The following is a 115343-nucleotide window of genomic DNA, read 5'->3' on the forward strand; positions in this document are numbered from 1 at the left end:
ATCACCGCTGTAAAACCTTCCACAATTTCTGAATATTTCTGACCTTTTAAATCAACATATTCTAATTGAATTACCTTACTTCTGTAAAACTGGTCTCTAAATTCAGGAATTGACAAATCACCTTCAGGGCCAAGATTTTGTAATTCTGATCTCCAGACAATTACGGGATTAAGGAAATATTCCAACGGTTCTTCTTCTTTATCAAAACGTTGCACCCAAATTACTTTTCGGTTGATTCCGACTTGTGGTGCAGCAATTCCTACTCCACCATCAGTTGAAAGTAGCGATTCTTTCATTCTTTTAACCAGAGTTGCGGTGTTCGGATCTTTAGGATCAATTTCTGATGAAAGGCTTAACAAAGTTTTATGTTGATTGTCATCAGTTGTTTGATAAATTGGCAACGCAGAATTTTTATCCCCTTGATTAATGATGGAAATTTCGTTTGAAGTTAATTTCTGGGCATTAATTAAACCGATGAAAAGTATGAATAGAAAGGATAATTTTTTCATTTTTTGATGGATGTTGTACAAAGATAAAGATTGTGATTTAAATATGAAGGCTGAGCGGAGTCAAAGCCTTTTATTATAGATTATAAACCTTAAAAAGTTTTCGTCATATCACTCGGAATAATCAGATTAAAATTCGTTGGAATATAATCTTTCTCAGGAACTTTCAATTCAGGATCTTCGGATTCAAAAACAGAGATTACCGCCATTTTTAGATTTGGATTTTTCTGTTTGATGTACCAATAAATTCCGCCAAATTCTTTACTGTGATAATTTCCGTTGTAATGAATAAATGTCTTTCCAGACTGAATATTTTTTAAGATAGATTCAGCCATCGTTGCGTCTTTTGTCGCCTGTGCAGAGATAAAATTCATCACTTTCATTTCTTCTGCATGATCGCCCATCATTTTTTTCATTTCAGGATAACCCGGAGTGTCCAACGTCACTTTGATCGGCAATTGAGCAATGTAAGTTTTCTCTTTTGCGGTCAGATTATTTAATGATTCCAAACCTTCTTTTGAAGTCTGAGAAGCATATCTTCTTGGAATATTTGTTGCGATAAAATTCAGTTTTTTATCTTTTGCAAAATCTACCAATGGTTTGTAATCTGTTGCATAATTATTCCATAAACGCGCTGAATCTTTCAATGTTTTAGCATCAAATTTTCCGCTTAAATATTGGTTTAATTGAGATTGATTATCTCTTTCAAACATTTCAGCCCCAAGAATAAGCTGACCGCTTTTCTGTTGATATAAAGCTTCTGTAATCTTTAATTGAAGCCAATGATTGATCGAACTGTTATGATTTTCACCAAAGAAAACAACATCATAATCAGCTAATTCTTTGACTAATTTCTCTGTCTTGATCTCTTTTCCTTTTTGATCATAAAATTGATAAGCCTTGAAGTTTTGAGCATTGATAACATTGAAAATTATCAATAATATGGCTATGAAAATATTTTTCATTTTTATTTAATTTTAATGAGTTTTTTTAACACTAATGTCACAAATTTCTTTCACAAATATCACAAATTATTATTAAACATAATTTTTAGAATTAGTGTCATTTGTGAAAATTATTTTTGCTAATTGTGTTTAATTTAAAATAAAAAAGCCGCCTTGAAAATTCCAAAACGGCCTTATAAAATCATCTAATTATTATTTTTCTAATTCTACTACAAGGTCTTTCCACTCTTGTAACTCAGGAATTCCGGGTTTTCTTTTTCCGAAGAACTGAACGATAAAATCGCCTTCTTTGTTGAAGACCTCAATTGCCGTTACTTCACCGTCTTCAGTTGGTTTTTTCACGATCCAAGCTTCTGTAATTTTCGTTACATCAAGGTGTAAATTGAAATCAGGATCCATTACATTGAACCATTGTTGGTGCCAAAGTGTTTTCTTCACTTCTCCCGTGTGGATCTGGATAATTCCTCTGTTTCCAACGAAAATCATGATCGGAAGACCTTTTTCAGAAGCATCTTCAAGAACGTTAACTACTTTAGCTGTGTCGATTTTTTTAGCAAAACCTTCCGGAGCCAATCTCAAAGCCTGCGTTCTGCTTACTCCGAATTTTCTTGTCATCATGAAGAAATCGTGAGTATCTTTTAATTCAGTCCAAGATTTTTGGAAACCTTCAACATCAATTTCAGAATCAGCTTTTTCTTCAGCTTTTGGAGCAACAACTTCAAATTCGAAAGCCTGATTTTGATCTTCAGCTTTAAATTTTTCAACAATAGCATCGAAAGCAGCTTCGTTGCTGTCTTTTGTCAAATAGATTTTGTGTAAAGCCAATCCGTCTTTTCCGAAGAATTGAAGACTTTTTTTATCACCTTCTACCACTCCGAAAGCAAATTTCCAGTGATTCAAGAAAATTCTTAAATCGATATCCTCACCAACAAAAAGTTGTGCATGAGGACTGCTGAAATCTCCATTAAGATAAGTCCCTTTTCTCTCGTGAACGCACTCGTCGTTACGTGTAAGAGCCATTACTTTTCCTAATTTTTCTGCTTCCGTTAAAATATCTTTAAATTCCGGCTTTAAAACGGTTACGCCTTCGCCTATGTTTGTTGCTAATAATTCAGCTTCGCTTACGCCCAGCTCTACAGCAGCATTTCTTATTCTTAAATGCGGGTTTTCAGCTTTTAGAGCGTCCCATTTTCCTTTTAGATCGTTTACTAATGTGCTCATTATTTTATTTTTTTATAGTTAAAACTGTATAATTTCTTGTTATTGTTTCGTTTCCTGTTTTGCTTTTCACTTCTTCTTCTTTTTCAGAGATTTTCATTCGTTTAAAATGACTTTTAGAGACCGTTTCTTCCATTTCATCCGTATTATACAATGTAAAATTGAATTGTGTGAAAGGCAGTTTTTCCATGAAATCCCTTTGTCCGAAAGTGAGAACAAAAGTTCCTTTATCTTTTAGAACTCTGCAAATTTCATTTAAAAATTCAACAGGTTCTTCCCAAAAATAGACGGTATTTACGGTAAATATTTTATCGAAAACCTCATCTTCAAAAGGAAGTTTTTTTCCTTCGTACAATATAAAATTGGCCTGATCTTTAAATTCTTTATTTAAATCTTTAGCTTCATTCTGCATCGTTTCAGAAATATCGATTCCTGTATATTTTAAATTATTGGCAACATTCAAAATACTTTTCAGGTGTCCGGCATTTCCGTGGCCTATTTCAAGAATGTGTTCATCGTCTTCTATTAAAAGCGTTTTGATACTTTCTAATGTCATGCTGATGTTTGTGGCATTCATCATTTCGCCGATCTCTTTACCTTTTTCTCCCTGCGGATTGGCAAGATTTTGAGCCAAAATTTTCAGTTCATCTTTCTCCATGGTTATCCAAAAATGATCATTGGGTTATTTGTAATCGGGTGTTCGCAAATAGTACACGGGAAATTGTAAGCTTCACTGATATTTTCAGCAGTGAAAACTTCTTCCGGTGTTCCGTATGCTGCTACCCTTCCAGATTTCATTAATAATATTTTGTCTGCAAACTGAGCCGCAAGATTTAAATCATGCAAAACAACAATTGCAGAATTGGTATTTTTAGTAAAGTTTTTAATGATTTCTAACGCTTTGTATTGATGTTTTACATCTAAATTATTCAAAGGTTCATCAAGAAAAACCAATTTATGAGTGATCTCATTCTCCAACTGCACCATTACTCTCGAAAGATGTACCCTCTGTTTTTCACCACCCGACAAAGTATTGTATTCTCTATCTTTTAAATGAAAAACTTCGGTTTCATGCATTCTGTCGTTGGTAGCGTCTATATCTTCCTGTCTTGGCTGAGCATCAAAATAAGGATATCTTCCCATCATAACGACATCTTTTACTTCAAGCGTAATATCGTTGCTGTTGTGTTGAGAAAATTTTGCCTTATGTTTTGAAAGTTCTCTTACCTCCCAGTCGTTCAGGTTTTTATCTTTAAATACAATTTTTTGTTTTGATTTTACCTCATTCGCCAGAACGCTCAATAAACTTGATTTTCCGGCTCCGTTCGGACCGACAATTGCTAAAAATTCGCCATAATCCAAAGAGACATCAACCCCATCCAAAATATGGAATTCTTTATGTTTATAACTGATTTGATGCGCCTTTATCATTACAATGATTTTTTGAATTTAATTAAAATAGCAATAAAAATAGGTCCACCGATCAATGAAGTTAAAATACCAATCGGCAATTCTGATGGCGCTACAATACTTCTGCTGAATGTATCAGCAATCAACAGTAAAATACTTCCCAGAACCGCTGACAGTGGTAAAATGAACACATAATTCGATTTAAATAAAAGCCTTAAAATATAAGGTACAATAAGACCTACAAACCCAATCGTCCCTGAAAATGCAACGCATGTTCCCACCATTAAAGAAGTGATAATCACGATCTGTTTTTTCAGTCTTTCCACATTTATTCCTAAATGCTGTGCATCTTTTTCACCCAACATCATTGCATTTAAAGCTTTTCCTTTTGGAAGCAAAATGGTGTAAGAAATAATTAAAACTACAGTTAAAACTATATTTTTAGTCCAAGTTGCTCCTGCGAGACTTCCCATATTCCAAAACGTAAGATCTCTTAGCTGTTCATCTTTTGAAATATAGATCAGAAATCCGGTAATTGAAAACCCGATCGATGTAATGGCAACACCGCTTAACAACATCATGACAACGTTTGTTTTTCCGGCACTTGTGGAAATCCTATACACCAACATCATCGCTAATAAAGCTCCCACAAAAGCTGAGATACCTACTAATGAAAATTGTACCATCTCAGGAAGATATTGTTTGAAATGTCCTCCTAAAACAATGGCAATTGCCGCAAGTAACGTCGCTCCGGAAGTTAAACCGATTGCCTCACCGGTCGCCAAAGGATTTTTAAACAATCCCTGCAAAGTAGTCCCCGAAACGGCAAGCATACTTCCTACCAGGATCGCCATAATAATTCTGGATGCTCTCACATCCCAGATCACATATTTATCGCTTAATGCTAAGTTAGGATCACCTTTAATGAACTGACTTAAAACCGTAAATGGCGAAACACCATTGAAGTCGTAAACGCCAATATAAAGTGCCACAATTGCCAGAATAACCAGCAATAGGGCACTTATAGTAAGATAAAAGTATAGTTTACTTTGTGCTTTCAATTAATAATTTGTTTAATCCAACAGCAGCCTCTCCTAATCTTGGTCCGAAACCTGAAACCAGGCCTCCATCCATAGCAATAATCTTTTTGTTTTTACCAGCGTTTGTTTGTGAAACACCTGGCATTTTCAATGCTCCTTCGTTTCCTCCTGCACCTTGTAATCCGCTTGAGAAGAAGAATAAAACGTCTGGATTTGCTTTAACAACCGCTTCCGGAGTCAATGGTTTGAAATCTTCGAAATCTTTCACCGCATTTTCACCTCCTGCAAGACCGATCAATGCGTCCATTGGAGTTTTCGTACCTGAAACCATCAACATGTTTCCTCTTGCGTAGATGAACAATACTTTTGGTTTTTTAGCGATTGGCTGAACTTGTTTTAAATCAGCATCAATTTTATCATTTAATTTTTGATACTCTGTGTTACCGATTGCTTTTGCAACCTCAGCGATTAATTTTTTAGTTCCGTCAACTGTAAATTCCTGTTTAAAGACCTCAGTTTTAATTCCAGAAGACTTGATTTTACCCATTAAATCCGGGTTGATATCTTTATCAGAAGCCAAAATTAATGTTGGAGACACCGCCATGATCGGCTCGATCGTCATTGATCTTACGTGACCTAAATCTTTAGCTGTAGCTTTCAAAGATTCAGGATATGTACTTGTAACGTCTGTTCCTACGATTTCTTTTTCGTGACCCAGAGCGCTTACAATTTCTGTAATTCCTCCATTTAGAGTAACGATTTTATTATTAGATTTTGGAGTTTCAGAACTTACTTCTGTAGAATCTTCTTTTTTAGCACCTTCTTCTTTTTTGCAAGAATACACTGCAACAAGCACAGAAGCTGCAAGAATGAATTTTTTCATGATATACTATTATTTGATTTATTTTATAAAGGCTTGTATTCAAACTGAGGGAAACCACGCTCACCAGTAGTGCTATTGGTTAATCTTGTAAATCTCAATTTAAAGTAATACCCGTCTGTATCTTTAATAACATAGAAACGATCTCCGTATACTTCTAATCCGTTTGTACCAACTGGATTTCTCCAATTTGATCCGATTATTCTCTGATCGTTATAGATAAATTTAGACTGATCGATATTTGAAGCTTTAAAATTATTATAAGCTTCCACGCCTGAACCCGAAGTAACGACTACTTCATATGCTCCAACTCCACCAACGTTATTGTGAGTTACAAAATCTGCATAAATATAACTTCCTGCGCCTGTAATAATGTTAGTAAATACCGTAAAACAAATATCCCATTTCTTTTTTTCAGGCTGAATAAATACTTCTTTATTATTCTTTAAACTCACAAAATTATAATTGTAAGCTGCATTTTTTGCAACTGTAAGCTCACTGTGAGTCGTAGAATTCAATGCTGCATATTTTACTTTATATCCATCGCCGGATCTTACGATTTGAACTTTCATCCAACCTCTGTTGTCACCTCCCGTTGCTACGGAGCCATTTGACACTGAACCTACAAAAATTTCTTTTCCCATATTCACCAAATAGATTGCATTTTCAGCATCAGTTGGTTTAATTTCGTCAATTGCAGTGTAACCTGTAGGGAAATTTCCGTTCACGTCATCTATAAAAGTGACGTTTGAAGGGTTAAAATTAGCCACCTGAACCTGGTCTTTCAATGTAGTAAGACTAGCTTCCGTAACCTGATCTATATTTGTAGCATTAGGAATTTTTCCTGCGGCCATCATAATTGATGAATTTAAAACTACCTTAAATGAACTTCCTGAATAAAAAGCAAGATCCCAATCTGTTCTTTTTGTTACGATTTCAGTATCCGTCCCCAAATCAAACCAAACCTGATTGGGCTGCGTTGCCCCACCAACATTAGGATCAACTCTTGCACCGTCCGAAGGAGCTATAGCAACCGGATCTTCATTATCATTAATACAAGATTGAGATATAAAAGAAGCTCCTATTAACAAGCAAAAAAGTATTTTTTTCATTTTAATTTATTTAAAAATTATAATTTAATCTGGCGAAATAACTTCTGCCATAGAAAAGATTCTGTTGATCTAAAGCCGTATTGTGACCATCACCCCCCTGAATTGTATTTCTTACAGATGATACATCAAAAATATTTTTGACACCTGCACTTATTTCAAAATGATTTTTATAAAACGGCTGGCTCAGGGTAAAATTCAACATACTGAAGTCTCCAAGTTCTCCTAAAACATATTGCCCCGGATTTTGTGGATCATTAGGATCAGCTATATGAGTATATCTTTTTTGAGTTCCTGTATATTTATAATAAAGCGCAAATAAAGTTTTGGTAGAAGCCAAAGTATAGTTTGCAGCTAAGTTTGCTTCAGTATAGAAATTAAAATCATCAGGCGAAGTAATATTTCCTGTATTTAATACCTGAGAAACTCCCATTACTGAAACACCAGTATTTAATGAAAAATCACCTTTTCTGATATTGATACCCCCGCCAAATAACATAGATTTATAATTATCAACGTTTAGATAAGTCAATTTTAAAGGGCTATTGCTGATAACTACATCTACAATTCTATCTTTTACATCAAGGTACATTCCTGAAGCACTGAAATTGAATTTCCAGTCACTTGCAGATTTTGTATTATAATCCCAAAATACGCCTGTTGAATATCCTGTTTCCGGCTTAAGATTTTCATTTCCTCTTATATCGTGGTTGAAATCAACTCTCATCGTATATAATTCGTCATAAGTCGGGAATCTGTTTGCAGAACCAAATATTAAACGAATATCAGAATTTTCAGTTGTTTTGAATCTTGTTGTAATTGAGTAGTTATATTGAGAATCAAACTTATTGCTTAAAGCCAACCTTACACCTGGTCGCACTGAAAGCCAACTGGTTGCATTCCATTCTGCGGATAAGAAATTAGCATAATTAAAAATAATCCTGTTGATATCAGTATTATCTCCTGTCGTCCCAAAATTACCGTCTTTATTACTTGCAAAACCTTTTGTTCTGTCTAGTTCGTAACCTAACTGGAAATTAACTTTATCGCTATTTAAGAAATTGCTAAACATTCCTCTGGAGTACATTACTTCAGACTTAAAAAATGTCTCATCTGCTCCCCTTGAAAGCTCTTGTCTGTTGGGAACATCATATGTATAATCCTGAAGTTTTCTTTCTTGAGTCTGATAAGAAAAATCTCCACTATAATTGATTCTTGAACCTAATTTTGTCTGAATATTAAACTGATGAATCCATCTTTTCGTTTTATAATCAGTATCGTTAGAAGTATATGTTCTGTTTCCTCCTCCTAAATATAATTCTTCAACAATAGGATTGTACGAATTAATTTTCTCTGTAAGAAAGTTTACTTTATAGAAAAAGCTTGTATTGTTTTTACTGTAACGGATTACACCATTAGTTGTAAGTTGATCTTTTGGCATCCATTCGTAACCACGATTTCCGTCATTATTTTCGGTGAAATATTTATAACCTCCATATTTACCTTTATATCCTTGAAAATCATTATGATTAATATCTGCTGAAACAGACCAGTTATCATTAATTTTATATCCTAAATTCAAAAACTGTATGTGTCTTCCGTTTCCTTTTTTAAGCCAATCGTAATCTTTATTTACCGTTTCTTCCTGTACAGAAGCTTGTCCGGTGAATTTTTTACTGTAATTTTTCTTTGTGATAATATTAATTACACCTGCAACTGCATTGTTACCATATTCCACACCCATTGAGCCTTTTACCACTTCAATACGCTCAATATTATTAACGTTAATTTTTGTAAGATCTACCAAATTCCCCATTCCCTGATCACTTACGACAGGAATATTGTCGATCAGAATTTTGGTATATTCTCCACTCAATCCCATGATATTAGCATTAGAATCTCCTGAGCCTCTGTTCGGTTCTATTAAGATGTTAAGATTTTGATTTAGAACTTCTGCTACATTCGTAACAGCCATATTTTTAATTTGCTGTGCATCAATAACCTCAACTTTATAGATAGATTTATTAATGGATTGCTGCATGTACTGTCCGGTAATGACAACTTCTTCTATTTTTTTCTGATTAAGAGAATCTTTTTCCTGTGCGCTCATCCAAAATACAGTGGATAAAGACAGTATAGAAAGCACTTTCTTCTTCATAGATGCAAAATTTTCGACAAATATAGGGCTTTATTTAGAACAATTAAAAATAATTTATTACTTTTGTGGAATAATTCTAAATAAAGATAACGTTATGAAATTAAGACTACTTTTTGGAACTTTAATGCTTACGGCTATGACAGCTAATGCACAAGTAGCTACTATTAATGAGAACTTTGACGGGTTTACTGCAGGAAGTACTACTTTTCCTCAAAACGGATGGACAGCTGTTATAGCGCCAAACCCATTACCATTTCCTCCTGCACCATTGATGATCGTTACGACCGGAACTGATAAAGCGGTTCAGGCATATTCTGGAAACAACACAAGTGTACCTTCATATTTGATCGCTCCACAGATTGTTGCTCCAACAGGAAACAAAACTTTAACTTTTGTTGCTGCAAAAGCTACAGGTTCAAATGGTAACGGAACTCTTGAAGTAGGTTTGGCATCAAGCCCAACAGATATGACAACATTCGTATCTCTAGGAGCGCCAATTTCATTAACAAGTGAAACGTATCAGAATGTATCTGTATCGGTTCCTGCATCTTCTTCTACTTATATTGTTTTTAAATTTACTCCGACGGTTGCGCATACAGCATTACAAATTGATAACGTAGTTTATAATACAACTACTACTCTAGCTGTTTCTGATGCTGCAAAATCTAAAGAAGAAATTAAATTCGCTATTAATGCTGAAAACACTGCATTACAGTTTGTAGCTAAAAAAGATCCTAAAAACGTTCAAATCTATTCTGCTGGAAGTCAAAAAGTTGCTGAAGGTAAATTGAAAGGACAGTCATTCGATATCAGCGCTCTTCAAACAGGCGTTTACTATATCATTATTGAAACTGCAGAAGGTTCAGTAGTGAAATCAAAATTTATTAAAAAGTAAGATTTATTAGACTAACTTACATTTAAAATGGCTGATTTATGAATTTCATAGATCAGCTTTTTTTATGAACAAAAATTAAAATACATTGTTAAAGCTCATTAATAAAGGATTTTTCATGTTTAATAATTAGCAAACACGATAAATATCATGTTTTTATTTAGAACAGTTAAAAATAATTTATATAGTTTTGTAGAATCATTCTAAATAAGGAAAAATAAACATTAAGATATTATGAAAACAAAACTACTTTTAGCTTCTCTATTTGCTCTTTCTGTTCAGCAAACCGTGTTGGCACAAACAGATGCTAACGGATATACACAGGTAGATCTTTCTATGGGTTCAGGATACCAGAATCGTGTATTCTTTAGTTTACCCGGAAATAATATTGTTTCTCAACCTGCCAATTCGTGGGATGTTGCTTTTTACAGAAATTCTGCAATGAATTTTGGAACAAGAATTAATGATGCTAAAGATATTTTAGTATATCAGGCTTCAAACAACCTTGCGGATTGGGATAATATTAATGTTGCTAATGTATCAACTTGGGGTGAGCCACTTTACAACCCGGATAATACAACTACTATTCAGGAAGGTGCTTTTGAACAAGGCTCTGCTCCATACGGATGGGGACAATACAACGGGGCAAATCACCACATTGAGGGAACAATTATATTTGTTTTAAAATATCCAAATGACACGTACATAAAATTTGCTATTCAGGATTATTTTGGAGGTTATACTTTCAAATATTCTAAATGGAACGGAACAACCTGGGACGCTACTCAAACAAAAACGTTGGCAAACGGAACGGATGATGCTTATTTTAACTATTTCTCATTCACAACAAATGATAAAGTAGCAAATCTTGAACCTGCAAAAACCGCATGGGATCTAATGTTTACAAAGTATTATACTTTCTATAACAACATTATGATGTATCCGCTTTCAGGAGTTATCCAGAATCCGAGCATCACCGTTGCAAAAGTACAGCCGGAAACTCAGGCTACATCTACTTTTACGGCTCCGGCTTCTACTGCTTTTTCAGCTAATATTACATCAATCGGTCACTCGTGGAAACCTGTTTCTGGAGTGTATAGCGATGTAGTTTACTATATTAAAAAAGGAAGCGATTATTACAGAATGTATTTTGTCTCAAACGGAGGTCAATCTACTGGTAATATGTATTTTAAATACAAAAATATCACTTCAACGTTGGGAGTTACGGATATGGCTAACAAAAAAGCTTCATTCGGAATTTATCCAAACCCGACAACTGCTGATAAACATGTTACTGTTTTATTCGATGTTAAAGAAAAAGCGAATAATAAAGGTAATGTAGAAGTATACGATCTTTCGGGTAAAAAAGTATACACGGCAGAATTAACGAATCAGACAGGTTTCTACAAGCAAGACTTGAATCTTTCTCACCTTACCGCAGGAAATTATCTTGTAAAAATAACTTTCGGAGGAAGCACAGAAACGAAGAAACTTATTGTGAAATAGTGTAAAAGTGAATTATCAATTGTCAATTGTGAAATTTAAGAATTGACAACAAAGTGAATTCACCATTTACTTTCAAAAATAAAATTTTAATACTTTCTATTTTTTCTAATAAAAGGCTGCCTACAAATTGTAAGCAGCCTTTTAAAATTTTATGACTAAAGTCAGGAGCCAGAAGATGGAGGTTAGAAGTTTTTTCAATCGTTATAAACTTCCCTCATCCTGCTTCAAACTTCCCGCTTATAAAATCTTGCGTCCTCTATATACCTGAGTTGAGCTTTCCAGCATTTTAGAAATATCTTTTCTGAAATCCAAAAGATGATCCTGTCCATTATGACGGTTCAAATGTTCTTCGCTTTCCCATAATTCGACCATTAAAAAAGTTCCTTTAGTGTCCTTGTCTTCAACAAGATCATACTGCAGACAACCCTCTTCTTTTCTGGTTTCTCTTACCAAAGTTTGAAATAATTCTACCGCATCCATTAAGTAATTTTCATTCAACTTAAAAAGTGCAACAACGTGTAAATTCATGTTCTGTTTTTTATGGTGTAAATGTAAAGTATTTTCAAAATTGAAATACATTTTTACCTATTTTATTTTTCCACAATCAACAGTTTTTTTTAACTGAAAACTGATTTATAAATGGTTATGCAACTCATCACAATCACTAAAATTCCAATCACAATAAACATTTTTTTCACCGGAAGTTTTGCAGTAAGCATCGCTGAAAATGGTGCTGTAATAATTCCGCCGATCAAAAGACCTAAAATAATATTCCAATGTTGAATTCCTAATGTAAAAAAGAAAGTGACTGCAGCGGTTATGGTTAAAATAAATTTAGCAACCGTAGAACTTCCCACAGCAAACCTCGGCGTAAAAGCATTTTTAATTAAAGTTCCGGTAACCAAAGGTCCCCAACCTCCACCGGCGAAAGAATCTATAAAACCGCCTATCAATCCTAATCTTGTTAAGTTGGTTTTTCTTTTTAAAGCTTTATTTTGTTTTGGTTTAAAAGCATTCGACAAAATCTGAATTCCAAGATATAAAGTATAAAAAGCGATAACCGTTTTAGTAATTTTTGAATAATATTCGCCAACATACGTCAGACTTAAAGCCCCGATCACAGCTCCGATGATTGCAGGAATGGCTAATTTTTTAACCAAACTTACACTTATATTTTTCAATTTAAAATGGCTTATACTTCCCGCGGCCGTCGTAAAACTTTCGGCAGAATGAATACTTGCACTCACAATATGTGGCGGAATATTCAGAAATAAAAGGGTTGTCGTACAAATCACGCCATAGCCCATTCCCATTGATCCGGCAACAATTTCAGCCAAAACACCAACCAAAAGCATCCAGTAAAAAATATGATCATCCTTTTCTAAAACGGTCAGAAGTTCATCAAGATAACCCATTTCATACATAGAAAAAACCGCAATAGCAACTATTACAGCGGTTATCAACAGGACATTTAACCTGATCTGAACTTTCCTAGAGATTACCATATTATAAGATCATTACTGCTCCAACCGTTGAATTACTCGTTTCGTCGATCAAAACAGCATTTCCGGTATTGCGACTGTCTTCAAAGTTATCAAAAACCAATGGTGAAGCCGTTTTCAAGCGAACTTTTACGACTTCATTAAGCTTAACACTTTCGTTAATTGGTGTTTTTTCAAGTGTATTGACATCAATTTTATATTCAATTTCTTTGATGATCGCTTTTAAAACTTTGCTTTTATGTTGAATGAAATACTTATTTCCTTCGTTCAGTTCTTTTTTATCGAGCCAACAGACAACGGCTTCAATTTCATTTTCAACTTTCGGAAGATCGTCAGTTTTCACTAAAAAATCTCCTCTGCTGATATCAATATCATCTTCAACATGCAAAACAGCAGGCTGATTGGTGAAAACAGATTCAACTTCTTTTCCGCCTGTTTCAATTTTTGAAATTTTGGTTTGAATATTTTGTGGAAGAACCGTAATATCGTCCCCTTTTTTGTACACTCCCGAAATCACTTCACCCGCATAACCTCTGTAATCATGAAACTCTTCAGTCTGCGGACGAATAACATATTGCACTTGAAATCTAGGCTTTTGAACTTCTTTGTCTTGATTAATTTCAACATTTTCAAGGAAATCAAGAAGTGTCGGACCATTATACCAACTCGTTTTATCAGATTTTTCAACAATATTATCTCCATTAAAAGCTGAGATTGGGAAATAATTCACATTCGGCAACCCTAATTTCTGAGCAACCAATTGATATTGAGCTTTAATATCATTAAAAATTTCCTCGGAATAATCAACCAAATCCATTTTATTGATGGCAACGACTATATTTTTCATTTTTAACAATGAAGCAATGATTGAATGTCTTCTCGTTTGCTCAATTACACCCTGTCTTGCATCAATCAAAATCACAATCAACTGTGAATTAGAAGCTCCCGTAATCATATTTCTCGTATACTGAATATGTCCCGGCGCATCTGCAATAATGAATTTCCTTTTCGGTGTCGAAAAATATCGGTAAGCAACGTCAATCGTAATTCCCTGCTCTCTTTCGGCTCTTAAACCGTCTGTAAGAATCGCGAGATCAATTCCGTCCTCATTTTTATTTTTTGATTGTTTTTCCAACGCTTCGAGTTGGTCGATCAATATATTTTTACTGTCGTACAAAAGTCTTCCGATCAACGTACTTTTTCCGTCGTCTACACTTCCCGCAGTGATGAATCTTAATATGTCCACGTTTATTTTAGTTATAAGTTATGAATGATGAGTGATGAGTTTTAGAAAGCCTATTGCTTACTGCCTTTAGCTTATTGCTTAAAAATATCCTCCTTTTTTCCTGTCCTCCATCGCGGCTTCCGTCACTTTATCATCAATTCTCGTTTCGCCACGTTCGGAAATTTTGGAAGCCGTAATTTCTTTAACAACCTCATCTAAAGTTTCGGCAGAACTTTCAACCGCTGCGGTACAGGTCATATCGCCAACGGTTCTGTAACGAACTCTTTTATTGACAATTGTATCATTTTCATCAATTTGAATAAAATCGGAAACTGCAATTAATTGTCCATCAAACTCAATCACATCTCTGTCATGTGCAAAATAGATTGGTGGAAGCTGAATATTTTCTTTTTTGATATAATTCCAAACATCAAGCTCCGTCCAATTGGATATCGGGAAAACTCTTACATTTTCACCTTTATTGATTCTTCCGTTGTAGATATTCCATAATTCGGGACGTTGTAATTTCGGATCCCATTGACCAAACTCATCACGAACAGAGAAAAAACGTTCTTTCGCTCTGGCTTTTTCCTCATCTCTTCTCGCACCTCCAATGCAGGCATCAAACTGAAACTCTTCGATCGTATCTAATAAAGTATGAGTTTGCAACCAATTTCTCGAAGCAAATTTTCCTTTAGGCTCAGTTAAATTCTTTGCTTTAATGGTATCTTCAACCTTTCTTACAATTAATTCTGCTCCGATATTTTCTGCTAAATAATCTCTGAATTGCAAGGCTTCCGGAAAATTATGTCCCGTATCAATATGAACCAACGGAAACGGAATCTTCATCGGAGCAAAAGCTTTTTTTGCCAAATGAACCAATGTAATAGAATCTTTTCCGCCACTGAAAAGTAAAGCCGGTTTTTCAAACTGGGCAGCAATTTCCCGCATAATATAAATACTTTCGGCTTCCAACTGTTCCAGATAATCTAATGTATGTTTACTCATTTTTACTACTTAAAATTTGAATTAATGCGTATGTAACCCGCATTCTTTATGTGAACTTTCCCACCACCATCGTCCGGCACGCGGATTTTCTCCTTCTTCAATCGCTCTTGTGCAAGGCTGGCAACCAACGCTGATAAAGCCTTTCTTATGCAAAGACAATTCCTGAACTTTATGTTGATCTAAATAATCTAAAACATCCTGATATGACCAGCTAATCAACGGATTATATTTGTATAATTTTCTATCTTCATCCCACTCGATTATAGGCATGTTTTCACGATTTTCAGATTGTTCTGAACGAAGACCTGTGATCCAGACTTTTGCACCTTCCAATGCTCGATTCAAAGGTTTTACTTTTCGGATAAAGCAACATTCTTTTCTGTTTTCAACGGAATGATAAAAAGCATTGATCCCTTTTTCATTCACATATTTCTCCACATCAGAAGCTTCAGGAAAGTAAACTTCCGTTTTCGTCTTGTATCTTGAATTATTTTTTGAAAGTAAGTCGTAATGTTCGTAGAAAAGTCTTCCGGTATCTAATGTGAAAACTTTGATCGGTAATTTTTGACTAAAAATTATATCCGTAATGACCTGATCTTCCTGACCAAGCGATGTTGAGAAAACAACTCCGTCTGAGAATTTTTCTGAAATAAATTTCAATCCATCCTCTACTGAAAGCTGTTTTAATGTATCTGCATCTTCTGTTGAAATCATATTTATCCATTTGAAGTCATGCAAATATCTAATAAAATAATTATCCTACCAAATAAGTAGACTAATTATTCAAAAAAAATGGATCAGATCAATCGATCAAATCCAGTAAAGTTTTTTCTTCTAAAATTTTAAGTGATGCATCCCGAACTTCAATCAAAACATCATGTAAACTACAGTGATCTTCGTTGCAGTCTTCACATTTTTCGTAAAAATTTAAACTTACACAAGGTAAAAGCGCAATGGGACCATTCACCAAACGAATGATCTTCGCAAGTTTTACTGTTTCAGGATGTTCCCGTAAAAAATATCCGCCTCCTTTTCCTTTTTTACTATCAAGGACATCGGCTTTTTTTAATTCAAGCAAAATGTTTTCCAGAAATTTTAATGGAATTTTTTTACGTTCCGCAATTTCGGAAATCAAAACAGGGCCATCATTTCTTTTTTCTACAAGATATGAAAGCGCCTTAAAAGCATATTGAGATTTTTTAGATAGCATTACAGCAAAAATAAGAAAATAGTTTGAGATGTGTAATAGTAAGTCCAGAAGTTGGAAGATTGTTGCTGGAAGCCTTTAAACGGCATTATTGACTTCCGTCATCAGACTTCCAACTTCCGTGTAAAATCCCTATTTTTGCTCCATGTTCAGTAAACAAGAAGCACAACAAATAAAAAAAGACTTTTGGACGGCTTTTGGGAAATCATTTCCGAGAAAATGGCTGTTGTATAATACGAAGGTTAAGGATTTTTCCTTCAAATTCAATGCAGAAACTAGAAAAGCAGAAGTTTCTTTAGATATAGAAATGAAAGATGAAGATTTCAGAAATGCCTATTATAACAAAATCTGGTCGTTGGAGGATATTCTGAAAGATTTTATCGGAGATTTTCAAAAGGAAGAATATTTTACATTAGACAATGGAAAAGTAATCGCTAAAATCTGGGTTGAAAAACATAATGTTTCTGTTTTCAATAAAAATACATGGCAGGAAATTTTTGAATTCTTTGTGGAAAAAATGGATGGCTTTGAAAGGTTTTATTATGAATATGAGGATTTTATAAAAGATGTTTAGAATCAAATTATGACTATTATAGTTGAATTATTACTAAGATTACTGGCTGGAATATTTTATATTCTTGTTGAAATAATTATTCAAGAAGGTTTTTTTAGCATAATACGTTTTATTTATAGAAAAGTATTGAGGTTCTTTTCATATATTTTTAATTAAAATTTAACTCTAAATCCAAACCTTCGTTTTAAAATTTTTCGTATTTTAGTTGAACAGTAAAAACATCAGTTTTATGAATATCCATAATGCTTTCAAGCTTAATTCATAATTCTTTTTACTGTTTTTTTCAAACTCAAATCACAAAAATTTTAAATATAATGGAAAACAATTCGTTTATTTTTACAGACGGAACCGACCCCAAAATGATCGAAGCTTATAAAAAAGCGCGGGAAACTTTTAAATATTTCTGGAGAGAGCAATCTTGGGAATACAGAAGAATTGTTCCGGGACTAAATTTGGCTTGTGTAAAAGCTACTTTCTCACAGGAAGATCCGGAAACTGGAAAAGATATTGTAGAACATATGTGGATCAACGATATTGATTTTGATGGAGATCATGTAAAAGGGTATTTGATGAATGAGCCCAATGATATCACCAACATACAGCCTGGAGATTATTTTGAAATCCCTGTAAATGAGATCAGCGACTGGCTTTTTGCTATTACTCCGGCAGTAAAGAAACCTAAAGGGCTTTCTAAACTTTTCTTCTCCACTGAGGAACCTATACCTAAAGCTTACGGTGGTTTCACCATACAGAAAATACGTGCCGACATGGAAGAAGCAGAAAGACAGGAACATGATGATGCATGGCAACTTCATTTCGGAGATTTTAATGATGTCGAAGTGGTTCACGAACAGAAAGAGAAACCCGAAAATCTTGTTGAACATCCCATGAGCAGAAATATGAAGGAAGATTTCGTGAAATTTTTACAACAATATCCTAATGAATTAACGAATGTTGATGATAACGGATTGACACTTCTTCATAAAGAGACCATTGCCGGAAATTTAAGTTCTGTAGAAGTTATGCTCGAAGCCGGAGCTGATAGAAACCAACAATCCAACAACGGAAAAACGGCTCTTGATTATGCCAAACAGCTGAAATGGGATCATTTGATTCCTGCTTTAGAAAACTAAATAGTTAAAGAGAGACTTTCGGGTTTCTCTTTTTTTATATATTTGATTAATAAATATCCAAATGCAAACCGTCATCATCAGTAATTTTTTTATCGAAAAAATCAACAAGAAGTATTCACCTGAATTTATAGATAAAATTGTTGAAGAAATTTCATTAAATCCTAAAACTGGAAAATTAATTAGTTCATCTAAAAACCTCTATTTATATAAATTAGGCATTTGTGATAAGAAAAAACATGAATACAATCTTGTTTACTTTTTTGAAAATAGAAATACCTCAATCTATTTTATTAATATTTTTAAAGACAAAGAAAATGACATTCTGAATAAAGCTATTTTCTATCTGGCTTCTGATGCTATGAAATAATAATCTTACGATTATTCTACATTCACGATTCGGTTACATCATTCATTGATTGAGCTACTTTTTCCACTGCCCAATGCCTTATCTTCGTCAGCAAAAATCAGGACATATTTTCAATATTTCTTCCATTGGAGGGTATTCCGGGAACTTTCCGGGTTGGGGAATTTACTGTGCCACAAAATTTGCCGTGGCCGGACTTACAGAAGCATTAGCAGAGGAAATTAAAGATTTCGGAGTGAAAGCAACCGTTGTTTATCCCGGATATTTCAGAACAGATTTCTTAGATAAAGATTCTATCAAAACGCCTGAAAATGCTATTTCAGAATATGAAGCAGCAAGAAATTCTCAACACGCTCATCTTGATGAAATCAATGGAAATCAGCCCAATGATCCTGATAAAGGTGCAGAAGCTTTGATTGCAATCAGTGAAGAACAAAATCCGCCAGTGCATTTCTTATTGGGAAGCGGGACGCATGAGTTTTTAGATAATAAAATTGCTATCATTAAAGGTGATGCGGAAAAGTGGAGTGATTTGACTTTATCGACTGTGATTTAATTTTTAAATTTTTGAACCATTAAGATTTTATTTAAGAAGTTAAGTTTAATTAAGAAAAATCAAATAGATTTTTAAATTTGAATTGCTTAAAGCGAAGCTCACCTTAATATTCTAAACTCCTTAAATAAAATCTTAATGGTTCAAAAGAAACAAAATCAATTTCAAAATAATTAAATACCTTAGCATTATGAAACAGACATTTCGTTTTAATTCAATCTCGGAATTTCATGCTTTCTGTAATCTTCCGAATCCTGAACATCCTTTGATCAGCCTGATAGATTACAGTAAGGTCAATTATCCTATGGACGATAACGAACTGAAATGGATCCAGAATTTTTATTCAATCGGCTTGAAACGGAATGTCAATGCTAAGTTCAATTATGGCCAGCAGAAATATGATTTCGATTCCGGAGTGTTGTGTTTTGTTTCTCCGCTCCAGTTTTTAAGCCTTGAAATGAAACCTGATGTTGAAGTGGAACCTACCGGATATTTATTGCTCATTCATCCCGATTTTCTTTGGGGAACTTCTTTGATCAAAAAAATAAAATCTTACGAATTTTTCAGTTATCAAATCAATGAAGCCCTTTTTCTTTCAGATAAAGAAGAGAAAATTATTGTTGATTTGTTTAAAAATATTGAAAAGGAATATCAAACCAATATTGATAAATTCACCCAAGAATTGATTGTTGCTCAATTGGAACTGTTCCTGATTTATGCCGAACGATTTTATGAGCGTCAGTTTTTTACAAGAAAAAATCAAGTCATGAATTGTTAGAAAGATTTGAACAAGTGTTAGCTCAATATTTTGATAATGGAAATTTAATTGAAAACGGTATTCCTTCCGTCAAAACTATTGCCGAACAAATGAATATTTCCCCCAATTATCTGGGAACATTATTACGTATTCACACCCAGCAAAATACACAGCAACATATTCAAAGTAAATTAATTGATACTGCAAAAGAACGCTTGAGTACAACAACTCTATCTGTGAGTGAAATTGCTTATGAATTGGGATTTGAGCATCCGCAGTCTTTCAGTAAATTATTTAAACAAAAAACGAATCAGTCTCCATTGGAATTTCGGAAATTGTTTAATTAAAACATAAAAATCATCACTTTTTGTCAAATGACAAATGCCGGAAAACGAAGTTTACCTAACTTGCATTCATGAAACAATTATTTGATTTTATTTTAAGGTTTGGAAATCTTAATCAGCAACAGATTGATTTTATTTCAAGCAAAACCGTTGAAATCAATTTTTCGAAAGATGAATATTTTTCGGAAGCAGGAAAAATAGCAAAACAAGTCGGATTCATTGTAGACGGAATTTTGCGCGTTTGCTATTACAACAACAAAGGCGAAGAAATTACCAAATATTTTATTGAAGAAAATAATCTGGTTGTAGATCTTGAAAGTTTTGATAATGAAATTTCTTCCAGCGCGTATGTTCAGGCGGTCACCGACTGTAAAATGATTGTTTTTTCAAGAAAAGACTGGTTAGAATTACTACAAACCATTGTCGGTTGGGAAGCGATTGTTCATAAAATTATTTCAAGAGCATTGATGCAGAAAGTGGAAAGAAGAAGTCCGTTGGTTTCGGAAGATGCCACTACTCGCTATCTTAAATTTTTGGAGATCTACCCTACTGTTGTCAACCGTATTCCGCTTTCTTATATTGCTTCTTACTTGGGAGTGACGCAGTCTTCTTTGAGTAGGATTAGGAAAAATATTGGTAAGGTTTAGATACCTTTTAGAATTTATAAATAAAACGAAAGAGGTGAAAAACATTGTTAATAAGAACCATATTTAGTATCATTAAAGAATAAATTGAATTCTTTTTTTAACGCAAAGATTTATTTTTGATTCTGCATATTTTAGGAAGCAAAGAATTGAATCAATATAATTGATTCTTAAGAAGCTGCCTTCATCAGCGACTTTGTCGCATCTCTTTGCTCTCTAAAAGTAATTCATTTTTATAGTAAAACTTTGCGTTTAAAAATGAATTTCATAGTTCACAATAATCGATTAAGTGTCATAAATCTTTTGTGCCTTTTGTGGTTTAATTTTTATTGAATTAATCAATTTCCAACTCAACATCGCTTTTTGTCATTTGGCAAATGTTATCTTATTTAATTGGCGGACTTTTACATCACCAATTAAAAACAAAAAAATGAATTCAGTATTAATTACAGGAGCCAACAGAAGTATTGGCCTTGAAACCGCAAAACAACTTTCAGAAAAAGGATTATTTGTTTATTTAGGAAGCCGTGATCTTGAAAAAGGGAAAGCAATCGTCAAAGAATTAACCGAAAAAGGATTTCAGAATATCAAAGCGATCGAAATAGATGTTACCAATCCCGATTCTATTTCAGCAGCTAAAAATTTGGTTGAAAAAGAACAAGGGAAACTGGATATTCTGATCAACAACGCAGGAATTCTAGGTGTAAACCCTCAAACTGCAGCAGAAACATCGATCAAAGATATCCAAACTGTGTTTGATACCAACTTTTTTGGAGTTATCAGTGTGACGCAGGCATTTTTAGAATTGCTTAAAAAATCGGAAAGCCCGAGAATCAGTAACATTACTTCGGGACTTGGTTCATTAACCCTTCACAGCGATCCGACTTGGAAATATTATAATGTAAAAGCTGCCGCTTATGGACCTTCAAAGTCAGCTTTGAATGCTTATACTATTGTTCTAGCGTACGAATTGAAGGATCTACCTTTTAAAGTAAATGTTATTGATCCTGGGTATACGTCAACAGATTTTAACAACCATACTGGACCGGGTTCTGTCGAAAGTGCTGCCTCTTTTATTGTTAAACATACTCTGACTGATGAAAATGCACCCACAGGACGGTTTTACAGTAATGATATTGAGGATGAAATTGGAATAAGCCCGTGGTAGAATATGTTTTATAACTAATTATTAAAGAGAGACTTTTGGGTTTCTCTTTTTTCTTTCAATCTAAATTTTCTATAATGCTAAACTCACCTTTAAAAATTAATTTGTAATTTTGATTTAAATACATCAGTCGTGGATATTCAAACTAGAAAATTAAATTTAATCACTTATCTTGCTCAGCTTCAGGATGAAAGTTTCTTTGAGAAAATTGAAGAATATATTTTATCTAAATTGGAAAAAGAAGACCATTCTGATTTTGTTCCTTTTACTGTTGATACTTTAATTAACCGTATTGAAAAATCTGAAGAAGATTTTAAAAACGGAAAATTTAAAACTCAGGAAGACCTAGAAAACCAATCTGCAAATTGGTAACGAAATAAATTACAATAAAAAAAGAGAAGCTAACCACTTCTCTTTTTTATTTATATTCTATCCAAACTTCTTCTTCCTCAACCAGAAGAACAATCCTCCCAACAATCCTATAATCGCTAAAGGAAGCAGTAAGTTCAGCCACTGCCAATTGCCTTTTTCTTCGGTTATTCTTTGTCGGTCAAGAAGTCTTTCTTCGATGTTTCTGTTTCTCAAATCCATAAGATTGCTGTCGTCTAACAGATAATCTAAAGCATTTCTTAAAAACTGTTCATTTCCGAATTGCTCATTCGTCATCAGGTCAACACCTAAAGGTAAAGGTTCGCCTTTAATCACTTTATTTCTTCCGACGTCACCATCTGCAATGACGATCATTTTGTTTTCAGGACTTTGAGCTTTAAATCCGGGATATGATTTTCTTTCAATTCTAGATCCGTACGCGGAAGTGAATTTCCCTTCCAAAGCAACGGCATAAATCTTCGGCGTACTTGGTTTTTCCATTTGTCCGAGACTGTCTACACTTGCAATTTCTTTCAGATCAACATAGTTGGGAACTTGCTTTAACAAAGTTCTTTCACTTGATTCAAAAAGAATATTGGTCTTGATATTTTTTCTTCCTAACGTATCAATTGATGTTGGAAATTCAAATTTTACAGGATTGATATTTTTAGTGATGGGATTATTGTGTTCAGCAATTCCAAGAGGATAATACGGCCATGGAAGACTTGTATATTGTGCATTTCCGCTTACTTCTCCTGTTACCAATTTCAACAAAGCGAATTTCTTTAAATCTTTCACCAAAGCCGGATTAATTCTCAGTCCATAATTGAAAAAGAAATCCGTCATATTGACATCCACTGGGAAAGGCATTACTTTTTGAGACCTCATCAACGTATCCATTTCAGCGTTCACAGCATCAATCATCCACAATGTTTTTCCGCCGTTCATGATGTATTGGTCAAGAATTACCTTTTCGCCATCAGTAAATGCTTTTCTAGGTTTTGCGATTACCAAAGCGCTTATCTGCTTTAATAAAGGAACATCGGCAACAGTCAGTTCAACCTGATTTTTAGGAATCACAGGACCTGCATCGTAGCTTTCAGAAGCTAACTCCATGAAACCATGAAATTCACGCGGATTTAATTCATCCTGATTCACTAAAATTCCGATCTTTTTTCTTTTGTCGGCTGCGATATTTTTGATGTTTGAAACAAGATTATATTCAAGATTTTCAATGGATTTTGTAAGTTGCTCGTCTGCATTGATATTTGCCTGCTGTACAACCAACGGAATAGAAACTCCCCTTTTATTATACTTGATCACTGCATACGGGAAAAGCATAATCTGAGAAACCTTACCGTCTTTAATATCCGGAAGTACAGAAGGCTGCATTCCCATTGCCATCAACGTGTCCTGAGACATTTTGGTTTTAATAGGATCAATGAATTTAAAATCTATGTTTGAATTGATCTTTCTGAATTCTTCCAGCATAAATTTCGTTTCGCCCTGAAGCTGTTTGAAACTTGCCGGAAAATCACCTTCCAAGTATACATCGACTGTCAATGGTTTCTTTACTGATTTCAATACTTTAATCGTATTCTCAGAAAGGGTATATCTTTTTTCTTTTGTTAAATCTAATCTAACCCCAGAAATTGCAAGGATTATAACTAACGGTAAAATAACAAAAAGTAAAATTCCTAATGGAGATTTAAACTGTATCTTCTTCATAATTCTACTTCTTTTTATTGATAAAATGATTAGACAAAGCGAGCGTAAGGCCAATGATAAAAACAAAATAGGCTACATCCTTGAAATCGATAAGACCTCTCGTAAAGCCTAAAAAGTGCTGATAAAAACCAACATTCTGTAAGATAAAATCTGCTCCGCCCAATAATTTATAACTTGCCAACTGTTCGATTCCGAAATACATGATGAAACACATGAAAACACCCAACAAATAAGCCATGATCTGATTTTGAGACAGCGAAGAAGCCAAAATTCCAACGCCTGAAAAAGCTGCGATCAAAATGATCATTCCGATATAACTTCCGAAGGTCATTCCAAGGTCGATATTTCCGACAGGAACACCCAAAACATAGACTGTATAAAGGTAAATCAATGAAGGAATCAAACATAAAATTCCAACTACCCAAACGGAAAGAAATTTTCCAAGAACTAAATCTGAAACTTTCAACGGCTGAGAAAACAACCAGTTTAATGTCCCGGTCTGCTGTTCTTCCGCAAAAGTTTTCATAGACAATGCCGGAATGATAAACATCAACAGCCACGGAACCAACACAAAATAACTTTGTAAAGAAGCCATTCCGATGTCGAAAATATTAAAATCGTTGTCGAAAAAAAACAGAAAAAGAGTCGCTATCAAACTGAAAGCCGCAATGATGATCCACGCGCTCCAATTCCCAAAGTAACTCCAAAGTTCTTTCTTAAAAATTGCAATCATAGTTTTTATTGTAAAAATGTTGATGGTTGAAAGTTGTCTGTTGATGGTTATTGAAGGAATCCAACAACTATCAACCAGAAACAATCAACTATCTCGTTACTTTTTCTTGTTTTTATTAACCAATTTAACGGTCATCATAATTAAAAATACCAGAACGAAAAATCCGGCAATTAATTGCCACCAATATTCAATCGCCATTGATTTTAATATGACTGTGAATACGACCAAAAACAAAATAAAGGTTGCGATTTCGTTCGCCTGTCTTAGTTTTATATTGGGTGTTTCAAGGGTGTTCCCGTTTAATTCTTTTAATTGAAGTACTTTTTTCCAGCACCAGTAGTGATAAATTGCCAGACCGATTAAAAAAGTTAATTTTAAATGAAACCAAGACATTTTCATTAATCCAGGATTCAAAAAGATCATTATCAATCCGCACACCGTCATAATAACTCCTGCAGGAACGGTAATAATATTCCATAATCTTCGAGCCATGAAAGTATACTGCTCTCTTAAGATTTTCTTCTTTTCTTCGGCAAATTCATCGGTGTCTTTATAGTAAACGAAAATTCTTACGAGATAAAAAATTCCCGCAAAATAACTTACCATAAAGATAATATGTAAAGCTTTTATTATTGTATAAAGCATTCTAAATGTTCTATTTTATATAGGAAATACTATCGGCTTTTTTACCCTGTTCATATATTTTCATATATAACGGTTTCCCTTGATCGTTATAATATTTCCATTTTCCAAAGTAATACCAGTGGCGTTCAGTTTTAGAAATATCTAATTTTGTCTGCCCTCTTTCCATGATATTTCCATTGGAATAATATTTTTTGGTCTTTGTAATATCTTTTCTGACTTTATCTTTCTGATACATCTTTTTATCAAGAAATGTCTTCCAGGTTCCGACCTTTTCTCCTAGTTTATATTTTCCTATAGCAACAAGAGTTCCTTCGTCTGCAGAATATTCTTCTCTCCATTTTCCGTCTCTCTTATTAACATTATTCTGATCTTTTACGTACTGATTCATTTTAGTTTTACATGAAACTAAAACGAAACAACCTATTAAAATCAAAAACCGTATTTTCATATATATTATTCAGCTACAGAATCAGCAACCTCAGTAATGATAGATTCATCAGGTTTTAGTTGAATTCTTTTCGCACCTAATTTGGTGTAATATTTTTCCAATTTATTTAAGTGATCTTCGCTTGTTTCTTTGCCTTCTACATGCAGACTGTAATCACTCCAAATGCGGATAAAAAATAAATCTTTGACCAAAACCCTGTAATTCGATTGCTCAAAAGTCTTGGCGAGATAAGCATCAAGATCGTCTTTAGTTTTAAATTCATTTATAATAACTCCACCGTCACCTCTTTCTCCATTATTATAAATGAAGGCATATAACTTTTTGATCGACGAGCCAACTTCTTTTTCCTCAATTCTAGAAATAACATCGGGATTATCCGTCACAAAAGGTATCTGAGTGATCCCGATGTCTTTCATTTCTTTATTTATTTTAGCAGGTTTCATGCCTTGCAGTTCAACATTTTTAAGATCAAGATCCATAATGTTTTGCGCAAAGAAGCTTTGAAAACAAACAAAACCAATGATCAGCATTATTTTTTTCATAACCTGCTTTTTATATTTTAATTATTAAGAAATTACTCCTAGCTCCTTTCCTACTTTTTCAAAAGCAACGATTGCCTTATCCAAATGCGCTCTTGTATGCGCTGCAGAAAGCTGAACTCTGATTCTTGCTTTTCCTTTTGGTACAACAGGATAGAAGAATCCGATTACGTAAATTCCTTCATCCATTAATTTTTCGGCCATTTTCTGAGCTAACGGTGCATCATACAACATTACCGGAACGATTGCAGCGTCACCATCAGGAACATCAAAACCTCTAGCTTTCATTTCTGCTCTGAAATATTCTGCATTTTCCATTACCTGATCACGAAGAGAAGTATCATCCGAGATCATTTCCAATACTTTCAAAGCAGCACCAACGATTCCGGGAGCCAATGAATTGGAGAATAAATAAGGACGAGAACGTTGTCTCAACATATCGATGATCTCTTTTTTACCGGAAGTAAATCCTCCCAAAGCACCACCTAAAGCTTTTCCTAGCGTAGAAGTAATAATATCTACTCTACCCATCACTTCGTTGGCTTCGTGCGTTCCACGACCAGTTTTTCCGATGAAACCTGTTGCGTGAGAATCGTCAACCATCACCAAGGCATCATACTTATCAGCTAAATCACAAACTCCTTTCAAGTCTGCAACGATTCCGTCCATTGAGAAAACTCCATCTGTTACAATAATTTTGAAACGGTGATTTTTTTCAGAAGCAGCGATTAACTGAGCTTCCAAATCTGCCATATTGTTGTTTTTGTAACGGTATCTTGCCGCTTTACAAAGACGAACACCGTCGATGATCGAAGCGTGATTCAATTCATCTGAAATAATGGCATCTTCTTCTGTAAATAAAGGTTCGAAAACACCTCCGTTCGCATCAAAACATGCAGCATATAAAATAGTATCCTCAAGACCTAAGAATTCAGCAATTTTTTCTTCCAATTGCTTGTGAATATCCTGAGTTCCACAGATGAAACGTACAGAAGACATCCCGTAACCATGAGATTCGATCATGTACTGAGAAGCTTTCATCACTTCAGCATTATTTGATAATCCCAAATAATTGTTGGCACAGAAGTTCAACAGTTTTTTTCCGTTGGCTTCTATTTCCGCACTTTGCTGAGAAGTAATAATCCTTTCTCTTTTGAAAAGCCCGTCGTTCTCAATATTCTTAAGTTCGTTCTGTAAATTTTGAAGATATTTTTCAGAAATCATTTTTAGTAATTTTTTAGATGCGCTAATTTAAGAAAAAAAGCCATTTCATTATTATGAAACAGCTTTGTTATTTATAGATTCGGAAAATAAATTTTATATTAATACTTAATAAATTTAATATTCTTTTCTTTTACTGTGAAAATATAAGTTCCGGGAACCAATTCTGATATATTAATCGGTTTATTAGGCTGATAAATATCTTTTCTGACTAATTTTCCATCTACAAAATGAATTGTGAAATCTGTTGGCTTGTCAATTCCTTTTAAATACAATTCATTCTTCGCAGGATTTGGATATAATGAGAATTTATCTATATTTAAATCTGTAGTAGACAACGTATTATCTTGTGATACCGTAGAATTTCTCTCCAACATCTGGTATTCGTAATTAAACTGAACACTTGCTATCGGAAAAGTCACAGATTCCGTAAAATATTGATTGTTCGTTGTATTATTTAAAGCAAAATAAGCCGTTTCCCCTCCTGTTCCGGTCACTTTTATTGGAAGTGGCATTTCAAAAAAGCTTACTGTAGGGCTACTTTGTGTTTGTGAGGCTCTAAACGTCACCTGATTTCCGACCTGTCTCCATTTGATATTATAGGTAGGATATCCTTCTCCATACACCCAATCATTAAAAAATTCTGTAAAATTTCTTCCTGTAGATTGTAATAAAGAAGCGCTCAAATCTTGTGTTTTTGCATAATTATACGCTAAATTCGGTCTTGCATGATAATCTTTTAACGCCTGATAAAAAACGGTATCACCTAAAATCCATTTGATCATTCTTACAATATATCCGCCTTTTGCATAGGACAATCTACCACTGAAAATATCACCAATATTTCCTAATTTTGAATCCGGAACATACGTACTTCCGCCTGTTGCGCTGGTAATATAATCTTTCTGACCAGCCAAATAATTCATAAACTGAGCATTCGTCATTAATAATTTTTCATTAGCCACATGTTCACCGAATGTTGCAAAACCTTCGTTCAGCCAAATGTCATTCCATGCACCACAAGTTACTTTATCTCCAAACCATTGATGAGCTAGCTCGTGTGCGATTACAGTTTTATTCCAACCGCTCATAGAAGACATCGTTTGATGTTCCATACAAGTCCCTCCATATTGAAACTCCATGTGACCATATTTTTCATTTCTGAAAGGATATAGTCCAAAATAGGTTTCAAAGGTATTCATGATTTGTTTCGTCCAATCAATATCAGCCATAATAGATGGATTATTGGCAGAAGTCGGATATATATAATTCACAAAAGGAAATGGTGGATTTCCCATTGTATCATTCAATTTAACAAAATTAGTGATCGAAAGCGCAACCAAATACGCCGATGTTGGATACATTGTTCTCCAGAATGTTAGTTTCTGGCTCGCCGGAAGCGCTGTTTCAGACATTAATTTTCCATTGGCAGCGACACTGTATTGAGAGGGTGTTGTGATTTTAAAATCAAACCTGTCAATTTTATCATTCATGCTTTGTTTGGTCGGAAACCAGTCCTGCGCACCGTAAGGTTCATTTAATGTCGAAAGAATTGGCGTTCCGTTTTGAGAACCTGTGGCAAAAGCATTATTATTTGTAGCAGGAGGTCCTGCATACTGTATTGTTAAAGAATCCAGAACATTAGCCGGAAGAGAAGACTGAAAATCAATTTTCAGTTCCTTTGTAGGAAGCTGTTGAAAAACAAGATTGGTTCCATGATACTGAACCTGAGAAACCGTGAGAGTATTCGCCAAATCAAAATAAATACTGCTCATACTTTGAGTCGGTTTAAAATGCGAAGTCACCGAACCCGAAATATTATACACCGTTGGATTTAAAGTAACATCCATTCTCTGATACTGTAAATCGTAATTTAAAGTATTGGGATTGATGTTATAGGCAGTCATTTTATGTGCAAAAGATTTGGCTTCTTTTGCAATCAGCCCTTTCATATCTATATTTTGATCCTGAGTCTGACTATATAATTGTTGAAATGCTAAAACAGCCACAACTAGCAAATAAAATTTTCTCATATTCAGTACATTAGAATATCAAAGATAAAAAAAACCTTCTAATCATTGATTAAAAGGTTCTTATATTATTTAAAATAAAAATTTTTAAAGATCTAATGCTGGCTCTAGAATTTTTTCCATTCTTTTCTTCACCATATCAACCGATCCTGAATAATTATTAACTAAAAGCGAAAATACCAAAGTCTTCCCTGAATTAGTTTTCATATATCCAGCTAACGCTTTTACTTTATTTAAAGTTCCTGTTTTAGCGAAGATTTGTCCGTTTCCTGTTCCAACGAACATTCTTTTCAACGTTCCTGACTGTCCGCCAATCGGTAATGAAGTTAAATAAGTCTTATAATATTTTTCATCCATTAAAGATGTTAAATATTTAACCTGAGAAATCGGTGTTACATTATTACTTCTTGAAAGTCCGCTACCATCGATGTAATTTAATCCCATCATATCAAATCCTTCTGCCTTCAAGTGATTGGTTACTACTACTCTACCAGATTCTGAAGTCTGATCACCTTTACTCTGGAAACCTACAGTTTTCAATAAAGCTTCAGCTAAAGAATTATCACTGTGCTGATTCGTGTAATAAATAATATCACCTAGAGTCGGAGATTTATACGCTGAAACCAATTTTCTGCTTTCAGGATTGGCATCAGTTATTCTAGGAGTTACTTTACCAGTAACAGCCATTCCGCTTTTTACCATTGTAGCTCTTAAAGTATTTGCTAAATAAGCAGGTGCATCGGGTAATTTTGTTGTTAAAATTCCGTCACCTTCATATTTATCGGCAAAAACCATTTGACTGTTGTAAGGAGAAACATAGAAATATTTCTTCTCTCCTGAGAAACTGTTTCCTTTTTTAACGATCAGTTTTTCGTTGGCAGGATTAATTTCACGAGTTGTACCAACCGGCAAGTAGTAATTATTGTTCTCTAACCAAACAACATTTTCCGGAAGTCTCGAAATGTTACCTTTGAAAAGCGCTGTCTGAATAATAATATCACCATTTACCTTTTTGATTCCCTCACGAGACATCCCACTGATGAAGTCTGAAATAATATCTCTGTAAGAATAAGCTCCGGCCTTGTTTGTCCCTAAAGACGGGTCGCCACTGCCTACAACATACAGATTTCCATTTAAAACTCCATTTTCGTCAACATTTCCTGAGTATTCCAACTGAGTCATCCATCGATAATTTTCACCTAACAGGTTCAATGCTGTCTCAGTGGTTAATAATTTCGTTGTAGACGCTGGAACCAAAGGAGTATTTTCGTTGTACGAAGAAATTATCTTCTTCGTTTTCGGGTCATACACTACAAATCCCCAAGTTGCATTTTTCAGCACAGGATCTGCCATCATTGTGTTTACATTAATATCTACCAGCTCTTTAGCCGACAAAATCGTTTTCTCCACAACCGAAGTAATAGGAGAAGGCAAGTTTAAGCTACTTTTTTGATTGTCGTAAGCCTGAGAATAAAGAACGGTAGAAACAGTAGATTGAGCGAGGAATAAACCAGAAGCCAATACTGCTGCACTTGAAAGATATTTTCTGAAATTTACCATCTATTTTGTTTTTGTTTCTTATTTGATTCCTATAAAAACGATTTGTTAAAAATCATTCAATATAAGACTCAAACATTTAATCAACGTTCAAAAGTAGATATTATTGTAATAGGTTGGGCTTTTTCTGTCTATAAAAGACTGTAAATTATGTTAAAAATTGTTAAAAATCCACTAAAACGTCTTTTTTGATGCTTTGGTAAGCAGTGATTTCGTCAAATTCTTTCAAACTTAACAAAACCATCTCCTTAAATTTTTCATAGTTTTTCCCTCTTGGAAGCTTGAGCATAATTTGAAATTGATAGAGATTATTAAGTCTTGCAATCTGCGCTCTTTCAGGACCTAAAACACAGTCTTCGGGAAGATATTTCCTTAAAATAGAGCCTAAAAACTGAGAAGCACGATCAACCTTATCTTCTCTCCTATGTTTCATCTCGATCATAATCAGCTTTGTGAAAGGCGGATAATGGAATTTCTGACGTTCTGTGAGGAAATATTTATAGATCTTCGCAGTATTGTTCATCTTGATCAATTGAAAAACAGAATGATCCGGATTATAAGTCTGAATTAAAACCTTTCCTTTTCCGGAAACTCTTCCCGCTCTTCCTGAAACCTGAGTAATTAATTGATATGCTCTTTCCTCCGCTCTGAAATCCTGAACATATAATAAGGAATCCGCTTTTGGAATACCTACCAATTCTATATGATCAAAATCCAACCCTTTGGAAATCATCTGAGTACCAACTACAATATCTGTTTCGCGGTCTTCAATTTTTTCGTATAATTTTTCGTAGGCGAATTTCTTACGCATAGAGTCTACATCCATTCGGTCTACTTCATTTTCAGGGAAAATTTTAGAAATTTCTTCATGAATCTGCTCTACTCCAACTCCTTTTTCATTCAGTTTTTCAGAATGACATTTTGGGCAGGCTTTGGGCTTTGATGCTCTTTGACCGCAATAATGGCATTTCATTTCATTGGCAGCCTTATGGTACGTCATTACAACGTCACAATTGGAGCAGTAATTAACGTAGCCACAACTTTCACATTCAATAACATTGGCATAACCACGGCGGTTGTGTAGAATTATTGCCTGATTTTTATCGTCTAAAGTTCTCTGAAGTTCTTCAATTAGTCGCATGGAAAAATTTCCTGATACTTTTTTAGAATCCTGAGCTTCTTTAAAATTAATTAATTCAAATTCAGGCAAGTTGACATTTCCGAAACGCTCTGTCAGGAAAATATATTTCATTTTCCCTTTTCTTGCCCGATAATAACTTTCAACAGAAGGTGTTGCCGATCCCAAAATTACTCTTGCATCATAAAAATTCGCCAAAACCAACGCGGAATCTTTTCCATTAAAATAAGGAGTAAACTGTTTGTAAGCAGAATCATGTTCTTCATCAACAATAATTAATCCTAAATTTTGATACGGTAAAAACAAGGAATTTCGTGTTCCGATAAGAATTCGGATATCGTTTTGTTTGATTCTTCTCCAAACTTCTACGCGCTCAAAATCAGTCAGTTTCTGATGATAAAAACCGATTTGTCGACCGTATTTTTTTTCTAATCTTTGAGTGATTTGCTTGGTTAAAGAAATCTCAGGAAGTAAAAACAACACATTTTTTCCTTCATTGATGCATTCCTCAATTTTATCTAAATAAATATGGGTTTTTCCGGAAGAAGTAACGCCATGAAGCAACACGTTTTCTTTAGCTTCAAACGCTTCATCAACCTCAGCTTTTGCTACTTTCTGCAGTTCGGAAAGTTCTTCAATTTCTTCAATTTCGCCATCATAACTTTCGATTCGATCTTTCTGCATGTAATATTCTTCAATCAGATTTTTATCTGCTAAAGATTTGAAATGCGAGCTTCCAAAATTTCCATCTGCAAACAAGTCGGATTTCTTTATAAAACCTGATGGATCTTCGGTCTGTTTATCCAGAATAATAAGAAAAAGATCTTTTTGTTTTGGAGCTTTATTTAGCTTTGAAAGGATTTCCGTAAGATTTTGATTATTTAAAATCGATTGATTGATTCTTACATAAGCAACTTCCTTTGCCTTATATTTTTCCGTTATTTTTTCATCAATTTCAATGTATTGAAGATCAATAAGAGAATTGATGGTTTTAATAATATCTTTTTTTTGAATGAAGGCCTCAATATCTGTAAGGTTGATGAGCTGTCTTACTTCTAAGGCCTGAATGAGATACATTTCGTTCACATCCAAATTTTCAAAATCAACTTTAACGTTGGGTCTTAATTTTAAATAGGTTTCACTTTCCAGTTTCAAAGAAGATGGAAATGCGAAACGGTAAATTTCGCCAAGACCGCATAAATAATAGTCGGCAAGCCAGTTCCAGAAATTAATCTGCTCTTTCGGTAAAATCGGAGCATCATCCAACAAACTAATGACTTCTTTGGCAACAAAATTTTCAGGTTCGTTGTCATGAAGCTCAAAAACAAGTCCTGTATAAATTTTCTTTCCGCCAAAAGGAACCAAGACACGCATTCCGGTTTGAATTACAGACATCAGTTCTTCAGGAACTTTATACGTGAAAGAACCTTTTAAATTTAATGGTAAAACAATTTGGGCGTATTGCAAGGGAAAAATATTTAAAGTGTAAAATTAAATGTTTCTGTAGAGAACTGCAATTTTTTGTTGGAATCATTGCGAGGAACAACATTGAAAAGACGACAAATACCCTAGCCGCGATTGAAACGACATCCTTTTTTGTTGCGGCCGGAGCGAAGCGGAGGCCGTAACAAAAAAGATACAGTGGAAAGCGGGAAATTGCTCCTGAAAAATAAACAATGAGTAATAGGAAATGAGTAATAGATTCTTCACTACGCTATGCTTCGTTCTGAATGACACAGTTTAAGTTTAATTAAAAATCAGAAAACATATTCAATAATATGATACCAAATTGCTGTTGTAAAAAATCCTACAATTATGCTGAATCCTATCGTTAAATTTGTCAGTTTCGTATTTAATCTGAATTGTTCGGCAATAATACTGGCTGTAACAACTGCCGGCATTGCGGCTTCGAAAATGGTGATTTTTGCAATGTTCCCTTTTATTCCTAACAATAAAGCCAATCCAAGCATGATTGCAGGAGCCAAAATCAATTTATACAGCATCGAAACTGACATTTGGGGAATTAATTTTCTCCAACCATTAAATTTTAACTGTAAGCCAACCGAAAACAGCGCCAACGGACTTACCGTTGCTGCGAGTTTGTCAAAAAGTGGTTCTGCTAACGTGAAATCAATGAACTGAGATAAAACGATAGCCGCAATGCAACCAACAAGCGGCGGAAAAGTGATCAATCTTTTTAAAATAAATTTTGCACTTACTTGTCCCGATTTACTTCCTCCTCTCACTGCTGCAATGATTCCCAGTGTTGAAAGCGAAAAAAACATAGTTTGATCACAGACAATCGCGATACTCAAAAGACTCTCCCCATAAAAAGCCGAGACTAATGGAAATCCTATAAATGAGGTATTGCTGTAACCACTTATCAGCTCCAATGTGCTTCTTGATCGTCCTGAATAGCCTTTGCTTTTGCTGTAAAGCATCATGAAAAAGAAGCAAAAAACTGCCGTCAAAAAAGTGGCTGCAATCGGAAAAAGCATTTCTGTTGTCCAATGAACTTTTGGTAAATATTTGAATGAAACTGCCGGAAGCGCCAGATACAAAATCCAGGTATTGATACCTTTGTGGGCATCTGGATGGATAAATTTTGTTGATTTAAGAATCATTCCTGCCAAAATGCATACTGCGATCAGAACAAAATTTACCATGTGTGAGAAATATTGTACAAATTTACAGTTGATTTTTGAGTTGAGAATGAAAACTGGTATTTTTTACATAGCTTTTGGTGTTTTGACCAAGAAATAATCTAAATAGGTTAAAGTCTTTGACTCCGCTCAGACTGACAATTCTAATACTAGCTTTTTAATTAAACATAAAGATCAGCCATTGTCAGTCTGAGCGGAGTTGAAAACTTTTTCACTTAATGATACTATTAATTCATTGTATCCCAAAGACTTAATACCTCAACTTTTTCCAAAGGTTTTGAAAGGGTAATTCTTTTTGAAGTTTTTGGAAGTAAATCAAAGAAATTGTCACTGAAATGTGTACCTCCTATTAAATAAACATCTTTTGCTAAAATGTCTGTGGAAATATCAATTTCTGTTGGAGAAATTTTCTTGATTTGAATGTTTGGTTTTGATAGCTTTAAATCTTTCGGTTTGGAGAAGAAATAATTGTTTTGAGTGATGATTTTCTGTTTTTCATCTTTTAAAGTTAGTCGTAAAAAGACTTCATTCTTATTGGAATTGGAGAGTAAATTTTTAATTTCAATTGGTTCGAATTTTAAAATTTCTTCTAAAGTTTTTCCATTTGAAACGACTTTTTTATTTAAAATTTCACCATTAAATTTTATAACCTGAATTTCTAGATTTACATTTTCAAATTTATTCAAATTATCATTAATAGCGTAAAAAATTACAGTTTCATCTTTCTCATCCGTTAAAATCACCTGATTTTCAAAGCTTCTTTTGATCTGATAATGCAATGCTTTCCAGTTTCCTAAATAATCGATTGACGACCATGAAACTACCGGCCAACAATCATTTAACTGCCAATATAAAGTTCCCATATTGTAAGGTTTTGCACGGCGGTGAGCTTCAATGGCAATCTGCATTCCGCGGGCTTGAAGTAACTGAGAAACGTAATTATATTTCACAAAATCTGTCGGAACATTATAGTCTCGTTTCATATACGAATTGATAATTTCCCAGCCTCTTGCATGCTTTTCGTGAGCTTTAATTGTCCCGTTTTCCAAGCTTAAATTAGGAACTCCAGAAAACATAGATTTTGTTATTTCTAACGTCGGCATTCCCTGAAAACCGTATTCTGAAGCAAATCTTGGAACTTTTTCGTTGTAAATTTCAAACGGTTGCTCTCCCCACCAAACGCCCCAATAATGGGAATCTCCTTCTGTCAGACTTTCTTTGTGTCCCCAACCAATCGATGGTGAACTTGGCAAATAGATATTTTTATCGGCCGTTAAGTTTTCTTTTAACGTGTTGGGAATTAATTCATGGAAAACATTTTTATAGTCTTTCCAAACCTGCAGAGAATCCTCTTTTGAATATTTGAATTGTTTTTGATAACCCCAATTGACAATCGCTTCATCAATTTCGTTATTTCCGCACCATAGAGCAATCGACGCGTGATTTTGAAGTCGGTTAACCTGATCTTTCACTTCTTCTTTTACATTGTTTAAAAATGCTTCATCAGACGGATAAAAGCTTCCCGCAAACATAAAATCCTGCCATACCAAAATTCCATTTTCGTCGCAGGCTTTGTAGAATTCATCATCTTCGTAAATTCCGCCACCCCAGACACGAATCATATTCATGTTCGCTTCTTTAGAGTCTTTGATGAGCTTTTGATACTTTTCTTTGCTAATTCTTGGCAAAAAACTATCTGATGGAATCCAGTTTGTACCTTTTGCATACATTGGATTTCCATTGACTTTAAAGTAAAAAGATTTTCCTTTTGCATCTTTTTCCTGAATTAGTTCTATGGTTCTTAAGCCAATTCTTTCCGTTTTATTATCTACAATTTTTGAATCTTTTTGTAGAGAAATTTTAATATCATATAAATTCGGATTGCCCCAACCATTCGGCTGCCAAAGTTTTGGATTGTTGATTGTAAAAGGAATCTTAATTATATTTTTTCCTTTTTTTAATTGAAAAATATTTGATTGATTATTAATTAAAATAGAATATTTTCCTTCTTTTTTAGCAACAATTTCGGTTTGAATATTTAATTCTGCTTTTTGTTTTGTTAAATTTTTCTGCTCGATTTTTACATTTTCAAGTTTGGCGTTATTCCAGAAATTCAACTTAACATCTTTCCAGATTCCGGCTGTAACTAATCTCGGCCCCCAATCCCATCCGAATTGATATTGCGCTTTTCTCACAAAACTTCTTGGAGATTCCGGCATTGTAAAAGGGACTTTTTTTGCTAATTCTTTTCCGACATTCACAGCTGATTTGAATTTAATTTGCAATAAATTATTTCCAATCATTAAATTTTGCTTAATCGGAATTTCCCATTTTCTGAACATATTATCCGTTTTCTTCAGCAGTTTTCCGTTCAGATAAATTTCTGAAAACGTATCCAATCCATTAAAAATCAAATCAATATTCTGATTTTCTAATTCTTTTGATGAAATTGTAAATGAAGTCTGATAATCCCAGTCTTCATTTTCTATCCATTGAACTTTCTTTTCATTTTCATCTTTGTAAGGATCAGGAATGATTTTATGAGTCATCAAATCTAAATGAACCGTTCCTGGGACTGTGGCGCTCAGCCACTTTTGTTCCTTTGAGTTTTTGAACTGCCAGTTTTCAGAAGATAAATTTCGTTCTGAAAATTGTGCAAATAGGATATTTTGAATGAAAAGGAAAGCAAAAAGGATCGTTTTGTTCATTACAAGTTATTTACAATTCTATGAATTCCGTCTTTAATAAGAGGAGTATTAAAATTAATAAGAAGTCCAAGTTTTAAATTTGTCAATTTCAAATAGGTTAGCAATTGAGCTTTAAAAACTGAATGCATTTCTAATACAGCTTTTACTTCAATTATAACTTTATTTTCCACAAGCAAATCAATCTTGTAAGCATTTTCAATATTCACTTCTTTATATTGTAAAGGCAGATAAATTTGTTGTTTTATATCGAATCCTAATGTTTTCAATTCATAGGCTAGGGCTAATTCGTATGTACTTTCTAATAAACCTACTCCAAGATTTTTATGTACTTCGATCGCTGATCCTATGATCTTATAGGATAATTCATTTTCTTTCATTTGTGTGTTTTTATATATTTTTTAACGCAAAGTTTTATTCTATTATATTCAACATTTTTAAGTGAGCCAAGATTTAATCAATTAAAATTGATTTGATGAAGCGAATGTTTTATCCATATCGCTTAATCAGCGACTTTGTCGCAATACTTTGCTTCCTTAAAATATTTACACTAACAATAAAAATCTTTGCGTTAAAATTATTAAGAATTATCTATTTTTCAAAGCTACAACCTCATCAGCATTCGCAAAACCACTACCATCAGTAATCGCAGAAGAATGGAAATATTCAGCTTTTGTAATTCCTCTGATTTCTTCAATATTTGTTGAGCGAAGTCCGCCACCGACAAGAATTTCGATTCTCCCGTTGGACAATTCAACTAATTTTTTCAAATTTTCTTTCCCTTCAGAAACATTTGGTTTTTGACCTGAAGTAAGAATTGTTTTAAAACCACAGTCAATTACTTTTTCTAAAGAATTTTCCAGATTTTTTGCCCTGTCAAAAGCACGGTGAAAAGTACACGGAAGAGGATTTGCTAATTCTATTAAAGCTTTATTTTGTTCCATATTAACCTCATCATTTTCATCTAAAATCCCGAAAACAAAACCGTCAACATTTAAAGATTTCATTTGAATCAATTCGGATTTCATTTGTTCAAATTCAGCATCAGAATAGGTAAAATCTCCACCGCGAGGTCGAATCATTACAAAAATCGGAATGTTTATTTTATCTCTAAGTTGTTTTATTATTTCAAAATTTGGTGTTGTTCCACCTTCGCTTAATCCGTCGCACAATTCTATTCTGTCGGCTCCGTTTTCAAAAGCAATGATTGCTGATTCTGGATTGAAGCACGCTATTTCTATTTTTGACATTTAGGGTTTAGGGTTTAGGGTTTAGGGTTTAGGGTTTAGGGTTTAGGGTTTAACAAAATTAATTTCTAATTTCTTAATCTATTTCAAAGCAAATTCAGGTTTTTCCAAGCGATTTCCTTTTTGGTCGTAAACAGCATAATTAAATCCATCCTGAATACAATACGAACCATATTCCCCTTTTTTATTAATGGCAATAAAACCAACCTGAATATCTTTTAAATTCTTATTTCTTCTCTTCGTAATCTGTACAATTCTTTCAACTGCTTCTTTGCAAGCCTGTTGAGGCTTTTTTCCTTGTCGCATTAATTCCACCACAAGATGAGTACCAACCATTCTGATTACTTCTTCACCATGACCTGTTGCCGTTGCTGCACCTACCTCATTATCAACAAATAAACCGGCTCCGATAATTGGTGAATCTCCTACCCTTCCGTGCATCTTGAAAGCCATTCCGCTGGTTGTACAAGCTCCGGAAAGATTTCCTTGCGCATCCAAAGCGATCATTCCAATTGTGTCATGATTTTCAATGTTTACGATGGGTTGGTATTTGCTGTCTTTTAACCATTCTTTCCATTCTTTTTCGGATTCTGGGGTTAAAATATTTTCTTTTTTAAAACCTTGGGAAACTGCAAATTGCAAAGCACCATCGCCTACTAACATTACGTGTGGTGTTTTTTCCATCACAGCTCTGGCAACTGAAATTGGGTTTTTAATATTTTCAATACATGCAACCGAGCCGATATTATAATTTTCATCCATAATACAGGCATCCAGCGTTACTCTTCCGTCTCTGTCGGGACGACCGCCGTAACCAACACTTCTTTCAGTCGGGTCATTTTCAACCAAGCGAACGCCTTTTTCCACTGCATCCAAAGCTCGTCCGCCTTTGCCTAAAATCGTCCAAGCTTCTTCATTGGCTTTTAACCCAAAGTTCCAGGTTGAAAGTACGATCGGTTTATTTACAATTTTATTACTTGTTTCAGGTAAATCTTTAGCGATTAAATCCAATGGATTCAACAATAAAGCTGAAGATGCCAAGGCTGTATTTTTTAGAAATTTTCTTCTAGAGTTCATAGTTTTTTTATAATATTTGGTTGCAGGTTTTTAAAAAATTATTTAATTTTTCAACCACAAAAGTTACAAAAGATTAACACTTTAGTTATTTTAAGTTGCTCATTAAACTACAAATAAGAACACATAAGTCAAAAATCTTTGATTTTTCCTTTTAGAGACTTTTGCTTTCTCAAAATTAAATTTTAATAAACCACTAATATCTTTTGTGGTTAAAAAATATATTAATTTGCTCCGATTTCATCAACAAAAAGCCATGCTTTTGAGTCCGCTCCAGCGTTTCCGGCTGGGATAATTCCTGCGTTTTCTATTTTAATTTTAATATATTTTGAGTTTTGATTTCCTACATTTAATTTAATCTTTCCTTTTGCATTCTGGATTTCGTCTTTTCCGATTTCTTTAATCATTTTGAAATTTTTATTATCATCAGAAACGAAAATCTGTGCTGATTTTGCCATGTGAATCCAGCTTCCCTTATTTTCTAATGTATTAAAATAGATTTCTGAAAATTGAGTTTTATTTCCTAAATCAATCGTTGCTACAACATCTTTTCCTTGGAAACCCAGCCATGTTTTTCCTAACTGTCTTTGATTTCCAATAATTCCATCAATTAAAGTAAAGGCTCCACCAAAAGAATAATTTTCGCTAGGTTGCTGTTCTAACGTAATATTTTTTCCTGTAGTCTTTGAAGTTGTAAATTGTTGAGAAGAAATTGCACTTTTCAATTGTCCGTTTTCAAAATAAGCCGATTTAATGGTCATTGATTTTGAAACAGGAATCGGATTTTGATATGCCTGAGAATTTGCAGTCGGATCCGTTCCGTCTAAAGTATATCGGATTCCGCTTGGGTTTTGTGAAGTTGAAAGTTCATAAGAGACTCCATTATTATTCGGAATTACTTTTCCTGAAACGTTGTAAATGCTTTTTGCATAATTCACGTTCATTTTATCCAACACTTTGAACTCGTTGATCACTCTTCCTTCAAATTCTTTATAATTTTTAGGATCAGACGTTCCCCAACCAACTTCCGAAAGTGCCATTAATCTTGGGAAAATCATGTATTGAACCTGTTTAAAATCTTCAATATATTCTGTCCATAAATTCGCCTGAACTCCTAAAATATATTTTGCTTGTTCAGCATTTAATTCTGTCGGAATCGGGTTATAAGAATAGACTTTATCCAAAGGTGTAAATCCACCAAAAGCGTTGGGCTCAGATTGCGGATCTCCCTGATAATGATCAAAATAACAAAAAGACCCGGGAGTCATTACGGCAAAATGTTTTGATTTTGCAGCTTCAATTCCACCATTTACGCCTGTCCAACTCATTACGGCAGCGTTTGGCGCTAATCCACCTTCTAAAATCTCGTCCCAGCCGATAATCTTTCTGCCTTTTTTGTTGACATATTTTTCAATTCTGTGGATAAAATAACTTTGTAAACCGTGTTCATCCTTCAAATTATTTTTCTTGATTAATTCCTGACAATGAGCACATTCCTTCCATCTTGTTTTCGGGCATTCATCACCACCGATGTGAATATATTGTGACGGAAAAAGGGCAATAACTTCATCTAAAACATTCTCTAAAAACTTGAAAGTTTCATCTTTCGGACAAAAAACATCATCAAAAACCCCCCATTTTGTTGCGGGCTCAAAAGGTCTTTTGGTACAAGCCAATTCAGGATACGCAGCCAATGCAGCCAACGCATGACCGGGCATTTCAATTTCAGGAACTACTGTGATGTGTCGATCCATAGCATATTTCACAACATCTTTTATTTGATCTTGAGTATAAAAATAAGGCCCGTAAGGTTTTCCGTCGAAAGTATTATCAACGTAAGCTCCGATCATTGATTCTTTACGTTTCGAACCTATTTGTGTTAATTTCGGATATTTTTTAATTTCTATTCTCCAACCCTGATCGTCCGTTAAATGCCAATGAAATGTATTCAATTTATACATCGCTAAATAATCGATGTACTGCTTCACTTCCTCAACGGTGAAAAAATGACGGCAAACATCCAAATGCATTCCGCGCCATGCAAATTTGGGTTGATCTTCAATTTTTAAGGCTGGAATTTGTTTATCTGTTTTATGATCTTCAAATAATTGAATCAATGTTTGAAGCTCTAAAAAATATCCCTGTTTTGTATAAGATTTAATTAAAATCTGTTTTGAACTGATTTCTAGCAAGTAAAACTCATCATTTTGTTGAAGATTAGTCGATTTTGGTAACTGAGAATATACCAAATCAGCCTCTGATTTGCCTGAATTTTGAAATTTAAGATTTGATCCTAACTTCTTTTTTAAATATTCTGTTTCCTCTTTCGGTAAATCACTATTTAACATAATAATGTCCGGAATAGTAAAATTTCCCTCATTTATTTGAACTTTTTGAGGGTATGGAATTAAATTCAGTTTTTTTTGAGAAAAAATTGTAGTTGAAACTAATATAAAAAACACTAAAAGAGCTCGTATCATTGGATTTGATTAAGGTTTTAGCTAATATAATTATTTTCTGAAAACTTCAACAACCTTTTTAACTTATTAAAAAATAAATCATCTAATTTTGCAGAAAAATATACAATGAGAAAAACAATTTTATTAGCCGGCGTACTGCTATTTTCAGTTTCTGCACAGGCGCAAATTTTAGATATTATAAAATCTACAGTAAAAGATAAAACAGGTGTTGACCTTAATAATCCTGTAAAAACAAACACGACAACCTCGACTACGACGACAACTCCTACAAAATCTACTTCTACATCTCCTATCAATTTAGGTAGCCTAACTTCTACTCAAATTTCATCGGGATTAAAGGAAGCTTTAAACCTTGGGGTAACTGAAGGAGTGAAAAAATTAGCTGTAACAGACGGATTTTTCAAAAATGAAGCCGTAAAAATTTTAATGCCTGAAAAACTTAGAAAAATTGACACTACACTTCGCGCCATCGGATTGGGAAGTTTAGCTGATCAAGGGGTGAAATTGTTGAACAGAGCTGCCGAAGATGCCGTGACAGAAGCCACACCTATTTTCGCCAATGCAATTACATCGATGACGATTACGGATGCAAAAAATATTTTATTAGGATCTAATAACGCTGCAACAACTTATTTGCAGGGAAAAACTCAAAGTCAATTGTTTACTGCTTTTCAGCCGAAAGTAAAAGCTTCGTTAGGAAAAGTGGGCGCTGATTCGGTTTGGAAAAGTATCATTACAAAGTACAATACCTTCACCGGACAAGCTGTAACAACGGATATTAATGAATATGTTACCACGGAAACTATCAACGGAGTTTTTAAAATGGTAGCACAAAAAGAAAGCGGAATCAGAGATACACCTGCTATGAGAACAACTTCTATTTTACAGAAGGTTTTTGGAGCGCAGGACGGTAAATAAACCTCTTTCTCTATATTTAATAAATCTTATACATATTAACTCTGCTCATATTGGCAGAGTTTTTTTGTTTCTTTTCTTTAGAAATTTATTTCCTAAAAGATACCACAATACGTATTTAATAACTCTAAAAATGACCTTTTTTTAAAGTGTTTAATAAACTTTAACTTAAAAATAAATCACTTAATATTGAATATTTTTCAAATATTAAGTGAAATTGATAGATTACTTTTATTATTTAGTGTTAATTTATTTATTTTTTATTGAATAAAACACATTATCATTTATAAGTTAACAATCAGTAAATCAATAATAAAAACTGGTAATTATATGGGGTTTCTTTTTGTTTTATTTTTTAATTTTGCAGAAACTAATCATTATGACATTCAATGAAGCTTTAAGGAGTAAGAAAAAATTCATTACCAGTTCTAGCAATTTTATGCAAACTATTTATCATTGTTTAATAATTCCTACTATAGAAGAAGAGGCTACAAAATATATTACCGATTTTAAAAATTCACCATCATCGTTTATAGATGAAAGCTGTAAACTTTACAGTTCAAATGCAGATTTTAAATTATGGATAATTCCAATAAAGGATTTTAAGCATAGCCATGAGAAGGTAATGGTAAAAATATCAGAATAATTTATTCACCTTCATTATAATATAGAGCTAAAAAAACCTTGTCAGTGACAAGGTTTTCGTTTTATTTAGAATTGCATTTCAGGAATTTCACCTTCAATGATCAGATCTGCTTCTGTAGATTTTATAATATGTTCTACTGAGATTCCCGGCGCTCTTTCCACCAATTTGAAACCTCCAGGGGTAACGTCTAAAACAGCTAATTCTGTTACTACCCTTTTCACACAGTTTACACCGGTTAATGGAAGTGTACATTTTTTTAAGATTTTGCTTTCTCCAGCTTTATTTACGTGCATCATCGCAACGATAATATTTTCTGCAGAAGCTACCAAATCCATGGCACCGCCCATCCCTTTTACCATTTTTCCCGGGATTTTCCAGTTGGCAATGTCTCCATTTTCTGAAACTTCCATTGCTCCAAGAATAGTAAGATCTACCTTCTGACCTCTGATCATCCCGAAACTGAATGCAGAGTCGAAGAATGAACCACCTTCTAAAATCGTGATCGTTTGTTTTCCGGCGTTGATGACATCTGCATCTTCCTCGCCTTCAAAAGGGAAAGGTCCCATTCCCAACACTCCGTTTTCACTTTGAAATTCTACGGAAATACCGTCTGGAACGTAGTTAGCGACCAAAGTGGGAATTCCTATTCCAAGGTTTACGTAGTAACGGTCTTTGAGTTCTTTTGAAATTCTTTTAGCAATTTGTTCTTTTGTGAGCATATTAAAAACTTAGACTGCAATTTAAATATTTTCACTTGAATACAAAAGGGCTTTATTATTCAAAATTATTAACATCGTAAGTCAAAATAATATCTTTAATTTTGCAACATTATTTAGACTAATGAAAATACTTTTAAAATATCTTAAGCCTTACAAATGGTTGATTGCCTTTTCTTTATTTTTGGCAACCATTAATCAGGTTTTCTCTTTATTTGCTCCGGCCATTACAGGTAATATCCTTGATAAACTAGTTACGCATCCTAACTTTTTTGATAAAGAAAAACTTCTACCGAGAAATATGGATCAATATCTATATGGAGAAGGAATTTATCACGGTGTATTCTACTTCTTAACGTTACTTATCGGAACAGCGATGGTAAGCCGAATTGCGAAAGCTTTTCAGGATTATGCGGTAAGTGTGATTACTCAAAAGTTTGGTGCGAAAATCTTTACAGATGGTTTAAAACATTCAATGGCGTTGCCTTATCAGGAATTTGAGGATCAGAGAAGTGGTGAAACACTATCGATTTTAACGAAAGTAAGAGAAGATACTGTGAAATTTATCACTAGCTTTATTAATATTTTCTTCGGGATTTTGGTGAGTATTATTTTCGTTTCAGTGTATGCAATTCGTCTGCACTGGTCGATTATGCCTGTTTATATTTGCGGAATTTTTCTGATTGCATTTATCACTAATTTATTAAGTAAAAGAATAAAAAGTATTCAGAAAAATATTGTTTCGGAAACTACAGCTTTAGCAGGAAGTACAACGGAAAGTTTAAGAAATATCGAAATTGTTAAAAGTTTAGGATTAACGAATCAGGAAGTTATCCGTTTGAATAACAATACGTACAAGATTCTTGGACTTGAACTTAGAAAGGTTAAAAGCATCCGTTCTTTAAGTTTTATTCAGGGAACGATGGTGAATTTTCTTCAACAGTTGATTACCATGACTTTGTTATTATTAATTTTTAAAAATATCGTTACTCCAGGACAATACTTGTCTCTTATGTTTTATGGATTCTTCATTTTTGGCCCGATGCAGGAAATCGGGAATATCATTATTTCTTATCGTGAGGCCGAAGCTTCTCTATTTAATTTTGATAATTTAATGAAAAAAGATGTGGAAGAAAAACCACTTCATCCAAAACAAATTGGTGCTATTGAAGAATTGGAGTTTAAACACGTTTCTTTCAAGCATCAATCAGCTCAATATAAAGCGTTAAATAATATCTCTTTTGATGTTAAAAACGGAGAAACCATCGCTTTTGTTGGGCCAAGTGGTTCAGGAAAAAGTACGTTGGTCAAATTACTGGTTGGATTGTACAGACCTCAGGAAGGAAATATTTTTTACAATTCTATTAATGGAAAAGAATTTGATTTTGATGAACTGAGAAATCAAATCGGTTTTGTAACCCAAGATACCCAACTTTTTGCAGGAACGATCAAAGAAAATCTTCTTTTTGTAAATCCCAATGCTACAGAAGTCGACTTGGAAATTGCTTTACAAAAATCAAGCTGTACTGCATTACTGGAAAGAGCAGAAAAAGGTATTATGACCGTTATCGGCGAAGGCGGACTGAAATTAAGTGGCGGTGAAAAACAAAGAATTGCCATCGCAAGAGCGCTTTTAAGAAAGCCACATTTATTGATTTTTGATGAAGCAACTTCAGCGCTGGACAGTATTACTGAAGAAGAAATAACTTCTACCATAAAAGATATTTCTAAAGAAAAAGAACAAATTACCGTTCTTATTGCGCACCGATTAAGTACGATTATGCATGCAGATAGAATTTATGTCCTTGAACGCGGACAAATCATAGAAATGGGCTCTCATGATAATTTGATTGCCGAAAAAGGATTATACTACGCCATGTGGAGACAACAAATCGGAGAAAGAAAAATGCTTATTTCACCAGAATCATAACATAATCAAAGCGCTGAATTATTTCAGCGCTTTTGTTTTTATCTTAAATATTTTTTGAGAAAGTTATTCTTTCGTTCTTACTGTTCTCTGCTCAATTCTTTTTTCAAATTTTTCTCCCTGAAAAATTCTTTGAATCATAATTCCCGGAATATGAATTTGGTTTGGATCTAATTCTCCCGGTTCTACCAACTCTTCTACTTCAGCAATCGTAATTTTTGCAGCACCAGCCATTGGATGGTTGAAATTTCTTGCAGATCCTTTGAAAATAAGGTTTCCAGCATGATCGCCTTTCCAAGCTTTAACGATAGAAAAATCTGCTTCGTAAGCGTGTTCTAAAATATGAGGTTTTCCGTGAAAATCTTTTACTTCTTTCCCTTCTGCAACTTCAGTTCCGAAACCAGCAGGGGTATAAAAAGCAGGAATTCCAGCCTGAGCCGCTCTGCATTTTTCAGCAAGAGTTCCCTGTGGAGTTAATTCAACGTCTAATTCTCCTGAAAGCATCTGTCTTTCAAACTCAGCATTTTCCCCTACATAAGAAGAAATCATCTTCTTGATTTGTCTTTTATGAAGCAATAATCCCAATCCGAAATCATCAACACCTGCATTATTTGAAATACATGTTAAATCCTTTACATCGCTTTCTACCAAAGCATTAATTGAGTTTTCAGGAATTCCGCAAAGTCCAAAACCGCCCAACATTAAAGTCATTCCATCCTTAATTCCGTCGATGGCTTCCTTTGCATTTTTTACTCTTTTATCTATCATGAAATATTAGATTTTTCTGTTGGCTAAATTTAATAATTTTTCTCATAACTACAGTATCAAGGAATTTATTTGAATTTTTATCTAAGTTTTTATACATTTGGCAATCATACATTATGTTAAATCCCTCTACAACATAAAATTTTTAATTAATAATAAATACAAAATGGAAAAAGAAAATCTAGTTAAAGTCGGCGACGTATTTTATGTAATCTGCAGAATAAGCATCGGTTTATTTTTCTTTATTACAGGTTTCAATAAGTTATTTCATCCTGTTTTTCAAGGATATATGTTGAAAACTATTACAAGTCTGGGCTTTTCAAACCCTCAGTTTATGGCCAATTTTGTTGCCTTTAATGAAATGTTCTGGGGATTATTGTTGCTTTTGGGACTGCTGACAAGATTGAGTTCGTTTGCTTTAATAGTTGTGATGCTTGTTGCACTTTTTACGAAAGATATTCATTCTATTCCGACAGAATTAATTCCAATTGATCCTAAAGTCGGGAATCATCCGATGGATGATTTTACGTGGCTGACTTATTTCTTTTATCTTCCGCAGGTTTTATATATTATGATTCTAGGATTATTTTCATTGTATGGTTACAAAGCTTTTGGTATTGATAGATTTATTAAACGAAAAAAAACAGATCCTTATATATAACAGAAAAGCAGGAATTAATTTTCCTGCTTTTATTGTTAAGTTAAATAATCTTATTATCTATTGCAAAAGAAAGAGCCTCTGTAAAATTTTTAACTCCAAAAGCATCAAAAATCTTTCTTCTGTAATATTTTACGGTATCTGATGAAACAAATACTCTTTCGGCAATCTGATTGATGGTTAATCCCTGAGCGTATAATCGGAGTATTTCTAATTCTTTTTCTTTAAGTTTTGATTTATTTTCGGTAATCCAAACTTTTTCTAACAGATCTAATTTCCAAAATACATCAGAACCTTGTTTATGTATGGCTACATTTCCCGCGTTTTTATTATGTGAAATAGACACGATACATAATGATTTCCAGACAGATCCATTTTCACTAAGAAAAAGAGGCGTTAATTTATGGTTAATAAGAATCGGTTTATCATATTTACCTTTCAAATGAAAATCATAGGAAATACTGTATAATTTTCGTTCATCGTTTTTAGGTAATTGATCATAAAAATCAAATCCAAGATCATTAATCAGGCTCAACAATTCCAGGTCTTCTTTGGGTACATTTTTAAAATAAAATTCATACCCCATTTCAAGAACTTCTCCGGAAGAATATCCTGATAAAAACAATGGATTATCCGAGACATATTCAAATTTCATGGTTTCGTAATCAATAACATAAACACTTTGATACGTTATTTTAGCAAAAGATTTTACGACTTCCAGATAATTACCAAACTGAAGTTGATCCTCGTTAGATATTGCATTTATTTTATTTCGATTGAATAATGAGTGCTTTTCATTTTCCATCTGATAAAAATACCAAAAAACTAAACAAAAGTGTAAAGTGTTTTTAAAATCAATTATCTTTTTTTGTATTTAAAATTTAAACTAGCCATGAGTGAAGAATTTTGTACCAATTGTAAGCAAAACCTAAAACCCAAAAGAATCGACGGGCACTACATCCTCCACGAAATTGAACACGTCTTACATTTTGATAGAGGTATTTTATACACCGTACGGGAATTATTAATAAGACCCGGAGAAAATATTAAAAATTTCATCAATGAAAACCGAAGCAGACTTGTAAAGCCTATCATATTTATTATTGTTACATCCCTAATTTACACGCTCATCAATCATTTTTTTCATATCGAACAAAGCTATATAAAAATTGATGGAGCAAAAGATACGCAGTTCAATGCCATTAATAATTGGGTTCAAAGTCATTATGGATATTCCAATATCATAATGGGAGGATTTATTGCTTTTTGGTTAAAAATATTTTTCAAAAAATATGATTATAATTTCTTTGAAATATTAATCCTCCTCTGTTTTATTCTTGGAATGGAAATGCTGATGTTTTCTGTTTTTGCCATTTTTGAAGGGGTAACAAAATATCATCTCATGCAAATTGCCGCAGTGATCGTGTTTGCCTATTTTTCTTGGGCAGTTGGGCAATTTTTCGATAAAAACAGAGTAGCCAGTTATTTTAAAGCCCTTGTTTCCTATATATTGGGAATGCTCACATTTGGTATTTCGATAATGATTTTGGGGATTTTACTCAACATAATCGCAAAATAATAAACCTAATCAACACCATAAATGTAATGCCTATTTACTTTCAATTTTTAGTAAATAGAAAAAGCGAGAAAATTATTTCTCGCTTTTGTTGTACTATTTGATTTGAAATTTTACTGAATAATTAATTTTAAAGTGAATAATTTTCTTGTGTGAACTTTCACAAAATACACTCCTTTTGGAAGGTTTTCATTCACCAAAGAAAATCTTTGATTGTTGATATTTTTAGATTCATACAATAGATCTCCATTGGCAGAAAGTAATTCAATTTTATCAATTGGATAATCACTTTTTATGAATGTAGGCTGACCAGGTTTTGTAGGATTTGGATACAGAACTACGTTTTTAGTTGTATTGTTATGAACTTCATCCATACCTAACGTTGGCCCCGAAACCTGAAACTGCACTCTGTTTGAAACTTCCGTATAAGAATCATTGGTAAACATTACCATATAATAATTCCCCGGTGTCGCAGGAATTGCTGTTCCCTGAATTGTTTTTGTTCCTTGCGTAACCCCATCAAAATAGGTATAAGAAACAAAATTATCATCCGGAGTCTGGATATTTTGAGGATAAATTCCCAACCAATCCTTGATAATTCCCGGAGAATCCGTCCACGAAGCAGTGATGCTTTCACCTAAAGTATAAACCGGTTTGTTCGTCCAAAGTTCGGTAACAATGTCTCCCACTTTAAAGAAAACTTTCTCACCAATTGTTGTATATGCATCTTCAAGCAAATAGGTAGCGTAATAATATCCTTTCGGAAGTCCTGTGAAATTAAGCGCTCCTGAAGCTGTTGTTACATAATCCCATTTGATTGAAGTATTCGTTCCGGGAGTTTGTCCCATTTTGTAAATTCCGATCCAGTCTTTTACTAAATTTGGACCGTTGCTGAAATTAATTGTTACTGTTCCGCCCACAGGATAAGTATCTGCAGAAGCCTGTAATACAACTTTTGGCCCTACGTAGAAATTTTTTCTTGGCGTAATTTCCGTGTAACCATTATTAGCGAAAAATCCAGCGTAATATTGACCTTTATTAGGCAAACCATTCGTGAAAAGAGCTGTTCCGGCAGTTTGTCCATTAGTATAGATAAAACCTTGAGACGTTACTCCTGCAGGGCTTTGACCTTTTTTATAGATACCAACCCAATCCTGCTGATTTCCGGGGCCTCCTGTGTAAGTGGCTGTGATAGGTGAGTTTTGAGTGTATTCAGTTTTATCTAAAACAAATGTTGGATTAGAAACTACACTTCCAATAACTTCAAATTGTTTCACATCACTCCAATCGCTCCATTCTAAGTTTCTGTCTCTGTAACGGGTTTTTACATAGTAAGTTCCGTTTGAGATAGAATTGGTTCCAATGGTAGCTTTGGTGATATCTACTCCAGCATTTAAGTTTTTAGTTTTATCAGGCGTTCCGTTTCCGTCTTTCCCGAACCAGTTTTCAAAATCTCTGTAGAATTCTTTTTCAATAACAGAAAAATCAGCTGCTTTACTTATTAAAAACTGAGTTGTATTTAATAATTCGTTGTTTGATGATGAAAAAGTACTTCCATTTAACGTTAATGGCAAAGTTATCGGTGCTGAAAAAGTATTCGTAATTGATGGTTTTGCAGGTTTTGGCTGATTTTTATACCTGTGGAATGTATCAATTAATTCATTATTCTTTTTATTGTAAACTCCACCGATTGAGTAACATTCAACATCAACTTTTCCGTTGGCAACATCAACTTCAACGATTTGATACGTCCAGTCTGTCAATGTTTTCTGAACATCATCAAAATCCTGCTCAGTAGACATTCCCCAATATTGATCCCAAGCCACTCCACCAGAAATAAGCTGATAATTTGGAGAATCTTTTAACTGTCCCCTGTGATATAAGTGGTGGTGAGCTCCAACATGCATCAAATATTTATTAGATGTTGTTAAAAGTGGAACTGCATTATTTCTAACCCAAGTTGAAATATCACCTACATATTGCTCAGCCTGATAAGGTCTGTGACTTAATGAGATAATCCAATCTACTGTCGGATCATTGTTTGCTTCATTTAAAATCTGTTGAAGCCAAGTTTGTTGAGCTGAACCTGTATGTTCTGAACTTAAACTGATAAATAAAACATTTCCAGCTTGTTGAGCATAATAATTCTCATTTCCTGAGCTGATATTTTTATATTTAATTTCATCAATATAGAAATGAGCGTAATAAGAATTCATTCCCATCGTTCCGTAAGTCTCGTGGTTTCCAACTGTAGTTTGGATCGGAAGATAAGGCGACAAATTGATATTTTTCTTAAAATGTACATTTTCATAATGATCCAATGTTCCCACATCTACCTGATCTCCAACCATAAAAGTCAAAGCCACATTATCAGAAGGATCTGAAGTTGGCCCAAATTTTTGTTTTAATTTCTTAAAGGCATTTAAAGTTAAGGTATCATATCTAGGCTCAGCTTTGATCTGGTTGTCTCCCATAATTAGGAAACGAATTTTCCCATTCGCTGTTACAGGTTGTCCCGGCAAAGGCAGTGTTCTGAAGTTGTAAACCGCGGATTCGCTGGTTCCTGTTTTTATTTTGTAATAATATTTGGTATTCGGCAGTAAGTTTGTGATTTTCGCCGTGTGATAATAATAGTTGTTATTATATCCTGTGTCTGAAAAAATGTTGGTTGTTCCTGTAACGGTAACATTCAAACTTGTAGGAGAATTTCCGTAAATAACGGTTGTTTCATTATTAGAAGAGGTCTTCCAATTAACGATCATAGAATTTGGTGTTGGGTTTTGTAAATATGGATACAAAGCCTGCCCAAATGTCATCTGGACGACAAAAAAGAAAAAAAATAAGTAGTGTTTCATAATAAGTAGTGTATAGAGTTTTAAATTGTGTGTCAATGATTTGAGGAAAAGGTTACTGCCCTTTTTAGTTCGGGCAAAAGTAAAACTCCCATGTAAACTCAATCTGCCGTCTGCGTAAAGGATATGTTAATTTTTGGAGTCAAAAACACTGAAAATATGTAGTTTAATAACAAAAAATTATTTGGCATATTCAAAAAGTATTTTGTACATTTGCAACCTGTTATTCAACCTCTGACGAAAAACGTGTAAGTTGCTTAGCCTTAACATTTTATTTTATTAAAAATGGATTTATTAAAGTACGTACAAGACAAGTACATTACAAAAAAAGAATTTCCTGAATTCAAAGCAGGTGATACAATCACTGTTTATTACGAAATTAAGGAAGGACAAAAAACAAGAACTCAGTTCTTCAAAGGAACAGTTATTCAATTAAGAGGTACTGGTTCTACAAAAACTTTCACAATCAGAAAAATGTCTGGTGATGTAGGTGTAGAAAGAGTATTCCCTATCAACATGCCAGCTCTTCAAAAAATTGAACTTGACAGAAAAGGTAGCGTTAGAAGATCTAGAATCTATTACTTTAGAGATCTTAGAGGTAAGAAAGCGAGAATTAAAGACGCTACTTACAAGAAGAAATAATTCAGACAACAATACATACAAAAAGAGGCTGTTCATATTTGAGCAGTCTCTTTTTATTTGAAGCTATTTCCCGCTTTTCATTACAATCTTTTTTTTCAAAAAAGGATTTTCATTGCAATCGGGGCTAGGATTTCAGGGATGGTGACTTCGGGAACCTCAGCCACCAAGGAATTTTTGACGTTCTTTCTAAGTATAACTTTTACAATTTAGCTAGCACAATCTTTGTCATTCCGGAGGAATCTAAACGAGGATTTTTATAATTCGATCTCTACAAAATAAGTCTAGATTCCTCCGGAATGACAAACTTTATGGATAGCGGATTATACTATTCTCAATGCTGTAAACTTCCAACTTCCCTCTTCCAACTTCCTTCTTTACATAATAAAATCATACAAAGCATTCCAGAATTTATCATAAACTTCAATATGCGGAAGATGGCCAACATTTTCAATTTCAACTAATTTTGAACCTTCAATTTGTTGTTGGGTCTTTTTTCCTAATTCCTGATACTGCCCCATTTTTGGCTGTAATTCTTTAGGTGCTCTATCCTTTCCTATCGCCGTTCTGTCTCTTGTTCCGATAATTAATAAAGTTGGAGTTTTAATATTTTTAAACTCATAGCAAACAGGTTGATTGTAAATCATGTCTGAAGTTAAAGCTGCATCCCAAGCTACTTTTGGATAATCGGAATGGAAAGTCCAGCCTGCGATCAAATCAAGCCAAGGCTGATATTCTGTTTTCCATTTATTGTCATAATAAAATTTTAACTGATAATTTTTATACGTTTCCGCCGTATTTTTTAACTCTGATTGATATGCCTGATCTATCGTCTGATAACCTGCAAAAGTTTTATAATCTTCAAGCCCGATTGGATTTTCAAGAATTAATTTTTGAACTTTTTCAGGATAAAGCAATGTAAATCTCGTGGCAACCATTCCACCCATTGAGTGACCTAAAACAATTGTTTTATCAATCTTCAATTCATCCAAAATTGCTTTTGTATTTTCCGCCAATTGAGAAAAAGAGAACTGATAACTTTGAGGTTTTGAAGACTTTCCAAATCCAATCTGATCCGGAATAATGACTCTGAAACCTTTATCTGAAAGATCTTTTGCCGTCTGTTTCCAATAAGCTCCATTGAAATTTTTACCATGAAGGAGCATTATTACTTTTCCGTTTGAAATTTTTGGCTTTACATCCATATAAGCCATTTTCAAATCGTTATTTTGAGATTTTAAATTGATGAAATGAGCTTCATAAGGATATTGATAATTCGTAAGATCTGCATCCAAAGGTTTTACCTGTGAAAATAGTAAAGCAGGCGCAATCGATAACATAATAACCGCAACAGCATTTTTAAAATATTTCATGAAATTTTATTTAAGTATAAAATTAAATAAACCGATTTAAAGAGAATAGTTTATAATCAATATTTTCATTTCAATTTGAAGTTTTTACGATAATTACCACCTTAAAGAGTCCTTTTATAGAAACATTAACATAAATAATATTTACAACATAAAATACAAAAGTATATTTGAACAAAATAACCAGAAAGCATTATTTCTACGATGCTTTCATATTGATCACACCTGTTTATGAATGACAATAGTCCTATCTTACAAAATCAGCGAATTCCCATTATCGATATTTTAAGAGGCTGGGCGTTATTTAGCGTTGTCATCATGAATTATTGCACGATATACACCTGGAATAACCATTCAATACAAACAGAAACTGACACCGTAACTTCTCTCATAGAAAATATTTTGGAAGTTATTTTAGGTTCGAAAGGTTGGACCTTACTCGCCATATTATTTGGTTTCGGTTTTTCAATATTATTAAGAAAGATAAGCTCCAGCGGGCAACCGACAAATTTATTTTTCATTAAACGTATGCTGTGGTTATTTGTTTTTGCCTTTATTAATACACTCTTTTTCGGAGGTGATATTCTCAACGATTACGCCTTCATGGGATTAGTATTACTGCTTTTCTACAACTTTGATACAAAGACTCTATTTATTCTTGGAATAACGATCTTATTATTAACTCCATTTTTACAATCTTTTTTAGGTAGGCATCATTTATTATTTGCTCCAAAAGACCGTGATCTGTTTTATGAATTTTACGACAAGAATACTTTTTTAGATCATATCAAAGCCAACCTTATTATGAGATATAAATGGTTTTTGCGCTTAAGCTATTCTATTATACTACATTTGATACAATTAGGTTGTTTCTTAATAGGTGCTGCTTTACACCGCAGCAATTTTTTCTCAAAAATAAATAACAGTCCAAAACTTTTAAAGAAGATATTTTGGATCAGCTTAAGCTTTTCAATTGTTCTGTTTTTCACTCAAATCTTAATCGAAAAATATGAATGGGAATTCAATACTTATTACAATCTATTTTATCCTGAAATACTTTTTATTATGACATTTATAACCACCGGAATTATCTGGATGTATAATGCCGGCAAGGCTAAAAGGACTTTCTCGGCATTACAGGTTATAGGTAAAATGACCCTTACCAACTATATCACCCAAAACATCATTGCATTTTTTCTGCTTATCTTTTTAAAAGTAGATTGGCCATTATACTGGTATGTAGTGATAGCCATTTTCGTCTTTATTTTACAGATTTTCTTCAGCAAATGGTGGCTGAAAAAATATAATTACGGATTATTAGAATGGCTTTGGCGTTGCTTAAGCTATGGAAAAGTCTTTTCATTAAAAAAATAAAAAAACCGTTCCAAAAGAAACGGTTTATACTTATTATTTTAGTTTAATTTAGATTTTTTATGATACTTCCGCAACAATAAATCCTTTTTTGGAAGGTAAGTTCATTAAAACAATAGCGAAAAGAATTAATATAATTCCCATCCACTGAATCAATTCAACTTTTTCGCCTAACAGAACGTAAGCCATTGTTACAGAAACCGGAAGCTCTAATGATGAAACAATACTTCCTAAACCTAATCCCGCATTCGGGAAACCTATATTAAATAAAATCGGAGGAATAATCGTTCCAAAAATAGCTAGAGCAAAGCCATACGTCCATAAAATGGAGTAATCAAATGAGTGAATATGTTGTGTATTTTCTGTAAAATTTAAATAAATTGATTTTAAACCATCAGAATACATTGGTCCAATCTGAGCAAAAAACAAGAATGCAAAGATCACAATTGAACCACCTGAAAGCATCACAATACTTTTTCTCAAAACAGGTAAATGAGTAGCTAAAGTATTGGATGTAAACATTGTTAATGTATAAGATGCCGCCGCTAATAATCCCCAGAAGATTCCGTGCCAGTCTAGCTCAATGTCCATATTGATAAGGTTTGTCGCCAATATCGTTCCTAATAAAACGATGACAACGGATACTATTTTTCTGGCGTTCGGTAGTTTTTTAGTTAAGAAACTTTCAACAACTACGCTGAACCAAACAGACTGCATCAACAATACAATTGCAATAGAAACGGCGATATACTGAACTGCGATATAATAAAACAAACTTGTACAACCCAAAGAAGTACCAGCTAACATTAGCATTTTGATTTCTTTACCACTTGGTGTTGATAGTTTTTGTTTGGATGTTATTGTTTGGATAAAATTCAAAATCAATAATCCCAACAATCCCAACACGAACTGCGACGTAGTAACCTCCGAAGTCGTGTATCCGTCATGATAAGCCATTTTAACAAATGTTGCCAACATACCATATATACTGGCCCCGATCCCGACAAATAAAACTCCTTTTAGTATATTTTTCTTCTTCATAATTTTTTTAAACAGCCGCCAAAGTTACGATATAATAATCAAATTTGTCCGAAGGTGATTAGTATCATAGATAAATAAAATCGCCGCAAGCTTTGCTTGCGGCGATTCATAACATTATTTAATTAAAAATTATTTCTTAACAATAACTTTAGAAGAAGCATCAAATCCAAGACCCTTTATCTTCACCATGTATACTCCATTTACTAATTTATCTGTAGAAATTGCTTTTTTAGCATCAGGAGAAATCTTATCTTCTGAAGAAACTAATTTTCCGGACATATCATAAATTTCAACACTTACTTTTCCAAGAGTGTTGCTTGGGAAATTGATGAAAAATTCGTTTTTAGCAGGATTTGGATAGATCGAAATTGTATTCTTAATCACTTTCACTTCGTTCGTTGCCAATACATTACATTCAGCTGGTACCGTAAGATCCTGCACCTGATCATTGATATTAGTCAAAGATCCGGCACTTGCATTAACTCCTAAACCTCTTTTTGCAAAAACATTCCAGATCATACATTTGTCTGCACCTCCGGTTGTGGCTAATTCAGCAGCTAATATTGCATTTCTACCATCAATAAATGTTGGATTACAAGCTTGAAGTTTCAATGCATCAGTCACTAATTGTAGAACTCTAGAACTACCGTTAGTCGTGTTTGCAGTCACATCAGAAGAATATCCGTATTTTTCAACATACTTCCAGTGTAGATCCCATAACATTGTTGCCCAAACAAAACCAATTGAGTGTACATCAGGAACGATAGCAGATCCATTATTGTACTCCATTCCGTTGGTATCAGTATAAGTGAAATCATTAATAGCAAAATTAGGTGAGTATTTTGCAGGTCTGATACCACCTCCGGTAATATCCTGTCCTTGTACATAAGTACCCATTCCTCTTGCTACTGTCGCGTTATCTCCCGCTTTGTTTGTCAACATTAAAGCAAAGAAATCTGACCAGCCTTCGCCCATTTGCTCTTTATCAGCAGATGAATTTAAACATCCAAAACCTGCGCCTGTTAATCTATTCGAAATTCCGTGTCCGTACTCGTGGGTAACAATTCCGTTATCAAAACTTCCGTCAGGAGTTACACTTGTTGCAGGATCGTTTTTCAATGTTACATTTACAGCTCCTGAAGCAAGTTGAGTTTTAATATATTCACCCTCTGCGTTAGTAATTAATACTGAAGGAATAGTAACCGTAGCATCAACTCCGGACATATTCCCGATGGTAGATCCGTTAGCTGTATTATTATAAATGATGGCTGCCAATGCTCCGGCATCTTGTAAATTCTTTGTTTTAACAACGAATGAGCATGTTCCTCTTTCTACCAATCCAATTTTCTCAACAAGTGAATTGGCAGGTAATGGAGTACATCCGTCTAATACTGAAGATAATTGTACATTCCCTGTAACTCCGGTAGCCGTTAAAGCCTGTCCAAATTGAGCTGTTCCAGTACCAGGTGTACGAGGAATTGCAGCACTTGGTGCATTATAAAAGAATAATCTGTTTACCGTAGACCACAAATACATTTGCATTCTAGGATTAAAACTATCCTGTGGAGAAGAGAAATTAGCATTGTTCAATCCACCTCCGTCTTGCGCTTCTGCATATACAGAATCATCATCTAAACCTCCTTTTCCAAAATTATTCTGCTGAAAATTTCTTGCAGATTCTGTAAATCCAAACTGATAGAAAACATCATGGATTCTATTATTCAAATAAAATAAATTGGTGATCGCAGCATTTCTATTCGATACAGGAGTTCCATTAATGCTAAAAGGAAAATTAAAACTTCTTGATACTCCTCCATCCGCAGGAGTTCCAGGCAAATAGTTTGGAGCTGTTAAAGCAGTTCCTGCAACATCTTCGTAAGCAAAAACATTATTTCCTCTGGTTGTCGTATAATGAGTTGTACCATCAGAATGCCAGCCTTCAGGAGAGGCATTAAGCATCCAAGGGTTTGAAATAACCGATCTAGACCCAAAAGTAGGAGATTCAATAGGTAATGGAAATACATTATAAGATGCATTATCCGGAAGGAAAAAAGCAGAATTTTGTTGAGATTGATCTTCAGAACTTATCAACTGATTCTCATTATTTGCAAAATGCTCATGTGAAGAATCTTGAGCATAAGCCTCATGCGTAAAATTACATGATAATGTTAAATTATTTTTCTCAATGATATTTCCTGTGTTTGCATCAACCAGAATATTCCAATAATTTGCAGATTTAGGCTCTGCAAAACTATATTCATATGCTAAACGTAGATTTTCGTTCCCATCGTTAGCATACACCAGTCTTTGGCTTGCTGATGCAACCTTGTTTCCACTTTTTTCAGACTGATTATGAATAATTAAATTATTAATTTCCTGATTCTGAAGATCGTCAGCTATTTTCTGAAGTGCCGCAGTTTTACTTATTGCCGCAGTATTAGGTGTAGAAACAGAATAATTCTTTACAAAATTATCTGTATAATACACTATTTTATTGTCTTTAATTAATACTGTCCCGACAGAACTATATACCGGTAATCCGTTATAAGTTTGTTGAAATTTAACAACATTTCCATTTAAGGATCTGGAATTATCAACATTATCAATAATGAAATTCGTAAGGTCTGACTTTTTATAATCTCTGATTTTGTTTTGAGAAATATAATCTTTAATCAACTTTTCGTTATCTTGTCCAAATAAAGTAGAAGGAAGTACTGCGAATGCAGCAAATAAAAGAGGTAGAGTTATCTTTTTCATATACACTAATAAAGGCGCTAATTTACAAATAATTCACAATCAGAAAACATTTAATTTATTTTTTTTATAAAATAATCAGAAAACGATTAATTATTTTAAATCAAACCATTATTAACAACCTATCAACAGCTTCATTCAACAAAAAAAGACCACCAAAAGGCAGTCTTTTTTCAAATTATTAATTATAATTATTTTTTGATCAATTTTCCAGAATATGTTTCATTTTTATCTGAAGTTACTCTTACAATATAAATTCCCTGATTTTGAGAATGTATATCAACTTCAATTTCTTTTTGATCTTTAAATGATTTTTTATAAACCGTATTACCGCTCACATCCGTAACCGTTAATGATCCTGTTGTGATATTTTCATCCAATACTACTTTAAATGCACCTGCTGTCGGGTTTGGAGTAAGTTTAAATCCTGCTTTTTTCTCAAGAGATTGCGGAGCTATTCTCAACGGGCAGTCCATATTCATATCAACATCAAACCATGGATAGTTGTTCCAGCTGTATGTTTCGTATGTGTTTCCCTGATAAGTATAGATCAGAGTAAGTTTAAATTTATAATTCGCCAATCCAAAGGGAACACTATTAAAATCTGGAGCTTGAAGTCCATAATTAAAATGAGTTCCAATCCATGTCGGATTAAAATCTACAGGATAAGATGCTCCGGTATCGATATCAGTTATTGATAATTTAAGCGCATCGAAAGTTGCTCCTGCCGGCAATATATAATCTCCATTAATGTATTGTGCACCATTTCTGCACATACCTGGCTCATATTCAAACTTCACATTTCCCCATCCTGAAGAATTACAGATATTGCTGGCAAGATTACTCCAATAATGACTTTCTTCGCTATATAATCCAAAACCGTTTGTTCTATTATAGTAAAGCCTTGGCAATATACCAGCATCAGGATCTGCAGGATAATTTTCAATTAAACCTGAATATGCCCCACCCGGACTTGCAATAGCAGCCGCCGCTCTTTGTGCTGCTTGAGTTGTTGCGTTTGAAACCATAGTTAGATGTACAAAAGCGAATTTCGCTCCTTTGTTTACTTTAAAATCTATTACATTTTTAAAAGCATCATTAGTATTTAATCCCGGATTAGTATAATTTACTAAATAAGAACCGTTGATTATTGCTCCCACATTTCTGTTTGCATCGGTAAATGTAACAATGTATAAAGGGTTTGAACTCACACCTAATGTAGTTTGCGGACTTATAATATTCGCATTGGGAATACCATCCAGTGCGTTTCCTACCAATCCTAACGCTTCATGAAAGTGATCCCCATAATAAAGTCTTCTTGTAATATTCTGCGCGACAGAATGGTCGTTGGTAAAATCATTTTCGATATAAATTCTCGGAGCAAAACTTGTATTCGGAGCATTATATTTTCCGGCACCGTAATGAACGACAGCAACCCTGTTTTTGGGATTGCATGACAAAAGCTGCTCAACCAATTTACTGGCTCCTAGTTTCATCTCTGCAAAAGTTTGATCATTAATGGAAAAACCATTATCAAGCATAATAACGTAATCTCCTCCGCCAACCTGAGCGCGTAGTGTTCCCAAAGACATCACTAATGTAAGAAGGAATAGTAAAAATGTTTTTTTCATAGTTAAAGTTTTGTTATTTAATTTTGCTTAAAAATAATATTTTTTTCTATACATAGTGAAATATTGTGAAAATAATTTATTATCAATGTAAAATCTCAAAATAACTAACAAAAAAAAGCCACTCAAAAAGAGTGGCTTAATATTATAAAATGAATTAAGGATTATTTACCTTCTTCCATTTTTCTTTTCAATTCTGCTAATGCATCGATATCACCAAGAGTTGATCTTTCTTCGTTATTTGAAGAAGACGATGTATTGTTAGATCTGTTGTTGTTAGAGTTATCTCTTACGTTTTTCTTCTCTTCGTCTCTGAAGATACCTGTGTGAGAAACTACTACTCTCTTGAATTCTTTGTTGAATTCAATTACTTTGAATTGAGCATCTTCACCTTTTTTGATTTTAGATCCATCTTCTTTCTCTAATAATCTTGAAGGACAGAATGCTTCAACCTCAGCATCTTCGAATTGTACAGAAGCTCCTTTATCGTGAACGTCTACCGCTTTACCAGCGTGAATAGTTCCCTCAGCATACTTCGTTTCGAATTTATCCCATGGGTTCTCAGTCAATTGTTTGTGACCTAGAGATAATCTTCTAGCTTGGATGTCTAATTCTAGAACTACAACATCTAATTTATCACCAACAGCACAGAACTCAGATGGGTGCTTGATTTTCTTAGTCCAAGAAAGATCAGAGATATAGATTAAACCGTCGATACCTTCTTCTAACTCAACGAATACACCGAAGTTAGTAAAGTTTCTTACAGTTCCTACATGCTTAGATGCAACTGGGTACTTAGTTTCAATGTTTTCCCATGGATCTTTAGACAATTGCTTGATACCAAGAGAGATTTTTCTGTCTTCTCTATCTAAAGTTAATACTTCAGCTTCAACTTCATCACCTACTTTCACGAAATCACCTGCAGATCTTAAGTGAGTAGACCAAGACATTTCAGAAACGTGGATTAGTCCTTCTACACCTGGAGCGATTTCTACGAATGCACCATAGTCAGCAAGAACTACTACTTTTCCTTTTACTTTATCTCCAACTTTCATGTCAGCAGAAAGAGCATCCCAAGGATGAGCTTCTAATTGCTTCATACCTAATTGGATTCTTGTTTTCTCGTCATCAAAATCAAGGATAACAACTTTTACAGTCTGTCCGTCTTCTAAGATTTCAGATGGGTGGTTCACTCTAGACCAAGAAAGGTCTGTAATGTGGATCAATCCATCAACACCTCCTAAGTCAATGAATACACCGTAAGAAGTAATATTCTTAACAGTACCTTCAAGAACCTGACCTTTTTCAAGTTGAGCGATGATTTCTTTTTTCTGACCTTCGATATCTGCTTCGATCAATGCTTTGTGAGATACAACTACGTTTTTGAACTCAGGGTTGATTTTCACAACTTTGAACTCCATAGTTTTACCTACGAACTGATCGTAATCTTTAATTGGCTTAACATCAATTTGAGAACCTGGTAAGAATGCTTCGATTCCGTGAACGTCAACGATCATACCACCTTTAGTTCTAGACTTAACAAAACCGTTAACGATTTCTCCAGTTTCGTGAAGTTCGTTTACTCTATCCCAAGCTTTAAGCGTTCTAGCTTTTCTGTGAGATAACTGTAACTGTCCTGTTTTATCTTCTCTTCTGTCTACCATTACTTCAACATCATCACCTACTTTTAGGCCTGGGTTGTAACGGAATTCGTTAAGAGAAATAACACCTTCTGATTTGAAGTCGATGTCAACGATAGCTTCTTTATCAGTTAATCTTACAACTTTACCAGTGATAACGTCGTTATCGTTTAAACTGCTTAAAGATCCGTTGTAGATTTCCTCTAAATCACTTTTTTCTTTTCTTGCGTCTGCATCAAGACCTGATTCGAAAGAATCCCAATCAAATTGTTCTGGTGCTACGTTTTGGTTTAAAATAACCTCTGCTGAATTTGTCTCTTTTGACATTTTCTAATAAAATTTGTATTCCTTCTTTTTTAATGGTTTGAATAAATGTGGATTTAAAAAATACGGAAGTAATTAATTTTTAATAATTTACCTTTTCAAACCTTACCCACAAAAAGTGGTGCAAAGATATGAAATTTATTTTAATATCAACAACGATTTTCTTTCCCCTCCCATTCGAAAATATATAAGTTTTTGAGAACCTATATGGCTCTGTATTAATTGAGTTTTAAATAAAAATATATTTTTCAAAAAAACTTTAACAAAATCATTTTTTTGTAATCAAAACATCAATATTTATAAAAACTATATCATGTATAAACATTTCCTTTTAATTTTAATCAGCCTCGTTTCATCCGGTATAAATTCGGTAAAAGCCTGTACTATATTTTCCTGTTCAAGAGGAGGAGAGACATTTGTTGCGGCTAATGAAGATGATATGACTCCTTTTACAAGAATCTGGTATAATCCAGCTACTAAAGACCGCTATGGATCCATTAGCTTTGGGGCTCCGGATATGCAGTCTGCCGCAGCGATGAACGAATATGGATTGTTCTATGATTTTGCAGCAGCCAATTACGACATGAGTAAACTGAACCTGAAAAACCCTTACAAAGGAGATCTGATGTGGGAAATATTAGGAAAATGTAAAAATGTAAAAGAAGCCATGGTTTTGTTGAAAAAATATGACTATGCAATATCTGCCAAAGCCCTACTGGCTGATAAAGAAGGAAATTCTATTGTGATCACTCCCGGAGGAATCATTGAAAAAACGGGTGACTTTCAGGTGAATTCAAACTGTAATATGATCAATGGAAAACTGTCATGCAGAAGACCCGACATAGCCAATGAAATGCTTGCCGCTTCCAAGGAAAACAATATTGGGTTTTTGAAAACCATTTTAGATAAGACTCATCAGGAAGGAGAATTGAATACTTTATATTCTACCATTTGCGATCTTAAAAAGGGAATTATCTATGTCTATCTTTTTCACGATTACAATACAGTATATAAAATTGACTTAAAATCCGAGCTCAAAAAGGGCTATCATATAGAAAATCTGGCAGATCACTTCCCTTCTTCATTTGCCTATGAGAATTTCTCCAAGAATCACTCTTTATACCTTAAAGAATCTATTTTTCAGGAAATGCTGAATAAAGGAATAGAAACTACAATCGACCGATATATTGCAGAAAGTGAAAAATCGGATCCCAAAAATAAAAACCTAGATCCTGCTCTTCTGGAAGTAGCTTTACAGTTGATAAAATATTCATGGAACGAACACAATAACGGCGCCATGTGGGATTACTGGTTCAGCAAACCTAGTGGATATGACATTAAACCATACAAAGACATTCGTTTGACTTCCGCTGAAAAACTTTTAAAATATTTATCCGCCAAAGAAGAAAAAGATCTCAAGCTGCGTAATTTCATGTACGAAATATCGGGTTTCATAAATTTCACTCAGGGAAACACTGCCGTAGCAAAAGATTTTTACGAAAAATCTATTACTAATCCCGATGAAGCCTATGCAGTGACTTTGTTAAGGGGAAAAGAGATGTTGAGTCGGCTGCCTAAGTAATTGACAGACAATCATTTTACAATTCAATCTTCACAAAATGAGTTTAGATTCCTGTGTAGTAATCAATGGCAAAAAGTAGGCGGTAATGTTGTACCGTTGAGATACAGACAAATACCCTAGCCCCGATTGTAAAGAAAATCCTTTTTTTGAAAAAAAAGATTGTAATGGAAAGCGGGAAATAGCTTCAAAATAAATAATTTATAATGGACAATATAAATATATTATCAAACTTTAACCACGCAACCGAATTTACTACCTTTGCAAAATGGAATTAGAATCAATATATCAAAAACTGCAGATTCAGGATATGAATCAGATGCAGAAATCTACATACAAGACCACTGAAAACAATACTGATGTTGTTTTGCTTTCTCCTACAGGCTCAGGAAAAACGCTTGCTTTTTTGTTTCCTGTTCTTCGAAACCTGAAAAAAGATGTTTCCGGAATTCAGGCTTTAATTTTGGTTCCGGCAAGAGAATTGGCGTTGCAAATTGAGCAAGTTTTCAAATCTATGGGAACGGATTTTAAAGTTTCTGTGTGTTATGGAGGTCATGATAAAAAAATTGAGGTCAATAATTTAATTGAAGCTCCGGCTGTTTTGATCGGAACTCCAGGAAGAGTTACATATCATTTAAGAAATAACAATTTTGATCCGAAAACGATCAAGACTTTGGTGTTAGATGAGTTTGATAAAGCGTTGGAGTTAGGTTTTCATGAAGATATGGAATTCATTTCTAATTCTCTGAGAGGTCTTTCTCAAAGAATTTTAACTTCTGCGACGGCGATGGATGAAATTCCAGAGTTCACAGGATTGAAAAATGAGAAAATCATTGATTTCTTAAAGTTGGGTGATGCAAAACCAGATATTCAGTTGCGAAAAGTAATGACCATTTCTGAGGAAAAATTAGATACTTTATTTAATTTGATCTGTAAAATCGGGAATAAAAGGACATTGATTTTCTGTAATCACCGTGAGGCTGTAGATCGTATTTCTGACCTTTTAGCTGATAAAGGAATCGACAGAGAAACCTTCCACGGCGGAATGGAGCAGGACGAAAGAGAACGTGCATTACTGAAATTCCGAAATGATTCTGCAAGGATTTTAATCACAACCGACCTAGCTTCAAGAGGTTTAGATGTTCCTGAAGTTGAATCAATCGTTCATTATCAATTACCTTATAAAGAAGATGCTTTCATTCACAGAAACGGTCGTACCGCAAGAATGAATGCTAAAGGTTTTGCTTATTTGATAATGACTGCGGAAGAAAATTTTCCATTCATTAAAAATGATACGCCTGAAGAAAGTGTTGCAGGATTTAATACGTTTCCTGAAAAAACACCTTTCCAAACAATTTACATCAGCGCCGGAAAAAAAGATAAAGTTAATAAAGTGGATATTGTTGGATACCTTATTAAAAAAGGACAACTTAGAAAAGAAGATATTGGCTTGATTGAAGTAAAAGATACAACTTCTTATGTTGCCGTTTCAAGAAATAAGGTCAAGACATTGTTGGATACATTGATTGCTGAAAAACTGAAAGGTAAGAAGGTGAAGATGGAGGTTGCTTACTAATTTTTTGAACCATTAAGATTTATTTAAGGAGTTAAGAATATTAAGATCGCTACGCTTTAAGCTTAAAAATCAGAATGATTTTCTTAATTAAACTTAACTCCTTAAATAAATCTTAATGGTTCAAATAAATCTCTTTTAAGTTTTGGCTAAAGCCAAATTTGAATATCTGTTATAAAAAAACGGGCTAAAGCCCGTTCCTATTGATATAATTATTGTGTTTATTCGTGAAAAATATTTGTGTGATTCGTGTTTAAATAAATTTTTAAACTACCTCACACCTTTCACTTTTGTCGGTAAAGTATACACCGATTTTGAAGCTGTGATGAATAAAATTTCATTATTCTTTCCTCCGAAAGTCACATTTGAAGTCCATTCTTCATCAATCGGGATTTGATAAATCTTTCTTCCATTACGATCGAAAACCGTTACACCCTTTCCTGTTAAATAAAGATTTCCGTGTTTGTCAAGCGTCATTCCATCTGATCCCATTTCGCAAAATAATTTCTTCTCAGATAATTTTCCTTCACCTAAAATGTCATAAACATAAGTTTTTCCGGCATCAATATCCGAAACGTAAAGCTTTTTATACTTTTCACTTCCTACAATTCCGTTGGGTTGTGTGAATGTTTCTAGTTTGGTTATTTTTCCCTCTTTATTTCTGTAATATAAACTTTTGTGTGGAATTTCCTGTTTGAAATTTACCCAATAATCTCTTTTATATAAAGGATCTGTGAAGTACATTCCGCCAAATTCGTCGTTCCAGACATCGTTTGGTCCGTTCAGTCTTTTTCCTTCAAAACCTTTTGATAAAATTTGTACTTTTTTATCTTTTGATATCTTCCAGATTTCGCCATTGTCATCCGAACAAGTGATCAAATTATCATCCTTATCGAAATGTGTTCCATTGGCTCTCCCCGATTTATCTAAGAAAACAATTACCTGGTTGGTCTTCCAGTCCCAATAATAGATCTTATCATTGGGTTGGTCTGTAAAATATACATTCCCCTCTTTATCCGAAGATGGACCTTCCGTAAAACTAAATTTATCGGAAACCTTTTCCGGCTTTACACCATCATAAAACATGTTACTATAATTTACTGATTTACAATTTACTAATGCGAAAACCAAACCAATCAAGCTGATTCTAAAGATATTTTTCATTCTCCATTTTTTAACGGTTACAATTTACGATATCAACGATAAGATTCAAAGTTTATTTTATCATTTTGAGATATTAAAATTTAAATTTAAAATGTCCTTATTGTCCTATTTTGTAAGTAGATGGTATTAGTAATTAATTGGTTTAATGCAGAGCTTTGCAGTAGTCTAATCAAAAGATATTTTTTCTTTATCTGATACGTAGAATAAGTAATTAATCAAGTTTGATGTGACGTTTCAAATTAAAACAACCTAAGCGATGAGCATACAATCCGGCGATATTAAAACTTCAGACATTGAAAATGAAGCTTTTAGAAATTCGGTAGGCACGATGGATGAAACCGGAAGCCGAAAATGGGTTTTCCCAAGGAAACCAAAAGGAAAATACACCAATTATAGAAATTATGTGAGCTATTTTCTATTAGCTTTATTCTTTGGATTACCTTTTATAAAAATCAACAATAATCCTTTTTTATTAATTAATGTTATCGACAGAAGGTTTTTCATTTTTGGGCAACCATTCTATCTTCAGGATTTCTTTATTCTGGCGTTAGGAGCAGTTACTTCCGTAATTTTCGTCATGCTTTTCACCGTCGTTTTTGGAAGAATATTCTGTGGCTGGCTTTGTCCGCAAACCATTTTTATGGAAAGTGTTTTCAGAAAAATCGACTACTGGATCGAGGGCGACAGAAACAAACAAATGAAACTCGACAGACAGGAATGGGACGCTGAAAAGATTAGAAAAAGAATAACGAAATGGTCTATTTTCATATTAATATCCGTGATTATTTCACATTTCATGTTCATGTATATCGTGGGTTATGAAGAGGTGATTAAGATCATGAAAGAAGGTCCAATTGACCATTCTTTGAAATTCATAGGAATGATTGGCTTTGCAATGACTTTTTATTTTGTTTTTGCATGGCTTCGGGAACAGGTTTGTACTTTGGTTTGTCCGTACGGAAGACTTCAGGGAGTGTTGATCGACAAACAGACCATGAATGTTTATTACGATTTTAAAAGAGGAGAAAATCGTTCAAAATGGAGAAACGGAGAAGATCGAAAAGCTGAAGGAAAAGGAGATTGCATCGATTGCCAACAATGCGTAGTTGTCTGCCCAACAGGAATCGACATCAGAAACGGACAACAATTGGAATGCATCAACTGTACAGCTTGTATCGATGCCTGCGACGAGGTCATGGAAAAGGTTGGACTTCCAAAAGGATTGGTACGATATGCAACCGAAGCCGAGATTGAAAATCAGGAGAAGTTCAAATTTACTTCAAGAATGAAAGTTACGACTGCATTTCTTGTTATATTAATCGGGTTCCTTGGATTTCTAATGTACGACCGAGGTTCTATGGAAGCTAAATTCATCAAACCTGCAGGATCAACATTTTTCATTAAAAACGGAAAAATAACGAATACTTTTATCTATACTCTTCTTAACAAAACGAACGAGAAAAAGACTTTAACCATAAAAGTTATGAATCCTAAAAATGCTGAAATAACATTCTTTGGTTCAGAAAAAATCATCTTAAAAGGTGATGAAATTTTAAAAGGAAACATCAATATCACTTTTCCCGAAGAAGACATTAAATTTTCAAAACAAAATATGACCATCGGTGTATTCGACGAAACCGGAAAAATGCTGGATTCTTTTGACACTAATTTTGAAGGACCGTTTAAGTTGTTGTTATAAATAAGTTGGAGAGTTTTAGCGTTTGAGAGTTTATGCGTTATAGATTAAACTATCAACCAGAAACCAACTTAAGCCTTATATTTCTTTATAAATTGCGTGGGAGTCATTCCTGAGCCTTTGCGGAAGACTCTCACAAAATAAGAATATTCCTCATAACCAAGACGAAAAGCTATTTCAACCAGGCTCTCATCAAGGTACATCAGCATTCTTTTTGCTTCCAAAATTACCCTTTCAGTAATCACTTCTGTTGCCGTTTTTTGAACCACGGTTTGCGTAATTCTGTTTAAATGTTTTGGCGAGATTTCCATTATAGACGCATAATACGCGATTGATTTTTGAGTTGTAAAATATTGTTCAACCAAATTCTCAAAATCCTGATAATGTTTAAAATAAGAAACACTTGTCGGCGAACTTATTTCATCAAAATTTTTAGAAAACTGCCTTGTCGTATAGATATAAATCTGAGACATAAGAGAAAGAATAAAATCGTCTTTCATCATATTTTGAGCATGATATTCTTCTTCTATTTCTTTGAACAAATTAATTATTTTCAAGAAATCGTCCGATTCAAACTGAAATTTTCTCGGAAAAGTTGGCGAACTGAAAAAAGGGAAACTCCTCAATTTTCTGTTCACATAATGCATATCATAATATTCCTGCGAGCAGAAAAAAATATAACCATCAGTATCTTCCGAAAGTTCCCAACTGTGAACCTGCCCCGGCGATAAAAAGAAAATACTTCCCTCAGAAACTTCATATTTCTGAAAATCAATCTCATGAATCCCTTTCCCTTTCGTAAAAAGTACGGTGACATAAAAATCGTGACGGTGCGGTTTCTCAATATGCTTATGACTGGAAACCAAATGATCTCTCATCGTATTAAAATAAAAATCCGAAGCATTCTTCCCAGACTGAAAAAGATCGATATGTAAGACTGAGATAGAATTCATCCTAATTTTATTTGATATCAAAAATAAAAAAAAAATTCAAAGGTCTAGAATGACTTTATACATGATTTATACAAGAAAATACAACATTTTGTGTTACGTATTTGTAACAAGGTTTAAAAAATATTTATCTTTGAGTTTTAGGATTTGTAAAATGAAGATAAATTTATCAGATAAACTGTATTATTCTATAGGAGAAGTAGCGAAAGCTTTTGATGTAAACACTTCATTAATACGTTATTGGGAGCAGGAATTCCCTATCATTAAACCTAAAAAAAACAAAAAAGGAAACCGATATTTCACTCCTGAAGACATTAAAAATCTACAGATCATCTACCATTTGGTAAAAGAAAAAGGCTACACGCTGGACGGAGCCCGAATTGCGTTAACAACCAACTCCAAAATCTCTGAAACCGTCACGATTATCGATCGATTAGAGTTTGTAAAAGCTGAATTATTGAAGCTTAAAGAATCTTTGGCAGATAATCCGGAATAGTTTTCTTTAAAATATTTACAAAAATTCTCTTTCAGATTTAAATTGACAATCTTATTTATCAAATTATATTACAAAAAATAGTATTTCTAGTTCAGCCATTGCTTCATACTTAAATTTCTTATTAAGTTTACAGCAAGATGAAAAAAAACTATTACCAAAAACTGGCATTCATGGGAATGCTGTTGATTATTCTTTTCACATTTCAAAAATATACAAGCAAGGAAAAAGAAGATTTTTCTGATGTAAAATTCGTTTCTGAAAGTACAACTCCTTTAAGTTTATCTGAATTTGAACCAAACGATCTTGACCAGAAACAATGGCAAAATCTAGGCTTTACTGAAAAGCAAATTGCCACTATTTTAAATTATAAAAAGGTTGTTGGAGGAAGATTTACATCAAAAGAACAATTCAAAAAATGCTATGCTGTTTCGCCGGAAAAGTTTAAAGAGCTGGAATCCTATATTTTACTTCCTGAAACTAATAAAGAAGCTAAATCAAGTCATTTTAAAAGCTTCGAGAAGAAGAGCATCAATATTTCAGGGAAATTCAATCCTGATCATTATTCTGCGAATGATTGGGTGAAAATGGGTTTCAGTGAAAGACAGGCGGAAGCTATTTTAAAGTATAAAAGTTATTTAGGCGGAAATTTTGTCAGCAAAGAAAAGTTTAAAGAATGTTTTATTATTAATGATGAAAACTATGAAAAACTTGAACCTTATTTGATACTTCCTACAAAAACTCCTGAAAATTTCAAAAATTTTGCTAGAAACTTTACTTCCAGAAAATCCAAAGTTCAATATCATTCTTTTGATCCGAATACTTTGAATATTGATGGTTGGAAGGCTTTCGGATTTTCAGAAAAACAGGCAAATACTATTGTTAATTATCGAGATAGAAACTTAAAAGGAAGTTTTAAAAATTTAGAAGATATTCAAAAATGTTTTGTGATTTCAGCTGAAAAGTTTGAAGAATTAAGACCTTATATTAAACTTAATCCATCAAATTTAGCAAAGATTGATGAAAAGAAATTTGAAATCAGACAAGAGAAAACAGACTTTTCAAAAATAGACCTGAATTCAATTACTTTTAAACAGCTTTTAGAATTTGGAATGGATGAAAGAGCTGCAGGTTCAATAATAGGATTTAGAAAAAAATTAGGAGGTTTTGTAAATAAAGATCAGATTTTGACGACTTATAATATTGATAAAGATTTAACTCAAAAACTACTTACAATTGCTCCGTTAAATACTTCAAATGTCCCAAAATATACTTTGGTTGATGCTCCCGAAGAATGGCTTAAAAATCATCCTTATTTTAAATATTCTGCGGATAAAATTATTTTCTACAGAATTAGCGAACGCGATGAAAAGAAAATCTGGAAATTATTGAAAGTGAAGCCGGAATATGAGGCAAGAATGAAACTGTATTTGAAATAGTAAATGCTTTATTCGTAAATGCTTCGACTCCGCTCAGCATGACATCGCTAAAAATTCACTGTTAAAATAATACAGTTAGTATTAGAAATGTCATGCTGAGCAGAGTCGAAGCATCTATAAAATTATTTATCGAGCTTATAATTATTCTATAGTCTTACTAGAATCTCCAAGTAAATCATTCAAAGTAGAAAGTTCAGTATCCGTTAAATCTCTCCATTTTCCAACGGGAATATCTAATTTTACATTCATGATACGAATTCTTTTTAGCTTTTTTACTTCGTAGCCAAGATATTCGCACATTCTACGGATTTGTCTGTTTAAGCCTTGTGTAAGAACGATCCTGAAAGTCATATCGTCAATTTTTTCAACTTCACATTTTTTTGTGACTGTATCCAAAATAGGAACTCCATTTCGCATTTTATCTAAAAATTTTGGATTCGTAGGTTTGTCTACTCGCACCAAATACTCTTTTTCGTGATTGTTTCTGGCTCTCAGAATTTTATTAACGATATCACCGTCGTTGGTTAAAAGAATCAATCCCTCACTTGGTTTATCTAATCTTCCGATTGGGAAAATTCTTTTCGGATGGTTAATATATTCTATAATATTATCTATTTCGCGCTTGGTATCTGTTGTACAAACGATGCCTACAGGTTTATTGAAAGCAATGTAAATTGGTTCATCCTCAGATTCACGTATTGGTTTGCCGTCAACTTCCACGATATCTTCATCAGAAACCTTAGTTCCCATTTCAGGAACCTTACCATTGATCGTAATTCTGCCTTCTTCCAAAAGCTTATCTGCAGCTCTTCGCGAGCAGTATCCAGCTTCCGATAAATATTTATTGATACGTGTTTTCTCCTGCATAGGTTAGTTTTTAATTATTACCAAATCTAAAATCATTATCTAAAAACTGAGTCGTTGCGTCTTCAATTTTATAGTCACCAATTTTTGTACGTCTTAACTGTGTTAAATAAGCTCCAACACCCAATTCCTGCCCAATATCGTGGGCTAAACTTCGGATATAAGTTCCTTTAGAACAGCCTACTGTAAAGCTTACTAAAGGAAGATCTATTTTGATATCTTCAATATAAAGAATCGTTGTTTTTCTGGATTTCATTTCTACTTCCTCTCCTGCTCTAGCCAAATTATAGGCTCTTTGTCCATCAATCTTTATTGCAGAAAAAACAGGTGGCGTTTGATCTATTTCACCTAAAAATTTCATTACAGCTTCATTTATCTGCTCTTCTGAAACGTGAGAGTAATCTTGTTGAAGGATTTCAGGTTTTTCGGTGTCGTATGATTCTGTTTGAACTCCAATTTTAATTTCAGTCCAGTATTCTTTGGGAGCATCCTGTATTTCAGGGATTTTCTTAGTGAATTTCCCGCAACAAACAATAAGCAATCCTGTTGCTCTTGGATCTAGTGTTCCGGCGTGACCAATTTTAAATTTCTTAGGAAGATTAAACTCTCTTTTGAGCTTATATTTCATTTTATTGACTGCCTGAAAAGAAGTCCAATCCAGAGGTTTGTCTAATAAAAAAGTATATCCTGATTGCAGTTCTTCAGCTGTCATGAATGATGAGTAATATGTAATTGTTAATCAGTAATTTTTTAACCTGATTATTTAAAAAAGTAAAAATAAATCAATAAAGCCAATCCAACAAAAATACGGTACCATCCCCAAGGTTTGAAACCATATTTATTTAAAACTCCGATGAAAGCTTTAATAGCGATTAACGCTACAATAAATGCCACAACATTTCCAATCACGAAGATCATAATATGGTCGTTTGACGACATAATCATCTCGTACCCTTTTTGAGGATTAGGTGTTTCTTTACCCCATGTTTTAACAAAAACAGAATAAACTGTAACCGCCAACATCGTAGGAACCGCCAAAAAGAATGAAAATTCTGCCGCAGCTTTTCTCGTTAACCCCTGAGTCATTCCTCCAATAATAGAAGCAGCACTTCTACTCGTTCCAGGCATCATCGCAAGACATTGCCAGAATCCAATTGTGATTGCTTTTTTTACAGTAATTCCTTTTTCATCATCGATGGTTGGATTTTTAAACCATTTATCTGCAAACAATAAAACAACTCCACCAAGTACTAAAACGGACGAAATTGCAATCTGATTTCCAAGGATAGCTTCAATTTTATCATCAAATAAATATCCTAAAACCAACGCAGGAACAACTGCATAAGCCAACTTAAAATAAAACTTGATATTGTTGAAATCAAAGAATTTTTTCCAATATGCAACTACAACAGACAAGATTGCCCCAAACTGAATGGAAACCTGAAACATTTTTAAAAATTCATCTTCCTGCATGCCCATTAAATTGGCTGCAAAACCCATGTGTGCGGTAGAAGAGATTGGCAGATATTCTGTCAGCCCTTCAATAATGGCAATAACGATTGCTTTGATTAAATCCATAGTTTATATAAAAATTTAAAGATTAAGAGATATTGAAATCTAGAACATTCTAAATCTCGCAATTTCTTAATCTTTAAAATAAAAATTAATTATTTTCTTTTTAAAATCGCGTATACTTCAATGACGAATCCTATTACAATGAATAGAGGTGCGATTCTGATTCTTCGGATAGAAAAAATATCTTCATTCCAAGAATTAGGATCTAGTTTTCCGTCAACAGTATTGGCGTCATGTCCCATCATTAATAAAAATCCGACAACGATAAATGCTAAACCAATAAGCATCCATTTAAAGTTTTGCTGTCCGAAATAGAACGTGTTTTCCTGAGTAGTTTCAGTTTCTTTACCGAAATCTGCTGCAGAAAATTTATTTGTTTTTTTGCTCATTTTTAAGAATAATATAAATCGTCAACGTTAGATTTCAGGAATCTCCATGTTGCGATGATTGTACTTAGAACCGTAATTAAAACTCCAACTCCCAATACAAGCACGATCAACCAAAAATACTGCTGATTATCCTGTACGAATGATGAACCGATCTGGCTCGTGAAATAATACCAAACACCACATAAAGCAGCAAGCCCGATAAAAGAACCGATAGCTCCTAAAACAATAGCTTCAATGATAAAAGGCTTTAAGATAAATCTTCTTTTCGCTCCTACCAACTGCATGGTTTTGATAATAAATCTTTTTGAAAATATTTTCAGACGGATAGAGTTATTAATTAAAACTACCGCTAAAATCAAAAATAAAAGAGAAAAACCAAAAATCCATTTTAAAATTCTACTCAGGTTGTTGTATACATCTACCATTAAGGTACTGTCATTTTTCACGTCTACAACTCCCGGAACGGATTTGATGATCTTTATCGCTGCATCAATTTTTGCAGGGTCTACATATTCAGGTTTTAGAGCAATTTCTATAGAAGAAGGGAAAATATTCTCCTCGAAAAGCGCATCGCTATCGATTCCCATACTTTTTTTCGCTTCAACTGCGGCAGCAGCTCTTGAAATGTAGGTCGCCTTTTTTACAGGTGCCAAAGTCTGTACTTTCTTTAAAGTTTCTTCTTCAAATTTTGCAATTTTTACAGAGTCTTTTGCGTCATAGTTTTCATCAAAGTAGGCATTGACAACCAATTGTTCCTTGATATAGTCGGAATATTTCTGGGCATTGATCAAAATAAGTCCCATTAATCCTAACAAAAATAACACTAAGGCAATACTTATTACGACTGTAATATTGCTCGATCGAAGTCTCTTCTTATTAAATTCATCTACAGATTTAGCCATTAATATTAAAATTTTTGGCTAAATTAGAAAAAAACTTCCGAAATTTGGGACGAAATAGAGAAAATCATTGTTAATAAAATCATAAAAAAACTTGAGTGTAAAAGCAAAAAAACATCTTGGTCAACACTTTTTGACAGATGAAAATATCGCAAGAAAAATCGTAGAAGGTCTTAGTTTTGAGAACTATAAGAATATTATGGAAATAGGCCCGGGAACGGGAGTCCTTACCAAATACCTTCTCGAAAAAGAGCAAAACCTTTATCTTGCAGAAATAGATACCGAATCTATAGAGTACCTGAAAAACACCTATCCTAAGATTACAGAAGAGATCTTTGTAGGAGATTTCCTGAAGCAGGATTTCAATTTTATTAATAACGATCAAATTGCTATTATTGGAAACTTCCCTTATAATATTTCTTCACAGATCTTATTCAAAATCATAGATCACTATGAATTGATTCCGGAAATGGTTGGAATGTTCCAAAAAGAAGTGGCAGAAAGAACGGCATCTGTGCCAAGAACGAAGGAGTACGGAATTCTATCTGTTTTGGTTCAGGCATACTATGACGTTACTTATCTGTTTACAGTGCATGAAAACGTCTTCAATCCACCTCCAAAGGTAAAGTCGGGAGTTATTAAATTAACCCGAAACCCAAAAGAAGGGTTGGCAGGAAATGAAGTTCTTTTCAAACAAATCGTAAAGGCTGGTTTTAATCAAAGGAGAAAAAAATTATCCAACTCTTTAAAAGTATTGGAAATTCCTGAAGAATTGAAAACGCATGAATTTATGGATAAAAGAGCTGAAGAATTAAGCGTTAGTGACTTTATCAATTTCACCAAACTCTGGAAAGAAAACCGATAAAATTTTAAACATAAAAAAGCCTTTCAAGTTAAATTGAAAGGCTTTTTTTGATATTTGCATTATCTATTTATTATTCTCTATTCTTTAGTAAGATCCAACCAGACCAGTTCATCTGAGCTTTTGATTTTGGATAATCAAAGTTGAATTTGTACCAGTAAGTAGCTGTTGGCAATCTCTTACCTGCTACAGTACCGTTCCAGATAGGATTTTGTTTTGAGAATCTGAACATCTCAACTCCATATCTGTCGTAGATAGAACCTGTGAAGTTTTTGAACTCTCCAAGTGACGTAAGATCCAGCACATCGTTTACACCATCTTGGTTAGGCGTAATAATGTTTGAAATCTGCAATGTAAAGAACTCAAGCGCTCCCACACAATGCGTACCTACTACTCTCACCTGAATGTTGTATGTCGTATTACTCTGTAATCCCGAAAATACATTCGATTGCTGCCAATTAATACCTCCATCAACAGAATATTCTAAAACTCCCTGAATATTATTAATTGGTGGGTTTTCAGCAGTGATCGTCAATGTTCCATTTCCATAATTGATATTAGAAACGAAAGGTGAAGCTGCACCCATTACTTTCACAGGGAAGATTTTCTTACAAATTCCGTTATCAATTTCAACTGTATAAATTCCCCATTCATCTACTGCAATAGTCTGCGTTGTAGCTCCCGTGCTCCATAAATACTTGTAATTAGGACCTGTTCCTGCATCTAAGATTACTCTGTCTCCTAGACACATTTCTACATCTTTCAATGGAGTAACTATTTCAGGAACCACTTCCACAGTTACGGTTGCCGGCTGTAAAGATTTACATCCTTTAACTCCGATAGCATATACTGTAAATGTTGTTGTATTAAATAAGGTAACAGTCTGAGTTGGTCCTGTACCTAAGAAATTATTCCATAAGTAAGTGTTTCCTCCTGTAGCTGTTAAATTAACTGATTCTCCCGGACATATTTTAATTCTGGTAGATACCAAAGTTGCTTTTGGCGTAACTTCTTTTAATAATTTAAGTTCAATCATTTTACTACAGAATCCTCCATTTGAAACAACTACATATAGAATCTGACCGTCAGTTCCATTATAGTTTAATGGAGTTGTAATAAAATTAGTGTTTTGAGCGATTGCATCTGCCTGATTTTGATAAAAATGGAATATCGCACCAGGAGTTGTACTTATTGCCGGCATGATGGTCGACAAGTCGAAAGTAGTAATATCCGGAGTGGTACACAGAAGCAACGTTGCATTCTGAGCAGTCGGCGTCGTCCCTCCATGAATTTGAATTGATGCTTTCCCCGGACAAGGATTCCCCGGAACACTTACCTCAATTGTATAGGTTCCCGGCTGAGTCGCTGTAATTGTGTTCGTTGTAGCACCGTTAACAGCTACTCCGTTAAAGAACCACTGATATAATAAATTAGGATCACTCACAGAAGCTGTGATCACTTGCGGTACACCATCACAAACATTAATATCTGAAGGTAAAGTAGCTCCCGAAGGGTCTAATAAATCTACCCCAATTTTAAAAGATCCACCTTCTAAAAATACTGCTGAATCAAAAGCTGTATCTCCTGCATCAGCAATTACCATTTTAAAATGATATTGTTGTCCTGCAACTACAGTTGCTGTAGCCGTAAGAGGAACTGTTCTACCATTAAGATTCGTATCGCCAATTGGAGGGTTATACCCTGCAAAGTATTGTTCGTTTACTGCAGCACATCCACCAAAACCTGTAATTAGTGGGTGAATATTTGTAATACTTACAGGTCCACCAGCATTCGGCAATACAGCCATGTTGACATATGGTCCTCCTGAAGTAGGTCTAATTAATAAAGCAAATGAATCTGCAAAACTACAAGGATAATCACCGGTATACTCCTCAGAAGCCATTATATAATTAAATTTAACCTGAGATGATGTAGGAACGAAATCGAATTCTAAGATTACCGCATCATTCAAAGGCTTACTTGGGTTGGTTGCTGCTACTAAATCTGGGTCACTACCCGTTCCCACAACGTCGCTAAGCCCTGTTTCAGGAACATTCCCTGTACGGTTAGCTTTTCCTGTTACCAATACAATCCCGTCTTTAAAAGGAAAGGTGCTTGTTGCTTTATGGAAATAACCCCAAGCTCTGTTTGCATTAGTGGCCGGTAAATTTGGAGTTACTACAACATTCGAAACGCTGGGTGTAATACACGAATTGGTTCCTGATGATATCAATACATCCTTTACCAATTGCTCCATCGTAAAACTCGATTCATTATATCCCGGAGCATTTACATCAATAAGATCCCCTGCTTTGGCAGTTGAAGCTGAAAGCTTTTTTATTTGAGGTTTTCTGGGTGGTGCATTTTGCGAGAATAAAGAAGTAGAACTGAATAAAAAAAAGAAAAAAACCGGTAGATATCTCTTCATAATACTTTTTGTTTCAACAAATTTAATTTTTTTTTAAATATATCGTATATATATTTAACTTTTTTATTATTAAAAATAAAAACCTCCAAAATAGGAGGTTTTCAAAATTATGGTGATTTAATTGTTAATTTCTATTTTTTAATAAGATCCAGCCTGTTCTTAATTCAAGCTTTTTACTTGCCGGATTATCCCATTGAACTCTATACCAATAAGTAGCAGTTGGTACATTAAGATCTTTTATTGTTCCTCTCCAAACAGCATCAGATTTAGTAGCTTTAAATAATTCCTGCCCGTATCTATTGAAAACAGAAGCTGCAAAATTATTATACTGACTGATTCCTGAGAAGTCTATAACATCATTTTTACCATCAGAGTTTGGTGTAATTGCATTACTGATTAGGAATGTATAAAACTCTAATGTAGTACTACATTTCGCATCTTTAACTCTAACCATCAATTTATAATTGCTGTTATTTAAAACATTATAGAATATATTCGAATTCTGCCATGTTACTCCTCCATCAATAGAAAATTCTAAAACTCCTCCTATAGGATTGGTCGTTGTAAGCGTAAGAACATGATTTTCAAAAGTCACATTCGTAAATTGAGGCAATACTGGGTTTAACAATTGTGCTGTGAAAACTTTAGAACAAACTCCATTACTTATCGTAACTGAATAAGTTCCCACTACATCTGTTGATATCGTTTGCGTAGTAGCACCATTACTCCATAAATAAGTATAGTTAGGACCCGCTCCCGCATCTAAAATACCCTTATCTCCAACACAGACAAATACATCTTGTAATGTAGAAACAATCGCCGGAACAACCTCAATTTTAATTTTTGCAGGAAGTACTGAGCTACATCCATTTCCACCTAATGCATACACAGAATACTCTGTAGTAACTGTTGGAGAAACAACCTGAGTATTTCCGTTTCCTGTTAATCCAACCCAGTTATAAGTAATACCCCCTGTAGCTGTTAAAGTAACAGATTCTCCGGCACAGATCTTCGATTTATTAGCTGAAACCCCTGCTGTTGGAGGGCCAACTATAACTGTAACTGTTGCAGGAGTTGCAGAGATACATCCGTTTGCTCCTATCGCAAAAACGGTATATACGGTCGTCGTAGTAGGTGAAACAACCTGAGTATTTCCACTCCCCGGAAGAGTTCCCCAATTATAAGTAGCTCCGCCCGTAGCTGTTAAAGTAACCGATTCTCCAACACAAATCTGAGCAACTGATGAGGTTAAACCTGCCACCGGAATTGTTTTATTTTCAATGACTGTAACTGTTGCTGTGTAGGTACATGTTAAGTTTCCGGGTTGCGTTACATTTGAAACCGTTAAAGTATAAGTCCCTCCTGCATTTACGGCAGGTGTTAGAGTATTAGCTCCAGAAACAATATTTCCTCCTACGGTTGTCCATGCGATGGTAGAACCTGCAGGAATTACAGACGCTCCGGCATTTATCGTAACCTGATTTGTTGTACAGGTTATTGTTTGCGGAGTTGCTATTGTTAATGTTGTTTCTGCGGTTCTTACTAATTGCAATGTCACAACATAGCTACAACCTCCATTTTTAACCAAAACATAAATTGTCTGATTTGCAGCACTTGGATATGCTGTAGGTGTAGGAATTGTATTTGCGTTTCCTGCATTAGCATCTGCCTGCAGTAAATAATAAGCAAAAGTTGCTGTACCCGCTGACGTTATTTGTGGTTGCGCTGATGTTAGATCATAAATGATATTTCCAGGCTGGTAACATTTTAATAATGATGCATTTTGTACAGTAATCGGTTGAGAAACTACAACCGTAATTGTAGCAGGATTTTGAGATACACAACCATTAGCACCAACAGCAGTTACTGTATAAGTTGTTGTGGTAGCAGGCGTTACAACTTGTGTATTTCCGTTACCAGGTAAACCTCCCTGCCAGTTGTATGTTGCTCCTCCTGTAGCTGTTAAAGTAACAGATTCTCCGGCGCAGATCAAAACTTTAGTTGCAGTTAATCCCGTTGCAGGTGGCGCGCTATCCCCTGTTACAGTTACCGTTGCAGTAGTTGTACAATCAAGATTTCCGGGCTGATAATTTTTTGTAATCGTTAAAGTATACGTCCCGGCATTGTTAACAACTGGTGTTAATGTATTTCCACCAGAAACAATGTTTCCGCCTACGGTTGTCCAGTTGAATGTAGAACCTGTAGGATATACCGATGTAGAAGCGTTTAATGTTATTTGTGAATTTGTACAAGTTAAAACTGTTGACGGAGCAATTGTTGCCGTCATTTGAGGCGCTTTTACCAACTGTAATTCGGCCACTTTTGCACAGAAACCTGTTTTTACCTGAACATATACCGTACCTCCCGCACTTGGATAAGCTGTGGGAGTAGGAATTGTGTTTGCATTTCCTGCATTAGCATCTGCTAACGTTGTATAGTAAGCAAATATAGCTCCTGGTGTTGTACTTATTGATGCTTGAGCTGAGGTTAAATTAAATGTTGCATTTCCCGGTGCATAACATGCCGTTAACGTTGCATTCTGTACTGTTGGAGATGTACCTCCGACAATCGTGACGCTGGCTGTTCCCGGACATGAATTTCCGGGTATAAAAACCTGAACGGTATATACTCCCGGCTGAGTTGCCGTATAACTTACAGAAGTAGCTCCAGGAATAGGTGTAGTTCCTAATAACCACACGTAAGTTGCTCCAGGGATATTTGCAGATGCTGTAAGAACTGTTGGTGTATTATCACAAACATTGATAGATCCAGGAAGTGCTACTCCTGCAGGATCTAAAATTTTAACTCCGATATCGAAAGATCCTGCTTCCAAGAAAACTCCTGAATCAAAATTTCTATCCTGATAATCTGCCAATACCATTTTAAAATGATATGTCTGCCCCGGGATTACGGTTGCAGTAGCAGTTAACGGAACTGTACGTCCATTAAAGTTGGTTTGTATCTGAGGATTATTTAAACCTCCAAAATATTGTTCATTCTTTGGTCCGCAAGGTAAACTTGACGGAATAATATTCGTAACACTTACGGGAGTTCCGTTGGGAAGAAGTGCAAGGTTCGTATAAGTAGGATCGGTGGATTTTTTTAATAATAAAGCAAAACCATCCGAAATATTACATGTAAAATTGTCAAAATATTCTTTTGAAGCAAAGATGTATCTGAATTTAACTTCGGTAGAAGTTGGAACGAAATCAAATTCTATAAAAGTAGCATCATTCAATTGCCCATTTGGTACTCCCAAAGCATTCGCAAGATCAATATCTCCTCCTGTCGTTAAATGATCACTTAATGTTCCCTGAAAATCATTTCCGGCTCTTCTCGCATAACCTGTTGTAAGAACAATACCTTTTGCAAATGGAAAATTGGTTGTGCCTTTGTTGAAATATCCCCAGCTTCTGTTCAGATCACCGACTGATAAATTTGGAGAAACTACAACATTACTAACATTTGCTGTAGAACACGTGGATCCTCCTGCTATTAAAACATCTTTCACAAGCTGCTCAACACTAAAGTTTGTCTCAGGATATCCTGCAGCATTTATATCTATAAATGCCCCTGCCTTCATTGATACCGATGTAGGATTTTTCGCTTTTTCTATTCTTTTATTCTGAGAGAAAGCGGAATTACCAATAAGTATTAAAAGTAAAGCAAAAAATAAACTTCTTGTCCTCCAATTTAACATTTTATATTATTTTAAACAAAAATACTATTTTTTTTGATTGAAATTCAATTCTGAATAATTTACATTACTATGAATACAATTTTATTCATTATCAAATATAAATTTCACTTTAATAAAAAAGGCTAACGAATTGTTAGCCTTTTTATGTTTTATTTATTATTCAATGTTTTTCAAGAGAATCCAGCCTGTTTTTACAGTCAGTTGTTTGCTTGCAGGATCTTCAAAAGTAACCTGATACCAATAAGATGAAGTTGGTAAACGTTTACCTTGGAAGAAACCGTCCCAATATGGTCTTATTTTTTCAGCTTTATATACTTCACGTCCGTAACGGTCGAATACACTTGCTTTGAAATCTTTATAGCTGCTTACTCCACGGAAATCGATTCTATCATTCAAATTATCTCCGTTTGGCGTAACAACGTTTTGCATTACAAATGTGAAATATTCTAAAAATGTCTCACAACTTGTTTTCTTTACTCTTACTCTGATAGAAATTACTGAGTTTTTAGGAACATTAGTAAACATATTAGAATCCTGCCAAGTGATTCCGTTATCCACAGAATATTCCATCTGACCATTTGTAGCGGTTGCTGTAATGATCATTGTTCCGTTATCATTGTAATTAATATTTTTGATCTCAGGAACTGTAGCCTGAATTACTTCTGCAGTAAATATTTTAGTACAAACACCATTCGTGATCGTCACAGTATAAATACCAGGCGCACCTACTGAAATTGTCTGTGTAGTTGCAGCGTTACTCCAAATATAACTGTAATTAGGACCTGCTCCTGCGTCTAGCGTAATTTTATCGCCTATACAGATAATCCCTCCTTTAACATTTGATGTAATGGCAGGTACTACCTCTACTGTTATGGTAGCAGGCTGTAAAGATTTACATCCCTGTGCTCCTATTGCATATACTGTGTATGTTGTAGTCTGGCTTGGGCTCACTGTTTGTGTACCCGCTGTACCTGAAATACTGTTCCATTGGTAAGTTACACCTCCTGAAGCTGTTAAAGTTACAGATTCTCCATTACAGATTTTAACCCTAGAAGCACCAAGTACAGCTATCGGGGTAGCTTCTTTTCTTAAAGTCAATGTAACCGTTTTACTACAAAATGCTCCATTGGAAACAACGACATATAAAACCTGTCCATCTGTTCCGTTATAAGTCGCTAAACTAGCAGCAGGAATAAAAGTATTATCTTGAGCCTGCGCCCCTGCCTGAGTTGGATAAAAACGAAATATAGCACCTGTAGTTGTACTTATTGATGGTTTAGCAGTATTTAAATCAAATGTACTATTTGTAGGAGTTGTACAAAGTTTCAATGTGGCATTTTGTGCCACTGGAGTTGTACCTCCAACGATAGTTATCTTTGCTTCAGCCGGACACGTATTTCCCGGAACACTAACTTTAATAGTATAAATACCTGGTGCAGTTGCAACATACGTTGAAGTTGTTGCTCCCGGTATTGCTACTGTTGTTGTACCATTATTGAAATACCATTGGTAAGTAGCTCCCGTAATACCTGAAACCTGAGCCACTAGAGTCTGAGGAGCGTTATCACACACATTTAAAGACGCAGGTAATACAGCTCCGGTATTGTCAACAAGTTTAATACCTATATCAAAAGATCCACCTTCAATAAATACAGCAGAATCGTAACTAGAATCTCTATAATCTGACAAGACCATTTTAAAATGGTAAGCAACTCCTGGAGTAACAGTTGCTATTGCCGTCAAAGGAACTGTTCTACCATTATAATTAGTTACCACTTTAGGTGACGAGTTATAACCCGCAAAATACATTTCATTAATAGCAGGACAGCCAAAAGGAGGTGTTCCAGGTATTAAAGGATGTATATTGGTCATACTTACAGGACCAGCTGTTCCCGGCAAAACAGCTACATTTACATAGGGACCACCTGAAACAGGTTTGATCAATAAAGCAAATGCATCTGAATATTGGCATGGAAAAGTACCTGTATATTCTTCAGAAGCAAAAAGATAGTTAAACTTTACCTGATTAGAGTTGGGTACAAAATCAAACTCCAGCATGACATTATCATTATAATTATCAGTAGGGTTGGTAATAGGAACTGCCGCTACCAAATCAGGATCGTTCATTCCTGCGCCGATTACAGACGTACTAGGAGTTTGTGCTACATTTCCTGCCTCTCTGGCACGACCTGTAGTTAAAACAATTCCGTCTTTAAAAGGGAAATTTGTAGTTCCTCTATGGAAATATCCCCAGAATCTATCATTATTAGTTACTGGATGGTTAGGAGCTACTGTTACATTTGATACGTTTGGTACTGAACACGTTGATCCGCCATTAATTAGAATATCCTTCACAAGTTGCTCTGCACTATATGTAGAAGGTGCATAACCCGTTGCGTTTACATCTATAAAAACTCCGGCTTTTTTGTTTGCCGATGTTATTATAGGTTTAGGTGCTTTCCTCTGAGAAAATACAGAAGTGGAAACTAATAACAATACCAATAAGAAAAAGTAGTTTTTCAGTCTATAATTTAACATTTTGTTGTTGTTTGTTCAAAAATACTATTTTTTTTGATTAAATCCCCATCTGGGTTGAATTATTAACAATAATAATTAAATTAATGTTAAATATTAATTCTGATTTAAATTTTATTATAAACAACAAAAAAATGACCAATAAATTATTAGTCATTTTTTTTAAATTCCGTTAAAAAAATTCTTTCAATTTTCAAAAAAATCAATCTTTTTTAAGCTGATCGATCATATTCTGAAGCTCTGAAATCTGATCCTTCAAAGATTTTATTTCATTTTTATTAGAAGTTACGTGGCTTTTAAGCATAACATTTTTAGCACGTTCGTTGTGATCTTCATCTTCTTCATCTTCATTGATTTCCTCGATGTCTTCCTGAATGTCTTCAATATCTTCATTAATTTCTTCGATGTCCTCGCTGATCTCTTCAATATCTTCACTAATTTCTTCAATATCTTCCTGAATATCTTCAATATCTTCCTGAATATCTCCAATTTTTTCGTGACTTTTATTCACCGACATCTGGATAAAAATTGCCAGATAAATTGCCTCAAGAGAAACTACCGTTGTAAGAATGAGAAGCATTTTATCAAATTCAACGATTTTCAGGGCAGGAAGAAGAAACGAAGTAATAAAAAATAAGGTGTGGACGATAAGTGAAGGTATAGAACCTATCCACCAAGTAATCCCGTTTGCAATTTTTTCTAAAACTTCTATTTTTTCTTTTTTTTCATTTTGTGTTTTCATCTTTATATTTTATAATAATTCTTTTGTTACGCCTAATCCAAATAATGCAAAATCATATTTTGCAGGATCTTTTTCATCAAACTTTCTAATTACTAGATCAAGTTCTTCTACCGTTTTCCAATCGTTCTGAGTTCTGAAAATTAATCCTAATTTTCTGGAAATATTTCCAGTATGAACATCCAATGGAATCGACAGATATTTTTGATCGATATTCTCCCAAATACCAAAATCTACGCCACGTTTATCCTGACGAACCATCCAACGCAAAAACATAATGATTCTTTTCGTAGAAGAATTTTTATAGGGTGAACTTACATGTTTGTGCGTTCTGTGTTTCTCAATTCCAAGAAATTGTGTTCTGAATCTTTCGATGGAATGAGAAAAATTAGTTTCAGAATCTTTAATTAAAAATAAATCCTCCAAACTCTTATTTTCAGTATAAATTCTATTGAATTGTTTGATGAAATAAGTAAAATCCTGCCCATTAAAAGTTCTGTGAATACTTTTTTCCTGAATTGATTCTAAATCCTTTTCAGAATAATTCATCACAAAATCATAAGGCGAATTCCCCATGATCGCCAGCATTTTTTCAGCTGATTTAATGATCGCCTTTCTGTTTCCCCAGGAAATTGTTGCCGATAAAAACCCGGCAATTTCAACATCCTGTTTCAAAGCAAAACGATGCGGAATCTGTATCGGATCATTTTCAATAAAGTCTGGAGTATTGTATTGGTCGGCTTTTTCGTCTAAAAAGTTTTTTAGTTCTTCAAAATTTAACATTTCCATTTTAAATTTTTACACTTTCCAAAGCTTTTGGTAAAAATGAATTGGTAAAAATGGTTCTCGCTTCATCTGTGAAAACCGTTAAATCTCCATATCTGTTAGAAAAATGTCCTAAAATAAGCTTCCCAACTTCTGCTTTCTGGGCAATTGTCGCTGCTTCCAAAGCGGTTGAATGTCCCGTATAATCGGCCATTTCTTTTAAATCATGCAAAAATGTAGATTCATGATACAGAACCGTCACATTTTTAATGATCGGAATTACACTTTCAAGATATTTCGTATCGCTGCAGAAAGCGTAAGAAACACAAGGAGAAGGATCAAGTGTTAACACTTCATTTTTAAGAACATAACCATCACTCAACACAAAATCTTTTCCGGCTTTTATGTTATGGTAATCACATGTTTCTATTTCGTCATATTTTGCAATTTCCTTCATATTCAGATGTCTGTCTTTCGGTTTTTCTTTAAAAAGATAACCGTTACAGTAAATTCTGTGATCTAAAGGAATTGTATAAACCTCTACCCTAGCGTCTTCGTAGATCTTTTCCGAATAGTTTTTGTCCAATTCATGATAAACCACTTCAAATCCACGATGTGTTTCCGTAATAGTGAAAATTGTATCAAGCATTTTTTTAATCCCTTTCGGGCCATAAACATGCAAAGGAGTATCTCGTCCCAACAATCTGAAAGATGCGATCAATCCCGGAAGACCAAAACAATGATCCCCGTGAAGATGCGAAATAAAAATATGATTGATCTTTGAAAATTTCGCTTTTGCTTTTCTCAGCTGTACCTGCGTACCTTCGCCACAATCTATCAGAAAACATCTTTCTTCCATTTCTAAAAGCTGAGATGTTGGTGAAGTATTCACTGTGGGAATTGCTGAATTAAAGCCTAATATCGTTAAATAAGTACTCAAAACAATAGTTTATTATGCCGACAAATGTACGACAGAAAATCTAATTTTTCTTTTGTCTTGAAACAAAAGAAACAAAAATTCAAGACTTGGAAATTCCGGCTAAAAATAACTTCTGTTCACTAAAAATTCTAAAACTTGCGCGAATTCAAAATTTGTTTATCGATTACAAGTCGGTCTCGCGCTTCAAACAGTAGTATTTTCTTTACGCTCACAGAATTTATTTTCTTAACGCCTACATTTCCTATGTCGATTATTAAACACAAATTAACTGTAAAATCTTTTTTGGCAAAAAATTAATCCTTTACTTTTAAAAAATCCAAGAATAAATCAAGCGCCTGTTTACGGTGGCTGATCTTGTTTTTATCTTCCGGATTCATTTCTGCGAAAGTTCTGTCGTAACCTTGAGGAACGAAGATTGGATCATACCCAAAACCTTTGAAACCTTTATTTTCTGTCAATAAATTTCCGTGCGCTCGACCGTCGAAATATTTTGCACCATTTTCATCATAATAACATAAAACTGTGATGAAATAAGCTTTTCTGTTTTCAACACCTTCCATTTCGCTCAACACTTTTTCGATATTTTTAGCAAAATCATGATCTCCAGCGTAACGAGCTGAGAAAATTCCCGGTCTACCGTCTAAAGATTCTACCACTAAACCGCTGTCGTCTCCTAAACTTGGAATTCCTGTTTTTTCGAAGCAATATTTAGCTTTAATTAGAGCATTGGCGTTGAAAGAATCTCCGTCTTCTAAAATTTCCTCGTGAATATTATAATCAGTCAGACTTTTAACGATAAACTCATTTCCTAAGATCTGCTGAATTTCTTCTTTTTTATGTTCGTTGTGGGTTGCTACCAATAATTCCATATTCAATTTCATTTTTTATTCTATTTTTTTGTTTAAACACGAAAGGCACGAATAATTTTCACGAATAACACGAATCTCATTTGTGAAATTTGTGCTTAAAAATTAGTGTTATTTGTGTTTAGATTTAAATTTCAGAGTAATGTACTTTATATTTCTTCATAAATAAATAGTAGAATAAAGAAAAAAGTACAATTCCGATGGCTAATATGATCCATTCAGAAACTTTAAAAGCTTCTGCAAAACTTTCGTTTTTAGTATAAGTTATTAATAATGATGAGCATAAATTATTAAAACCATGCAACAACATTGGCAACAGTAAAGATTTAGTTTTATAATAAACCAAACCAAGTACACATCCCAATAAAATGGCACCTACAAACTGCCAAGGATTTGCATGAACCACTCCAAAAATAATGGAAGAAAACAAAATGGCTTTCCAAGGTTCTACTCCTTTATTCATCAATCCTTTCTGAATAATTCCACGGAAAATAATTTCCTCGAAGATTGGAGCCATAATAACAGCTGTGATAATCATTACAACAGGATCATCCGTTAATTGATTCATTAAATCAGAGAAAAATTCATAATATTTCCCGAAGAAAGGTCCCGTTGTCGGAATTTGAGCTGCGATAAATTCTGCGATAAACATCATCCCTATCATTAATGGAAAAATTAATAAATAGGTATAAAAATTGGTGGGTGAAAAGTTGAAATTAAGTTTCTTTTTCGTTGTTGGTCTTACAATGAAAAAATCAAAAAAAGCAATCGCCGTCAAGAATCCAATCGCATTGGAAGCCATAAAGAACCAATCTTTATACTGCAGATTTTCTTTAAAAGTAAACATCCAGAAAACATTGAAAAAGGAAATCAACATTGTTCCGACGAACAATCCGCCCAATAAAACAACTCCTCCGAACCATGTGAACGTAAACTTTGGATATTTGCTGTTTTCCATGTTTTTTATCTAAAAATTTTGTAAAAACAAAGATAACTGATTTTATGGAATGGTAAATGTTTATTGAGATTTTGAATGATAAATATTACCTTTTTAATAGTCCGATTATTCTGATAAGCTATTTTTATGAAGTAACTTTGCACCTTAATTTTTTTCAACATGGATAGTTTAGTAAATCGGTCAGAGAATGTTAATTTATCCTTGATTAGCTATGTATCTTTTACTTTCGTAGGATATTTTATCATAGGATTATCTCTGTCTGTTCTTCCGATTTTTATTAGTAAAAGTTTAGGGTTTAGCCTGGTCGTTGCCGGATTGGTCATCAGTTTACAATATGTTTCTACATTTTTTCTGAGGGCATATTCCGGAAAAATCATTGATGGAAAAGGTCCAAAACCTGCTGTATTATTCAGTATGTTGAGTTTTTCATTGACTGGGATATTTTTAATTATCGCTTATTATTTTAGAGTTTCACCATTTATCAGTCTTACATTTTTGATCATTACCCGTTTGCTTACAGGCTGTGCGGAAGGAATGATTGGAGCAAGTCCCATCAACTGGGCAATCATAGCTCTTGGTGAAAAACATACTGCAAAAATTATTTCGTACAACGGTGTTGCCTGTTATGGAGCCTTAGCAATTGGAGCTTCTTTGGGAATTATCATTGAACATAAATTCAGTCTTTATGGGATCGGAATTCTTTCTATTCTATTAGGAATTGTAGGATTTTTCTTCGCTAAAACCAAAGAAAATAAGAAAAACACCAATCATCAGGATTCACAATCTTTCTGGAAAGTATTGGGGAAAGTAGCGCCTTTCGGGATTTGTCTTGCTTTAGGAGGACTAGGATTCGCGAGCATTTCAACTTTTATTACCTTATATTACAATTATTTTCACTGGAATAATGGAGCTTTATGTCTCAGTGTTTTTGGCGGACTGTTCGTTGCCGGAAGATTAGTTTTCAGCAATGTTATCAATAATTATGGCGGAATAAAAGTAGCTATCGCCTGTCTTTTAGTAGAAACCATCGGGCTTTTAATCATTGCTTTTGCTACGACTTCACAAATGGCGCTTGTGGGAGCTGGTGTTACAGGTTTAGGATTTTCATTAATTTTTCCTGCGCTCGGTGTTGTTGCTATTAAAAGTGTTTCGCCTTCAAGTCAGGGTTCTGCATTGGCTGGTTACGGACTTTTTATTGATCTTTCCCTTGGTGTGGCAGGGCCTTTAATTGGTGCTGTCGCCGATCTTTGTGGTATGAAATATATTTTTCCTTTCAGTGCTGCCATGGTTTTTGTGGGGCTGGGATTGGCTTTTGTTCTTAAGAAAAAGTCAAGTTTATAAAATGAAACACTAATTACACAAATGTTTTCACAAATTATCACAAATTTAATTGTGCTTATTTGTGCGAATAATTAGTGTTATTTGTGTTTAAATAAATGTTTTAAAATCAAATTTTCAGGATTCGACAAAATTCACGATTTTTGCAACTTCAAAATACGATATGTCAGACTTAATCAAAGAAATAGAAAAAAGAAAAACTTTCGGGATTATCTCTCACCCCGATGCCGGAAAAACCACTCTTACGGAGAAGTTACTACTTTTCGGGGGTGCAATTCAGGAAGCGGGTGCAGTAAAATCCAACAAAATAAAAAAAGGAGCTACCTCCGACTTTATGGAAATTGAAAGACAGAGAGGGATCTCTGTGGCAACTTCCGTATTGGCTTTTGAATATAAAGGTCACAAAATCAATATTCTTGACACACCTGGTCACAAAGACTTTGCAGAAGACACTTACAGAACGTTAACCGCCGTTGACTCTGTAATCGTTGTAATTGACGTTGCAAAAGGGGTCGAGGAACAAACTGAAAAATTGGTTCAGGTTTGTAGAATGAGAAACATCCCGATGTTGGTTTTCATCAATAAATTAGACCGTGAAGGTAAAGATGCCTTCGATCTATTGGATGAGGTTGAGCAAAAATTAGGATTAAGAGTTGTTCCTCTTTCTCTTCCGATTGGGATGGGAGCTGATTTTCAGGGAATTTACAATATCTGGGAAAACAATATTCAGTTATTCTTAGAAGAGAAAAAGCAGAGAGTTGGTGAAGCAATTAAATTTGATGACATCAATGATCCTACGATTGATGAAGTTATCGGTGATAAAGCAGCAAAAAATTTACGCGAAGAACTTGATTTAGTACAGTCTGTTTACCCTCCATTTAGTCGTGACGAATACATGAATGGCGATCTTCAGCCGGTTTTCTTTGGTTCTGCTTTAAATAATTTTGGTGTTCGTGAATTATTGGATGCTTTCATCGAAATTGCTCCAATGCCACAGCCAAAAGAAAGTGATACCCGTATCGTAAAGCCCGAGGAAACTACATTTACAGGATTTGTTTTCAAGATTCACGCGAATATGGATCCGAAACACAGAGACCGTTTGGCTTTCGTGAAAATTGTTTCAGGAGTGTTTAAAAGAAACGAAAATTATTTATTGGTAAGAGAAAATAAAAAGATGAAGTTTTCTTCGCCAAATGCCTTTTTTGCTGATAAAAAAGAAGTTGTAGACGAAAGTTTCCCTGGAGATATTGTTGGTCTTCACGATACCGGAAGTTTCAGAATTGGAGATACTTTAACGGGAGGTGAAAAACTGAGCTTTAAAGGAATTCCAAACTTCTCTCCGGAACATTTCCGTTATATTAACAACAGTGATCCGTTAAAAGCGAAGCAATTGGCTAAAGGTATCGACCAGTTAATGGATGAAGGTGTTGCTCAGCTATTTACGCTTGAAATGAACAACAGAAAGATCATCGGAACGGTTGGAGCACTTCAATATGAAGTTATTCAATATCGTTTGGAGCATGAATATGGTGCAAAATGTACGTACGAACCACTTTCCATGCATAAAGCTTGCTGGGTTGAGGCTGATGAGAAATCAGACGAATTCAAAGAATTTGCAAGATTAAAACAAAGATACTTAGCGAGAGATAAGTATAACCAATTGGTATTTTTGGCAGATTCATCTTTCACGATTCACATGACGCAGGAGAAATTCCCGAATGTGAAACTGCATTTTATTAGTGAATTTAAACAAGACTAATCAGTCATTAAATATAAAATATAGAATCCGTGAAAATTTTTCGCGGATTTTTGTTTCTTATAAAAAATTAATTTGATTAAATCAAAAAAAAATCTTTGTAAAACTTTTGTAAAACAAAAATAAATCACTGATTTCTAAAAACTTATAAATTTACCAACACAATACACTCCTTTTACAAGCGCTACAAGAACTTCACCGCTAATTTTACTTCATCAAAAAAATTAATGTTATGAAAAAGTTCATCTTACTGGTTGCTGTATCAAGCACTTTCATTATGTGTAAAAAAGGAGAAGCTTCACAATCTCAATTTGAAAAAGCGGTAAACACTGCAGATAGCGCGGCAACGGTTGCGTCTGAAACTATTAATTCTGTTAATAATTCGGCCAACGCAGTTTTAGATTCTGCCAATGTTAAAATAAAAGAATTTGAGGACACCAAAAACGGAGTAAAAGAAAAGATTGAAGCTACTTCAAAAATGGTAGATTCTTTATCTGATAAAATTACTTCCACAAAACTGGAATCAAAAATAGAAAAGAAAGACTCTTTAAATAAAAAATCAGAAAAAATTGTGGTAAATGTTCCTGCTCCAAAAATAATTAAGGAAACAAAAATCATCTATAAAGACAAACCAAAAAGCGAAAATTATGAACTGAATGTTCCTAAAAACAAAATGGTAAAAACAGGAACTTTGGAACTTACCGTAAATGATGCCGAAACGGCAAAAGAAATCATAAAAGAAGAAGTTAAAAAATATGATGGTTTTATAAGAAGTGAAAACATTTCATTAAATAACAACGAAAATAAAACAGCCTACATCAAAGTAAAAGTTCCGATTCAAAAGTTTGAATATTTGATGGATGAATTAAGCAACAATAACATCGGAAAAGTTGAAAATAAATCAATTGAAGTTTCAGGACAGGATTTTGCTCAAAACACGATGTGCGAACTAGACATTACACTTTACGGCAGCGAAGATGCTTACATTAAAGGTGAAGACACAGAATCTTTCGGAGGAAAATCTCTAGCTGCAATATCATCCGGCTGGAATGTCATCACCTCTATTTTCCTATTCATTCTTCCTCTATGGCCAATACTTTTGATCGCAGGAATTGGATATTATTTTTATAAAAAGAAAAACAAAAATCTCCCAAATAACGATTCTAACTAAATTATTACAATCCATCCTCGTGATGGATTTTTATTTTAATAATATTTTAATGAAAACTATACGCAATACATAATACTTATTTATACCTTTATTAATGTAGATTTTAAATAAATACTTTCGTTCCCCAGAATGAAATATCAAAAAATATTATATTAAAGTTATGTGATTCGTGAAAGTAAAAAGGCTCCCAAATTGAGAGCCTTTTGCTATTATTTCATATTCACTATTTTATCTACGACATACGTAGTGTTTCCTCTCCATGGCAAAGCTCCGTTGTATTCTTTGTAATGAAGATCGAATGATTTTCCGCTATTTAGCTCCAATTGTTTAAAAACTTCAGGATCTGAAACTGAAAACTCAAACTCATAACTTGTAATACTTCCGGTTTTACCCCTTCCGAAACCTTCCTGAATCAATTTGCCTTCATAGGTTTTGAAAACATAACCTTTTTTGATGGCATAGTTCAGATAACCGGATTTTACACCTTCTCCGAAAACGAAGAAATATTTATACCAGATAAATACTCCTAAAAGCAATAAAACAACGCCCAGAGTGATTAACCAAGGTTTTTTCATAGTAATATAGTGTTTTTAAAAATTTTTATTTTGCAATACTTCTCGAAATCACAATTTTTTGGATTTCAGAAGTTCCTTCATAGATCTGAGTGATCTTTGCATCACGCATCATTCTTTCAACGTGATATTCTTTTACGTAACCGTATCCACCGTGAATTTGCACGGCTTCAATAGTTGTATCCATTGCCACTTGAGAAGAATAAAGTTTTGCCATAGCTCCAATTTCAGAAATATCTTTTCCAGCGTCTTTATCAACAGCGGCTTTGTAGCAAAGCATTCTTGCAGCCGTGATCTGAGTTGCCATATCAGCCAATTTGAAAGCAATTGCCTGGTGGTTGATAATTTCAGTTTTGAAAGCTTTTCTTGTTTTAGCATATTTCAGCGCCAATTCGTAAGCTCCCGAAGCAATTCCTAAAGCCTGAGAAGCAATACCAATTCTACCACCGTTCAATACAGCCATTGCAAAATTGAATCCGAAACCGTCTTCACCGATTCTGTTCTCTTTCGGTACTTTTACGTTATTAAAGATCAAAGAATGTGTATCACTTCCTCTGATTCCCAATTTGTCTTCTTTTGGTCCGATCTCGAAACCTTCCCAACCTCTTTCTACAATAAATGCGTTGATACCTTTATGCTTTTTCTCAGGATCTGTCTGTGCAATTACCACATAGTAAGATGCAGTTCCACCGTTTGTGATCCAGTTTTTAATACCATTTAAAAGATAATAATCTCCCTTGTCTTCTGCAGTCGTTTTTTGAGAAGTAGCATCAGAACCTGCTTCAGGCTCAGATAAAGCAAAAGCTCCGATCACCTGACCGCTTGCCAATGGTGTAAGATATTTTACTTTTTGTTCCTCAGACGCGAATTTTTCAAGACCCGCACAAACTAATGAATTGTTTACAGACATAACAACAGCCGCAGAAGCATCAATTTTTGCGATCTCCTCCATTGCTAAAACGTAAGAAACACTATCCATACCTGCTCCTCCGTATTTAGGGTCTACCATCATTCCTAAAAGTCCCATTTCTCCCATTTTCTTCACCTGCTCTGTAGGAAACTTTTGCTCTCTGTCTCTCTCGATAACTTCAGGTAAAAGCTCTGTTTGTGCAAAATCTCTTGCAGCCTGCTGAATCATCAGCTGTTCTTCTGATAAATTAAAGTCCATAAAAATTTAATAATTAGATAGTCGTAAATTTACACTTTTTAACCAAACCTGAAAATAGAATTGCAAATTAGAGACTAGTAATTAGAGGTTTGTCATATTATAATGATTTTAAAATTTTAAGAACCTAAAGTTTTAGTATGAATTATTCAATATTATGCCACACATTTTATTAATTTCTAACTTCTTGTTTCTAATTTCTGTAATTAAAAAAAATGCTTATATTTAGAATTCTTTATAAAATTTATAGAAAATCATGACGATCAAAAGATTATTCGATATACCTCACTTTGCTTTAGAAAAATATCCTAAGGCTGATATGTTTGTGACGAAATATCATGGCGAATGGAAAAAAACTTCTACCCAAGAGTTTATTAATGAAGGAAATAAGATATCAAGAGGACTTTTAAAACTGGGCATAAAACCCGGAGATAAAATCGCTTTGATCACCACAAATTCCCGTACAGAATGGGCAATTATGGATCTCGGACTTTCCCAGATCGGAGTCGTTTCTGTCCCTGTTTACCCAAGTATTTCCCCGGAAGATTATGAATTTATTTTCAATAATGCTGAAATAAAGTACTGTTTTGTTTCCGATAAGGATCTTTTGGGCAAAGTAATGAAGGTAAAACATAATATTCCTTCCTTACAGGGAGTTTTTACATTTGATAATATAAGCGGTGCCGCCAATTGGAGAGAAATTTTAGACCTTGGAGAAGATGATTCTACCCAAATTGAGGTTGAAGATTTATCTAATGCTATCAATTCTGAAGACCTTGCTACGATAATTTACACATCCGGAACCACAGGAAGACCAAAAGGAGTGCTGCTTACTCACCACAATATTGTTTCCAATGTATTGGGGTCAATTCCAAGAATTCCGAAGAAAAAAAGCTTGGATTATAAAGATACGAGAGTGCTAAGTTTCTTACCAATCTGTCATATTTTTGAAAGAATGCTTTTCTATCTTTTCCAATATAATGGTTTTTCTATCTATTTCGCCGAAAGCATTGATAAAATGGGCGAAAATGTAAAAGAAATAAAACCTCACTACATGAGTGTTGTACCTAGATTGGTAGAAAAAGTTTACGATAAAATCTATAACACAGGTTCTTCTGCAGGAGGATTAAAATCAAAAATATTTTTCTGGGCTTTAAATTTAATTCAAAAAAAGAAAGAAGTTTCAAGACCGTCTGGATTACAGGAAATCATTGCTGATAAGTTAGTATTTAAAAAGTGGAGAGAAGGCTTAGGAGGCGAAATTATCACTTTAGTTTCAGGTTCTGCGGCTTTGTCTACAAGATTGAATTTAATGTTCCAAAACGCAGGAATTCCTATCCTGGAAGGCTACGGTTTAACAGAAACTTCTCCCGTAATTTCTGTGAACAGTTTTGATAAAATGAAAACAGGAACCGTTGGTCTACCATTAGATAATCTCACTGTAAAAATTCAGGAGGATGGCGAAATTACCGTAAAAGGACCTTCTATTTTTAAAGGTTATTTTAAAAATGATGAAATGACCAAAGAAGCATTCACAGAAGACGGATATTTCAAAACAGGAGACATCGGACATATAGACAGTGACGGATTTTTACAGATAACTGACCGTAAAAAGGAAATGTTCAAAACCTCTGGAGGAAAATATATTGCTCCACAAACGATTGAAAACTTGGCTAAAGCTTCAAAATTCATCGAGCAAATTATGGTTGTTGGTGATGGTGAAAAAATGCCTTGTGCGTTCGTTCAACCAGATTTTGAATTTGCAAAAAACTGGGCAATGAGAAATAATTTAAATATTGGCTCAACCCCTCAGGAAATTGCAAAAAGCCCTGAATTAAAAGACAGAATAGAAAAAGAACTCGAAGGTATCAACGAACATCTCGGAAATTGGGAAAAGATCAAAAAGATTGAATTAACACCCGAAGTTTGGAGCATTGATGCCGGACTTTTAACTCCAACTTTAAAACTAAAAAGAAAAGCAATAAAAGAGAAATTCATTGATCTTTACAATAAAATGTATGAGCATCATAACTAAAAATAAAAACCGCTTCACTTGAAACGGTTTTTTTATACTATTTCTTTAAAATTGAGGAATACATATAACTAAAACGTTAATAATTAATAATTGTACATGAATTTTTATTAATTTTTTCTTATCGTTAGATCTTTTATGCAAAACAAGGTTATATACATCTATTTGTAACTTTCTAAATTATTATTAAACTTTAATCTCATTTCATAAAAATAATTTGGATTACTGATTTAAGACCAGAATTAATTTACTTTTTCATAATCCTTCATTTATAAATAACAATAAATTTTAAGTATGTCTCATTTTCTGACTTTTTCGGTACTTTCTACCTTTTTCTTACAATATATCTTTTAGAGTTTAATTAGTGATGATTAAATTTTCAGTCACTATTAAAAAATAAAACAGCTTTGACAAAGGTAATTATTTGTATATTTTTTAGAAGCTATTTCCGGCTATCCGCTCATACTCCTCATGCCAACGCTAATAGGCCGATGCCTGTTGCGGGGTAACCGCTACTATCCGGGCTAGGAATCCCTCCTATCTATTAATTGGATTTTCTTTTCTACACGAAAGAGGAGATTAGTTTAAAAAAATGATCTCTCGTAAATTAATAGGATAAAGCAGATTTTTAAATAAGTTTTAAAAAAGAGGTTTAGATCCTTCCAGGATGACAAAGAGAACGGGAGAGGTAAAGGGTTGGAGATTGCTTCTAGCATCTAGCATCTAGCATCTAGCATCTAGCATCTAGCATCTAGCATCTAGCATCTAGCATCTAGCATCTAGCATCTAGCATCTAGCAAAAATACTTATTCCCCGTTCCAGATCAATGGTTTCTTATTCCCTATTACTTATCAATGATGATTGATGATTGAGTTGGTTTGGGGTATGGACATAAAAAAACTCCTTCATCAATCGATGAAGGAGTTTTAAATAAAAACTGGCGGCGACCTACTCTCCCGCTTTCGCAGTACCATCGGCGCTGGTGGGCTTAACTTCTGTGTTCGGAATGGGAACAGGTGAGCCCCACCGCTAAAACCACCCTAAAGGCGTTATATTAAGGTTCGAGGGTTTAGGAGTTAGGGAGTAGCTTGACGCTAAATCCTGATACCTGGTTCCTGATACCTATTTTTAATCGATAAAAACAGTCACAAAGACAAAACCTTTCTTGCACTTGCAAGAGTCTTGAGATAGGTTTATAATGTAATATTAATGATTACTCATTTGATGATTATATTTATTCCTGTAAATAGGCAATAAATCTACGGGTAATTAGTACTACTCGGCTATGCTGTTACCAACTTTACACCTGTAGCCTATCAACGTCGTCATCTCCAACGACCCTTAAAAGATGTCTCATCTTGAGGCGAGTTTCGCACTTATATGCTTTCAGTGCTTATCTCTTCCAAACGTAGCTACTCAGCGGTGCTCCTGGCGGAACAACTGATACACCAGAGGTTTGTTCAATTCGGTCCTCTCGTACTAGAATCAAGCCCTCTCAAACATCTAACGCCCGCAATAGATAGAGACCGAACTGTCTCACGACGTTCTGAACCCAGCTCGCGTGCCACTTTAATGGGCGAACAGCCCAACCCTTGGGACCTTCTCCAGCCCCAGGATGTGACGAGCCGACATCGAGGTGCCGAACCTCCCCGTCGATATGAGCTCTTGGGGGAGACTAGCCTGTTATCCCCGGAGTACCTTTTATCCTATGAGCGATGGCCCTTCCATACGGAACCACCGGATCACTATGTCCTGCTTTCGCACCTGATCGACTTGTAGGTCTCACAGTCAAGCACCCTTATGCCATTACACTCTACGCACGGTTACCAAGCGTGCTGAGGGTACCTTTGAAAGCCTCCGTTACTCTTTTGGAGGCGACCACCCCAGTCAAACTACCCACCACGCAATGTCCTTCTAAAAGAAGTTAGGCTCCAAGTAAGTAAAGGGTGGTATTTCAACGTTGACTCCACAAACACTAGCGTGCCTGCTTCAAAGTCTCCCACCTATCCTACACATTACTTACTCAAAGTCAATACGAAGTTATAGTAAAGGTTCACAGGGTCTTTTCGTCCCATTGCGGGTACTCGGCATCTTCACCGAGACTACAATTTCACAGAGCTCATGGTTGAGACAGTGCCCAGATCGTTACACCATTCGTGCAGGTCGGAACTTACCCGACAAGGAATTTCGCTACCTTAGGACCGTTATAGTTACGGCCGCCGTTTACTGGGGCTTCAGTCAAACGCTTCGCATTACTGCTAACGCCCTTCCTTAACCTTCCAGCACCGGGCAGGTGTCAGACCCTATACAGCATCTTTCGATTTAGCAGAGTCCTGTGTTTTTGATAAACAGTCGCCTGGGCCTTTTTACTGCGGCCAGCATTGCTGCTGGCGTCTCTTCTCCCGAAGTTACGAGACTATTTTGCCTAGTTCCTTAACCATGATTCACTCTAGCACCTTAGGATTCTCTCCTCGACTACCTGTGTCGGTTTTGGTACGGGTTGCTTCACTTCGGCTTTTCTTGGAAGCACTTTCCTTACAACAACTTCGCCCGAAGGCTAGGTCTTGACTATTCCGTCAGTCTCCAGTAAGTACGGCACTCCGTCCCCTTTTTAGTGTGAGCAAGTATGGGAATATTAACCCATTGTCCATCCACTACCCCTTTCGGGTTCGCGTTAGGTCCCGACTAACCCTCAGCTGATTAGCATGGCTGAGGAAACCTTAGTCTTTCGGTGAGCGGGTTTCTCGCCCGCTTTATCGTTACTTATGCCTACATTTTCTTTTCTGTCCGCTCCACAATGGCTCACGCCACTGCTTCTGTGCAAACAGAATGCTCCCCTACCAGATATAACCCAATGGTTATAAATCCATAGCTTCGGTACTCTATTTATGCCCGATTATTATCCATGCCGGACCGCTCGACTAGTGAGCTGTTACGCACTCTTTAAATGAATGGCTGCTTCCAAGCCAACATCCTAGCTGTCAATGCAGTCCAACCGCGTTGCTTCAACTTAATAGAGATTTGGGGACCTTAGCTGTTGGTCTGGGTTCTTTCCCTCTCGGACACGGACCTTAGCACCCGCGCCCTCACTGCCGTGGAACATTTATTAGCATTCGGAGTTTGTCAGGAATTGGTAGGATTTGACTCCCCCGCATCCAATCAGTAGCTCTACCTCTAATAAACTTATACACGACGCTGCACCTAAATGCATTTCGGGGAGTACGAGCTATCTCCCAGTTTGATTGGCCTTTCACCCCTACCCACAGGTCATCCGAAGACTTTTCAACGTCAACCGGTTCGGTCCTCCACTTTGTGTTACCAAAGCTTCAACCTGCCCATGGGTAGATCACAAGGTTTCGCGTCTAATACTACTAACTAAGCGCCCTATTCAGACTCGCTTTCGCTCCGGCTCCGGACCTGAAGTCCTTAACCTCGCTAGTAACATTAACTCGTAGGCTCATTATGCAAAAGGCACGCCGTCACCCAACATGTGGGCTCCGACCGCTTGTAGGCGTACGGTTTCAGGTTCTATTTCACCCTTCTATTCGAAGTGCTTTTCACCTTTCCTTCACAGTACTTGTTCACTATCGGTCTTTCAGGAGTATTTAGCCTTGGAGGATGGTCCCCCCATATTCAGACAGGATTTCACGTGTCCCGCCCTACTCATTTATCATCCAAATATACCTTTCAAATACGGGGCTATCACCCTCTATGGCTGTTCTTTCCAGAACATTCTTTTAAATATATAAAGACTTTTGGGCTAATCCGCGTTCGCTCGCCACTACTTACGGAATCTCTTCGATTTCTTTTCCTCCGGGTACTTAGATGTTTCAGTTCTCCGGGTTTGCTCTCCAATAAATTGGAGTGACATGTCTTCAACATGCCGGGTTGCCCCATTCGGACATCTGCGGATCAATTCGTGTGTGCCGATCCCCGCAGCTTTTCGCAGCTTACCGCGTCCTTCTTCGCCTCTGAAAGCCTAGGCATCCGCCATACGCCCTTAACGATTTCTTTCCTATTTTATTAATTACTCAAGCACTCGCAAGTGCTCGGTTTTCTCTTTGTGATATTTTTACCGTTAATGTCAATGATCTTTAAATTCTTTCTGCTCGTCTGATAAATGAATATTTGTTTTGGCTCTATCCATCTTACTTTTAAATCAAACTCACAAAACTGTGGAGAATAAGGGAGTCGAACCCTTGACCTCCTGCGTGCAAGGCAGGCGCTCTAGCCAGCTGAGCTAATTCCCCCTCTAGGTGCTGTAGGCTATAGGCTACAAGCTCTAGGCAAAATGCCTACTGCTTAAAGCTTATTGCTTACCGCTTTAATTAGTAGTCTCGGGCAGGCTCGAACTGCCGACCTCTACATTATCAGTGTAGCGCTCTAACCAGCTGAGCTACGAGACTTCATTAATTTTAGTTGTCGGTTGTCGGTTTTTAGTTGTTAGTTTGAAAACTAACCTCTAATATCTAACCTCTAACTTCTTTTACTAAAATCTCTCCTCCCTGATACTAATTTCTAGTGGGTTTTGTATTTTTTTAATATAAATCAACCGAGTAAAAAACTAAAACGTTCTTTAAGTAAGTACAATTTGTACATTTAAGTACTTTGTATTTTGTTTAACGTCTAAAGACGCTCTAAAATGAGATGTTCCAGCCGCACCTTCCGGTACGGCTACCTTGTTACGACTTAGCCCTAGTTACCTGTTTTACCCTAGGCAGCTCCTGTTACGGTCACCGACTTCAGGTACCCCAGACTTCCATGGCTTGACGGGCGGTGTGTACAAGGCCCGGGAACGTATTCACCGCGCCATGGCTGATGCGCGATTACTAGCGATTCCAGCTTCATAGAGTCGAGTTGCAGACTCCAATCCGAACTGAGACCGGCTTTCGAGATTTGCATCACATCGCTGTGTAGCTGCCCTCTGTACCGGCCATTGTATTACGTGTGTGGCCCAAGGCGTAAGGGCCGTGATGATTTGACGTCATCCCCACCTTCCTCTCTACTTGCGTAGGCAGTCTCACTAGAGTCCTCAACTTAATGCTAGCAACTAGTGACAGGGGTTGCGCTCGTTGCAGGACTTAACCTAACACCTCACGGCACGAGCTGACGACAACCATGCAGCACCTTGAAAATTGTCCGAAGAAAAGTCTATTTCTAAACCTGTCAATTCCCATTTAAGCCTTGGTAAGGTTCCTCGCGTATCATCGAATTAAACCACATAATCCACCGCTTGTGCGGGCCCCCGTCAATTCCTTTGAGTTTCATTCTTGCGAACGTACTCCCCAGGTGGCTAACTTATCACTTTCGCTTAGTCTCTGAACCCTAAAGCCCAAAAACGAGTTAGCATCGTTTACGGCGTGGACTACCAGGGTATCTAATCCTGTTCGCTCCCCACGCTTTCGTCCATCAGCGTCAGTTAAGACATGGTAACCTGCCTTCGCAATTGGTGTTCTAAGTAATATCTATGCATTTCACCGCTACACTACTTATTCCAGCTACCTCTACCTTACTCAAGGCTCGCAGTATCAATGGCAGTTTCATAGTTAAGCTATGAGATTTCACCACTGACTTACGAGCCCGCCTACGGACCCTTTAAACCCAATAAATCCGGATAACGCTTGCACCCTCCGTATTACCGCGGCTGCTGGCACGGAGTTAGCCGGTGCTTATTCATACTGTACCTTCAGCTACTTACACGTAAGTAGGTTTATCCCAGTATAAAAGAAGTTTACAACCCATAGGGCCGTCGTCCTTCACGCGGGATGGCTGGATCAGGCGCTAACCCATTGTCCAATATTCCTCACTGCTGCCTCCCGTAGGAGTCTGGTCCGTGTCTCAGTACCAGTGTGGGGGATCACCCTCTCAGGCCCCCTAAAGATCACTGACTTGGTGAGCCGTTACCTCACCAACTATCTAATCTTGCGCGTGCCCATCTCTATCCACCGGAGTTTTCAATATTTAATGATGCCATCAAATATGTTATGGGGTATTAATCTTCCTTTCGAAAGGCTATCCCCCAGATAAAGGCAGGTTGCACACGTGTTCCGCACCCGTACGCCGCTCTCAAGATCCCGAAAGATCTCTACCGCTCGGCTTGCATGTGTTAGGCCTCCCGCTAGCGTTCATCCTGAGCCAGGATCAAACTCTCCATTGTATGTTTGTCTGACTCACTCAAAGTTATTAACGTTCTAGTCTTTTCCTTACTTGGTTGTTATATCTATTTTTCAATGATCTTCTTGTATCTTCCGCTTTTTACTATACCTAATTTTCTGTCGTTTTCAGTATAGATTTGCGTGTGCAAAAGTAATTATTTATTTCTAATTGACCAAAATATTTTTGACTTAATTTAAAGTTTTTTAACTAACCCTAAATCTCCTCTTTCATATCCCAATCTTCTACTCCTCTGCTCCCGTTTTACCGGACTGCAAAGATACAAATCTTTTTAAAACTCACAACTTTTATTTACTAAAAATCTAAAGTTTATTTTTTGTTTTGTCCGTAGTCTTTATACTCTATTACCTCCTTCTGCGCTACCAATTAACTCGCGTTTTTCAGTGCCGCAAAAGTAGCACCTTTTTACCCATCATTCCAAATACATTTAACATAATGTTCATATAAAACTCGTATTGTGGAGAAGTTCTCAATCTAATTTATTGATATAGTTTCATTTATAGATTAAGCCGTAGTTATCCACAGTATTCGATTATCTTTTTGAAAGGGCTGGGAAGGGGCGTTTATCAAAGTTGAAAGCGGTGTGAAGGAGATTTTATGAAGTATTATCGTATACTATATATAAGGTATACTCTAATAAACCGAAAACCCAGAAGGTTGGGAGTCGTTGTGATTATAGTTGTTTTGGATGTGGATAAGAGATAAATAATGTGCTGTCCTTTTGCCTTGAAGCAAACGGACCAAAAATTCAAGACTGGAAGCTGCAAGCTAAAAATGAATCCTGTTCTCTAAAAATTCTAAAACTTGCGCGAATTCAAGATTGGTTATTCGATTCAGGATTGGTCTCGCGCTTCAAACAGTAGAATTTTTTTAACGTTCTCAGAATTCATTTTCTTAACGCTGCAACTTCCTAGGTCGCTTTGCAGTCATGGAAAGGACTAGCGATCGATTGATATTGTATCTAGGTAATTTTCTATTACGAGAAACAGAAATAAGAACGCCCTCATCCCCAAGCGGCATCCTTTTTGGAGGCGGCCGAAGCGAAGCGCAGGCCGTAACCAAAAAGATAGAGCGCAAAGACGGAGAAAGCTCCTGAAAAGTTTTGAGTTGGAGAGTTAAGGGGTTAGAGAGGATGGAGAGTTGGAGGGTTTATATTTGAGATTGCTTCGGCGCTTCGCTTCTCGCAAAACGGTTTGGGAAAAGAAAAAAGCCAGAGCAAAATGTCTTTGCTCTGGCTTGGTAGTTTAATTTTATCTGAATCGAACTTTCAGAAGTGATTAAAATCTATAATTAGAATTTAATTACAGTTTTCATTCTTTCAGTTTCTTCAATTACTAACTCGTCATCTACAAGGATTTTCCCTGAGTGCTCATCAATAATAATTTTCTTTCTCTGAGCGATCTCCATCTGCTTTTGAGGAGGAATAGTGAAGAATGATCCTTTCGGAGCTCCTCTTTCTAATCCTACAACCGCTAAACCGGTAGGAGAACTTGTTCTGATTCTAGTATAAGAAGCTAGCAATCTCTCGTCGATCTTAGCTGCATATTCTTTCGACTGCACGATCAAATAGTCTTCTTCTTTCTGAGTTTCAGAGATAAGACCATCCAATTCTTCTTTTTTGAATTTTAGGTGGTTTTTAAGATTACTGATTTTTGTATTCAGTTCACTTAAAGTTTCGTTTTTATGAGCAATTTTAACTCCGAATTCTTTGATTCTTTTTTCAGCAAGCTGAATTTCAAGATCTTGGAATTCCATTTCTTTTCCTAATGCTTCAAACTCTTTATTGTTTCTTACGTTGTCTTGTTGAGACTTGTATTTATCAATTAAAGCTTTTGCATGGTTTATCACTTCATGCTTGGTTTTGATCTGATCGTCCTGATCTTTGATATCAGCGTGAAATTTTTCAGCTCTTTTTTCAAGTCCTTCAATCTCGATTTCAAGATCTTCAACCTCAATTGGCAATTCTCCTCTTGTATTTCGGATTTCATCCAATCTTGAATCTATGATCTGTAAATCGTATAAAGCTCTTAACTTCTCTTCAACTGAAATATCGTTGGTCTTTGTTGCCATATCTAAAGGAAATAATTTACTGGGTTTGTTTTTTCGTTAGATTTCGAAATTGCAAATGTAGTGAATTTTTGTGACAAAATTTCAAATAATTGTTGAGTAACGAATTGCTCTGATTCATAATGACCTATATCGCAAATCAGCATTTTGGATTCTGCCAGGAAATAGTCGTGATATTTGATATCTCCCGTAAGATAGGCGTCGCATTTCTTGGATAGTGCAGATTTTATCCCACTTGCGCCGGAACCGCCCAACACTCCTACTCTTTTTATTTTTTTATTGTTAAAATCTGAATGTTTAATAATTTCAAGGTTAAATTTTTCTTTTACAAACTTTAAAAAATCCTTTTCATCCATCTCTTCATCGAATTCTCCGTACATTCCTAGGCCTGAATGTTGATTTTCATTATCTAAATTGTAGATCTGATAAGCAACTTCTTCATAAGGATGTGAAGATTTCATCGCAGAAAGAATCTGACCTTGTTTGTAACCTTCAAAAATGACCGAAATCATGTTTTCATCTGCATTTTCACGGATATTTTGTTGTCCTGAAAACGGATTTGAGCCTTCAATTGGTCTGAATGTTCCATTTCCGGGAATTGTAAAACTGCATTCATCATAAAAGCCAATACTTCCCGCTCCTGCTGAGAAAAGAGCTTCTTTTACCTGTTCAGAATGATCTTTAGGAACAAAAACCGTTAATTGCTTTAAATTATTTTTCTTGGGCTGAAGAATTTTCAGGTTTTTTAAGCCTAAATGATTACAAATTCCTGCATTTACTCCAAAAAAATCGTTATCCCAAGCAGTATGAATGGCATAAATGGCAATTTTATTTTCGATCGCTTTTAAAACTGCTCTTTCCACATAATTTTTTCCTGTTAAAGATTTTAATCCTGAAAAAATAATCGGATGAAAACATACTACAAGATTACAATTTCTCTCAATTGCTTCATCTATAACGTTTTCCAAGGCATCGTGGCAAACCAAAATTCCGCTCACGTTACGGGTTGGAATTCCACACAGCAATCCAACATTATCAAAATCTTCTGCCTGCTGCAACGGAATGCGCGTTTCTATTTTAGAAATTACTTCACTTATTGTCATTTTATTCTGTATGTTTGCTACGAAAATAACGATTATTTGTTAATTTAAAAAAAGCATTAAAAAAATGGAAAGAGAGCACAACCTTATTCCCGGAGATGCGCTCTGGAAAAGGCATCTTTACCGAATTATTTACCGTTCTGATACCAAACTCGGAAAATTATTCGACATTATTTTATTATCCTTAATTCTTGTAAGTACCTTCATCATTATGATGGAAAGTGTACCTCAGCTTGATAAAAAATTCCATTATACCTTTATTATTCTTGAGTGGATTATTTCCATATTTTTTTCAGCAGAATATTTTAGCAGAATTGCTGTTGTAAAAAATAAGAAGCAATATGTTTTCAGTTTTTTCGGAATTATTGATTTTTTGGCTTTAGTTCCGTTTTATCTGAGTTTTTTCTTTCCTGTAACTAAATATTTCCTGATTTTCAGAATGCTGAGAATGTTGAGGGTTTTCAGGGTTTTCAATCTTCTGGATTTTATGAATGATGGAACTGTAATTGTGAGAGCATTAAAAAACAGTTCAAGAAAAATATATATTTTCCTTTTATTTTTAATTATTTTCTCAGTAATCGTTGGTTCTCTGATGTTTATGGTAGAAGGCGGAAGACCTGGATTTGAAACTATTCCGCAATCTATTTATTGGGCGGTGGTTACGGTGACAACGGTTGGGTATGGCGATGTTTCCCCGATTACTCCGATGGGTAAATTTTTTGCGGTTATTCTGATGTTGGCCGGTTATTCTATTATTGCAGTTCCTACAGGGATTGTAACTGCGGAAATGCGAAACAAAAGGCAGAATCTCGAAAAGATATGCGAAAGGTGCGGAAATGAAGATATTGATGATGATGCAAGGTATTGCAAGCAGTGTGGCAAGAAATTAGCTTAATACTATTTATAAGTTTATTCTATTAACCAAAATACCGCAAAATCATGGAACCACAAAAGAAAAACAAGCCAAGCAGTTTAGTAATTATTCTTTTTGCTTTAATTGTATTAATGATCATCATTTATTTTATCCTCGTGATGTTTTTCCCTACAGTTTTTGAACATATGAATACAGGTGACATACAACCTGTTCCAGACAAATAATCTATACATAAAACGAGACGACTTAATTGCCGTCTCGTTTTTAGTTGAATTAATTGTTTTTACTTTTTAATTGCTTTGATCGTTTGTTTAGAACCATCTTTCATATTTAATGTTATTAAATATAGTCCTGATTTTAATTCATTTAGATGAATTACTGAACCCGCATTATCAATTGTTTTCACTAATCTTCCTGACATGTCAGAAATAATAACAGATTTTACGTTGGAGACATCTGAAATATTCACTACATCTGCGAAAGGATTCGGATATACTTTAATACTGTTTTTAGTTCCTGCAACTTCTGAAGTTCCTAATGTTCCATTCGTAATGTTAATACTAAATGTTCCTTCTGGGTCATCAGAGAAGCCACTGTAACTTCCTACGTTCACCAAGTAAGTAGTTCCGGCAACTGTTGGTATTGAAATCGTTTCTGTACCACCCTGGCCATTATCATCAACACGGTCTACACAAACCAAATTACCACAAGTACCTGAATAAACGCCAATCGCTGGATCAAAATTGCTTGCTGAAGGCATTGTTACTGTAATTACATTCGTATTACCGTTACCTGTAAATGAGAACCATGTACCGTCATTCATACTACTAGAACAAGCTGTAACAAATCCTGCGTTATTGGTAGCACCTTCTCCGTCAGACTGTGTATAATTATATGGGAAAGTAGTTGCTTGTAATGCTCCTGAGCAATCATCATTTGCCGGTGGCGGTGGAAATGTCCCGATACAGATATCAAAACTTTGGTTACTTCCTGAACCATAATAACTGTATACTCTTACGTAATAAGTTCCTCCCACGGTAAGTCCAGAAAGTGTAGATGTGGTATCATCCGAGCATAAGATACTGTTTAATGAGCCACAAGATCCGTCAAATACCTGGAAATAGGTGTCTGTATCATCATCCGAGCCTACAGAAACGATATTGGAAAGTGAAACTCTATGAGTGGTAGCTGTTGCCACAAATTTAAACCAAACATCATCATCAGGATTACCAAAACAAGGATCAGGAATTAAACCTGAATCTGTAGCTCCCAATGTATATCCTGAAGTTACAGTACCGCAATTTAGATCAGAATTTACGGTTAATGCAGTCGCAGCCGAGCATTCATCGTTTGCCGGTGATGGTGGCACTGTTGTAAACATCGTATCAGAACAGCCTGAAGACTCTCCTGCTGCACTTACTGCTACAACTTTTACATAATAATTAATACCTGAATTAAGAGCCGTTGGAACCGTAAAACTGTTTACAGCGACTGATTGCTGGTTAACAACATCTGTTCCTCCAGGAGTCGTACCAATAGAAATTTTATATCCTGTAGCTCCAGAAATGTTATTCCATGTAATTGTAGGTGATAATGGAATAAATATGGAATTATTTGAAGGATATGTTATGAATGGACAAGCAGGAATAGGGTTTGGAGTTAATCCATTAAAAGTAATCACAGATTTATAAGGCTCCAAGTTTCCGTCTGATGGAGAAAAAGGATCCGGATTTACGTTATCGTCTCTAAAATATAGGGTAGAATTTGGAGCTGAAGGATAAACATACATCGCTTCATCAAAATCATTAGAATCATAACCTGCAGAGTTTTCCTCAGCTGCAACTACCAGATTACTTGTGTTGTTGTACGCAAATGGTGTTGCAAAAGTAATCTCCACTACTCCATTTGTATTGGTTACGGTTCCGGAGAACACCTGTGTTAACTGACCGGCAGGAATCCAGTCTGAGTCTGTAGCAAATGAAGTTTTTGCAGTTTGACCCAAATAAACCACCCAATCTGAAGAACTGGCGATCGACATTGTAGGATCAAGATAAAACTTGAGACCTGTAATATTTCCTGCCGCATTTTCATTAATTTCCTGTTTCGTGAAAATTTGCTGAACGTAAGAATATCCATAATAGGTGCTTATTGGAGCAACTCCAACATCGGTACTTCCTGTACCCAAATTGATCTGGGCATTAAGTGTCATGCTTATCATTAATAAACATGAAAGTAAAAATTTTGTCATAAACGAATGTATTTTGCTGATTTGCCACTAAATTAATAATAATACCTTCATATCACACTTTAAAATCTAATATTTAACTAAAAAAAATAACGGCTAAAAAATTTAGCCGTTATACAATTAATTGTAGGTTATGAAATTTACTTCTTAATTGTTTTAATCGTTTGTTTTGTACCGTCTTTCATTTCTAAAGTCACTAGATACATTCCTGATTTTAATTCTCCTAAATGAAGAGTTGAAGTCGGATTGCTGATCGTTTTTACCAATCTTCCAGAAATATCAGTCACTAAAACAGACTTCACTTTAGAGATATCTGAAATAGTAAGATCATCAGTGAAAGGATTTGGATATGCTTTGATATTATTTTTAGCTCCTGAAACTTCTGAAGTTGCTAAAACTGATGCATCATAAGCTGAAATCTGGAACTGTCCATTTGTACTTGTTCCTCCTGCAGTTCCTGTATATCTCCATACGCTAAAGTATAAAGTTGCTCCTGGAGTTTGTCCTGTCAATGCAACTGTTGAATAAACTCCAGCTGAATTATCGTCATTACAAGCAATAGAAGTTAAAGATCCACATGTTCCGCTATGAGCAGAAAGAACTGTATCTAATAATCCTGATCCTGTAACCCCTTTAGTTTCTACTGTAATGCTTCCACTTGCAGGCACCACTACTGAGAACCAAACATTATCTCCTCTACTAGTCTGACATGATGTTGTACCATCTGTCGTTGCTCCTGCATTTGAAGTTGTTAAAGGGCTCGCTGCAAAGTTATTACCAACTGTTAAAGCAACGGCTCCTGAACAAGTATCATTCGCTGGTGGCGGTGGTGGAGTTCCAATACAGATATTAAAGCTATTGCTATATCCTGAACCATTACTGTTATATGCTCTTACATAATACTTTTGTCCCGGTGTTAATCCTCCAACAGTTGTTAAGTTTGTAGTACCACAAGCAACACTTGCTAATGTTCCACATGTTCCGCTAAACACCTGAGTATATAAACTCGTAGATGATGAGCTACCCGTAGAAACTACATTTGATAAAGTAATCGTATGTGCAGTTGAATTTGCAATAAAAGAATACCAAACATCATCATCAGCAGTACCTGTACAAGTAGCAACTGCAACGTTAGAGTTAGTAGCACTTAGCGTAGTACCTGCAGTTGTAGCAGCACAAGCTAAATCCGGGTTAACTGTTAAACTTACAGCATTCACGCACTCGTCGTTTGCAGGTGGTGGTGGTGGAGTTCCGATACAAATATTGAAACTTGCATTATATCCTGCGCCTGCAAAGGTATAAACTCTTACATAATAGGTCTGACCAACTATTAAACCGCTTACAGTACCTGTATTTGGATCTGAACATAATAAGCTTGTCTGTGAACCACATGTCCCGCTTAATACTTGGAAATACATATCACTAGCAGTAGTTGTTCCCGTAGAAACCACACTTGATAACGCAACCACATGTGCAGAGCCTGTAGCTACAAATTTAAACCAAACATCATCATCAGGATTTCCTGAACATGGTCCTGCAGCTAAAGAAGTGGTAGCCCCTAAGGTATTACCTGCTGTTGTAGCACCACAAGCCAAATCTGGATTTACAGTAAGAGCCACAGCATTAGCACATTCGTCATTTGCAGGAATTGCTGCAGTAGTCGTTTTAAAATTTCTTTCAGTACAACCTGTTGATACAGTAGCGCCGCTATAAGCAGTAATTGTATAATAATACTGAGTGTTTGGAGTAAGTTGTTGAGCAGTTGTTAATGTATATGTTAATACATTTCCAAGATCAAAACTGTTTAATATATCACTAGCACCTGCAGAAGTACCAATACTTAATCTATAACCAGATGCTCCAGCAATAGTAGACCAAGTAAATGTAGGTTTTACAGACAATCCTGTCTGAGCAGCAGTTGGAGAAGAAACTGTAGGGCAAGATAACGAAGCTGTTGTAAAGCTTCTTTCTGTACATCCTGTTGAGCTCCCCGCAGCATTAGTTGCATAAACTGTATAGTAATACTGAGTACTAAAGCTAAGAGCAGTCGTTAATGTATAAGTTGTTACATTCCCTACATCTGTCATATTCATAACATTTGTACCGCCTGGAGTAGTACCTATACTGATCTTATAAGATGATGCAGAAGGTGATGCCGCCCAAGTAATAGTAGGCAAAACAGAAACGCCCGTTGCAGCAGCAACAGGAGCAGAAACTACAGGACAAACCGGCGCTGAAGCTGGCATAAGTCCTAAAAGAGTAACATTAGATAAAGTAGCTGCACGCCCTCCTGCAGCAATAGGTACTGCCGGGTTAAAATCCGTAGTGTCATTTCTATAATACATACTGCTGTTTGTAGTACCTGACGCAGATGCGTAGAAATAGTCTGATGTAGAATTAAAATCTGGCTTATTCTCATGTACTGCAATAACCAGGTTATCAGTATTGTTATAAGCAAATGGAGTTGTAAAAGTAACTTCAACCACTCCTGCATTATTAGTGATAGTTCCTGTAAATACCTGAGTCATTGCTGATGTGGCAATCCAGCTAGCTGCCGTTGTTCCAGCAAAAGCAGTAAGAGTTGTATGCCCTACAAAAACCTCCCATTGATTTGACTTATCAAGTACCGCAGCGGCTGGTAAATAAAATTTTAAACCAGTAATATTACCTGTAGCAGCAGCGTTAATACTTGTTTTGGAAATAATTTGCTGAGTATAGTTATACCCCCAATTGGAAGCTATGGGATACGCTCCTGTAGTCGTTCCACTGCCCAAAGTAATTTGAGCATTCACGATTGTGGCTATCATAAAAAATAGACATGTAAGTAAAAGTTTTTTCATACGTAGTAAAATAAAAATTAGAGGGTAAATGTAAAAAATTAATTCAATTAATATCAAAAAATATCATAATTTTTTACATTAAAAAAAGCAATTTAACTAATTCATTATCAATAATTAAACAAACATTTGAACTAATTAAAATTATCCTCATTATATGAATTATTTATTAATTATTAATTACCAAATAGTTAACTTAAAAAGTGACGGAATTTTTAAATCAAACAAAATCAGATAAAATGAAAAATATTAGTTATTAAAATTTTACTAAATAATGAAATTAGTTAATATTATTAAACAAAAAAAGTGACTTACGCCACTTTTTTAACTTTATTTCGATTCAAATTAGTTGAGATAAAACTCGTATTTGTTGAGCAGTTGTATTTCTTTTATCAAATCCCCATTGAGATCAACCGAATGTTTCATAGATTGTAATTCTAAATGAGAATCATCCTCAATGTTTTTAATGAAAAATTTCAACTTCTGATCTCCTTTGTTTCTATCGAGTACTGTTCTGAAAAAATCAAGATCTTCCGGTCTGAAATCCATCACATCCATAACCAACGAAATACTTTTTGCGAATCTTTCGAAGGCTTCCTGAAGCTCGATCACATCATTTACATTCACGAAAACGCGTCCGTCTTTCACTTGGGCAAATTTTATTTTAAAAATAACAAAACGCTGCACCTCAAGTTTTTCTTTCAAACGCATATAATCCCTGTCTCCCAACCTGAAAGAATATGATCCAGAATAATCTTCCAATGTAACAAAAGCTACTTTTTCACCACTTTTGAAACCATCTTTTACCACATATTCCGTGATCAAACCGGCAACTGTATATTCTTTTCCGGCACCTCCGTTCTCTCTTTCTTTTTGTAAAGTTTTCCAGTCTTTTTTCTTCTCCTCAAATAATTCTTCTCCTTTATTGGCAAAAGCTTGGTCTTTGTAAGCATTAACCTCATCGAGATTTAAGAATAAAAAATTACCTTTTGGCTCGGCTTTTTTAGTTACTTCTTCAATAATTTCCTCTTCGCCTGTAGATAATTCATCAGAAACAATTTCTATAAGATCTGCAACCTCATCGGTAGTATCTTTTTCAAGGATCGGAACAACTTCTGCTACTACTTTTTCCTCTTCATCCTTTTCTAAAACCGCTTTTTTTGAAAGCTGACCTTGCATGAATTGATAATGATATTTAAACTCGTCCAACGGGTGCGCAGAAAGGTAGAAACCGATGATTTCCTTTTCTTTATTAAGCTTGTGCATGTTCGGCCATTCCGGGCAAGGCGCTAATTTTGGCTGTTCGATCTGAACTTCATCCGCAAAATCTGCAAAAAGAGAATGTTCCATCTCGTTTTTCCCTTCCTGGAAGCTTTGTCCGTATCTTATTAACCTTTCCAAATTCGTTCTCCCTGCCATATCAATATCGAAATACTGACCACGGTGGAAAGAATCCAATTCATCAAAAGCTCCCGCCAATACTAAACTTTCCGCAACTCTTTTATTCATTTGAGAAGGTAAGATCCTTTCAAAGAAATCATATATATTTTTAAATCTTCCGTTGGCTTTTTCTCTTGTAATTCCTTCACTAGGACCTTCTCCAATACCTTTGATCGCTCCCAACCCGAAACGGATCTGGCCTTTTTCGTTTACTGAGAACTTATATTGAGATTCATTAACATCAGGCCCTAAAACGTCTACCCCAATACTTTTACAATCTTCCATGAACATGGTAATCGATTCTGTATTGTTGATGTTGTTACTCATTACACTCGCCATGTATTCTGCGGGGTAATTTGCTTTCAAATAAGCTGTATGATATGCAATTAAGGCATAACAAGTTGAGTGAGACTTGTTGAAGGCATATTCTGCAAAGGCTTTCCAGTCATTCCAGATTTTATTTAACGGATCTTCGGCAAGGTTGTTTTTCTTACCACCTTCGATGAATTTCGGGTACATTTTATTCAGTACATCGATTTGCTTTTTACCCATCGCTTTTCTCAATGTATCGGCTTCACCTTTTGTAAAGTTGGCCAATT

The 115343-nt window shown here is 34.8% G+C and carries 89 protein-coding genes, 2 tRNA genes, 3 rRNA genes and 1 pseudogene (2 of these 95 cut by a window edge); 29 read left to right on the top strand and 66 right to left on the bottom strand.

Annotation, left to right across the window (positions count from 1 at the left end):
- The 9 genes from A0O34_RS01820 to A0O34_RS01860 all read right to left on the bottom strand — a co-directional run.
- Positions 1-509 carry the 5' portion of a peptide deformylase gene (locus A0O34_RS01820; RefSeq protein WP_066750627.1) on the bottom strand. Its footprint begins 121 nt before the window's first position, so 509 of the gene's 630 nt are visible here — the first part of the coding sequence; its start codon is at positions 507-509; its stop codon lies off the left edge, out of view.
- 89 nt (positions 510-598) lie between these two features.
- Positions 599-1471 carry a ChaN family lipoprotein gene (locus A0O34_RS01825; protein WP_066750630.1) on the bottom strand — a complete coding sequence of 291 codons (873 nt, stop codon included), beginning with the start codon at positions 1469-1471 and terminating at the stop codon, positions 599-601.
- Positions 1472-1663: 192 nt separating this feature from the next.
- Positions 1664-2692: a hemin-degrading factor gene (locus tag A0O34_RS01830; protein ID WP_066750633.1), complete on the bottom strand. Its 1029-nt coding sequence runs from the start codon at positions 2690-2692 to the stop codon at positions 1664-1666.
- Between the two features lie 4 nt (positions 2693-2696).
- Positions 2697-3347 (bottom strand): class I SAM-dependent methyltransferase, encoded by a 651-nt coding sequence (locus A0O34_RS01835; RefSeq protein WP_066750636.1) that lies wholly within the window; start codon positions 3345-3347, stop codon positions 2697-2699.
- A gap of 2 nt (positions 3348-3349) precedes the next feature.
- The gene (locus A0O34_RS01840; protein WP_066750643.1) at positions 3350-4120 is read right to left on the bottom strand and encodes a heme ABC transporter ATP-binding protein; all 771 of its coding nucleotides are present in this window, start codon (positions 4118-4120) and stop codon (positions 3350-3352) included.
- Positions 4120-5160 (bottom strand): FecCD family ABC transporter permease, encoded by a 1041-nt coding sequence (locus A0O34_RS01845; protein ID WP_066750645.1) that lies wholly within the window; start codon positions 5158-5160, stop codon positions 4120-4122. The genes A0O34_RS01840 and A0O34_RS01845 overlap by 1 nt, the downstream gene beginning before the upstream one ends.
- A complete protein-coding gene (locus A0O34_RS01850) occupies positions 5144-6022 on the bottom strand; it encodes a heme/hemin ABC transporter substrate-binding protein (RefSeq protein ID WP_066750647.1) in 879 nt (292 codons plus the stop codon). Before A0O34_RS01850 ends, A0O34_RS01845 begins: the two co-directional genes overlap by 17 nt.
- Before the next feature lie 23 nt (positions 6023-6045).
- Complete coding sequence (locus A0O34_RS01855; RefSeq protein WP_228394340.1) at positions 6046-7131, bottom strand: HmuY family protein; 1086 nt, start codon at positions 7129-7131, stop codon at positions 6046-6048.
- A gap of 10 nt (positions 7132-7141) precedes the next feature.
- Complete coding sequence (locus A0O34_RS01860) at positions 7142-9286, bottom strand: TonB-dependent receptor plug domain-containing protein (RefSeq protein ID WP_066750652.1); 2145 nt, start codon at positions 9284-9286, stop codon at positions 7142-7144.
- Between the two features lie 94 nt (positions 9287-9380).
- Here A0O34_RS01860 and A0O34_RS01865 point away from each other — a divergent pair, with 94 nt between their 5' ends.
- Positions 9381-10181: a T9SS-dependent choice-of-anchor J family protein gene (locus A0O34_RS01865; protein ID WP_066750655.1), complete on the top strand. Its 801-nt coding sequence runs from the start codon at positions 9381-9383 to the stop codon at positions 10179-10181.
- Positions 10182-10412: 231 nt separating this feature from the next.
- A complete protein-coding gene (locus A0O34_RS01870; protein WP_066750658.1) occupies positions 10413-11684 on the top strand; it encodes a T9SS type A sorting domain-containing protein in 1272 nt (423 codons plus the stop codon).
- Positions 11685-11921: 237 nt separating this feature from the next.
- On the opposite strand, the gene A0O34_RS01875 is transcribed toward A0O34_RS01870, so the two are convergent.
- The 6 genes from A0O34_RS01875 to A0O34_RS01900 all read right to left on the bottom strand — a co-directional run bounded on the left by A0O34_RS01875 (position 11922) and on the right by A0O34_RS01900 (position 16629).
- Positions 11922-12212 (bottom strand): putative quinol monooxygenase, encoded by a 291-nt coding sequence (locus A0O34_RS01875; RefSeq protein ID WP_066759418.1) that lies wholly within the window; start codon positions 12210-12212, stop codon positions 11922-11924.
- Positions 12213-12301: 89 nt separating this feature from the next.
- The gene (locus A0O34_RS01880; protein WP_066750661.1) at positions 12302-13189 is read right to left on the bottom strand and encodes a sulfite exporter TauE/SafE family protein; all 888 of its coding nucleotides are present in this window, start codon (positions 13187-13189) and stop codon (positions 12302-12304) included.
- Between the two features lies 1 nt (position 13190).
- Positions 13191-14432, bottom strand: a complete 1242-nt coding sequence (locus A0O34_RS01885; RefSeq protein WP_066750664.1) for a sulfate adenylyltransferase subunit 1 — start codon at positions 14430-14432, stop codon at positions 13191-13193.
- Positions 14433-14510: 78 nt separating this feature from the next.
- Complete coding sequence (gene cysD, locus A0O34_RS01890) at positions 14511-15419, bottom strand: sulfate adenylyltransferase subunit CysD (RefSeq protein ID WP_066750666.1); 909 nt, start codon at positions 15417-15419, stop codon at positions 14511-14513.
- A 21-nt stretch (positions 15420-15440) separates the two neighbouring features.
- Complete coding sequence (locus A0O34_RS01895) at positions 15441-16133, bottom strand: phosphoadenylyl-sulfate reductase (protein ID WP_066750669.1); 693 nt, start codon at positions 16131-16133, stop codon at positions 15441-15443.
- A gap of 88 nt (positions 16134-16221) precedes the next feature.
- The gene (locus A0O34_RS01900) at positions 16222-16629 is read right to left on the bottom strand and encodes an RrF2 family transcriptional regulator (RefSeq protein WP_066750672.1); all 408 of its coding nucleotides are present in this window, start codon (positions 16627-16629) and stop codon (positions 16222-16224) included.
- 142 nt (positions 16630-16771) lie between these two features.
- Between A0O34_RS01900 and A0O34_RS01905 the strand changes: the two genes are divergently transcribed.
- From A0O34_RS01905 to A0O34_RS01940, 8 genes and pseudogenes are all read left to right on the top strand, one after another.
- Positions 16772-17200, top strand: a complete 429-nt coding sequence (locus tag A0O34_RS01905; RefSeq protein WP_066750674.1) for a DUF4268 domain-containing protein — start codon at positions 16772-16774, stop codon at positions 17198-17200.
- A 314-nt stretch (positions 17201-17514) separates the two neighbouring features.
- Positions 17515-18333, top strand: a complete 819-nt coding sequence (locus A0O34_RS01910) for a DUF2314 domain-containing protein (protein WP_066759419.1) — start codon at positions 17515-17517, stop codon at positions 18331-18333.
- Positions 18334-18394: 61 nt separating this feature from the next.
- The gene (locus tag A0O34_RS01915; RefSeq protein WP_066750683.1) at positions 18395-18700 is read left to right on the top strand and encodes a hypothetical protein; all 306 of its coding nucleotides are present in this window, start codon (positions 18395-18397) and stop codon (positions 18698-18700) included.
- Positions 18701-18749: 49 nt separating this feature from the next.
- Entirely contained in the window at positions 18750-19253 is a 504-nt protein-coding gene (locus A0O34_RS01920) for an SDR family NAD(P)-dependent oxidoreductase (RefSeq protein WP_228394341.1), read from the top strand.
- 187 nt (positions 19254-19440) lie between these two features.
- A pseudogene (locus A0O34_RS01925) lies at positions 19441-20354 on the top strand (helix-turn-helix domain-containing protein).
- Positions 20355-20422: 68 nt separating this feature from the next.
- Entirely contained in the window at positions 20423-20998 is a 576-nt protein-coding gene (locus A0O34_RS01930; RefSeq protein WP_066750685.1) for a Crp/Fnr family transcriptional regulator, read from the top strand.
- 427 nt (positions 20999-21425) lie between these two features.
- Positions 21426-22163 (top strand): SDR family NAD(P)-dependent oxidoreductase, encoded by a 738-nt coding sequence (locus A0O34_RS01935; RefSeq protein WP_066750688.1) that lies wholly within the window; start codon positions 21426-21428, stop codon positions 22161-22163.
- Positions 22164-22292: 129 nt separating this feature from the next.
- A complete protein-coding gene (locus tag A0O34_RS01940; RefSeq protein ID WP_066750697.1) occupies positions 22293-22532 on the top strand; it encodes a hypothetical protein in 240 nt (79 codons plus the stop codon).
- Between the two features lie 57 nt (positions 22533-22589).
- On the opposite strand, the gene gldG is transcribed toward A0O34_RS01940, so the two are convergent.
- From gldG to A0O34_RS02015, 15 genes are all read right to left on the bottom strand, one after another.
- Entirely contained in the window at positions 22590-24257 is a 1668-nt protein-coding gene (gene gldG / locus A0O34_RS01945) for a gliding motility-associated ABC transporter substrate-binding protein GldG (RefSeq protein WP_066750700.1), read from the bottom strand.
- A gap of 4 nt (positions 24258-24261) precedes the next feature.
- Positions 24262-24990 (bottom strand): ABC transporter permease, encoded by a 729-nt coding sequence (locus A0O34_RS01950; RefSeq protein ID WP_066750703.1) that lies wholly within the window; start codon positions 24988-24990, stop codon positions 24262-24264.
- Between the two features lie 96 nt (positions 24991-25086).
- Entirely contained in the window at positions 25087-25635 is a 549-nt protein-coding gene (locus A0O34_RS01955; RefSeq protein WP_066750706.1) for a CopD family protein, read from the bottom strand.
- Between the two features lie 10 nt (positions 25636-25645).
- Positions 25646-26023: a hypothetical protein gene (locus A0O34_RS01960; RefSeq protein WP_082891077.1), complete on the bottom strand. Its 378-nt coding sequence runs from the start codon at positions 26021-26023 to the stop codon at positions 25646-25648.
- Positions 26024-26088: 65 nt separating this feature from the next.
- A complete protein-coding gene (locus A0O34_RS01965; RefSeq protein ID WP_157885931.1) occupies positions 26089-26625 on the bottom strand; it encodes a hypothetical protein in 537 nt (178 codons plus the stop codon).
- 24 nt (positions 26626-26649) lie between these two features.
- Positions 26650-27846: a glycine C-acetyltransferase gene (gene kbl / locus A0O34_RS01970; RefSeq protein ID WP_066750715.1), complete on the bottom strand. Its 1197-nt coding sequence runs from the start codon at positions 27844-27846 to the stop codon at positions 26650-26652.
- A gap of 98 nt (positions 27847-27944) precedes the next feature.
- Positions 27945-29876 (bottom strand): M1 family metallopeptidase, encoded by a 1932-nt coding sequence (locus A0O34_RS01975; RefSeq protein WP_066750718.1) that lies wholly within the window; start codon positions 29874-29876, stop codon positions 27945-27947.
- Positions 29877-29960: 84 nt separating this feature from the next.
- On the bottom strand, positions 29961-31433 hold the full coding sequence (dacB, locus tag A0O34_RS01980) for a D-alanyl-D-alanine carboxypeptidase/D-alanyl-D-alanine endopeptidase (RefSeq protein WP_066750721.1): 1473 nt from the start codon (positions 31431-31433) through the stop codon (positions 29961-29963).
- A gap of 160 nt (positions 31434-31593) precedes the next feature.
- A complete protein-coding gene (gene priA / locus A0O34_RS01985; protein ID WP_066750724.1) occupies positions 31594-34035 on the bottom strand; it encodes a replication restart helicase PriA in 2442 nt (813 codons plus the stop codon).
- Positions 34036-34325: 290 nt separating this feature from the next.
- Positions 34326-35234, bottom strand: coding sequence for an AEC family transporter (locus A0O34_RS01990; protein WP_066750727.1), 909 nt, complete (start codon positions 35232-35234; stop codon positions 34326-34328).
- Between the two features lie 224 nt (positions 35235-35458).
- Positions 35459-37939: a beta-mannosidase gene (locus A0O34_RS01995; protein ID WP_066750730.1), complete on the bottom strand. Its 2481-nt coding sequence runs from the start codon at positions 37937-37939 to the stop codon at positions 35459-35461.
- On the bottom strand, positions 37939-38316 hold the full coding sequence (locus A0O34_RS02000; protein WP_066750731.1) for a GxxExxY protein: 378 nt from the start codon (positions 38314-38316) through the stop codon (positions 37939-37941). The genes A0O34_RS01995 and A0O34_RS02000 overlap by 1 nt, the downstream gene beginning before the upstream one ends.
- Before the next feature lie 207 nt (positions 38317-38523).
- Positions 38524-39186 carry a copper homeostasis protein CutC gene (locus A0O34_RS02005; protein WP_066750734.1) on the bottom strand — a complete coding sequence of 221 codons (663 nt, stop codon included), beginning with the start codon at positions 39184-39186 and terminating at the stop codon, positions 38524-38526.
- A gap of 78 nt (positions 39187-39264) precedes the next feature.
- Entirely contained in the window at positions 39265-40260 is a 996-nt protein-coding gene (locus A0O34_RS02010; RefSeq protein WP_066750735.1) for an isoaspartyl peptidase/L-asparaginase family protein, read from the bottom strand.
- Between the two features lie 221 nt (positions 40261-40481).
- Positions 40482-42737 (bottom strand): glycoside hydrolase family 20 protein, encoded by a 2256-nt coding sequence (locus tag A0O34_RS02015; RefSeq protein WP_066750737.1) that lies wholly within the window; start codon positions 42735-42737, stop codon positions 40482-40484.
- Positions 42738-42842: 105 nt separating this feature from the next.
- On the opposite strand from A0O34_RS02015, the gene A0O34_RS02020 reads away from it, so the two are divergent.
- Positions 42843-43655, top strand: a complete 813-nt coding sequence (locus tag A0O34_RS02020; protein ID WP_066750739.1) for a DUF4197 domain-containing protein — start codon at positions 42843-42845, stop codon at positions 43653-43655.
- Between the two features lie 376 nt (positions 43656-44031).
- Positions 44032-44298 carry a hypothetical protein gene (locus A0O34_RS02025; protein ID WP_066750749.1) on the top strand — a complete coding sequence of 89 codons (267 nt, stop codon included), beginning with the start codon at positions 44032-44034 and terminating at the stop codon, positions 44296-44298.
- A gap of 65 nt (positions 44299-44363) precedes the next feature.
- On the opposite strand, the gene A0O34_RS02030 is transcribed toward A0O34_RS02025, so the two are convergent.
- The gene (locus A0O34_RS02030) at positions 44364-45017 is read right to left on the bottom strand and encodes a CoA transferase subunit B (RefSeq protein ID WP_066750751.1); all 654 of its coding nucleotides are present in this window, start codon (positions 45015-45017) and stop codon (positions 44364-44366) included.
- 121 nt (positions 45018-45138) lie between these two features.
- On the opposite strand from A0O34_RS02030, the gene A0O34_RS02035 reads away from it, so the two are divergent.
- On the top strand, positions 45139-46944 hold the full coding sequence (locus tag A0O34_RS02035; protein ID WP_066750752.1) for an ABC transporter ATP-binding protein: 1806 nt from the start codon (positions 45139-45141) through the stop codon (positions 46942-46944).
- Between the two features lie 63 nt (positions 46945-47007).
- Here A0O34_RS02035 and A0O34_RS02040 read toward each other — a convergent pair whose 3' ends face one another.
- Positions 47008-47709 (bottom strand): CoA transferase subunit A, encoded by a 702-nt coding sequence (locus A0O34_RS02040; RefSeq protein ID WP_066750754.1) that lies wholly within the window; start codon positions 47707-47709, stop codon positions 47008-47010.
- A 163-nt stretch (positions 47710-47872) separates the two neighbouring features.
- Between A0O34_RS02040 and A0O34_RS02045 the strand changes: the two genes are divergently transcribed.
- The gene (locus A0O34_RS02045) at positions 47873-48367 is read left to right on the top strand and encodes a DoxX family protein (protein WP_066750756.1); all 495 of its coding nucleotides are present in this window, start codon (positions 47873-47875) and stop codon (positions 48365-48367) included.
- A 40-nt stretch (positions 48368-48407) separates the two neighbouring features.
- On the opposite strand, the gene A0O34_RS02050 is transcribed toward A0O34_RS02045, so the two are convergent.
- The gene (locus A0O34_RS02050; RefSeq protein WP_066750759.1) at positions 48408-49169 is read right to left on the bottom strand and encodes a response regulator transcription factor; all 762 of its coding nucleotides are present in this window, start codon (positions 49167-49169) and stop codon (positions 48408-48410) included.
- Positions 49170-49256: 87 nt separating this feature from the next.
- Between A0O34_RS02050 and A0O34_RS02055 the strand changes: the two genes are divergently transcribed.
- The gene (locus A0O34_RS02055; RefSeq protein ID WP_066750762.1) at positions 49257-49943 is read left to right on the top strand and encodes a DUF3667 domain-containing protein; all 687 of its coding nucleotides are present in this window, start codon (positions 49257-49259) and stop codon (positions 49941-49943) included.
- Between the two features lie 110 nt (positions 49944-50053).
- On the opposite strand, the gene A0O34_RS02060 is transcribed toward A0O34_RS02055, so the two are convergent.
- The gene (locus A0O34_RS02060; protein ID WP_066750765.1) at positions 50054-52795 is read right to left on the bottom strand and encodes a fibronectin type III domain-containing protein; all 2742 of its coding nucleotides are present in this window, start codon (positions 52793-52795) and stop codon (positions 50054-50056) included.
- Positions 52796-53077: 282 nt separating this feature from the next.
- On the opposite strand from A0O34_RS02060, the gene rplS reads away from it, so the two are divergent.
- Entirely contained in the window at positions 53078-53434 is a 357-nt protein-coding gene (gene rplS, locus A0O34_RS02065) for a 50S ribosomal protein L19 (protein WP_066750768.1), read from the top strand.
- 374 nt (positions 53435-53808) lie between these two features.
- Here the strand turns inward: rplS and A0O34_RS02070 are convergent, their stop codons facing one another.
- Complete coding sequence (locus A0O34_RS02070) at positions 53809-54804, bottom strand: alpha/beta fold hydrolase (protein WP_066750769.1); 996 nt, start codon at positions 54802-54804, stop codon at positions 53809-53811.
- A 228-nt stretch (positions 54805-55032) separates the two neighbouring features.
- On the opposite strand from A0O34_RS02070, the gene A0O34_RS02075 reads away from it, so the two are divergent.
- The gene (locus A0O34_RS02075; protein ID WP_066750771.1) at positions 55033-56175 is read left to right on the top strand and encodes a DUF418 domain-containing protein; all 1143 of its coding nucleotides are present in this window, start codon (positions 55033-55035) and stop codon (positions 56173-56175) included.
- Between the two features lie 57 nt (positions 56176-56232).
- On the opposite strand, the gene A0O34_RS02080 is transcribed toward A0O34_RS02075, so the two are convergent.
- The 4 genes from A0O34_RS02080 to rpsA all read right to left on the bottom strand — a co-directional run bounded on the left by A0O34_RS02080 (position 56233) and on the right by rpsA (position 63562).
- On the bottom strand, positions 56233-57213 hold the full coding sequence (locus A0O34_RS02080) for an EamA family transporter (protein ID WP_066750773.1): 981 nt from the start codon (positions 57211-57213) through the stop codon (positions 56233-56235).
- A gap of 129 nt (positions 57214-57342) precedes the next feature.
- Positions 57343-59970 (bottom strand): T9SS-dependent M36 family metallopeptidase, encoded by a 2628-nt coding sequence (locus A0O34_RS02085; protein WP_066750775.1) that lies wholly within the window; start codon positions 59968-59970, stop codon positions 57343-57345.
- A 188-nt stretch (positions 59971-60158) separates the two neighbouring features.
- Positions 60159-61598, bottom strand: coding sequence for a T9SS type A sorting domain-containing protein (locus tag A0O34_RS02090; RefSeq protein WP_082891079.1), 1440 nt, complete (start codon positions 61596-61598; stop codon positions 60159-60161).
- A gap of 161 nt (positions 61599-61759) precedes the next feature.
- Positions 61760-63562, bottom strand: coding sequence for a 30S ribosomal protein S1 (gene rpsA / locus A0O34_RS02095; protein ID WP_066750779.1), 1803 nt, complete (start codon positions 63560-63562; stop codon positions 61760-61762).
- A 310-nt stretch (positions 63563-63872) separates the two neighbouring features.
- Between rpsA and A0O34_RS02100 the strand changes: the two genes are divergently transcribed.
- Together A0O34_RS02100 and A0O34_RS02105 are read left to right on the top strand one after the other, a co-directional pair.
- On the top strand, positions 63873-65141 hold the full coding sequence (locus tag A0O34_RS02100; protein ID WP_066750780.1) for a C45 family peptidase: 1269 nt from the start codon (positions 63873-63875) through the stop codon (positions 65139-65141).
- Positions 65142-65406: 265 nt separating this feature from the next.
- Positions 65407-66714 (top strand): DEAD/DEAH box helicase, encoded by a 1308-nt coding sequence (locus A0O34_RS02105; RefSeq protein ID WP_066750783.1) that lies wholly within the window; start codon positions 65407-65409, stop codon positions 66712-66714.
- Positions 66715-66981: 267 nt separating this feature from the next.
- Here A0O34_RS02105 and A0O34_RS02110 read toward each other — a convergent pair whose 3' ends face one another.
- Positions 66982-67875: an SMP-30/gluconolactonase/LRE family protein gene (locus A0O34_RS02110; RefSeq protein WP_066750786.1), complete on the bottom strand. Its 894-nt coding sequence runs from the start codon at positions 67873-67875 to the stop codon at positions 66982-66984.
- 256 nt (positions 67876-68131) lie between these two features.
- Here A0O34_RS02110 and ccoG point away from each other — a divergent pair, with 256 nt between their 5' ends.
- A complete protein-coding gene (gene ccoG, locus A0O34_RS02115; protein ID WP_066750789.1) occupies positions 68132-69574 on the top strand; it encodes a cytochrome c oxidase accessory protein CcoG in 1443 nt (480 codons plus the stop codon).
- 68 nt (positions 69575-69642) lie between these two features.
- Here ccoG and A0O34_RS02120 read toward each other — a convergent pair whose 3' ends face one another.
- Positions 69643-70524, bottom strand: coding sequence for an AraC family transcriptional regulator (locus A0O34_RS02120; RefSeq protein ID WP_066750798.1), 882 nt, complete (start codon positions 70522-70524; stop codon positions 69643-69645).
- Positions 70525-70675: 151 nt separating this feature from the next.
- Here A0O34_RS02120 and A0O34_RS02125 point away from each other — a divergent pair, with 151 nt between their 5' ends.
- Together A0O34_RS02125 and A0O34_RS02130 are read left to right on the top strand one after the other, a co-directional pair.
- On the top strand, positions 70676-71017 hold the full coding sequence (locus A0O34_RS02125; RefSeq protein WP_066750800.1) for a MerR family transcriptional regulator: 342 nt from the start codon (positions 70676-70678) through the stop codon (positions 71015-71017).
- Positions 71018-71154: 137 nt separating this feature from the next.
- A complete protein-coding gene (locus tag A0O34_RS02130) occupies positions 71155-72453 on the top strand; it encodes a ComEA family DNA-binding protein (RefSeq protein WP_066750803.1) in 1299 nt (432 codons plus the stop codon).
- 141 nt (positions 72454-72594) lie between these two features.
- Here A0O34_RS02130 and rluF read toward each other — a convergent pair whose 3' ends face one another.
- The 5 genes from rluF to A0O34_RS02155 all read right to left on the bottom strand — a co-directional run bounded on the left by rluF (position 72595) and on the right by A0O34_RS02155 (position 76183).
- Positions 72595-73320 carry a 23S rRNA pseudouridine(2604) synthase RluF gene (gene rluF, locus A0O34_RS02135; RefSeq protein WP_066750806.1) on the bottom strand — a complete coding sequence of 242 codons (726 nt, stop codon included), beginning with the start codon at positions 73318-73320 and terminating at the stop codon, positions 72595-72597.
- Positions 73321-73330: 10 nt separating this feature from the next.
- The gene (truB, locus tag A0O34_RS02140; RefSeq protein WP_066750809.1) at positions 73331-74029 is read right to left on the bottom strand and encodes a tRNA pseudouridine(55) synthase TruB; all 699 of its coding nucleotides are present in this window, start codon (positions 74027-74029) and stop codon (positions 73331-73333) included.
- Positions 74030-74076: 47 nt separating this feature from the next.
- Positions 74077-74895, bottom strand: a complete 819-nt coding sequence (locus A0O34_RS02145; protein WP_066750812.1) for an undecaprenyl-diphosphate phosphatase — start codon at positions 74893-74895, stop codon at positions 74077-74079.
- 89 nt (positions 74896-74984) lie between these two features.
- Positions 74985-75281 (bottom strand): DUF3098 domain-containing protein, encoded by a 297-nt coding sequence (locus A0O34_RS02150; protein WP_066750814.1) that lies wholly within the window; start codon positions 75279-75281, stop codon positions 74985-74987.
- Between the two features lie 2 nt (positions 75282-75283).
- On the bottom strand, positions 75284-76183 hold the full coding sequence (locus A0O34_RS02155) for a cell division protein FtsX (RefSeq protein WP_066750816.1): 900 nt from the start codon (positions 76181-76183) through the stop codon (positions 75284-75286).
- 91 nt (positions 76184-76274) lie between these two features.
- Here A0O34_RS02155 and rsmA point away from each other — a divergent pair, with 91 nt between their 5' ends.
- Entirely contained in the window at positions 76275-77045 is a 771-nt protein-coding gene (gene rsmA / locus A0O34_RS02160) for a 16S rRNA (adenine(1518)-N(6)/adenine(1519)-N(6))-dimethyltransferase RsmA (RefSeq protein ID WP_066750819.1), read from the top strand.
- A 70-nt stretch (positions 77046-77115) separates the two neighbouring features.
- On the opposite strand, the gene A0O34_RS02165 is transcribed toward rsmA, so the two are convergent.
- The 8 genes from A0O34_RS02165 to A0O34_RS02200 all read right to left on the bottom strand — a co-directional run bounded on the left by A0O34_RS02165 (position 77116) and on the right by A0O34_RS02200 (position 89973).
- Positions 77116-79470, bottom strand: a complete 2355-nt coding sequence (locus A0O34_RS02165; protein WP_066750822.1) for a choice-of-anchor L domain-containing protein — start codon at positions 79468-79470, stop codon at positions 77116-77118.
- A gap of 124 nt (positions 79471-79594) precedes the next feature.
- On the bottom strand, positions 79595-83170 hold the full coding sequence (locus tag A0O34_RS02170; RefSeq protein WP_066750824.1) for a choice-of-anchor L domain-containing protein: 3576 nt from the start codon (positions 83168-83170) through the stop codon (positions 79595-79597).
- 156 nt (positions 83171-83326) lie between these two features.
- Positions 83327-85708, bottom strand: coding sequence for a choice-of-anchor L domain-containing protein (locus A0O34_RS02175; protein ID WP_066750826.1), 2382 nt, complete (start codon positions 85706-85708; stop codon positions 83327-83329).
- Between the two features lie 199 nt (positions 85709-85907).
- Positions 85908-86447 carry a DUF1003 domain-containing protein gene (locus tag A0O34_RS02180; RefSeq protein WP_066750827.1) on the bottom strand — a complete coding sequence of 180 codons (540 nt, stop codon included), beginning with the start codon at positions 86445-86447 and terminating at the stop codon, positions 85908-85910.
- Between the two features lie 9 nt (positions 86448-86456).
- Complete coding sequence (locus A0O34_RS02185) at positions 86457-87227, bottom strand: TIGR02757 family protein (protein WP_066759421.1); 771 nt, start codon at positions 87225-87227, stop codon at positions 86457-86459.
- Positions 87228-87234: 7 nt separating this feature from the next.
- The gene (locus A0O34_RS02190) at positions 87235-88149 is read right to left on the bottom strand and encodes a ribonuclease Z (RefSeq protein WP_066750828.1); all 915 of its coding nucleotides are present in this window, start codon (positions 88147-88149) and stop codon (positions 87235-87237) included.
- Between the two features lie 293 nt (positions 88150-88442).
- Positions 88443-89030: an RdgB/HAM1 family non-canonical purine NTP pyrophosphatase gene (gene rdgB, locus A0O34_RS02195; protein WP_418219366.1), complete on the bottom strand. Its 588-nt coding sequence runs from the start codon at positions 89028-89030 to the stop codon at positions 88443-88445.
- A gap of 112 nt (positions 89031-89142) precedes the next feature.
- Positions 89143-89973 (bottom strand): CPBP family intramembrane glutamic endopeptidase, encoded by an 831-nt coding sequence (locus A0O34_RS02200; protein WP_066750829.1) that lies wholly within the window; start codon positions 89971-89973, stop codon positions 89143-89145.
- A gap of 159 nt (positions 89974-90132) precedes the next feature.
- On the opposite strand from A0O34_RS02200, the gene A0O34_RS02205 reads away from it, so the two are divergent.
- From A0O34_RS02205 to A0O34_RS02215, 3 genes are all read left to right on the top strand, one after another.
- Positions 90133-91314: an MFS transporter gene (locus A0O34_RS02205; protein ID WP_066750830.1), complete on the top strand. Its 1182-nt coding sequence runs from the start codon at positions 90133-90135 to the stop codon at positions 91312-91314.
- Between the two features lie 160 nt (positions 91315-91474).
- Complete coding sequence (locus A0O34_RS02210; RefSeq protein ID WP_066750831.1) at positions 91475-93070, top strand: peptide chain release factor 3; 1596 nt, start codon at positions 91475-91477, stop codon at positions 93068-93070.
- 229 nt (positions 93071-93299) lie between these two features.
- Positions 93300-94238 (top strand): DUF4349 domain-containing protein, encoded by a 939-nt coding sequence (locus A0O34_RS02215; protein WP_066750832.1) that lies wholly within the window; start codon positions 93300-93302, stop codon positions 94236-94238.
- A gap of 209 nt (positions 94239-94447) precedes the next feature.
- On the opposite strand, the gene A0O34_RS02220 is transcribed toward A0O34_RS02215, so the two are convergent.
- Together A0O34_RS02220 and A0O34_RS02225 are read right to left on the bottom strand one after the other, a co-directional pair.
- Positions 94448-94813 (bottom strand): hypothetical protein, encoded by a 366-nt coding sequence (locus A0O34_RS02220; protein WP_066750833.1) that lies wholly within the window; start codon positions 94811-94813, stop codon positions 94448-94450.
- Between the two features lie 25 nt (positions 94814-94838).
- The gene (locus A0O34_RS02225) at positions 94839-95978 is read right to left on the bottom strand and encodes an acyl-CoA dehydrogenase (protein WP_066750834.1); all 1140 of its coding nucleotides are present in this window, start codon (positions 95976-95978) and stop codon (positions 94839-94841) included.
- A 253-nt stretch (positions 95979-96231) separates the two neighbouring features.
- Here A0O34_RS02225 and A0O34_RS02230 point away from each other — a divergent pair, with 253 nt between their 5' ends.
- A complete protein-coding gene (locus tag A0O34_RS02230; RefSeq protein ID WP_066750835.1) occupies positions 96232-98010 on the top strand; it encodes an AMP-dependent synthetase/ligase in 1779 nt (592 codons plus the stop codon).
- Between the two features lie 932 nt (positions 98011-98942).
- Here A0O34_RS02230 and rrf read toward each other — a convergent pair.
- The 7 genes from rrf to A0O34_RS02265 all read right to left on the bottom strand — a co-directional run bounded on the left by rrf (position 98943) and on the right by A0O34_RS02265 (position 107351).
- Positions 98943-99050, bottom strand: a 5S ribosomal RNA gene (gene rrf, locus A0O34_RS02235).
- Positions 99051-99256: 206 nt separating this feature from the next.
- A 23S ribosomal RNA gene (locus A0O34_RS02240) occupies positions 99257-102021 on the bottom strand.
- A gap of 162 nt (positions 102022-102183) precedes the next feature.
- Positions 102184-102257: transfer RNA gene (locus A0O34_RS02245), tRNA-Ala, on the bottom strand.
- 82 nt (positions 102258-102339) lie between these two features.
- Positions 102340-102413, bottom strand: a tRNA-Ile gene (locus A0O34_RS02250).
- A gap of 234 nt (positions 102414-102647) precedes the next feature.
- Positions 102648-104164: ribosomal RNA gene (locus A0O34_RS02255) — 16S ribosomal RNA — on the bottom strand.
- The 16S, 23S and 5S rRNA genes sit together here with 2 tRNA genes alongside, the layout of an rRNA operon.
- 1307 nt (positions 104165-105471) lie before the next feature.
- Positions 105472-106251 (bottom strand): zinc ribbon domain-containing protein, encoded by a 780-nt coding sequence (locus A0O34_RS02260; RefSeq protein WP_066750836.1) that lies wholly within the window; start codon positions 106249-106251, stop codon positions 105472-105474.
- A gap of 2 nt (positions 106252-106253) precedes the next feature.
- Complete coding sequence (locus A0O34_RS02265; protein WP_066750837.1) at positions 106254-107351, bottom strand: Nif3-like dinuclear metal center hexameric protein; 1098 nt, start codon at positions 107349-107351, stop codon at positions 106254-106256.
- 64 nt (positions 107352-107415) lie between these two features.
- Here A0O34_RS02265 and A0O34_RS02270 point away from each other — a divergent pair, with 64 nt between their 5' ends.
- Both A0O34_RS02270 and A0O34_RS22255 read left to right on the top strand, forming a co-directional pair.
- Complete coding sequence (locus A0O34_RS02270; RefSeq protein ID WP_066750838.1) at positions 107416-108243, top strand: ion transporter; 828 nt, start codon at positions 107416-107418, stop codon at positions 108241-108243.
- Positions 108244-108287: 44 nt separating this feature from the next.
- The gene (locus tag A0O34_RS22255) at positions 108288-108446 is read left to right on the top strand and encodes a hypothetical protein (protein ID WP_157885932.1); all 159 of its coding nucleotides are present in this window, start codon (positions 108288-108290) and stop codon (positions 108444-108446) included.
- Between the two features lie 59 nt (positions 108447-108505).
- Here A0O34_RS22255 and A0O34_RS02275 read toward each other — a convergent pair whose 3' ends face one another.
- From A0O34_RS02275 to dnaE, 3 genes are all read right to left on the bottom strand, one after another.
- Positions 108506-110470, bottom strand: coding sequence for a T9SS type A sorting domain-containing protein (locus tag A0O34_RS02275; protein ID WP_082891080.1), 1965 nt, complete (start codon positions 110468-110470; stop codon positions 108506-108508).
- 137 nt (positions 110471-110607) lie between these two features.
- Complete coding sequence (locus tag A0O34_RS02280; protein WP_066750840.1) at positions 110608-113274, bottom strand: T9SS type A sorting domain-containing protein; 2667 nt, start codon at positions 113272-113274, stop codon at positions 110608-110610.
- Between the two features lie 375 nt (positions 113275-113649).
- Positions 113650-115343, bottom strand: partial view of a DNA polymerase III subunit alpha gene (dnaE, locus tag A0O34_RS02285; protein ID WP_066750841.1) — the end only. 2968 nt of this gene lie beyond the right edge of the window; only the last 1694 of its 4662 coding nucleotides appear in the window; its start codon lies off the right edge, out of view — the gene reads right to left on this strand; the stop codon is at positions 113650-113652.

It is taken from the genome of Chryseobacterium glaciei (assembly GCF_001648155.1).
Classification (GTDB): domain Bacteria; phylum Bacteroidota; class Bacteroidia; order Flavobacteriales; family Weeksellaceae; genus Chryseobacterium; species Chryseobacterium glaciei.

Excerpts from the sequence above, each read along its gene's own strand:
- A0O34_RS01825 (WP_066750630.1), bottom strand. The coding sequence starts at position 1,471 with ATGAAAAATATTTTCATAGCCATATTATTGATAATTTTCAATGTTATC.
- A0O34_RS01830 (WP_066750633.1), bottom strand. The coding sequence starts at position 2,692 with ATGAGCACATTAGTAAACGATCTAAAAGGAAAATGGGACGCTCTAAAA.
- A0O34_RS01835 (WP_066750636.1), bottom strand. The coding sequence starts at position 3,347 with ATGGAGAAAGATGAACTGAAAATTTTGGCTCAAAATCTTGCCAATCCG.
- A0O34_RS01840 (WP_066750643.1), bottom strand. The coding sequence starts at position 4,120 with ATGATAAAGGCGCATCAAATCAGTTATAAACATAAAGAATTCCATATT.
- A0O34_RS01850 (WP_066750647.1), bottom strand. The coding sequence starts at position 6,022 with ATGAAAAAATTCATTCTTGCAGCTTCTGTGCTTGTTGCAGTGTATTCT.
- A0O34_RS01855 (WP_228394340.1), bottom strand. The coding sequence starts at position 7,131 with ATGAAAAAAATACTTTTTTGCTTGTTAATAGGAGCTTCTTTTATATCT.
- A0O34_RS01860 (WP_066750652.1), bottom strand. The coding sequence starts at position 9,286 with ATGAAGAAGAAAGTGCTTTCTATACTGTCTTTATCCACTGTATTTTGG.
- A0O34_RS01865 (WP_066750655.1), top strand. The coding sequence starts at position 9,381 with ATGAAATTAAGACTACTTTTTGGAACTTTAATGCTTACGGCTATGACA.
- A0O34_RS01870 (WP_066750658.1), top strand. The coding sequence starts at position 10,413 with ATGAAAACAAAACTACTTTTAGCTTCTCTATTTGCTCTTTCTGTTCAG.
- A0O34_RS01875 (WP_066759418.1), bottom strand. The coding sequence starts at position 12,212 with ATGAATTTACACGTTGTTGCACTTTTTAAGTTGAATGAAAATTACTTA.
- A0O34_RS01880 (WP_066750661.1), bottom strand. The coding sequence starts at position 13,189 with ATGGTAATCTCTAGGAAAGTTCAGATCAGGTTAAATGTCCTGTTGATA.
- cysD (WP_066750666.1), bottom strand. The coding sequence starts at position 15,419 with ATGAGTAAACATACATTAGATTATCTGGAACAGTTGGAAGCCGAAAGT.
- A0O34_RS01895 (WP_066750669.1), bottom strand. The coding sequence starts at position 16,133 with ATGATTTCAACAGAAGATGCAGATACATTAAAACAGCTTTCAGTAGAG.
- A0O34_RS01900 (WP_066750672.1), bottom strand. The coding sequence starts at position 16,629 with ATGCTATCTAAAAAATCTCAATATGCTTTTAAGGCGCTTTCATATCTT.
- A0O34_RS01905 (WP_066750674.1), top strand. The coding sequence starts at position 16,772 with ATGTTCAGTAAACAAGAAGCACAACAAATAAAAAAAGACTTTTGGACG.
- A0O34_RS01910 (WP_066759419.1), top strand. The coding sequence starts at position 17,515 with ATGGAAAACAATTCGTTTATTTTTACAGACGGAACCGACCCCAAAATG.
- A0O34_RS01915 (WP_066750683.1), top strand. The coding sequence starts at position 18,395 with ATGCAAACCGTCATCATCAGTAATTTTTTTATCGAAAAAATCAACAAG.
- A0O34_RS01930 (WP_066750685.1), top strand. The coding sequence starts at position 20,423 with ATGAAACAATTATTTGATTTTATTTTAAGGTTTGGAAATCTTAATCAG.
- A0O34_RS01935 (WP_066750688.1), top strand. The coding sequence starts at position 21,426 with ATGAATTCAGTATTAATTACAGGAGCCAACAGAAGTATTGGCCTTGAA.
- gldG (WP_066750700.1), bottom strand. The coding sequence starts at position 24,257 with ATGAAGAAGATACAGTTTAAATCTCCATTAGGAATTTTACTTTTTGTT.
- A0O34_RS01950 (WP_066750703.1), bottom strand. The coding sequence starts at position 24,990 with ATGATTGCAATTTTTAAGAAAGAACTTTGGAGTTACTTTGGGAATTGG.
- A0O34_RS01955 (WP_066750706.1), bottom strand. The coding sequence starts at position 25,635 with ATGCTTTATACAATAATAAAAGCTTTACATATTATCTTTATGGTAAGT.
- A0O34_RS01960 (WP_082891077.1), bottom strand. The coding sequence starts at position 26,023 with ATGAATCAGTACGTAAAAGATCAGAATAATGTTAATAAGAGAGACGGA.
- A0O34_RS01965 (WP_157885931.1), bottom strand. The coding sequence starts at position 26,625 with ATGAAAAAAATAATGCTGATCATTGGTTTTGTTTGTTTTCAAAGCTTC.
- kbl (WP_066750715.1), bottom strand. The coding sequence starts at position 27,846 with ATGATTTCTGAAAAATATCTTCAAAATTTACAGAACGAACTTAAGAAT.
- A0O34_RS01975 (WP_066750718.1), bottom strand. The coding sequence starts at position 29,876 with ATGAGAAAATTTTATTTGCTAGTTGTGGCTGTTTTAGCATTTCAACAA.
- dacB (WP_066750721.1), bottom strand. The coding sequence starts at position 31,433 with ATGGTAAATTTCAGAAAATATCTTTCAAGTGCAGCAGTATTGGCTTCT.
- A0O34_RS01990 (WP_066750727.1), bottom strand. The coding sequence starts at position 35,234 with ATGGTAAATTTTGTTCTGATCGCAGTATGCATTTTGGCAGGAATGATT.
- A0O34_RS01995 (WP_066750730.1), bottom strand. The coding sequence starts at position 37,939 with ATGAACAAAACGATCCTTTTTGCTTTCCTTTTCATTCAAAATATCCTA.
- A0O34_RS02000 (WP_066750731.1), bottom strand. The coding sequence starts at position 38,316 with ATGAAAGAAAATGAATTATCCTATAAGATCATAGGATCAGCGATCGAA.
- A0O34_RS02005 (WP_066750734.1), bottom strand. The coding sequence starts at position 39,186 with ATGTCAAAAATAGAAATAGCGTGCTTCAATCCAGAATCAGCAATCATT.
- A0O34_RS02010 (WP_066750735.1), bottom strand. The coding sequence starts at position 40,260 with ATGAACTCTAGAAGAAAATTTCTAAAAAATACAGCCTTGGCATCTTCA.
- A0O34_RS02015 (WP_066750737.1), bottom strand. The coding sequence starts at position 42,737 with ATGATACGAGCTCTTTTAGTGTTTTTTATATTAGTTTCAACTACAATT.
- A0O34_RS02020 (WP_066750739.1), top strand. The coding sequence starts at position 42,843 with ATGAGAAAAACAATTTTATTAGCCGGCGTACTGCTATTTTCAGTTTCT.
- A0O34_RS02025 (WP_066750749.1), top strand. The coding sequence starts at position 44,032 with ATGACATTCAATGAAGCTTTAAGGAGTAAGAAAAAATTCATTACCAGT.
- A0O34_RS02030 (WP_066750751.1), bottom strand. The coding sequence starts at position 45,017 with ATGCTCACAAAAGAACAAATTGCTAAAAGAATTTCAAAAGAACTCAAA.
- A0O34_RS02035 (WP_066750752.1), top strand. The coding sequence starts at position 45,139 with ATGAAAATACTTTTAAAATATCTTAAGCCTTACAAATGGTTGATTGCC.
- A0O34_RS02040 (WP_066750754.1), bottom strand. The coding sequence starts at position 47,709 with ATGATAGATAAAAGAGTAAAAAATGCAAAGGAAGCCATCGACGGAATT.
- A0O34_RS02045 (WP_066750756.1), top strand. The coding sequence starts at position 47,873 with ATGGAAAAAGAAAATCTAGTTAAAGTCGGCGACGTATTTTATGTAATC.
- A0O34_RS02050 (WP_066750759.1), bottom strand. The coding sequence starts at position 49,169 with ATGGAAAATGAAAAGCACTCATTATTCAATCGAAATAAAATAAATGCA.
- A0O34_RS02055 (WP_066750762.1), top strand. The coding sequence starts at position 49,257 with ATGAGTGAAGAATTTTGTACCAATTGTAAGCAAAACCTAAAACCCAAA.
- A0O34_RS02060 (WP_066750765.1), bottom strand. The coding sequence starts at position 52,795 with ATGAAACACTACTTATTTTTTTTCTTTTTTGTCGTCCAGATGACATTT.
- rplS (WP_066750768.1), top strand. The coding sequence starts at position 53,078 with ATGGATTTATTAAAGTACGTACAAGACAAGTACATTACAAAAAAAGAA.
- A0O34_RS02070 (WP_066750769.1), bottom strand. The coding sequence starts at position 54,804 with ATGAAATATTTTAAAAATGCTGTTGCGGTTATTATGTTATCGATTGCG.
- A0O34_RS02075 (WP_066750771.1), top strand. The coding sequence starts at position 55,033 with ATGAATGACAATAGTCCTATCTTACAAAATCAGCGAATTCCCATTATC.
- A0O34_RS02080 (WP_066750773.1), bottom strand. The coding sequence starts at position 57,213 with ATGAAGAAGAAAAATATACTAAAAGGAGTTTTATTTGTCGGGATCGGG.
- A0O34_RS02085 (WP_066750775.1), bottom strand. The coding sequence starts at position 59,970 with ATGAAAAAGATAACTCTACCTCTTTTATTTGCTGCATTCGCAGTACTT.
- A0O34_RS02090 (WP_082891079.1), bottom strand. The coding sequence starts at position 61,598 with ATGAAAAAAACATTTTTACTATTCCTTCTTACATTAGTGATGTCTTTG.
- rpsA (WP_066750779.1), bottom strand. The coding sequence starts at position 63,562 with ATGTCAAAAGAGACAAATTCAGCAGAGGTTATTTTAAACCAAAACGTA.
- A0O34_RS02100 (WP_066750780.1), top strand. The coding sequence starts at position 63,873 with ATGTATAAACATTTCCTTTTAATTTTAATCAGCCTCGTTTCATCCGGT.
- A0O34_RS02105 (WP_066750783.1), top strand. The coding sequence starts at position 65,407 with ATGGAATTAGAATCAATATATCAAAAACTGCAGATTCAGGATATGAAT.
- A0O34_RS02110 (WP_066750786.1), bottom strand. The coding sequence starts at position 67,875 with ATGAAAAATATCTTTAGAATCAGCTTGATTGGTTTGGTTTTCGCATTA.
- ccoG (WP_066750789.1), top strand. The coding sequence starts at position 68,132 with ATGAGCATACAATCCGGCGATATTAAAACTTCAGACATTGAAAATGAA.
- A0O34_RS02120 (WP_066750798.1), bottom strand. The coding sequence starts at position 70,524 with ATGAATTCTATCTCAGTCTTACATATCGATCTTTTTCAGTCTGGGAAG.
- A0O34_RS02125 (WP_066750800.1), top strand. The coding sequence starts at position 70,676 with ATGAAGATAAATTTATCAGATAAACTGTATTATTCTATAGGAGAAGTA.
- A0O34_RS02130 (WP_066750803.1), top strand. The coding sequence starts at position 71,155 with ATGAAAAAAAACTATTACCAAAAACTGGCATTCATGGGAATGCTGTTG.
- rluF (WP_066750806.1), bottom strand. The coding sequence starts at position 73,320 with ATGCAGGAGAAAACACGTATCAATAAATATTTATCGGAAGCTGGATAC.
- truB (WP_066750809.1), bottom strand. The coding sequence starts at position 74,029 with ATGACAGCTGAAGAACTGCAATCAGGATATACTTTTTTATTAGACAAA.
- A0O34_RS02145 (WP_066750812.1), bottom strand. The coding sequence starts at position 74,895 with ATGGATTTAATCAAAGCAATCGTTATTGCCATTATTGAAGGGCTGACA.
- A0O34_RS02150 (WP_066750814.1), bottom strand. The coding sequence starts at position 75,281 with ATGAGCAAAAAAACAAATAAATTTTCTGCAGCAGATTTCGGTAAAGAA.
- A0O34_RS02155 (WP_066750816.1), bottom strand. The coding sequence starts at position 76,183 with ATGGCTAAATCTGTAGATGAATTTAATAAGAAGAGACTTCGATCGAGC.
- A0O34_RS02165 (WP_066750822.1), bottom strand. The coding sequence starts at position 79,470 with ATGAAGAGATATCTACCGGTTTTTTTCTTTTTTTTATTCAGTTCTACT.
- A0O34_RS02170 (WP_066750824.1), bottom strand. The coding sequence starts at position 83,170 with ATGTTAAATTGGAGGACAAGAAGTTTATTTTTTGCTTTACTTTTAATA.
- A0O34_RS02175 (WP_066750826.1), bottom strand. The coding sequence starts at position 85,708 with ATGTTAAATTATAGACTGAAAAACTACTTTTTCTTATTGGTATTGTTA.
- A0O34_RS02180 (WP_066750827.1), bottom strand. The coding sequence starts at position 86,447 with ATGAAAACACAAAATGAAAAAAAAGAAAAAATAGAAGTTTTAGAAAAA.
- A0O34_RS02185 (WP_066759421.1), bottom strand. The coding sequence starts at position 87,227 with ATGTTAAATTTTGAAGAACTAAAAAACTTTTTAGACGAAAAAGCCGAC.
- rdgB (WP_418219366.1), bottom strand. The coding sequence starts at position 89,030 with ATGAAATTGAATATGGAATTATTGGTAGCAACCCACAACGAACATAAA.
- A0O34_RS02200 (WP_066750829.1), bottom strand. The coding sequence starts at position 89,973 with ATGGAAAACAGCAAATATCCAAAGTTTACGTTCACATGGTTCGGAGGA.
- A0O34_RS02205 (WP_066750830.1), top strand. The coding sequence starts at position 90,133 with ATGGATAGTTTAGTAAATCGGTCAGAGAATGTTAATTTATCCTTGATT.
- A0O34_RS02210 (WP_066750831.1), top strand. The coding sequence starts at position 91,475 with ATGTCAGACTTAATCAAAGAAATAGAAAAAAGAAAAACTTTCGGGATT.
- A0O34_RS02215 (WP_066750832.1), top strand. The coding sequence starts at position 93,300 with ATGAAAAAGTTCATCTTACTGGTTGCTGTATCAAGCACTTTCATTATG.
- A0O34_RS02220 (WP_066750833.1), bottom strand. The coding sequence starts at position 94,813 with ATGAAAAAACCTTGGTTAATCACTCTGGGCGTTGTTTTATTGCTTTTA.
- A0O34_RS02225 (WP_066750834.1), bottom strand. The coding sequence starts at position 95,978 with ATGGACTTTAATTTATCAGAAGAACAGCTGATGATTCAGCAGGCTGCA.
- A0O34_RS02230 (WP_066750835.1), top strand. The coding sequence starts at position 96,232 with ATGACGATCAAAAGATTATTCGATATACCTCACTTTGCTTTAGAAAAA.
- A0O34_RS02260 (WP_066750836.1), bottom strand. The coding sequence starts at position 106,251 with ATGGCAACAAAGACCAACGATATTTCAGTTGAAGAGAAGTTAAGAGCT.
- A0O34_RS02265 (WP_066750837.1), bottom strand. The coding sequence starts at position 107,351 with ATGACAATAAGTGAAGTAATTTCTAAAATAGAAACGCGCATTCCGTTG.
- A0O34_RS02270 (WP_066750838.1), top strand. The coding sequence starts at position 107,416 with ATGGAAAGAGAGCACAACCTTATTCCCGGAGATGCGCTCTGGAAAAGG.
- A0O34_RS22255 (WP_157885932.1), top strand. The coding sequence starts at position 108,288 with ATGGAACCACAAAAGAAAAACAAGCCAAGCAGTTTAGTAATTATTCTT.
- A0O34_RS02275 (WP_082891080.1), bottom strand. The coding sequence starts at position 110,470 with ATGACAAAATTTTTACTTTCATGTTTATTAATGATAAGCATGACACTT.
- A0O34_RS02280 (WP_066750840.1), bottom strand. The coding sequence starts at position 113,274 with ATGATAGCCACAATCGTGAATGCTCAAATTACTTTGGGCAGTGGAACG.